This window comes from Paracoccus sp. (in: a-proteobacteria) (assembly GCF_030538695.1).
Lineage (GTDB): Bacteria > Pseudomonadota > Alphaproteobacteria > Rhodobacterales > Rhodobacteraceae > Paracoccus.
Genome location: NZ_JAUNTN010000006.1, coordinates 1 through 107,912 on the forward strand (window position 1 = coordinate 1; position 107,912 = coordinate 107,912).

Below are 107,912 nucleotides of genomic sequence, written 5' to 3' on the forward strand. Positions count from 1 at the left end.
CCTCGCGGCGGTCGATGGCGGCTTTCATGGCCTGAAAGCCGGGGCGGCGTGTGTGGCGGCCGGTCCCCACGGCTTCTTTGGCATAGTCGTTGGCGTCGCTGATGATGCCGTTGGCCTTGTCGGTTTTGACGACCTGCCGTTCCATCACCCATTCCAGCGCAGGTTTACCGTTGACCAAGTAGTCATAGACCGCCAGCGGAATGTTCTGCATGGTGATGTTGTCGTTATAGATGATTGGTGATGCGGTCCTTTCCCTTACCTTTTCCGCCGAACTTCATCTTTTTGACCCGGTAGAACTTCTTGGGGTTGAGGTTGGCCTCGGAGATCCGGCGGCGGCAGATCACAGGCGTTCTTAGTATTTCTGTCGATCGTTATAAAATATGATCTGCAAGCTCCCACGACCTGACAACTGCCGGAAAATGCGTCATGCAATATGCGATATAAGCCCTGACAGATGCCAACGGATAGCGGAGTTTTTGGTAAACCAGATGCAGCGGAGAGCGCGGGAACGGATGTGTAGGAAGTAATTCAGTCAGATGGCCTGACCGCAGATAGTCTATGGCCATAAATGACGGAAGTTCGGCAATAACACCACCTGCCAGCACCCGGTTCCTGATCTGAAGATAATCATTCACCATCAAGGTGGCATCAATTTTTTGCACCGTCCCGCCCAATCGCCAGATCGGTTTTGTTTCTATCGACGATCCCCATGCGGCGCATGGCAGGTCGTGAATATCCTCGGGCTGATAAGGACGGCCAACACGCCGAAGAAAGTCAGGCGAGGCAACCAGAATATGCCGGAAATCGCCTAGATGGCGCGCAATGACATTTTCATCCGCTATTTCTCCAACCCGCAGCGCGACATCGATCCCATCCGTAACCAGATTGAGCCTGCGTTCCGTAGTATGGACGCTGACGCGGATCGCGGGGTGCGCACGCTGAAATTGTCCCAACAGATCCCACCATGGGGCAAAGGACTGTGGCGACGAAAGTCTTAGCCGCCCGGTCAGTTCGGGGCTGTCAAGATGCGAGCTGCTTGCGAACTCGTTCAGGATGTCAATGCCGGGGCTGATCCGGGTCAAAAGGCGCGCGCCCGTTTCGGTGACGGTGCAGCCCTTTGGTGTTCGGTCGAACAACTGCGCCGCCAGACTGCGTTCAAGCTCCAGCATTTTTCGGCTGACCGTCGGCAAGGGGATGCTCAGCGATTTTGCTGCCAGTGTGAAACTTCCCTTGTTGGCACATGCCACGAAGATCCGCAGCGCGTTGAAGTCCAGATGATCTACTCTCATTTTTGAAACCGTTCTTCTCATATGAGGCAGTAGGAATTTCACCTGCGATAGGCTTAGGTGTCAATCGAACGATGGGTCATGGAATGGTGGCCGTGCTATGGAACGACTGAAGCTATAGATCGGTTGGTGCTTATAGGATTGCGCTCTCAGCCAATCGGTTGACTGGCGTTTGAGCAGGCCCATCATCGGCCTGAGGAAGGACATACAGCATGAAGAATTTGACCTTGTCTGCCGCTGCGGTCGCCATAATCAGCGCAGCCATGCCCGCTGCCGCCCGTGATATTGTGGTGTCGTCCAAGATTGATACCGAAGGCGGGCTGCTGGGCAATATCATTCTGCTGACACTGCAAGACGCCGGTTTGCCGGTTGAAAACCGGCTGCAACTGGGCGGCACGCCGATTGTGCGCGATGCGCTGATTTCGGGTCAAATCGACATTTATCCCGAATATACCGGCAATGCGGCGTTTTTTCATAACGAGGCCGACAGCGATGTCTGGAACGATGCGCAGGCTGCCTATGCCCGCGCGGCAGAGCTGGACCGGCCCGCTGACCTAATCTGGCTAGATGCCGCGCCCGCCAGCAACACCTGGGCCATTGCCGTCAGGAACGATCTGGCCGAGGTCAACAACCTGACCACCATGTCTGATTTCGGAGCATGGGTGGCCCGGGGCGGGACGGTCAAGCTGGCTGCTTCGACAGAATTCGTGACTTCGCCGGCGGCGCTGCCTGCGTTTCAGACAGCCTATGGTTTCAGCTTGTCGCCTGACCAGTTGGTGCAGCTTTCGGGTGGGGATACAGCGGCAACCATCGCAGCGGCGGCGCAGCAGACCTCGGGCGTGAATGCGGCAATGGTCTATGGCACCGATGGCGGGATCGGCCCAGCGGGGCTGGTGGTGATGGCGGATGACAAGGGCGTGCAGCCGGTCTATCAGCCCGCGCCGGTGGTGCGCGGTCCGGTTCTGGTCGAATATCCGATGATCCCCGATCTGCTGAACCCGGTTTTCGCAGGGCTGGATTTACAAACCTTGCAAGGGTTGAACGCCGGCATCCAGATCAACGGCGAGCCCGCCGATGCCGTTGCCCGCGATTATCTGCGCGGTCAGGGCATTATCGAATAGGGCAAAGCGATGGGCGCGGCGACAGCACAGACAGGAACGGGCGGTCAGGTGATCAGCCTGCCCGGTGTCGTTGCAGCGGTGATCGGTCTGGCGGGGCTGGTGCTGCCTTTTGTGCAGTTTCGGGCCAACCGGATCGTGGCGGGCGAAGGGTTGCATCTGCCTGATGTGCTGGGCGGCACGGGGGCTGCGGTATTGGCCGGATTGGCGGCTGTCTTTGTGCTGGCCGCATTGCGTGGGGTAAGGCCCGCCTTGCGGCTGGCCGTTGCCGTGGCGGCGCTGACTGCGCTGACCCTGACGCTGGGGCAGGCTGCAACGATGCTGAGCGATGGCGGGGCTATCGCCCGCGTGTCGCCGGCGGCCGGTTATTGGGTGCTGACCTTGGCGCTTGGCTTGATCGCGGCGGATGGTGCGGCGCAGATGCGGTTGCGTCCGCCCGCGCACTGGCTGCTGTTGGCGGTGACGGTCGCTGCGGCCGCAGCGCTGATCGGATCGGGCGTGCTGGACGATGTGTCGGTCATGCGCGAATATGCCGCCCGTGCCGATCAGTTCTGGCGTGAGGGAGCGCGGCATCTGATCCTTGCCTTTGCCTCGTTGGGGGCGGCGCTGGTCGTCGGGCTGCCGCTGGGGATTGTCGTTTACACGGTGCCAGGGTTGCGCGGGGCCGTGCTTGGCGCATTGGATTTCATCCAGACGATTCCGTCGCTGGCGCTGTTCGGGCTGATGATCCCGCTGTTCGGCTGGGTGGCGGCCAATGTGCCGGGCGCCGCCGGCGCGGGGATCGCGGGGATCGGTGCCTTTCCGGCGCTGGTGGCGCTGTTTCTGTATTCGCTGCTGCCGGTCGTCTCGAACATGGTCGTGGGCCTTGATTCGATCCCGGCCAGCATCCGCGAGGCCGCCACCGGCCTTGGCATGACCCGTACGCAGGCGCTGCGGCGGGTGATGATCCCGCTGACCCTTCCGGTTGTGCTGGCGGCGGTGCGGATCGTGCTGGTGCAAAATATCGGGCTGGCGGTGATTGCCGGGCTGATCGGCGGCGGCGGTTTTGGCAGTTTCGTCTTTCAGGGGCTGAACCAGACCGCGATGGACCTGATCCTGCTGGGCGCGCTGCCGACCATTGCACTGGCGCTGGTGTCAAGCATCGCGCTGGACATTGCCCTTGTCCAATTGAAACGACCGGAGGCTGCATGATCCAGATCGAGCATCTGACCAAGCGTTACGATGACCGCATCGTGGTCGATGATGTCAGCCTGACGCTGGAACGCGGCCAGATCGTGGCGCTGGTGGGCACATCGGGTTCGGGCAAGACCACGCTTTTGCGGATGATCAACCGGCTGGTCGAGCCGACCATGGGCCGGGTCAGGATCGACGGCGCAGACACCGCTTCGGTTCCGGCGCATCTGCTGCGTCGGCGGATCGGCTATGCCATTCAGGGGCACGGGCTGTTTCCGCATCAGACGGTGGCGCAGAATATCGCCACCGTGCCGCGCCTTTTGGGCTGGGACCGGCGGCAGGTCGCGGCCCGCGTGGATGAACTGCTGGAGATGTTCGGAATGTCCCCGGTCGAGTTCCGCGACCGGATGCCTCATGCCCTGTCGGGAGGGCAGCAACAGCGGGTCGGCGTCGCCCGCGCTTTGGCGGCCCGCCCCGAGGTGCTGTTGATGGATGAACCCTTTGGCGCGCTGGATCCGGTGATCCGCGCCAAGGCCCGCGCCGATCTGCGCGACATTCAGCGCGAATTGGGCACAACGCTGATGATCGTGACGCATGACATGGCCGAAGCGGTATCGCTGGGCGACCGGATTGCGGTCATGGATCAGGGCCGGATGCTGCAATATGCGACGCCGCGTGATATTCTGACCGCCCCGGCTGATGATTTCGTGCGCGACCTGATCGGCACGGATGAACGCCCGCTTCACCTGCTGTCACTGGACCGGGTGGCCGCGCTGGTCGAACCGGGCACCGTTGCGGGTGATCCGGTCGCTCGCGACCTTAGCCTGCGCGATGCCTTGTCAGCCTGTCTGTGGCGCGGGCAAGAAGCCCTGCCGGTCGAGGGTGGCGGCGTGGTCACGCTGGCGGCACTGCGCCGCGCCGCAGCCGGGGGTATATCGTAATGCGTCGGCTGATCCTTGGGGCGCTGGCCGCTGTGCTGGCAGCGTTTTTGCTGATGCCGCAGGCGTTTGCGCCGCTGCTGCAACCGCTGGCCGCCAATAATGCCCCGGCGATCTACACCCAGACCAGCCTGTTGCAACTGACCCTGTCGCATCTGGCGCTGGTGGCGGTCGCGGTGGTGGCATCGTCCCTTGTCGCCATCGGCCTTGCCATCCTTGTCACCCGCCCGGCGGGACAGGAACTGCTGCCCTTGGCGCGCACGGTGGCGGCGGTCGGCCAGACCTTTCCACCCGTCGCGGTTCTGGCGCTGGCCGTCCCCGCGATGGGTTTTGGCAGCGGCCCGACGATGCTGGCGCTGTTTCTTTACGGGCTGCTGCCGATCTTTGAAAACGCGCTGGCGGGCCTGACCGGCCTGCCCCCCGCCGTGACCGAGGCCGCACGCGGCACCGGCATGACCCCGGCGCAGCGATTTTGGCGCATTGAACTGCCGCTGGCCATGCCCGTCATTCTCAGCGGTATCCGCCTGTCGGCAATCATCGCGCTGTCCACGGCAACAATCGGATCGACCGTCGCCGCCCAAACCTTGGGCGAGGTCATCATCGCGGGCCTTTTGTCCTCAAATACCGCCTTTGTGGCGCAGGGCGGCGCGGTGGTGGGGATGCTGGCCATCCTGATCAGCGGATTATTCCGAGAAGTCGAGCGACGGGCAACCGTCTGATGATTAACAATTAACCACAGGAGATCATATGAAACTTTCATCAAAACTGAAATCAGGAGTCATCGCGGTAATGATTGCAACCTTGGGTTCGGCGTCCACCGTATTTGCCGATTCCGATTTTGCAGGTCGGGATAAGCTGATTGCACATTCGGCCGAGTTCGAGAAACGGATCGTCGAGGTTGCCTATGGTGTTTATACTGCCATCGGCTATTCAGCCAGCAATGTCACACTGATCCGGGGTAAGGACGGTTCGATCATCGTTGACACCTCGGCCAACCCGGTTGATGCACGGGCAATTATGGACGCATTTGGCGAACGGCTGCTGCATCCTGTCAAGGCGATTATTTATACCCATAGCCACCCCGATCATTCCGGTGGCGCAACCGTATTCGCGGGGCAGGACAACCCCGAAATCTATAGTCACGAACTTCTGGTGACGGCAAAACCCGATACCGGGCGCGGACGCCGTGATGGTGGTGATGCTTTTGGCACGATGCTGCCTGATGAAGATTTCATCAATGCCGGAACACAGCTTGAATTCGGGCGGACCACACCCGCAACGCGCGAAGGTTTCATGCCGCCGACGAATACTTTTTCTGGTGCCGAAGAGAATTTGACGATCGCAGGTGTGCCGCTTCAACTGATTTATACGCCGGGGGAGGCGGACGAAAATATCTCGGTCTGGCTGCCGGATCGCAAGGTGCTGATTGCGGGCGATGTATTTCTAAAAACATTCCCTAACATCGCCCCGTTGCGCGGCCTACCCACACGTCCGGCCGATAAATGGGTTGCAAGTCTGGATAAGCTGATTGCACTTGATCCCGAAATTATCGTTCCGGGGCATATGGGCACCATCCAGAACGCCACGGAAGCCAGGCAGGCGCTTATGGCATATCGTGACGGTATCAAATTCGTTTACGACAAAACGATGGAAGGCATTGCGCAGGGAAAAACCCCTGATGAGCTGGTGCAAGAAGTCAAGCTTCCTGGAAAGCTTGCAAACGATCCCTATCTGCAAGAGTTCTACGGAACCGTTCCATGGGCTGTGCGCGGCATCTATTCGCAAAATGCAGGCTGGTTCGATGGGAATCCGAGCAATATTTTCCCGCTAACGGCAAAGGACCGGGCAGAAAAACTGATCGCGCTGGCCGGTGGAGCTGACAAGATGCTGAAAAGCGCGCAGGAAGCCTTGGCGACGGCAGAGTTCCAATGGGCTGCTGAGCAGGCTGATTATGTTCTTGCCGCTGACCCCGACAATATGGATGCCCTTGACGTGAAAATCCGTGCATTTAGGGAATTGGGGGAACGCCAGATGAACGCAACGGCCAGAAATTACTATCTTACCGTAGCAAATACCTTGCGAGCCAAGGCTGCAGAGCAGAACTGAATAGGCGCAAATGACCGCACGGCCCGATAAAACCTATCCCGATGGGACCGCGAGGGGGCGCTGAAAGTAGCGGCCCCAGCGTGGACCATGTGCTCTACCCCTAGGGAGGACGTGATGGCACCGCGCGGTCGCCAAGTTTCCGAAAGACGCTTTACTGATCAAAATGTGGAGCATGAACGATTAATAATATAGTATCTGCAGAAACCCGAAGCGCCAAAATACATGAAGGTTTTCCGTCGGCCAATATGCGATGCACTGCAGCGGAACCTCGGCGATGTGGATCATTGCGATCCCGGCATATCTGCGCGAGCAAAGCTTGCGATTATTCGGGTCCATCCTTGAACCAGTAGCGGCCTAGGTCTTATTGTTGCTGCTCGCACAGCGTGCGTGGCCGTGGCGCTTCCATAACAAACGTGTTCCATAACCGGCGCATCGACCGAGGCGTCATACACCACGTCCAGAACCCCGCATCCGCCAGCGGTGATCCTGTCGATATCGGTAAAACGGATGCCGTCCTGGGTCAGCACGCCGTCCGCCCAAGCCTCCATCTGTTCGGATCAGTATTTATAAAAGATGAAGCCTCAGATCTAGTCATGGAATTTATCTGCACTCATCTTGCCGCGCAGGGTCTGGCGATGATCCAAAACTGGGTTTTCAGCAATTTGCGCTGTTCTTTGGTTATACTGTCCTGCGCCTTCCGTTCCGCGCTGTTTCAGCAACCCGAGCATTCGGCGGCACGTACACGTATCTACTTGGTGAGACAGTGTCGCCATCAGTCAGGTAATTCTGGCATCACCCCACGCGCACCTTAAGGGCGAAAGCATGAAAAGGCTCTTCTGGTTGTGGGAAAATACAGGTGATTCCAACCCTTTGACAAGGCCAACACCAAGAAAGCAGCCCGACCTTAGGACCTCCGAACGACACCACGATTGACTTAACCCGGCAGCCGCCCCAGACACTGATAACAAGCATAAGCAATACCGCACAGCCCGACAAAGCGGGCTGTGCGGTGCGAAACAATAGGCAAAACAACGGATAGGCTACGCCCCCCAATCCCTTCTTCTCAGGTAAAGATCAGGTCGCTGTTCAAAAGCTGACTGATGGTGATGTCGTTGATGGTGATGGTCAGATCACCTGCATCAACGATCACGTTCAGATTGCTTTGCGTCAGATGTGCGGCGAAATCGTCGATGTCGTCGAACTGGCCGTTAAAGATCATCCGGTCGGCTTCACCCAGGAACTGGTTGAAATCTTCGACGGTGACATGGCCCTTGCTGTTTTCGGAGAAGATGAACGTGTCATTCCCCTCGCCGCCATTCATCAGATCCCCGCCCGAGCCGGACACCAGCGTGTCATTGCCCGCGCCGCCATACAGCCCGTCATTTCCCGCAGCCCCGGCGGTCAGCAGGTCGTTGCCGTCGCCGCCATACAGCAGGCTGTCACGGCTGGCATGGGCGGTCAGCACGTCATTCCCGCCCATGCCGAACAGAACGGTGCCGGTCAGATTATCCGCGCCCGCCGTGCCTTCGGTTTTCGACAGGTAGAACATATCATTATTGGTAAACCATGCTTTGTCGGTCAGCCGGTCGCCAGAGACTTTGTAGCGATCAGTGTATTCAGCAATGCCCAGCGGGCCTTTGTGGTAAAAGTCCACATATTCCACGTCGTAAGCGATCTTCAGGCCATATTCCTTGGAATACAGAACCAGCGCGCCGTCAGACAGCTTATAGGCCTGATAATCATAGAAATGCCCCTTCAGCCGCAGGGTGTCATTGCCCGATCCGGCCTAAATCTGGTCAAAGCCATAGCTGACGGTGATCGGGTCCGAGCCGCCATAGGCATAGATCTTGTCGTTTCCATAGCTGTCCGACATCCAGTTTGTCAGATTGTTTCCCGTGATATTGCGGGGCGCTTTGTCAGCCATGGCTGTTTCCTTTGCTGTGGCATGATGCCGATTTTATCACAGACATATTAACCTGATCTTATATTAAAGTTAAGTTTTTTCATATGGATGCGGTGTTTTTATGTCTGAGTTGAACGGTTCGTTTGGCGCCCGCCTATTGCGAGAAAAGGCCCGCGTGGTGCGGGCCTTTTCGGTTACAGATACCAGAACACCGCGCCGATCAGGATGCCGGTTGCCAGCAGTTGCACGGTGCAGAAGCCCATGATGTCGCGTGCCTTCAGTCCTGCGATTCCCAGCATTGGCAATGCCCAGAAAGGTTGCAGCAGGTTCGTCCAGGCGTCGCCCCATGCCACTGCCATGATAACATGGCCAAGGTCGGCCCCAAGGGCTTCGGCGGCGGGCAGCATCACCGGGGCCTGCACCGCCCATTGGCCGCCGCCGGACGGGATAAAGATGTTCACGATCCCTGCAGCGACAAAGCTCCAGAATGCCAGTGTGCGCTCGGTCGAGATTGACACGAAGAACTGCGACAGCGCCGCCGCCAGCCCGGTATCAACCATGATGGCCATGATCCCGGCATAAAAGGGAAACTGAATGACGATCCCCGCGCCGCCGCGCACCCCGTCATCCAGTGCCGCCAGCAGCGAACGCGGGCTGCGGTGCAGGGCAATGCCCGTGAACAGGAACAGGAAATTGACGATGTTCAGGTTCAGCAAAAAACCGTTCAGCCAGAAATACTGCACCAGCCAGATGATTCCCGGCACGGCAATCGACCATAGCAGGATGGGCGAACGCTCCAGCCATTCGGCGGGGGTCTGCGGCGGGATCTCGTGGGGGTCGGTTTCGGCCAGCTTGGCGGGATCGACAATGACCATTTCATCTTTGGGCGGCAGCATCATGCGGTTGACCAGCGGCACCAGAACGAACAACAACCCCACCAATACCAGATTGAACGGTGCGAACATGGTTTGCGCAGTCGGAATCACCCCGATCTGATCCGCCGCGAAATGCCCCGGCGTTGCCACCGTCAGCGGGATCGAGCCGGACAGCCCGCCATGCCAGATCACAAAGCCGGAATAGGCCGAGGCGATCAGCAGCCGGTAATCCACCCGCGTATCCCGCGCCAGTTCACGCGCGAACAGCGCCCCAACCACAAGGCCAAAGCCCCAGTTGATCCACGCAGCCACCAGCGACACGACCGAGACCAGCAAAATCGCCGCGCCGGGGCTGCGGGCGGTCAAGGCCAGCCGCTTCAGAATACCGCGCACCAAGGGCGTGGTCGCCATGATATAGCCCGAGACCAGCACCAGCAGCATTTGCATGGAAAAGGCCAGAAGCCCCCAGAAACCGTCGCCCCAGGCGGTAATGACCTGCATGGGTGTGACCGGCTGGGTCAGCATCGCCGCCAGCCCTGCAATCAGCGTCAGAATGATGACAAAGATAAACGCATCGGGCAGCCAGCGCTCCATCAGGCGCACGGCAGGTCGTGACAAAAAGTTCAGCATCGGGTTCCCTCCCCTGTTTCTGTTGCGGCAAGACTGGCATCACGGCCGCGTGAGGGAAAGGGCAGGTCAGAAAAAAGGCGGACCCGAAGGCCCGCCTGTGGTTGCTGATCCGGGACGTGGATCAGTCCAGTTCGTATTCCACCAGCGCAAAGCTGCTGTTGTATTTGATCTCGACCTTGCGGTCTTGGGCGTCGCGGCCCTCGAACTCGTAACCGTCGCGGTCAAAGCTGATGTTTTCAAACTGGCCATCCGCCGGGAAACGCTCTGCGCTCAGCAGTTGTTGCGGCAGCAGGGCGGTGACAGCGGCAACGGGGACCAGGCGCGGGTTGCGGGCCTCGATCTCCTCCAGCGAGCCGTCGCGGCGGAACTCCAGCTCGACCACCTGACCCGAGGGCAGGCGCCCGGTCAGGTCGTCGCCGCGCTTGCTGACTTCGGTCAGTTGCAGGGCCGCGGTTGCGCTGTCGGCGTTAAAGGTGGTCTGGGCCACCGCCGGAACGGTCAGAGCCAGCGCGGTCAGGGTCGATACGATCAGGGATTTCATAAGAGCCTCGCGTTTTCCATTTGAGGGGGCATAACACGCGCGGGCAGGGATGGTTCCATATGTGCAAAAGGCGGGTCCGAAAACCCGCCTCTTTTATCCTGATGCCGGAAAGATCAGCCGATGGCTGCGGCGCGCACGTCGTCGTCGATCTTGTCTTCATACTGGGCAAAGTTGTCGCTGAACATCTTGACCAGTTTCTGCGCCTGTGCGTCATATGCGGCCGGGTCGGCCCAGGTCTGGCGCGGGTCCAGAAGCACATCGGACACGCCCGGCACCGATACCGGCACATCAAAGCCAAAGTTCGGGTCTTTGCGGAACTCTGCGTCGTTCAGCGAACCGTCCAGCGCGGCGGTCAGCAGGGCGCGGGTCGCGGCAATCGGCATCCGCGAGCCGGTGCCATAGGCACCGCCGGTCCAGCCGGTGTTGACCAGCCAGCAGCTTGCGCCGGTGGCGTTGATCTTTTCTTGCAGCAGCTTGCCGTAAACCTCGGGGCGGCGCGGCATGAAGGGCGCGCCAAAGCAGGTCGAGAAGGTCGGCAGCGGCTCGGTCACGCCCTGTTCGGTTCCCGGCGTTTTCGAGGTGAAGCCCGACAGGAAGTGATACATCGCCTGCGCCGGGGTCAGCCGCGCGATCGGCGGCAGCACGCCATAAGCGTCACAGGTCAGCATGATGACGTTTTTCGGCTGACCGGCCAGCCCGGTTTCCGAGGCGTTGGAAATCGCGTCCAACTGATAGGCGCAGCGCATGTTTTCGGTGATGCTGCTGTCCTCGAAATCCAGCTCCAGCGTGTCGGGGTCGTAGACCATGTTTTCGATCACGGTGCCGAAGCGGGTGGTCGTGCCGTAAATCTCCGGCTCGGCCTTGGGCGACAGGTTGATGGTCTTGGCATAGCAGCCGCCCTCGAAATTGAAGACGCCGTTTTCCGACCAGCCATGTTCGTCATCCCCGATCAGGATGCGCGACGGGTCCGCCGAAAGCGTGGTCTTGCCGGTGCCGGACAGGCCAAAGAACACCGCCACATCGTCCAGATCGCCCGGCGCATGGTTGGCGGAACAATGCATCGCCATCACACCCTTGCCCGGCAGGATGTAGTTCAGCAGGGTGAACACGCCTTTCTTGTTCTCGCCCGCATATTGGGTGTTCGCAACCAGGATCAGCTTCTTTTCAAAGTTCAGGGCGATCACGGTATCGGTGCGGCAGCCGTGACGGGCCGGGTCCGCCTTGAAGGACGGGCAGTTGATGACCGTGTATTCAGGCACAAACGTCGCCAGTTCCGACGCCTCGGGGCGGCGCAGCATGGTGCGGTTGAACAGCCCGTGCCAGGCCAGTTCCGCGATCATGCGCACGTCCAGCCGGTATTCCGGGTCGGCCCCGCCGTAAAGATCCTCGACGAACAGCTCGCGGCCCTTCAGATGCTCCAGCATGTCTGCATAAAGGCGGTCGAATGCCTCGGGGTCCATCGGCTGGTTGTTTTCCCACCAGATCGTATCCTCGCCCCCCGGCGTGCGCACGACGAACTTATCCTTGGGCGAGCGGCCGGTCTTGGCGCCGGTCGAGACAAGGAACGTCCCGCCAAGGCCCAGACGCCCTTCGCCGCGGCGGATGGCGGCGTCGATCAGTGCTGGCTCCAGCAGGTTATAGTGAACCTGACCGGCCCCGGTGATTCCCTGATCCTCAAGACGGTGGTTGGGGTTGACGCGCACTTGGCTCATGTCGGCAGGCTCCGTTATCTGGGCAGTAGCTTGCGCGACCTATAACATGGCAGTTTGATGAAGGAAGGCCCGTTAGGGTTGTCGTTATCGCTAACACGAAACTTTAGCGCAATCATGGGGATGGGATGGCCCAAAATGGCGGAATGGTGCTGGTCGATGGCGGGGTGATTCACGCCAGCGCGGTGGTTCTGGCGGGGCAGGGGGTGCTGATCCTTGGACCCTCGGGGGCGGGGAAGTCGACGCTGGCGCTGGCACTGATGGCGATAGGGGCGGCGCTGGTGGCGGATGACCGGGTGCGGCTGCGCACGGCCCCGGATGGCGTCTGGCTGGAGGCCCCGCCTAGCCTGCCGCCGCTGATCGAGGCGCGGGGCGTCGGCCTGCTGCGGGCGGTGCTGGCGGGGCCGGTGCGGTTGGCGCTGGTGGTCGATCTGGCCCGTGCGGAACCTGACCGCTTGCCACCTGCGCGACACATAAACGTGCTGATGCGCGACTTTCCGCTTGTTCTTGGGGCGGATCACCCCCATCTTGCCCCTGCGTTACGTCAGTTCCTGCTGCACGGGCGCATCGACCCGGACCCGCGACAATCCGAGCCTGACCCATGACTGATACCCCGCTTGCCCCCGCTGTTTCTGCCGCTGATGAACCCGCCGGTCAGCGTATTGTGCTTGTGACCGGCCCGTCCGGTGCAGGGCGGTCAACGGCAATCAACGTGCTGGAAGATCTGGGGTTCGAGGCGATCGACAACCTGCCTTTGACGCTGGTGCCGCTGTTGATGGAAGGGTCGCCGCGCCCGGCGCCGCTGGCGCTGGGGTTAGATGTGCGCAACCGGGATTTCTCGACCGCCAATGTGATCGAGCTGATCGACACGCTGACCCGCAACCCGGCCTATCAGCCCGAGGTGATCTATCTGGATTGCTCGACCGATGTTCTGGTGCGCCGCTATAACGAAACCCGCCGCCGCCACCCTTTGATGCCGCACGCAAGCCCGCGTGAAGGGATCGAGGCCGAGCGCGACCTGCTGGCGCCGATCCGGGCGCGGGCGGATGTGCTGATCGACACGTCGGAGCTGTCGCCGCATGATCTCAAGGCGGAACTGACCCCCTATTTCGACATTGCCCCTGACCGGCGGCTGACGATTTCGGTGCAGTCGTTCTCTTACAAGCGGGGCGTGCCGCGCGGGGTCGATGTGATGTTCGACTGTCGCTTTCTGGCCAACCCGCATTGGGAGGCCCGCCTGCGTCCGCTGACCGGCCTGGACCCGGCCGTGCGTGATTATGTCGCCGCCGATCCGCGCTATCCCGAGTTTTTTGCCCGTGTGCGTGATTTGATCCTGTTCATGCTGCCTGCGCAATTGGAGGAGGGGAAAACGCATCTGGCGATTGGTTTCGGCTGCACGGGCGGCAAGCACCGTTCCGTCACATTGACGGAAAATATGGCCGAGGCGCTTGCAGAAGCCGGCTGGCAGGTGTCAAAACGTCACAGGGAGTTGGAACGCCGCGAGCCGGGCCTCGCATCCATGCCAGCCCGCTCTGATGGCGTGGCAAGCGAAGAAAGTGGTAAGCTCAGTTGATCGGAATCGTCATCGTCGCGCATGGGGGGCTGGCACAGGAATACCTGTCCGCAGTCGAACACGTCGTCGGTTTGCAACCCGGCATCCTTGCCGTGACCATCGAGGAGGACCACAACCGCGCCGCCAAACAGGCCGAGATTTGCGCTGCCGCCGATGCGGTGGACCGGGGCAAGGGTGTGGTGGTGGTGACGGACATCTATGGCGGCTCACCTTCGAACCTGTCAATGATGGCCTGCGCGGCCAAGGGGCGGGTGATCGTCGCCGGTGCCAACCTGCCGCTGCTGGTCAAGCTGGCGAAATCGCGCGATCTGCCGGTGACGGATGCGGTCGAACGCGCCAAAGAGGCCGGGCGCAAATATATCGAAAGTTTCGATCTGTCCGGGCAGGACGGGGCGGCGCTATGACCCTGCTGCGTGATCTGGACATCATCAATGAAAAGGGCCTGCACGCGCGGGCCAGCGCAAAGTTTGTCGAAACGGTGGAACGCTTTGACGCCACGGCGCTGGTCGAAAAAGACGGCATGAGTGTGTCGGGCGATTCGATCATGGGCCTGCTGATGCTGGCCGCGTCGCGCGGAACCACGATCCGGGTCACGACCTCAGGGGCCGAGGCCGAGGCGCTGATGACGGCGCTGGCCGATCTGCTGGCCGATTACTTTGGCGAAGGCGGCTGATGCCGGAACGGCGCGGCTATCACCACGGTAATTTGCGACAGGCCCTGCTGGATGCCGCCGCGGATCTGATCCGCGCCAACGGTCCTGCTGGTTTCACGCTGGCCGAGGCGGCCCGTCAGGCTGGTGTCAGTCCTGCCGCCCCCTATCGTCATTTCGCGGGCCGTGAACAGTTGATCGACGAGCTGGCGCGCGAAGGCTACGCCGCCTTTGCCGACCGCCTGAGTGCCGCCTTTGACGCGGGCCGCCCGGCACCGCTGACGGCGATGTTGCGAATGGTGCAGGCCTATCTGGATTTTGCCCGCGAACAGCCGGGCCATTACATCGCCATGTTCGAATCCGGCCTGAACCTTGCCGCCAGCCCCGACTTGTCCCGCGCGGCCGATCAGGCGCTGGCGGTGATGGAAGGGGCTGCCCGTGCGCTTGGCCCCGAAACCGGCCTGCCGCCGCGTGTGATCGCCAATCATATCTGGGCGCTCAGCCATGGCGTTGTCGAGCTGTTCGACCGGGGACAGCCCGGCCAGCGCCTGCCGTTTTCCGCCGCTGAAATGCTGGAAAGCGGGGTGCTGATCTATCTGCGCGGGCTGGGGCTGATTTCCGACTGAAAAATCTTTGCATGGGCCTTGATCGCAGGATCGGCACACCTATTTATGTAAATGTAATTAACATTAACATAAAGGAGCCACCCATGACCGCCTATACGATCTCGCAACCGGTCCCACGCGGGCTTCTGTCTCGCATCGGTGACGCGCTGGCGGGCATCCGCGACTGGCTGGACACGCAGGGCCGCCCGGCGTGGTTCATCGCCACCATCGCGGGTTTTTTCATCGCCCCGCCGCTTGGTCTTGCCATCCTCGTCTATGCCATCTGGAGTAAACGCATGTTCACCTGCGCCCATCGCCGCGAAACCCGCATGATCCCGACCGGCAACAGCGCCTTTGACGCCTATCGCGCCGAAACGCTGAAGCGGCTGGAACAGGAGCAGCAGGATTTCATGGCTTTCCTTGACAAGCTGCGTGAGGCCAAGGACCGGGCCGAGTTTGAACAGTTCGTCGCCGACCGCGACACGCGCAACTGACGCAAAAGGCCGCCCTGATGGACGGCCTTTCTTCTTCATAAAAATATCCCGGGGGTCCGGGGGCAGCGCCCCCGCTCAGCGGGTCGGGACAGGTTCCGGCCCGCTGTAATCATAGAAACCCCGCCCGGTCTTGCGGCCCAGCCAACCGGCCTCGACATATTTCACCAGCAGCGGGCAGGGGCGGTATTTCGTATCCGCCAGCCCGTCATGCAGCACGTTCATAATCGCCAGACAGGTATCCAGCCCAATGAAATCCGCCAGTTCCAGCGGTCCCATCGGCCAGTTTGCGCCCAGCTTCATCGACAGGTCGATGGATTTGACCGAGCCGACCCCTTCGTAAAGCGTATAGACGCCTTCGTTAATCATCGGGATCAGGATGCGGTTGACGATAAAGGCCGGGAAATCCTCGGCGCTGGCGGGGGTTTTCCCCAGTTTCTCGACCACGGCATAAAGCGCGTCATAGGTGGGCTGATCGGTTGCGATGCCGCGGATCAGCTCGACAAGCTGCATCACCGGCACCGGGTTCATAAAATGGAACCCCATGAACTTTTCCGGCCGGTCGGTGCGGCTGGCCAGCCGGGTGATGCTGATGGATGAGGTGTTCGAGGTCAGGATCGTGTCCGGCTTCAGATGCGGCAGCAGATCCTCGAAAATCGCCTGTTTGACGGTCTCGCGCTCGGTTGCGGCCTCGATAATCAGGTCGCTGGGGCCAAGGTCGGTCAGGGTCAGGGTGGTCTTGATCCGGCCAAGCGCGGCCTCTTTATCCGCGGCGCTGATCTTGTCGCGGCTGACCTGCCGTTCAAGGTTCTTGTCAATCTGCGCCACCGCCTTGTCCAGCGCCTCGCGCGAGATATCGGTCATCAGCACATCATAGCCCGCCAGCGCAAAGACATGGGCGATCCCGTTGCCCATCTGACCCGCGCCGACCACACCCACCGATTGAATCGCCATGACCTTACCCTTTGTTGCCTGCGCGAACGATAGGGGTATCGGCCCGACTGTTCAATCTGAAAGCCGCAGGGCAGGGTCGGTTGGGGCCATCCGGTGCATGACGCAGCATATGTGAGGTCCAAGTGTCATCAGCCGCAAGCGTCAATGACAGTGCGGTTTTGCCATTATGGTCTTGGTGGTCAGGTTTGCGCCTGCCCATAAAGTTGATCGCGGTGCCATTGGCAAGCAGCAGATTCAGAATGTCCTATTTCCAAAGAGAGATCCTGCAGCTGCATCGGCAGAAAGCCAAAGACCCCGGCAGAGCTGGCAAGTGTGGGGAGGCGTGAAAGCATGTCCCGGACGGTTGCCGTATCACCCATTTTGACAGCATTGTGAAATTGCTTGGCCAGTGTATCCGGTTACGCGTCAGCGGGGTGGGACAGGCTCAGCAGCAGAACCATCAGCGCCTTCAAGATGCGCATTGCCGGTTCGGGACCGCTCCAAAGCAAAACGCCCCGGCCTGAACCGGGACGTTTCGATTTCATGTCAGCCCTTACAGCTTGTCGGTCAGTTCCGGCACCGCCTGGAAGATGTCCGCGACAAGGCCGTAATCCGCAACCTGGAAGATCGGGGCTTCTTCGTCCTTGTTGATGGCGACGATGACCTTGCTGTCTTTCATCCCGGCAAGGTGCTGGATCGCGCCGGAAATCCCAAGGGCGATATACAGTTCCGGGGCGACGACCTTGCCGGTCTGGCCCACCTGCCAGTCGTTCGGGGCATAACCCGAATCGACCGCCGCGCGGGATGCGCCGACGGCGGCGCCCAGCTTGTCGGCCAGTGCCTCGACCATGGCGAAGCTGTCTTTGGAGCCGACGCCGCGCCCGCCCGAGACGACGCGCTTGGCCGAGGTCAATTCCGGCCGGTCCGAGGCTGCGACCTTGTCTTCGACCCATGACGACAGGCCCGGATCACCGGCAGCCGCGCCCTGATCGACAGCGGCGGAACCGCCCTGACCAGCCGCATCAAAGGCGGTGGTGCGCACGGTCAGCACCTTCTTGCCGTCCTTGGATCGCACGGTCTGGATGGCGTTACCGGCATAGACCGGGCGCTCGAACGTGTCGGCGTCAACAACGGCGGACACATCGGAAATCACCATCACATCCAGCAGCGCGGCGACGCGCGGCGCGACGTTCTTGGCGCTGGCGGTCGCAGGCAGCACGATATGGCTGTAATCTCCTGCCATGGCGACGATCAGATCGGCCAGCGGTTCGGCCAGACCATGCGCATAGGCGGCGTCGGACACGCAGACCACCTTGGCCACACCGTCCAGTTTCGCGGCATCGGAGGCCGCAGCTTCGCAGCCTTGGCCAGCGACCAGAACGGTTACGTCGCCCAGTTTCTTCGCTGCCGTCAGCGCCTTGGCGGTCGCATCAGCGGCCAGCGCACCATTCGAGATTTCGGCAATCAGCAGAACCGCCATCACACCACCCCTGCTTCTTTCAGTTTCGACACCAGCTCATCAACCGAGCCGACCTTGATCCCGGCCTTGCGACCCTCGGGTTCGGCGGTCTTGATGATCTCCAGACGCGGCGAGATGTCCACGCCGTAATCGGCTGGGGTTTTCTCATCCAGTGGCTTTTTCTTGGCCTTCATAATGTCGGGCAGCTTGGCATAGCGCGGCTCGTTCAGGCGTAGGTCGGCGGTGATAACGGCGGGCAGCTTGACGGTGATCGTCTGCAAACCGCCATCCACCTCGCGCGAGACGGTGGCGCTGTCGCCCGCGACCTCGACCGTGTTGGCAAAGGTCGCCTGACCCCAGCCCAACAGCGCGGCGAGCATCTGTCCGGTGGCGTTCATGTCATTGTCGATGGCCTGTTTCCCGGCGATCACCAGACCCGGCTGTTCGGCATCCACGATGGCTTTCAGCAGCTTGGCGACGGCCAGCGGCTCGATATCGTCATGGACGTCTTCGGTTGCCGTGACCAGAATCCCGCGGTCGGCGCCCATGGCCATGGCGGTGCGCAGGGTTTCGCCAGCTTTGGCAACGCCGATGGACACGACGACAACCTCGGTCGCCACACCTTTTTCTTTCAGGCGGATGGCTTCCTCGACGGCGATTTCGTCAAACGGGTTCATCGACATCTTGACGTTTGCAAGATCGACGCCCGATCCGTCCGCCTTCACGCGGGCCTTCACGTTATAGTCGATCACGCGCTTGACGGGCACGAGGACCTTCATGGTCTCCTCCTTCTCATGGTTGCGTCATCTTCGATGCGGGACGTTAGCGGGGTGCGCCGGGCTTGGACAGAGGAAATTTCTGCAACGCGGCGTCCTGTCTGTCGCTAACGGCTGGCACCGGGCACCCAAAGCACATCGCCAGCCGCGCCATTGGCCACGCGGGCCGCAACGAACAGCCAGTCGGACAGTCGGTTCAGGTATTTCACCGCGACCGGGTTGGCCTCGGCATGGGCGGCCAGTTCGGTGGCGCGGCGCTCGGCCCGGCGGGCGACGGTGCGCGACAGATGCAGATGCGCCGCCAGCGGGGTGCCGCCGGGCAGGATAAAGCTGCGCAGCGGGTCCAGCGCGGCGTTCATCGCGTCGATTTCGGCCTCCAGCCGGTCCACCTGCGACTGAATGATCCGCAAAACCGGGTAGGGGGCCTGCGCATCCGCCGCCATATCCGGGCGCGACAGGTCTGCGCCAAGGTCGAACAGATCGTTCTGGATCACCGCCAGCCGCGCGGCGATGTCGCCGTCCGCGTGCAGGCGGCAGAGGCCCAGCGTGGCGTTCAGCTCGTCCACGGTGCCGTAAGCCTCGACGCGTGGATCATGCTTGGCCACGCGGCTGCCGTCTGACAGGGCGGTGTCGCCCTTGTCGCCGGTGCGGGTGTAAATCTTGTTCAGAACGACCATCAGTTCCCCCGAAACCAGACGTAAAGCGCAACCAGCAGGACCACGGCGGCCTGTGCAATCAGCCGCCAGCGCATCATGCGATTGCTGTTCAGCCGCGCATCCTGACCGCCGCGGGCAAAGGCTGCAATGCCCCGGATCAGGATGAGCACCACCAATAGCCCGCCCACGGCGGCGATGGTGAAGAGCGTCTTATCGGTCATCGCAGCCTCCTTTTCGAAGGTAGCCTAGCTGCGCCGGGCCAGCGCGTCCAGTGCGCGGGTTGGCAACAGCCGCCGCCCGATCCCCGCCAGCCATGTCGGCGTGGTGACGTAATATCGCGGGCGGGGGCGGGGCGCGTCCAGCGCGTGCAGGATACGGCGGGCGACGGCCTCGGGTTGCAGCTCGAAGCGATCCTTCTTTGCCTTGGGGTGATACAGGCGGTCCAGCAGCGTTGTGCGATATTGCGCGGCGCGTGGGCTGTTTTGCCAATCGATCCAGCGTTCGAAATGCGGGATGGAATTGGCGCGGATGCGGCTGGCAATCGGTCCCGGCTCGATCAGCACGATATGGATGCCGGTATCTGCCATTTCCAGCCGCAGAATGTCGGTCAGCCCCTCCAGCGCAAACTTGGTCGCGGCATAGGGACCGCGCCACGGAATACCGACCAGCCCGAGGACCGAAGAAATATTCACCACCCGTCCCGCGCCACGCTCTCGGAAATGCGGCAGCAGGCGGCGGGTCAGGTCATGGGTGCCGAACAGGTTGGTTTCAAAGATCGCGCGCAGGGCCTCGCGCGGGATGTCCTCGACCGCGCCGGGCAGGGCAAAGGCGGCATTGTTGACCAGCGCGTCCAGCGGCCCGGCGGTCAGCACCCGATCGACAGCGCGGGTGATGCTGGCGCTGTCATCCAGATCCAATGCGACGGATTCGAACCCTTCGGCCTGACGCGCGGCTACATCGGCGGCGGCGCGGCAGGCAGCCACCACCTGCCAGCCATGCGCCCGCAGGTAATGCGCCGAACCCAGGCCGATACCTGACGAACAGCCGGTCAGCAGAACCCGCTTCACGGTTGATCCGACAGGAACTGTCCCGAAATATAGCCGCGCCGCCCCTGCGGGTCGATGATCTGGACCCAGCCGTTCGGCATGGTTTCCAGCCGCTCGACGGCGGTGCCACGGGTCAGGGCGCCAATGACGCTGTTGCTGGTGGACGGGCCTTCACGGTAATTCACCCGGTTGCCAGTGATATAGGCCACAGTGCCGCCGCGCTGTTCGACCTCTGCGGCGCCATCGCCGGGGGCCGGGCTGTCGGCATATTGAGGCGAGGGCCGCAGCGCCGGGCCGGGAAAGCGGGCGCGGCGTTCCGGGGTCTGCGTGACCTGTGCCGCATCCGGGGCGGGGGCGGTGGTTTCGACCGGGGCAGCCTCGGTGGGGGCAGCAACGGCGGGCGCAGGCGATTCGACCTGCGCCACGGCTGCGGGCGTGGTCTGCGCGGGCGCATCCGGGGTCCGGGACATGACCAGCCAGATTACGCCGAGCGCCGCGACGATCAGCAGCGGCAAAAGAAACAGTCTGGCCTTGAACATCATACCCCTCTTGGCGGCTCGCCTTCAGAACGCCGCTGCCTTAACCAAAGTTTCCCGGCTTGTGAATGGCGGGCCTGCGCCCTATTGCTGGCGCATGTCTGATGATCTGATCCCCGATGACGCGCCCGAGCAGGGCAACACCGTGTCCGAGCCGCTCAGCCGTGCGATTGGTGAGCGTTACCTGACCTATGCGCTGTCCACGATCATGCACCGGGCGCTGCCCGATGCGCGGGACGGGTTGAAGCCAGTGCATCGGCGCATCCTTTATGCGATGCGCGAATTGCGGCTGGCACCGAACGGGCCGTTCCGCAAATCGGCCAAGATCAGCGGCGATGTGATGGGCAATTATCACCCGCATGGCGACGCGGCGATCTATGATGCGATGGCGCGTCTGGCGCAGGATTTCGCCATGCGTTACCCGTTGGTGGACGGGCAGGGGAACTTTGGCAATATCGACGGCGACAGCCCTGCCGCCAGCCGCTATACCGAAGCCCGCCTTGCTGCGCCGTCCGAGGCGCTTCTGGACGGGCTGGCCGAAGAAGCCGTTGATTTCCGCCCGAATTACGATGGCACCCTGACCGAACCCGTGGTGCTGCCAGCGGCATTCCCGAACCTGTTGTGCAATGGCGCGTCAGGCATCGCCGTGGGCATGGCGACGAATATTCCGCCGCATAACCTGCACGAAGTCATTGACGCCTGCCTGCACCTTATCAAGACCCCGGACGCGCGGGATGACACGCTGGTCAGCCTGGTGCCGGGACCGGATTTCCCGACCGGCGGCGTGCTGGTCGAATCGCCCGAAACCATCCGCGAGGCTTACCGCACCGGGCGCGGCAGCTTCCGCCTGCGCGGGCGCTGGCAGGTCGAGGATCTTGGCCGCGGCCAGTGGCAGATCATCGTGACCGAGATCCCCTATCAAGTTCAGAAATCCAAGCTGATCGAGCGTCTGGCCGAGCTGATCCAGACCAAGAAAATCCCGATTCTGGCTGATGTGCGCGATGAATCCGCCGAGGATATTCGCATCGTTCTGGAACCCCGCACCCGCGCCGTGGACCCGGCGCAGATGATGGCCGCGTTGTTCCGGGTTTCGGACCTTGAGGTGCGGTTCAGCCTGAACATGAATGTGCTGATCGACGGGCGGGTGCCCAAAGTGTGCAGTCTGAAAGAGGTTCTGCGCGCCTTTGTCGATCACCGCCGCGACGTGCTGGTGCGGCGCAGCAATCACCGGCTGGACAAGATCGCGCGGCGGTTGGAGGTTCTGGAAGGCTATCTGATCGCCTATCTGAACCTCGACCGGGTGATCGAGATTATCCGCTATGACGACGATCCCAAGGCCGCGCTGTTGGCAGAAGGCTGGCCGACCGGCGAAGGCGCGGTAGCGCATCTGACCGAGCCGCAGGCCGAGGCGATCCTGAATATGCGCCTGCGCAGTCTGCGCAAGCTGGAGGAAATGGAACTGCGGACCGAACGCGACGGGCTGATTGCCGAGCGTGACGGGCTGCTGGCAATGCTGGCCGACGAATCGGCGCAATGGGGCAAGATTTCCGAGGAACTGCGGGCGATCAGAGCGCAATTCGGGCGCAGCGCCCCCGGCGGTTCCCGCCGCACCGAAATCACCGACAGTCTGGATGAGCAACCCATCGACATGGATGCCATGATCGAGCGCGAGCCGATCACCGTGATTCTGTCGAAAATGGGTTGGATTCGCGCGATGAAGGGCCATCAGCCGCTGGATGCTGAGGTGAAATACCGCGATGGCGACGGCCCCGGTTTTGTCCTGCACGCCGAAACCACTGACAAGCTGATGATCTTTGGCGCGAACGGGCGGTTTTATACCCTGTCCGGCGCCGCTCTGCCCGGCGGGCGCGGCTTGGGTGAGCCGCTGCGGCTGATGGTCGATCTGCCGAATGAGGCAGGGATCATCGACATTTTCCCGTGGCGCGAGGGGACGCGCTATCTTGTGGCCTCGAAAGCGGGAGATGGGTTTGTCGTTGGCGCGTCGGATATTCTGGCGCAGACCAAGACCGGCAAGCAGGTGTTGAATGGCGAGGCGCTGCTGTGCCGCGTGGTCAGCGGCGATCACGTCGCCACCGTGGGCGAAAACCGCAAGATGCTGGTGTTCCCCTTGACCGAACTGCCCGAAATGGCGCGGGGTAAGGGCGTGCGCTTGCAAAAATTCAAGGATGGTGGACTGGCCGATGCCAAATGTATCACGTTGGCCGAAGGCTTGAGCTGGCCTGACCCCGCAGGCCGCACCCGTAGCGAAACCGACCTGAGCGAATGGCTGGGCAAACGTGCTACAGCGGGGCGGATGGCACCGCGCGGGTTCCCGAGGGATAATCGGTTCGGGTGAAAAAGGGGGCTTTGCCCCCTCGGGCTGACGCCCTCACCCCCAGGATATTTAAGTGAAGAAGAAAGGGCCGCCCGGTATGACAGGCGGCCCGCTCTGATTTCAGGCGTAGAGGTTCTGGACGCCGATCTGTTCGTGGATCTGGTTCACGACCTGCTGGTTCAGCCCCATGGCCTGCGCCAGTGCGTGCAGATATTGCGCCTCGGCCTTGCTGTCGAAATCAATCGCCATCAGCGACATCATATAGACCTGCGGGGCCAGACCTTGCGGAACCTCACGGGCCAGCGCCTGTGGATCGACCGGGGCTTTCATCTGTTCCTGAATGAAGGCGCGTTCCTCGTCGTCGATGTCGCCAAGCTGACCCAGAAGGCGCTGCTTCTCGGCGTCGTCGATCTGGCCATCGGCCTTGGCGGCCTGAATCATCGCCTTGAGCATCAGCGCAGCCACGGCGTTCTGATCGGCGGTCGGGGCAACCTCGGGTTCGTTCTGATTCGACAGCGCATCGTTGAACAACTCGCCAAAGGTGGCGTCATTGCTGGCTTGTGCGCCTTTTTGCGCAAGGCTGCCCGCGCCAGCCGCACCGCCCAGCAATCCGCCAAGCAGACCGCCCAAGCCACCCGCCGCAGCACCACCGGCGCTGGCTTTGGTCAGTTGGTCAAGGATGCCGCCGAGGCCGCCCTGCGCACCAGCCGAGTTCGGGCCGCCATAGCGGGTGCCGCGCCCTGCGCCTGCGGACTGACCGCCAAGCACCTGACCCAGCAGGTCGCCAAGCCCACCGCTGCCGGCCTGACGCGACCCCGCCGCGCCGGTGTTATTGCCCAGCAAATCGCCAAGGATACCGCCGCCGGTGGTGCGGCTGCCAGCTTGCGCCTGACCGCCTTTGTTCATCACTGCGCCAATGCCTTTTGCCAGCATCACGCCAGCCGCGACCCGTGCGAGGGTTTTCATCATGCTCATGTCAAATCCTTATCTTTGACGGTGCCGGGGCAATCTTCCGGCCGGTTTGCATCGTGAAACGCTTTGGTCGCCGTTCAGGTTCCGCGTAAAACCCGTTCGGGAAGCCTTGATTTTTCCCGAATCTGATTTTAAGTCGCGGCGGATGCAGAAGACCGGGGCCTTGCGCTTTGCCCCGACGACCTAGGAGGCCCTTATGGCGAAGGCAAAATTTGAACGTACGAAACCGCACGTTAACATTGGCACGATTGGTCACGTTGACCACGGCAAGACGACCCTGACGGCAGCGATCACCAAGTATTTTGGTGATTTCAAGGCGTATGACCAGATTGACGGTGCGCCGGAGGAGAAGGCGCGCGGGATCACGATCTCGACCGCTCACGTTGAGTATGAGTCGGACACCCGCCACTATGCGCACGTCGACTGCCCCGGCCACGCCGACTATGTGAAAAACATGATTACCGGCGCGGCGCAGATGGACGGCGCGATTCTGGTGGTGAACGCCGCTGACGGCCCGATGCCGCAGACCCGCGAACACATCCTGCTGGGCCGTCAGGTCGGCATCCCCTACATGGTCGTTTACCTGAACAAGGTCGATCAGGTGGATGACGAGGAACTGCTGGAACTGGTCGAGATGGAAGTGCGCGAGCTGCTCTCGTCCTACGACTACCCCGGCGACGATATTCCGATCGTCAAGGGCTCGGCTCTGGCCGCTCTGGAAGGCCGCGACCCGGAAATCGGCGAGAACTCGATCCGCGCGCTGATCGCCGCTGTCGACGAATACATCCCGACGCCCGAGCGCGCTGTTGACCAGCCCTTCCTGATGCCGATCGAGGACGTGTTCTCGATCTCGGGCCGCGGGACGGTTGTGACCGGCCGGGTTGAGCGTGGCGCGGTGAACGTGGGCGACGAGTTGGAAATCGTGGGCATCCGCGACACCAAGAAAACCACCTGCACCGGCGTTGAAATGTTCCGCAAGCTGCTGGATCGCGGGGAAGCTGGCGACAACATCGGCGCGCTGCTGCGCGGCATCGACCGTGACGGCGTTGAGCGTGGCCAGGTGCTGTGCAAGCCCGGCTCGGTCAAGCCGCACACCAAGTTCGAGGCCGAGGCCTATATCCTGACCAAGGAAGAAGGCGGCCGCCACACCCCGTTCTTCGCGAACTACCGCCCGCAATTCTACTTCCGCACCACGGACGTGACCGGGACGGTGAAGCTGCCGGAAGGCACCGAGATGGTGATGCCGGGCGACAACCTGAAGTTCGAGGTCGAGCTGATCGCGCCGATCGCGATGGAAGAGAAGCTGCGCTTTGCTATCCGTGAGGGTGGCCGGACTGTCGGCGCGGGCGTTGTGGCGAAGATCATCGAGTGATCTGAGCTACGCTTGAGATGAAGGGGGCCGCCTGCGAGGGCGGCCTTTTTCTTTGGGCGGTGGCTCGGTTGCGGGCGAGGGTGCCTCCGGCGGGGATATTTATGGGACAGGAGAGCGCGGAGAAGGGGGGGCGATGGAAGGCGGGCGCATCGGCAAGTTTCCGCCCATTCGTTCAAAATGCGCAAATAAGTCCGGCAGGGCCAGGAATAATTCCTGTCGCAGATCGTTAACCATTTGAGGTGCGATCAGCCGGAGGGAGAAATGGCCAAGGAAAAGAAGACACAAGGGCAGGAAGCGGCTGCGGTTCCGACGCCGCTGGGGTCAGCCAAAGCGGTCGAAACGATGTTTCGCAATTCGGTTCGGGCCGAGCTGGACATGATCCAGCTTGCGGCGACCAAGGCGAATATCATGATTTCCCTGAACGGGCTGATTATTTCGGCGCTGATGATCTCGGGTGCGTTCATTTTTGCATCTTCGACCACCTTTCTGCTGCCTGCCGGGGTGTTCATGCTGACGGCGGCAGCCTCAATCATTTTTGCCTTGCTGGCGGCCTCGCCCGAGCGGGTGGATATGCTGTCGGGCCTGCGCAACTGGTTGCGTGACTGGCGGGTGGGGCAGGCGGGGGCGCGCGATCTGCGCCGCTATCTGAGCCATTCCGATGAGGACGCGCCCAAGGATCTGAACCTGCTGATCTATCAGGACCGGGTGCGGATGTCGCGCGGTGAATACTGGCAGCGGATGCAGGCTCTGCTGCGTGACCGTGACGACATTTACCACCAGATGAGCGACCACCTGTATTGGCTGGGAGGCATGGCGGACCGCAAGTTCCGGCTGTTGAACGTATCCTATCTGGTGTTTCGCTGGGGGCTTTTGGCCTCGGTCCTGACCTTTCTGGCGATCAAGTCGCTGGCCTTTGTGCTGCCTGCGGGCGGCGACCAGCAGGCGCCCCGGCTGCGCAACCTGGGTATCGCAGAGTTTCAGGATATTTATGAGCCGTCAGCCGTTCAGCAACTTCCCGACGGGCGGATTCTGGTGGTTGAGGATGAGGCCAGCCGCGCCCTTAGTCTGATGACCATTGGTTCCGACGGGCTGCTGGTTGAAGACGCCGCTGCCGATATGCGCCTGACCCGTGGCTTTGGGCGCCGCCTGAACGATCTGGAAGGGCTGTCGGTGGACGATCAGGGCTATATTTACACCGTGACCTCTCATTCGGGGAACAAGGATGGCGAACGCAGCCCCGACCGTGAACAGCTTTTGCGGTTCCGCATCCATGGCAACCAGATCGGGGATATTGCCGCCGTGACGCAGCTGCGCGACTGGCTGGAGGGAGACGCCGCGCTGAAGGCGGCCATCGAGCAGGCCGCAGGTGATAACGTCAGTTTTGATCGGCTGAACATCGAAGGGCTGGCCTATTACAAGCAGAACCAGACCCTGATGCTGGGCATGCGTGAGCCGCTGGCGGCGGGCAAGTCGGTTATCGTCGCCATTACCAACCCGGCCGATATGTTTGAACGCCGCGTCCCGGCGCAATTCGGCCCGCCGGTCCTGCTGGACCTGCAAGGCGGGGGTATCCGGGCGCTGAGCTTTGACAATGTGCTGGGGGCCTTCCTGATCGTGAATGAGATAGAGGGCCATGATAATAATAAATATTCGCAGCTTTGGTCATGGAGCGGCAATGCCGCAGACCCGGCCGAGCCGGTGGCGCTGCCCGACATCATTAACCTCAACAACGTCGAATCCATTGATTCTATCACCATCAATGGTGAATCCCGTCTGCTGCTGATGAGCGATGAGGGAGACCCGAAAAAGAACCGTCCGGCGAAATACATGATGCTGGAATACACGCAGTTGAACCGCTGAATGACCGGCAGGGCGGGCTTGACACAGGCCCGCCAACCCGCCATAAGCGCGCATCGCCGCCGATCAGCAAAGAATCGGTTGCTTTGGGCAAGGCCGTCCGTTATGGGGGCGGCCTGCACTTTTTTATATACGGTTCGACGCTGGCAGCGCGTGGTGTGTTGTCAGCCTCTCAACTGGAACTCCCCGCAAGAGGGAAGTCGCAATGCAAAGCCAGAATATCCGCATCCGGCTCAAGGCGTTTGACTATCGCGTTCTGGACGCCAGCACGCAGGAAATCGTCAACACCGCCAAGCGCACGGGTGCCACCGTTCGCGGCCCGATTCCGCTGCCGAACAAAATCGAGAAATTCACGGTTCTCCGTGGTCCGCACATCGACAAGAAGTCGCGTGACCAGTGGGAAATCCGCACCCACAAGCGCCTGCTGGACATCGTTGATCCGACCCCGCAGACCGTTGACGCGCTGATGAAGCTTGACCTCGCCGCTGGCGTGGATGTCGAGATCAAGGTGTAAGGGGGCGATCATGCTGAGAACTGGTATTATCGCCAAGAAACTGGGCATGACCCGTCTGTTCATGGAAGACGGTCGTCAGGTTCCCGTGACCGTTCTGCAACTGGACGGTCTGCAAGTCGTCGCGCAGCGCACGCAGGACCGCGATGGCTACGTCGCCGTTCAGCTGGGTGCTGGCGAAGCCAAAGCCAAGCGCGTGGCGGCCCCGCTGCGTGGTCACTTTGCCAAGGCCAATGTTGCGCCCAAGCGCAAGATTGCCGAGTTCCGCGTGGCCGAGGAAAACCTGATCCCGGTGGGCGAGGAAATCACTGCTGACCACTATTTCGCGGGTCAGTTCGTGGACATCGCCGGCACCTCGATCGGTAAAGGTTTCGCGGGTGCGATGAAGCGCCACAACTTTGGTGGTCTGCGCGCCTCGCACGGCGTCTCGATCAGCCACCGTTCGCATGGTTCGACCGGCCAGTGCCAGGACCCCGGCAAGGTCTTCAAGGGCAAGAAAATGGCTGGCCATCTGGGTGCCGTCCGCGTGACGACCCAGAACCTGCAAGTGGTGAAAACCGATGCCGACCGTGGCCTGATTATGGTCAAGGGTTCGGTTCCGGGTTCCAAAGGTGGCTGGGTCACGATCAAGGATGCGGTGAAAAAGCCGACCCCGGAAAACGTGATCTACCCCGCCGCGCTGAAATCGGCTGCTGCCGAAGCCAAGCGTCTGGCCGAGGAAGCCGCTGCGCAAGCCGCTGCCGAGGAAGAAGCCGCCCGCAAGGCTGCTGAAGAAGCCGCCGCCGCCGAGCAGGAAGCCGCGCTGAAAGAAGCCGAAGCCTCGATCGAGGCTGATAAGGCTTCCGAAGGCGAAGCCGCGCCCGAAGGAGACAAGTGATGAAACTTGATGTAATCAAGCTGGACGCTGGCAAGGCCGGTTCCATTGAGCTTGCCGATGACATCTTCGGGCTGGAGCCGCGTGCGGACCTTCTGCATCGCGTGGTGCGCTGGCAGCGCGCCCGTGCGCAGCAGGGGACTCACTCGACGCTGGGCAAGTCGGATGTCAGCTACTCGACCAAGAAGATCTATCGCCAGAAAGGCACCGGCGGCGCTCGCCACGGTTCCCGCAAGGCGCCGACCTTCCGCAAGGGTGGTGTCTATAAAGGCCCGGTCCCGCGTTCGCACGCGTTCGACCTGCCGAAAAAGGTGCGCGCTCTGGGTCTGAAACATGCCCTGTCCGCCAAGGCGAATGCCGGTGAACTGGTCGTGATCGAGGATCTGAATCTGGCCGACGCCAAGACCGCCCTCGTTGCGAAGGCTGTCAAGGAAAACGGCTGGAAGCGCGTTCTGGTCATCGACGGTGCCGAAGTGAACGAAAACTTTGCCCGTGCCGCCCGCAACCTCGACGGCATCGACGTGCTGCCCTCGATGGGTGCCAACGTGTATGACATTCTGCGCCGTGATACTCTGGTTATCACCCGCGCCGGTGTCGAAGCTCTGGAGGCTCGCCTGAAATGAGCGCGAAGGCTGAACATTACGACGTGATCCGCAAGCCGATCATCACCGAAAAGGCCACTCTGGTCGGTGAAAACGGGGCTTATGTGTTCGAAGTCGCCACCGATGCGAACAAACCGCAGATCAAATCCGCGGTTGAGGCGCTGTTCGGTGTGACGGTCAAGGCGGTGAACACCACCGTGACCAAAGGCAAAACCAAGCGGTTCCGTGGGATCGCTGGTCGCCGCAGCGACGTGAAGAAAGCCTATGTGACCCTCGAAGCGGGTCAGACCATCGACGTTTCGACCGGTCTTTGATACATGGGCACGAATCGGCGGTCCCGGTGACGGGGCCGCTGGCTTTTTTTGACGAAACGGACCCTTGGGCATGGTGCCCTCTGGGCCAAAGCAACGGAAGACAGAAAGATGGCACTCAAGTCGTATAAACCGACGACGCCTGGCCAGCGCGGGCTGGTTCTGATCGACCGTTCGGAGCTTTGGAAAGGTCGTCCGGTCAAGTCCCTCACCGAGGGTCTGACCAAAAAGGGCGGCCGGAACAACACCGGACGGATCACCATGCGCCGCCAGGGCGGCGGGGCGAAGCGCTTGTATCGCATCGTCGATTTCAAACGCAACAAATTCGACGTGGTGGGCAATGTCCTGCGCATCGAATATGACCCGAACCGCACCGCGTTCATCGCGCTGGTTCAGTATCACGACGGCGAGCAGGCTTATATCCTGGCGCCGCAGCGTCTGGCGGTTGGCGACAAAGTTGTCGCTGGCGCGAAAGTGGACGTGAAGCCGGGCAACGCCATGCCGTTCAGCGGTATGCCGATCGGCACCATTGTTCACAACGTCGAGTTGAAGCCCGGCAAGGGCGGTCAGATCGCCCGTTCGGCTGGCACCTATGCCCAGTTCGTCGGTCGTGACGGTGGCTACGCTCAGATCCGCCTGTCCTCGGGCGAACTGCGTCTGGTCCGTCAGGAATGCATGGCGACCATTGGTGCCGTGTCGAACGCCGACCACTCGAACCAGAACCTCGGTAAAGCTGGTCGCAACCGCCACAAGGGCATTCGCCCGTCCGTGCGCGGTGTCGCCATGAACCCGATCGACCACCCGCATGGTGGTGGTGAGGGCCGGACCTCGGGTGGCCGTACGCCGGTGACGCCTTGGGGTAAGGATACCAAGGGTAAGAAGACCCGCAGCAATAAAGCGACCGACAAGTATATCCTGCGGTCGCGTCACGCGAAGAAGGGGCGTTAATCCATGGCACGTTCTGTTTGGAAAGGCCCTTTCGTTGACGCTTACGTCCTGAAAAAGGCCGAAAAAGCGCGGGAATCGGGCAAGTCGGATGTGATCAAGATCTGGTCGCGCCGCTCGACCATTCTGCCGCAATTCGTTGGCCTGACCTTTGGTGTCTATAACGGGCAAAAGCATATCCCCGTGAACGTCACCGAAGAAATGATCGGCCAGAAGTTCGGTGAATACTCGCCGACCCGGACCTATTATGGTCACGCGGCCGACAAGAAAGCAAAAAGGAAGTAATCGTCATGGGTAAGGAAAAGAATCCGCGCCGCGTGGCGGATAATGAGGCCTTTGCGAAAGCGAAAATGCTGCGCACCTCGCCTCAGAAGCTGAACCTTGTCGCCGGTCTGATCCGCGGCAAGAAGGTCGAGAAGGCTCTGGCCGACCTGACCTTCAGCAAGCGCCGCATCGCTGGCGACGTGAAAAAGGTTCTGCAATCGGCTATCGCCAACGCCGAGAACAACCACGGGCTTGATGTCGATCAGTTGATCGTTGCGGAAGCATGGGTTGGCAAGAACCTCGTTATGAAGCGCGGTCGTCCGCGTGCGCGTGGCCGGTTCGGCAAGATCATGAAGCCGTTCTCGGAAATCACCATCAAGGTCCGTCAGGTTGAAGCTGTTGAGGAGCGTGCGTAATGGGACAGAAGGTTAACCCCATTGGGATGCGTCTTCAGGTCAACCGCACCTGGGACTCGCGCTGGTATGCCGACGACAAGGATTATGGCAACCTGCTGCTGGAAGATCTGAAAATTCGCGATTTCGTCAAGAAAGAAGCGAAGCAGGCCGGCATCAGCAAGGTCATCATCGAGCGTCCGCACAAGAAATGCCGCGTGACCATCCACGCCGCGCGTCCGGGTGTCATCATCGGCAAAAAAGGCGCTGACATCGAAGTTCTGCGCAGCAAGCTGGCGAAACTGACCGACAGCGAACTGCACCTGAACATCGTCGAAGTCCGCAAGCCGGAAGTTGACGCCGCGCTGGTCGCTGAATCCATCGCGCAGCAGCTTGAGCGTCGGGTGTCGTTCCGCCGCGCCATGAAACGCTCGGTGCAAAGTGCCATGCGTATGGGTGCGCTGGGTATTCGTGTGAACGTCGCCGGCCGTCTGGGTGGTGCCGAGATCGCGCGGACCGAATGGTATCGTGAAGGCCGTGTGCCGTTGCATACCCTTCGCGCCGACATCGACTATGCGCTGGCCGAAGCCTCGACCCCCTATGGGATCATCGGCATCAAGGTGTGGATCTTCAAGGGCGAGATCATGGAGCACGATCCGCAGGCGCATGACCGCCGCGCGACCGAGGCTCAGGACGGTCCGGCCCCGCGTGGTCCGCGCCGTGATCGTGACGCCCGGTAAGGAGTAACGATAATGCTGCAACCGAAACGGACGAAGTTCCGCAAACAGTTCAAGGGCCGGATTCACGGCGAAGCCAAGGGCGGGTTCGAACTGAACTTTGGCCACTTTGGCCTGAAAGCCGCCGAGCCCGAGCGTGTGACCGCGCGCCAGATCGAAGCTGCGCGTCGTGCCATCACCCGTCACATGAAGCGTCAGGGCCGGGTCTGGATCCGGATTTTCCCGGACGTGCCGGTTTCCTCGAAGCCGACCGAAGTGCGTATGGGTAAAGGTAAAGGCTCGGTCGATTACTGGGCAGCCCGCGTCCATCCCGGCCGCGTGATGTTCGAAATCGACGGTGTGTCGGAAGAAATCGCGCGTGAGGCTCTGCGCCTCGGTGCGATGAAATTGCCGATCCTGTGCCGCATCGTCGAGCGCACCGACTGGTAAAGGTGGCGCGTGTAAACACGCAGCTATGAAAATAATAGAAGCCCCGCCGAAAGTGGCGGGGCTTTTGTTTTGTAGCTTGCGGGGCAGATCAGGCTGTATCGGCAAAGGATAGTCCGGGCCTACGATTTCTAGCGCAGCTTGAACCCGGTCTTTGTGGCAAAATCACGCAGCTTTTCGCGTCCGCCCATATAATCCATGCTGGTCATGGACTCATGGACACTACTGGTCCATGTCTTCGGCTTCATCCCCTGACCCTCGCGGAATGTCTGATAGGCGGCCTCATACCCGCCAAGCGCTTCGTGATAGCTGTTATGATTATAGCCGTTATGATGCAGCACAACCGATTGCGGCAGGCGAGGGCGTTGGATGCTTTGCCGATTGGGGTCAGGCACACCAAGTGCCATGCCAAATGCGACAAAGCTGTGTGGCGGCAGATCGATGATGTGTGCGACCTCCTCTGCCGCATTGCGCATGACACCCAGAAAGACAATGCCAAGCCCGATGGATTCCGCCGCCAGGGCGGCATTCTGTGCTGCCAGTGCCGTATCGACCGCTGCCATCAAAAAAGAGTCCAGATAGTCCAGGACAAAGGGATCACGGCCCGCGGCCTCTGTCAGACGGGCACTGCGCGACGCGTCCGCGACCCATAGAAGAAGCGCGGCAGCTTCCTCTATCACGCGAATCCGGTCGGTCGGTACGGTGGCAGCAATCGTATCTGCCAGCTTTTGCTTTAACTCGGGGGCGGTTACGCAAACGAGGCTCCATTGTTGCAGGGCAGAAGATGTCGAGGCCGACTGCGCTGCCGCGACCAGAGTTTCCAGTGCCCCAGCGGGCAGGGGATCTGGCAGAAAGGTCCGCACTGACTTGTGTTCCAGCTGTTGCTCAACCACAGGATTCCAAAGAATCCGCTCAGGCTTTGGCTGATCGCCGTAACGCTGGTTCAATAGTCTTTGCTGATGGGCTGTTTGCGGCATCTATGATGTCTCCTGTGTGAAGCGCCCGCCGGACAGGATAGCTGTTGTTCCGGGCGCGCCTGATCTTTGTGCTGTTCGAGATAGCAACGCAAAGAGGGTTTTCAATAAATCTCCTTGCTAACATTGCTGCCGCCCTGTATAGGCAAGCCTTCATCACGAAACTCCACCGGAATCAGGGTGGCCCGGATCGTCCGGGGCCTGCCGGTGATGTTGAAAGGATAGCGCAATGAAAGCGCAGGAACTGAAAGATAAATCGGTCGATCAGCTGAAAGATCAGCTGGTTGCACTGAAAAAAGAGGCGTTCAACCTGCGGTTCCAGCAGGCGACGAACCAGCTCGAATCGACCGCCCGTATGCGTGCCGTGCGCCGCGACGTGGCTCGCGTCAAAACCGTTCTGAACCAAAAGGCCGCTGAAGCGGCTGCGCAAGCGTAAGAGGGGACCGATATGCCCAAACGCATCCTGCAAGGCACCGTCACCTCGGACAAAAACGACCAGACCATCACCGTTCTGGTCGAGCGCCGGTTCAAGCATCCGCTGCTGCAAAAGACCGTGCGGAAGTCCAAGAAATACCGCGCCCATGACGCGGAAAACCAGTTCAAGGTGGGTGACAGCGTTCGCATCGTCGAATGTGCGCCGATCTCGAAGACGAAGCGCTGGACTGTTCTGACGGAACAGTCGGCTTAAGACTGAAATCGAAACCCTGGGGTGAAAATCCCCATAGGTCGGGAGAAACCAAATGATCCAGATGCAGACCAATCTGGATGTCGCTGATAACTCCGGCGCCCGCCGGGTTCAGTGCATCAAGGTCCTGGGTGGTTCGCACCGTCGCTATGCGTCGGTCGGCGATATCATCGTGGTGTCCGTCAAGGAAGCCATCCCGCGGGGCCGGGTGAAGAAGGGTGACGTGCGCAAAGCCGTCGTCGTTCGCACCGCCAAAGAAGTGAAACGCGAAGACGGTACCTCGATCCGCTTCGACCAGAACGCTGCCGTCATCCTGAACAACCAGGGCGAGCCGGTTGGCACCCGTATCTTCGGGCCGGTCGTGCGCGAGCTGCGCGCGAAGAACTTCATGAAGATCATCTCGCTCGCGCCGGAGGTGCTGTAATGGCTGCCAAGCTGAAAAAAGGCGACAAGGTCGTCGTGCTGGCCGGTAAGGACAAGGGCAAGCAGGGCGAAATCACCGCCGTTATGCCCAAGGACAACAAGGCCATCGTGGACGGCGTGAACGTCGCGATCCGTCACACCCGTCAGTCGCAGACCTCGCAGGGTGGTCGCGTGGCGAAAGCCATGCCGATCGACCTTTCGAATCTGGCGCTGCTGGACAAGAACGGCAAAGCGACCCGTGTTGGCTTCCGCGTGGAAGGCGACAAGAAAGTGCGCTTTGCCAAGACCACGGGGGACGTGATCTGATGTTGGACCAAGCAACCTACACCCCGCGCCTGAAGACGCTGTTCAAGGACAAGATCCGCGCAGCCCTGAAGGAAGAATTCGGCTATAAAAATGACATGCAGATCCCGCGTCTGGACAAGATCGTCCTAAACATGGGCGTCGGCGAGGCTGTCAAGGACACCAAAAAGGTCAAGCAGGCCTCGGAAGAACTGTCCCTGATCGCTGGTCAGAAAGCCGTCATCACCAAGGCGAAAAAGTCGATCGCAGGCTTCCGCGTCCGTGAAGAAATGCCGCTGGGAACCAAAGTGACCCTGCGCGGCGACCGGATGTATGAATTCCTGGACCGCCTGATCAACATTGCGCTGCCCCGCGTCCGCGACTTCCGCGGCGTGAAAGGCACCTCGTTTGATGGCCGCGGCAACTACGCCATGGGTCTGAAAGAGCATATCGTTTTCCCGGAAATCAACTTCGACAAGGTCGATGAGGTTCTGGGGATGGACATCATCATCACCACCACCGCGAAAACCGATGCGGAAGCCAAGGCGCTGTTGAAGCATTTCAACATGCCCTTCAACAGCTGATCGCGGGAGGAGAGAAAATGGCCAAAAAATCTATGGTTGAACGCCAGAAAAAGCGTGAGAAACTGGTTGCGAAATTCGCCCAGAAGCGCGCTGATCTGAAAGCGGTCATCGAGAATCAAGACCTGCCGATGGAAGAGCGTTTCAAGGCTTCGCTGAAGCTGGCTGAACTGCCGCGCAACTCGTCGGAAACCCGCCTGCGCAACCGCTGCCAGCTCACCGGCCGGCCGCGTGCGTATTACCGCAAACTGAAACTGTCGCGGATCATGCTGCGCGAGCTTGGCTCGAACGGTCAGGTTCCGGGTCTGGTCAAATCCAGCTGGTAAGGGGCGAATTATGTCGATGAACGATCCTCTCGGCGATATGCTGACCCGCATCCGCAATGCGCAGATGCGTGGCAAATCGACCGTCCGCACCCCGGCCTCCAAGCTGCGCGCTTGGGTTCTGGACGTGCTGCAATCCGAAGGCTACATCCGTGGCTATGAGCCGGTGACGACCGATGCTGGTCACTCGGAACTGGAAATCAGCCTGAAATATTTTGAAGGCACTCCGGTTATCCGTGAACTGGCCCGCGTGTCCAAGCCGGGCCGCCGCGTTTACGCCGGCGCTCAGGAAATCCCGGTGGTCCGCAACGGTCTCGGCGTTTCCATTGTCTCGACCCCGAAAGGTGTCATGTCTGATGCAGCGGCTCGCAGCGCCAACGTTGGCGGCGAAGTTCTCTGCACCGTGTTCTAAGGAGGGCAGGAATGTCTCGGATTGGTAAAAAGCCGGTCGAACTGCCCAAGGGCGTGACCGCCGAGATCAAAGGTCAGACGATCGAAGTGAAAGGGCCGAAAGGCACCCGCAGCTTCACCGCGACCGATGATGTCGATCTGGTGCTGGAAGACGGCAAGGTTTCGGTCAAACCGCGTGGGCTGTCCAAGCGTGCGCGTCAGCAGTGGGGCATGACCCGCTCGATGATCGAGAACCTGGCCACCGGCGTCAGCGAGGGCTTCAAGAAAGAGCTTGAGATTCAGGGTGTTGGTTATCGTGCCAACATGCAGGGCAAGACCCTGAAACTGTCTCTGGGCTACAGCCACGAAGTCAACTTCGAAACCCCGGAAGGCGTGACCATCACCGCCCCGAAACAGACGGAGATCGTCGTTGAGGGCATCGACCAGCAGCTTGTTGGTCAGGTGGCTGCGAACATCCGTGAGTGGCGTCGTCCCGAGCCCTATAAGGGCAAAGGTATCCGCTATAAGGGTGAATTCGTCTTCCGTAAGGAAGGTAAGAAGAAGTAAGGACGCGAGAAATGGCACTGAAAAAGCAAGAGCTGTTCCAGAAGCGCCGTCTGCGCGTTCGGAACAAACTGCGTGCGACCTCGGATGGTCGCCCGCGCCTGTCGGTTCACCGGTCGTCCAAGAACATCAGCGTTCAGCTGATCGACGATGTGAAAGGCGTGACCCTGGCTGCGGCCAGCTCGCTGGAAAAAGACCTTGGTGTGGTCGGCAAGAACAACGTCGAGGCGGCTGCGAAAGTCGGTTCGGCCATTGCAGAGCGTGCGAAAGCTGCTGGCGTGGAAAACGTGGTCTTCGACCGTGGCGGTTTCCTGTTCCACGGCAAGATCAAGGCTCTGGCCGATGCTGCCCGCGAAGGCGGTCTGAAGTTCTGAACCCATGCGGGCGGCATTTGTGCCGCTCCGATGATCCGGGGGCCTGCCACTGCGCAGGCCCACTTGGATTGACATTAACGGCGCGGCCTCGCGCCAATCATAAAGGAATGCCATATGGCAGAACGTGAAAACCGCCGGGACCGTCGCCGCGAAGAGCGTGAGGAAACCCCGGAGTTTGCCGACCGTTTGGTGGCGATCAACCGTGTGTCGAAAACCGTGAAAGGTGGTAAACGCTTTGGCTTTGCCGCTCTGGTGGTTGTTGGCGATCAGCGTGGCCGTGTCGGTTTCGGCAAGGGCAAGGCGAAAGAAGTGCCGGAAGCTATCCGTAAGGCAACCGAGCAGGCCAAGCGCAACATGATCCGCGTGCCGCTGCGCGATGGTCGCACGCTGCACCACGACATCGAGGGCCGCCATGGCGCTGGCAAGGTCGTGATGCGGACCGCCGTTCCGGGGACCGGGATCATCGCCGGTGGTCCAATGCGCGCTGTGTTCGAGATGCTGGGCGTTCAGGATGTTGTGGCGAAATCGCTGGGTTCGCAGAACCCCTACAACATGATCCGCGCCACCATCGACGGTCTGAAAGCCGAAGCCTCGCCCCGCTCGGTGGCGCAGCGTCGCGGCAAAAAGGTTGCCGACATTCTGGGCAATAACGACAAGCCGGCAGAAGCCGAAGCTGTTGAGGCGTAAGGGGATAAGTCATGGCTAAAACCATCGTCGTCAAGCAGATCGGCAGCCCGATCCGTCGCCCCGCCATCCAGCGCGAAACGCTGAAAGGCTTGGGCCTGAACAAGATGAACCGCACTCGTGAGTTGCAGGACACCCCTGCAATCCGTGGCATGGTCGCCAAGATCCCGCATCTGGTGCAGATCATCGAAGAAAAGGACTAAGATCAGGCCGGGGCAACCCGGCCTTTCCTTTTGCCGCGCCTAGTTTCGTAACAAGGCGCGGCATTTCATTAAAATTGAAATGAAAAAATCCTGAGGCGGCCGTTTTCCGCTCCCGCATTAACCGCTGGTTAAGGATTTTGCGCATAGGTTGGGGCAAGTCGTTTATGGATGCCCGCTCGTGCGATTCGGATGGTTGCTTTCTCTTGTGTTGCTGGTCTTTGAGGCCGGTGCTTCGTTCGCGGGGCCTTGGCCGCGTGCGGAAGGGGGGATGTTCCTATCCTTCTCTGTCGAGGGGGATCGTGACGGCAATCACTACATTGGGTCTTATGGCGAATATGGCCTGAAGGATCGAAGACACCTGATTCTGGAGTTCGGGCGCAGCAGCGGTGGCGAAAGGCGGGGACTGGCCAGCCTGCAATGGGCGCTGGACGACGGGCAGGGGGCTGATCGGCTGGCGGTATCGCTGGGGCTGGGGGCGTTGCATCGGGACGGGCAGACTCGCCCGATGGCACAGATTGCGGCAGGTTGGGGGCGTGGTTTCGATGGGCCCATGCCGGGTTGGATCAGTGCCGAATCGCGGCTGCGGGTGACGGGGGACATGGCCGCAAGTGTGGCCAATTACAGTTTGCCCTATATGACCCCCAAGGTTGCGAGTCATTTGGATGTGACGCTTGGCCTACGGCCCTGGCTGGGGTGGATGCTGGTCAATCAGCTTCGGTTTGAACGACGTGAGGATAGCGGCTTTTCCAGCAAGCTGGCGGTTTCGGGGCTGCGTGATCTGATTGGCCCGGCAAAACTGGAAATCGGGGTGATCGTGCCTTTGTCGGGCGCGGGGGAGGGGGCCATGAAAATTGGCACATGGGTCGCATTTTAGCCGAAGGCTTGGCGGTGCTGGCTGTTGCGGTCGCAAACCTTTGCCGCTAAAAGGGCGGCTGGAATCGGCTGCCGGTTCTGTAACCAACAAGAAATGCCGTGTCTGTCCCTTTGCTTCGCGGGATGGTTCCGGCTTTAGGAGAAGCACATGAAACTGCATGAAATCCGCGATAACGAAGGTGCCAACCGCAAGAAAAAGCGCGTTGCCCGTGGTCCCGGTTCGGGCAAGGGTAAGACAGCTGGCCGCGGTATCAAAGGTCAGACCTCGCGTTCGGGCGTGGCGCTGAACGGTTATGAAGGCGGTCAGATGCCGCTGTATCGCCGCCTGCCCAAGCGCGGCTTTACCAAGCCGAACGCGCTGAAGTTCGCCGTGGTCAACCTGGGCCAGCTGCAAGCCTTTGTCGATGCGGGCAAGCTGACCGCTGGTGATGTGTCCGAAGACGCACTGGTTGAAGCGGGCGTTGTGCGCCGCAAGCTGGACGGTGTGCGCGTTCTGGCCAAAGGCGAGCTGAAAGCCGCTCTGAACCTGACTGTTGCCGGCGCATCCAAAGCTGCGATTGCGGCTGTCGAAAAGGCTGGCGGCAAAGTAACCGTCACCACCCCGGCCAAAGCCGAGGCGGCGGAATAAGACCCGGTTGCCCATTGTGGCGGGGCGCAGGCCCCGCTACATAGACCGCAAGTTTTCCTAGCGCCGCGGGATCGGGAAACCGTCCGGCGGCGCTGCCATGAAAGAGGCTTCACATGGCGTCAGCCGCTGAACAGATGGCCGCAAACCTGTCCTGGGGGACGTTTGCCAAGGCCACCGAACTTCGCCAGCGCATCTGGTTTACGATTGGTTTGCTGATTATTTACCGTCTTGGCACCTATATTCCGGTGCCGGGGATCGACGGTGCAGCCCTGCGCAGCTTTATGGATCAGGCGCAGACAGGCATTGGTGGCATCATGTCGATGTTCACCGGCGGCGCGCTGTCGCGGATGGGGATTTTCGCGCTGGGGATCATGCCCTATATCAGCGCGTCGATCATCGTTCAGCTTTTGACGGCGATGGTGCCTTCGCTTGAGCAGCTCAAGAAAGAGGGCGAGCAGGGTCGCAAGAAGATTAACCAATATACACGCTATGGCACGGTCGCGCTGGCGCTGTTCCAGGCCTATGGTCTGGCGCGAAGCCTTGAGGTCGGCGGCATGGCGCATGATCCGGGGCTGTTCTTTCAGGCCACGGTGGTGATTACGCTGGTTGGCGGCACCATGTTCCTGATGTGGCTGGGTGAGCAGATCACCGCGCGCGGCATCGGTAACGGCATTTCGCTGATTATCTTTGTCGGTATCGTTGCGGAAATCCCCGGCCATCTGGCGCAACTGTTTGAACAGGGCCGGATCGGCGCGATCTCGACCCCGGTTATTCTGGGCATTGCGGCGCTGATTGTCGTGGTCATGGCCTTTGTCGTGTTCATGGAACGCGCCCTGCGCAAGATCCACATTCAATATCCGCGGCGTCAGGTCGGGATGAAGGTCTATGACGGCCAGTCCAGCCACCTGCCGATCAAGGTTAACCCGGCAGGGGTGATTCCGGCGATCTTTGCCAGTTCGTTGCTGCTGCTGCCAATCACGATTTCGACCTTTTCAGGCAATCAGACCGGGCCGGTCATGTCCACGATTCTGGCCTATTTCAGCCCCGGTCAGGTGCTGTATCTGGTATTCTTTGCCGCGATGATCGTGTTTTTCAGCTACTTCTATACGCAGAATGTGGCGTTCAAATCCGATGATGTGGCCGAGAATCTCAAGAATCAGGGTGGCTTTATCCCCGGTATTCGTCCCGGCAAGCGGACCGAGGAATATCTGGACTATGTGGTGAACCGCGTGCTGGTGATCGGCTCTGCCTATCTGGCGCTGGTCTGTCTGCTGCCTGAGTTCATCCGCGATTTCTGGCAGGTGCCGTTCTATTTCGGCGGGACGTCTGTTCTGATCGTGGTTTCGGTGACGATGGATACGATCAATCAGGTGCAAAGCCACTTGCTTGCGCATCAATATGAAGGTCTGATCGAAAAGTCGCAGCTTCGCGGTCGCCGCAAACCGGGCGAGCGTAAGCCACGCAAGGCGCCCGCGCGGCGCTGATACAAGAGGGAGAGAGGGACCATGACCGTTAACATCATTCTGCTTGGCCCGCCGGGTGCCGGCAAAGGCACGCAGGCCCGCCGTCTGGTTGAGGAGCGCGGCCTGGTCCAGCTTTCCACCGGCGATATGTTGCGCGAGGCCCGGTCCTCGGGGACTGAAATGGGCAAGGTCGTGGCCGAGGTCATGGACAAGGGGCAGTTGGTCACGGATGAAATCGTGATCGGGCTGATCCGCGAAAAGCTGGCGGATAGCGCGGCCAATGGCTTTATCTTTGACGGCTTTCCGCGCACTTTGGCGCAGGCCGATGCACTGGATGATCTGATGGCCGAGCAGGGTGCGCAGATCAATGCCGTGATTGAAATGCAGGTCGATGACACGGCGCTGGTCAAGCGCATCACCGGGCGCTTTACCTGCGGAAATTGCGGCGAGGTTTACCACGATGAAACCAAACCGACCGCCAAGCCGGGCGTTTGCGATGTCTGTGGTTCGGATGATCTGCGCCGCCGTGCCGATGACAATGAGGACAGCCTGAAAACCCGGCTGTTGGAATATTACAAGAAAACCTCGCCGCTGATCGGCTATTACTATGCCAAGGGCAAGCTGCGGCCAGTCGATGGCCTGGCGGCGATGGATGATGTGGCTGCGCAGACCGCACAGATCATGGACAGCCTGTAGGGGCGGGGTTGACAGCTCTGCGTTAAACCTATACGCGCAAGCATCCCATCAGGGAATCGCACCCATTCGGGGTGCAGCGATTCGGCCCGAAGGCAGAGCTTTCGGGCCTTCGGTTGTGAAAAAAGGTTCCGGTGCTACGGAATCGCAACATAAGGACAGCACATGGCTCGTATTGCCGGTGTCAATATTCCGACGGGGAAACGTGTCCCCATCGCTTTGACTTATATCCACGGGATTGGTCCCGCCTTTGCCGAGCAGATCTGCGAAGGTGTCGGCATCGAACGCACCCGTCGCGTGAATGAGCTTTCGGACGCCGAAGTTCTGCAAATCCGCGAATACATCGACGCGAACCTGACGGTTGAGGGCGACCTGCGCCGCGAAACCCAAATGAACATCAAGCGTATGATGGATCTGGGTTCCTATCGTGGCCTGCGTCACCGTCGCGGTCTGCCGGTGCGTGGTCAGCGGACCCACACCAATGCCCGCACCCGTAAAGGCCCGGCAAAACCCATCGCTGGCAAGAAGAAATAAGGGGACCGGACATGGCTCGTGATAAGGTTCGCACCAAGCGTAAAGAGCGCAAGAACATCGCCGCTGGCGTGGCGCATGTGAACAGCTCGTTCAACAACACCAAAATCCTGATCTCTGACGTGCAGGGCAATGCGATCTCGTGGTCGTCGGCAGGCACCATGGGCTTCAAGGGTTCGCGGAAATCGACCCCCTATGCCGCGCAGTTGGCCGCCGAAGATGCGGGCCGCAAGGCACAGGAACATGGCGTGAAAACGCTGGAGGTTGAGGTTCAGGGTCCGGGTTCGGGCCGTGAATCGGCGCTGCGCGCGCTGGCCGCTGTCGGGTTCAACATCACGGCGATCCGTGACGTGACCCCGATCGCGCATAATGGCTGCCGCCCGCCGAAGCGCCGCCGCGTCTAAGGCAAAAACTGTTACGCCGGTCCGCCTTTCGGGCGGTCCGGTGCTTTTCGCATTTCACCTCGGGCGTTTCCGGCCCCGGACATGAGCCGGAAACAGGAATGGAGGCACACGCATGTTCGAAAAGAATTGGGCCGAATTGATCAAGCCGACGCAGCTTGACGTGAAGCCGGGCGCCGATCCCACCCGCACCGCGACCGTGGTTGCGGAACCGCTGGAGCGGGGCTTTGGCCTGACCCTTGGCAACGCGCTGCGCCGGGTGCTGATGTCGTCGTTGCAAGGCGGTGCGATCACCAGCGTTCAGATCGACAACGTGCTGCATGAGTTTTCTTCGGTCGCCGGGGTGCGTGAGGATGTCACCGACATCGTTCTGAACCTCAAGGGCGTGACGCTGAAAATGGATGTGGATGGCGTCAAGCGCCTGACCCTCTCGGCCAAAGGTCCGGGCGAGGTCAAGGCTGGCGACATTCAGGAAACTGCTGGTATCACCATCCTGAACCGGGACCATGTGATCTGCCATCTGGACGATGGTGCCGAGGTCAACATGGAGCTGACCGTGACCACCGGCAAGGGCTATGTTTCGGCCGACAAGAACCGCCCGGAAGATGCGCCCATCGGGTTGATTCCGATTGATGCGATTTTCTCGCCGGTCAAGCGTGTCAGCTATGACGTTCAGCCGACCCGCGAAGGTCAGGTTCTGGACTATGACAAGCTGACGATGAAGGTTGAAACCGACGGTTCGGTGACGCCCGAGGACGCTGTGGCCTATGCGGCGCGCATCCTGCAAGATCAGCTTTCGGTGTTCGTGAACTTTGACGAACCCGAGCAGGCTGGCCGTCAGGACAACGAGGACGGGCTGGAATTCGATCCGCGCCTGCTGAAAAAGGTTGACGAGCTGGAACTGTCGGTGCGTTCGGCCAACTGCCTGAAAAACGACAATATCGTCTATATCGGTGATCTGATCCAGAAAACCGAGGCCGAGATGCTGCGGACCCCGAACTTTGGCCGCAAGTCCTTGAATGAAATCAAGGAAGTGCTGTCGGGCATGGGCCTGCATCTGGGTATGGATGTGGTCGATTGGCCGCCGGAAAACATCGAAGATCTGGCCAAGCGTTTCGACGACCAGTTTTAAGAAATAGCGGCGGGGATCAAACCCCGCCGTCCGGGCATCCCGCCCCAAGGAGAGCCTCCCGCACGCATGGGGGGCCGGACAAAGCAAAAGACGTTATAGGAGATCATCATGCGTCACGCTCGCGGCTACCGTCGCCTTAACCGCACTCACGAACACCGCAAGGCGCTGTTCGCCAACATGGCTGGCTCGCTGATCGAGCATGAGCAGATCAAGACGACTCTGCCCAAGGCCAAGGAGCTGCGCCCGATCATCGAAAAGCTGATCACGCTGGCGAAACGCGGCGATCTGCACGCCCGCCGTCAGGCGGCTTCGCAACTGAAGCAAGACGCCTATGTGGCCAAGCTGTTCGAGATTCTCGGCCCTCGCTACAAAGACCGTCAGGGCGGCTATGTCCGTATTCTGAAGGCCGGCTTCCGCTATGGCGACATGGCGCCGATGGCGATTATCGAATTTGTCGAGCGTGACGTTGACGCCAAAGGTGCCGCTGACCGCGCCCGCCTTGAGACCGAGGTTGCTGCGGAGGATTGATCCCTGCGCAAATTCTGAAGATCGAAAGCCCTGCCGTTTGGCGGGGCTTTTTTGCGGGAAAACAATCGGTTGCAAACACGCATAGGCTGATGCGCAGACAAAAGCGTGGGCCGTTGTGCCGTCGCGCCCCGCGCGTGAGCAAAAATGATGCGGCCGGGCAATGGGTTGATCGCAAAAAGGAATTGCGTTCATCCGATCTTAATATCAAGACTGTATCCGTCGGCAGGGCGATTTGCCGTTGACCGCCCCTGCTATAATTTGTCTAAAAAGCTATGACCGCACAAACTGAAATCAATTCCGCCTTGCAGCAGTTCCGTAAACTGGCCCCCTCGGGTTATTTTCTGGGGCTTCACATCCGCTTTGCTGCGCCGTTGATGCTGTTTCAGTCCTATCCGCAGAAGTGGTTGGATCACTATTCGCAGAACGCTTATGCGTTGCGTGATCCGACGATTGCCTGGGGGTTTTCGGTGACGGGTTCCTGCCGGTGGAGCGCATTGCCGATTCCTGATCCGTTCCAGATCATGCAGGCCGCATCCGAACATGGGTTGCGCTATGGTCTGACGGTTTCGGTCGGGGAAATCACCTCGCGCACGATTGCCAGCTTTGCGCATGATAAACGAGAGTTTTTGGATGACGAGATCGCGCAGATCTCGACAATGATTCGGCGGCTGCACAAAATCACGGAGCCGCCGGAGAGCCTGACCAAGGCTCAGCAAGAGGCCCTGCGCTGTATCGCGGCAGGTGATCGTCATGCAGCAGCGGCAGCCAAACTTGGCATCACCGAAAGCGCCTTCAAGGCGCGTCTTATCAGCGCGCGTGAGCGGCTGATGGCACGCACCACCGCTGAGGCGCTGCAAAGAGCCAAGGATTTCCGTCTATTGTAAGGCATCGTCTGGACCGTGGGCAGCTGGGGCGCCCTCGAACCCAGGAGAGAACGCCTATGGAAACCACCACTCTTTCTTTCGCCAATCTGCACAACCATGGCGAGTTGTTTGCGAATGTTTTTCGTGCGCGAAAACAAAGTTTTATCGTGCAGAAAAATTGGGACCTTCCCGAAGCCGAAGGGATGGAGTTCGACCAATACGATACCCCGCAAAGCCGCTGGGTGGCCATTCACGAATTGGGGCAGGTCTTGGGCGGTCTGCGCCTGACGCCGACGACGGCGCGTTGTGGGATTTATTCCTATATGATCCGTGATGCGCAGCTTGGCATCCTTGGCGGCTCGATTCCGCAGGATTTGCTTTATGGCCCGGCGCCGGTTGATCCGCATATCTGGGAATGCACCCGCGTGTTCGTGAACCATGCCGTGCCGATGGCGCAGCGGCGCAAGGTGCATTTCCGCATGGCTGAGGCGATGGTAGCCACCGCCCGCGAGCAGGGCGCAACCCGGCTGGTCGCCCTGACCGCAGGCAACTGGGAACGCTGGTATGGCCGCTGCGGGGTTGAGGCCGAGGCGATCGGGCCAATGCTGACCATCGACGACGGCCAGTTTCAATGCGTCTCGATCAGCCTTGCGGGCAAGATGCACTGACGGGGCTTTCGTGGCAGCCATGGGCGGCGTAAACTCTGCTCATGGCTGATTTGTTCGACAATACCGCTGAACCTTCCCGTCCCGCGCGGGCCGCGCCGCTGGCGGATCGCATCCGCCCGCGGGCGTTGTCGCAGGTGATCGGGCAGGCTCATGTGCTTGGCCCCGATGGTCCGCTTGGGGCGATGCTGTCGGCGGGGTCGCTGTCCTCACTGATCCTCTGGGGGCCGCCGGGGGTGGGCAAGACCACCATCGCGCGCTTGCTGGCGGCGGAAACTGATCTGAGCTTCGTGCAGATCAGCGCGATTTTCTCGGGCGTACCGGAACTGCGCAAGGTGTTCGAGGCCGCGAAGCTGCGTCGTGCGCAGGGCGGCGGCACGCTGCTGTTCGTCGATGAAATCCACCGTTTTAACAAGGCGCAGCAGGACAGTTTCCTGCCGCATATGGAGGATGGCACCATTTTGCTGGTGGGGGCGACCACCGAAAATCCATCCTTTGAACTGAACGCTGCGGTGCTGTCGCGGGCGCAGGTGATCGTGCTGGAACGCCTCAGCCTGACCGATCTGGAACTGCTGGCGCAACGGGCCGAGCAGGAGTTGGGCCGCGCCCTGCCGCTGGATGGCCCGGCGCGCGAGGCGTTGTTGGAGATGGCCGATGGTGACGGCCGTGCGGTGCTGAACCTGATCGAGCAGGTGATGGCCTGGAAGGTTTCGGGCAAGCTGACCACCGATCAACTGTCACAACGGCTGATGCGACGGGCGGCGAAATATGACAAATCCGGCGAGGAACATTACAATCTTATCAGTGCCTTGCATAAATCGGTGCGCGGCAGTGACCCGGATGCGGCGCTGTATTGGCTCGGCCGGATGCTGGAGGGGGGCGAAGATCCGCGCTATCTGGCCCGCCGCATCACCCGCATGGCGGTCGAGGATATTGGCCTTGCCGACCCGGCGGCGCAGCGGCATTGCCTTGACGCCTGGGCGCTTTACGAACGGCTTGGCAGCCCCGAGGGCGAACTCGCGCTGGCGCAGGCGGTGATCTATCTGGCGCTGGCTCCGAAATCGAATGCGGGTTACAGCGCCTATAAAGCTGCGCGAGCCGAGGCCAAGCGCAGCGGCAGTCTGATGCCGCCTGCCCATATCCTGAATGCGCCAACGAAAATGATGAAAGAACAAGGATATGGCGTAGGCTATGAATATGACCACGATGCCGAGGATGGCTTCAGCGGCCAGAACTATTTTCCCGAAGGTATGAAGCGCCCGGTGTTTTACCTGCCGGTCGAGCGTGGCTTTGAGCGCGAACTGAAAAAGCGCGTCGAATGGTTCGTCAGCCTGCGGGCAAAGCGTGGGCATTGACTTGCGTCCCGCGCCGGGGCAGGGGTCGCGGATGGAATACCAGTTTCTTCAGGTGGCGTTTGGCGGAGCAATGGGCGCGTCAATGCGCTATGGCGTCGGGCTGCTGCTGAGGGGCGGGCCGCTGGCGACGCTGACGGTGAATGTCGCGGGCTGCTTTGTCATGGGCCTGCTGGTGGTGGCGCTGGGGCCGCGCGGGCCATATACGCCCTTGCTGCTGACCGGGCTGCTGGGCGGGTTTACCACGTTTTCGGCCTTTTCGCTGGATGCGCTGACCCTGTGGGAAGCTGGCCAGACGGGGACGGCGGCGATATATGTCATGGTTTCGGTTATGGCCTCGCTGGCGGCGGTGTTCGCCGGGGCGGCCCTTGCAAGATGGATAGGTGCATGAGCGGCGTGCAGATGATCCGCATTGGCGCGGATGAGGGCGATCAGCGGTTGGACCGTTGGCTGCGCAAACGGTTCCCGCAACTGACGCAGGGCGCGGTGGAAAAGCTGTGCCGCACCGGGCAGTTGCGCGTCGATGGCGGGCGGGTCAAGGCCAGCACCCGGATCGAGGCCGGGCAAGACGTCCGCGTGCCGCCCTTGCCGCAGGCCGAGGCCCCTAAACCGGCGGCCCCCTCACGCGGGGGGATTTCCGCAGCGGATGAGGCAATGATGCAGGCGGCCGTTTTGTGGAAGGATCAGCATATCATTGCGCTGAACAAGCCGCCGGGGCTGCCCTCGCAAGGCGGCTCGGGGCAGGGCGAGCGCCATGTGGACGGCCTCAGCGCGGCGCTGATGTTCGGCTATAAGGAAAAGCCCAAGCTGGTGCATCGGCTGGACAAGGATACCTCGGGGCTGTTGTTGCTGGCGCGGACCGACCGCGTGGCACGGCGCTTGTCCGAGGCTTTTCGCAACCGCACCACGCGCAAGATCTACTGGGCCGCCGTCGCTGGTGTGCCGCAACCGCGCATGGGGACGATCCGTTATGGGCTGATCAAGGCACCGGGCGCGCATGGTGAAAAGATGCTGTGCATCCACCCCAACCGCGTGGCGGAAACTGAAGGGGCCAAGCGGACGACGACCGATTATGCCGTGCTGGAGAACCTTGCCACGCGGGCAAGCTGGTGTGCGCTGGTGCCAGTGACGGGACGCACACATCAGCTTCGGGCGCATATGGCGGAAATGGGCCATCCCATTGTCGGGGACGGGAAATATGGCGGTTCGGGGCAGGAAAATCTTGGCGATGGCTGGGGGGCGCAACTGGGCGGAGAGATCAGCCGCAAGCTGCATCTGCACGCCCGCAGCCTGTCGTTCGACCATCCGATTACGGGCGAGCGCATCAGCCTGACCGCGCCCTTGCCGGAGCATATGGCGCGGACATGGGCCACGCTGGGCTGGTCCGAGCGCGACGTGCCTGCCGATCCGTTCGAGGATGAGGCATGAAGCTGTTTATCTTTGATGTAGATGGCACGCTGGTTGACAGTCAGGCGATGATCGTCAACGCGATGACCGATGGTTATGCCGCTGCGGGCCTTGCTGCACCTGCGCGTAGCGATGTGCTGTCCATCGTCGGGCGATCCTTGCCCGAGGCGGTGGCGGATCTGCTGCCCGAGGCTGACCCTGCGACCCGCGCCAGGGTGGTCGAGGGCTATAAGGCCGGGTTCTTTGCCCGCCGCGCACAGGGCGAGGACATGCCACTTTACCCCGGTGCGCAGGATTGCCTGACCGCGCTGGATCAGGGCGACTGGCTGCTGGGTATGGCAACCGGAAAGTCGCGGCGGGGTATCAAGATGATGCTGGATACCTATGGCTGGCGCGGCCGTTTCGTGACCACGCAGGCGGGGGATGAGAACCCTTCGAAACCCGCGCCCGAGATGCTGTTTCAGGCGCTGCGGGCGACCGGCGTTGACGCGCGGGACGCGGTGATGATCGGGGATACGGTGTTCGATATTCAGATGGGAGTGGCTGCCGGTCTGGCGGTCTTCGGCGTGGCATGGGGTTATCACCCTGCTGACGCGCTGATGGATGCAGGGGCGCGGCTGGTTGCGCCGGATTTCCCGACGTTGACGCGTGAATTGCAAGGGTGGGCGCATGGCTGAGTGGAAAGCGCGGCGGTTCTGGAAAAGTGCCGGGGTGCGGCAGGTCGCGGATGGGTGGGAGGTTACGCTGGACGACCGCCCCCTGCGCACACCGGGCAAGCTGGCGCTGGTTTTGCCTACGGAACGGCTGGCGAAGGCCGTGGCGGACGAATGGGATGCGCAGGCCGATATGATCGACCCGAACACCATGCCGCTGACCCGTGCGGCCAATTCGGCGGTGGAAAAAGTCGCACCGCAATTCGATGCCGTGGCCGATATGCTGGCGGAATATGGCGGCACCGACCTGCTGTGCTATCGCACTGACGCGCCTGCCGCGCTGGCCGAGCGGCAGGAGACTGAATGGCAACCGCTGCTGGATTGGGCCGCGGACCGCTACGGTGCGCGGCTGGCGGTAACGCAAGGGCTGATGCCGGTGGCGCAGGATAGCGCGGCGCTGTCGCGGCTGCGGGCGGCGCTGGCTGGACTGGACACGTTCGGGCTGACGGCGCTGCATGATCTGGTGGCGCTGCCCGGATCATTGGTGCTGGGGCTGGCGGTGATCGAGGGCCGTCTGGATGCGGATGCCGCCTTTGCCCTGTCACGGCTGGATGAGGACCATCAGGCTGAGCAATGGGGGCGCGACGATGAGGCCGAAGCCGCCGCCAGTGCCAAGGCCGGGGCAATGCAGGTTGCGGAAAGGGTATGGCTTCTGTCCCGCCCGCACAGCTTTGTTTCTTGACCCCTGCTGTATGATCGGCAGAATGTCGCGCAAAGGGCCGTCGGGCTTTCGGAAGGGTTGACGATGACAAGAACCGCATTGTTTGCGACGCTGGCGGCCTGTGCTTTGGGCGGTGCGGCCCTGGCCGAAAGCGGCGAGACGCTGACGCAGGCGCGCGAACGTGATGTGCTGAATTGTGGTGTTAATCAAGGGCTTGTCGGGTTCGCGGCGCCGGATGCAAATGGCAACTGGTCGGGCTTTGATGTGAACTTTTGCATGGCGGTTGCGGCGGCAGTGCTGGGCGATCCGGCCAAGGTCAACTATATCCCCACCAGCGGTGAGGGCCGGTTTGAGGCGCTGACCTCGGGGCAGGTCGATCTGTTGGCGCGGAACTCGACCTGGACTTTCTCGCGCGATGCCGAGCTGGATTTCGGTGCGGTCAGCTATTACGATGGCCAAGGGTTCATGCTGCGGAAAACGCAGGGGATTTCATCTGCCAAAGAGCTGGATGGAACCTCGATCTGTGTGCAGTCAGGCACCACGACTGCGATTAATCTTGCTGACTATTTTCGCGCCAATAACATGAAATATACGGCCGTTCCGGTCAACAGCAGCGCCGAGGGCGAGCAGAAATATGTGGCGGGGGCCTGCGACGCCTATACTGCGGATATTTCTGGCCTTGCGGCGACGCGGGCGGCTTTTGCTGACCCGGAAAATCATATCATCCTGCCGGAAGTGATTTCGAAAGAGCCGCTGGCTGCGGTGGCACGGCAGGGCGATGACAATTGGTCGGATATTCTGCGCTGGACCATGTATGCGCTGATCGCTGCCGAAGAATATGGCGTGACATCGGCCAATATCGAGGAATTGTCGCGGTCGTCCCAAAGCGCCGAGGTGCAGCGTCTGCTGGGAATGGGCGAGAATGACCTTGGCGCATTGCTTGGTCTGGACCGGACATGGGCCAAGCGGGCGATCTCGGCCAGCGGCAATTATGGCGAGATTTTCGCCGCGACGATTGGCGAGCAGACGCCGATCGGTTTGCCACGCGGACTGAACGCGCAATGGACGCAGGGCGGGCTGATGTATGCACCGCCGTTTCACTGACGGCAAAAAGGGAGGGCTGTCTGCCCTCCCTCTGGCCTGACGGCCATTCACCCACCCGAGGATATTTTCTGACAAAAGATGCCGGATCAGACCTCGAAGCCAAAGTTTTCCGTCACATAGTCGATGTCTTTATCCCCGCGGCCGGACAGGTTCACCAGAATCGTCTTGCCGGGGTTCTTTGGGGCTTCGCGCAGGGCGAAGGCGACGGCATGGGCGCTTTCCAGTGCCGGGATGATGCCTTCACGCCGGGACAGGCGGAAGAAGGCGTCCAGCGCCTCGTGGTCGCTGGCCGAGGTGTAATTGGCCCGGCCCGAGCGGTGCAGATAGGCGTGTTCCGGGCCGATGCCGGGGTAGTGCAGCCCGGATGCGACGGTATGGACCGGGGCCGGATTGCCCTGATCGTCATGCAGAACCATGGTGCGGAAGCCGTGGATGTCACCATCTTCGCCATAGGTAATCGTGGCAGCGTGATCGCCAAGTGCTGAGGAGCTGCCGCCCGGCTCGACCCCGTAAAGCGCCACATCGGCGTCGTCGATGAAACCGGCGAAAATCCCCATCGCATTTGAACCGCCGCCGACGCAGGCCGCGACCATATCGGGCAGGTTCCCTGTCATTTCAAGGAATTGTTCGCGTGCTTCGATACCGACAACATGCTGAAAATCACGGACAATGCGCGGGAAAGGATGCGGTCCAACGACCGAGCCGATAGCGAACAGGGCGGTGTCGGCCTGTGACAGATAGCTTTCGAAGCAACTGTCCACGGCCTCTTTCAGCGAGCGGCCACCGAAGCCGACCGGCACCACCGTCGCGCCGAGCAGCTTCATCCGGGTGACGTTGGGGGCCTCTTTGGCGATGTCCACCTCGCCCATGTGGATTTCACATTCCAGCCCGAAATAGGCGGCAGCGGTGGCCAGCGCCACACCATGCTGGCCCGCGCCGGTTTCGGCCATCAGCTTGGTCTTGCCCATGAACCGGGCCAGCAGCCCCTCGCCCATGCAGTGATTCAGCTTATGGGCACCGGTATGGTTCAGATCCTCGCGCTTGGCATAGATCTGCGCGCCCCCAAGCGCGGCGGACAGATTTTTCAGGTAGCTGATCGGGGTCGGACGGCCTTGGAAATGCTTGCGGATATGGCGCAGTTCCGCAATGAAATCAGCGGAATGTGCGATCCGGTCATAGGCGGCGGCGATGTCCTTGAAATGCGGTTCCAGTTGCGGCGGCAATTGCGCACCACCGTATTCCCCGAAAAACCCGTCGCGGGTCGGGTGCGATTTCAGATAGCTCATCATGTCCTCTTAGCGGCGACCGTCGAAGCGGGTAAAGTCCAGCACGCTGCCGGTGCCGGGCTCAATCTGTGACCAGTTGTCGATCTGGAAATCCACGACCAGCGTTGCTGCCGTGGGATAGCGGCGGAAATCCGGGTCCAGTGGCGGGTGCGCGGGCAGGCTGGCGGCAAACTCGGCAATGCCGGGATTGTGGCCGACCATCATCACGGTTTGCGCCTCTGCGCTGCGCAGCACGTTCCGCATGGCCTCGGGGGTTGCGTGGTAGAGCGAAGGTTCAAAGCGCAGCAGGGGACGGGTTTCAAAGGCAGCCTGCGCGGCCAGTTCCCATGTCTGCCGGGTGCGTGTGGCGGTCGAGCAAAGAACCTCCTCCGGGTCATAACCCCGGCTGGCCAGCCAGTCACCCAACTCCCGCGCGGCGCGGCGGCCACGGGCGTTCAGCGGTCGGGCCTCATCCGGTTGGGCAGGGTCATCCCATGCGGATTTGGCGTGGCGGGTCAGGATCAGGCGGCGATAGCCGAGCGGAGTCATGGCGACCTCTGGTTGCAGCGGAATCACCGCAAGCGTGGCACGAAGCGGCGCAGTCGTCCAGTATGTCTTTGGGGTTAAAGCGATTCACCACCCTGACGCAGCCCGTGCGGCTTGACCTTTGGCTCGGTCGAGCGGATCAGGCTGCCCGCGCCATGCTCGGTGAACAGTTCCAGCAGGACGGCGTGTTTCACCCGACCATCCAGAATCACCACCGCCCGCACACCGTCATCCAGCGCCGCCAGCGCGGTTTCGGTTTTCGGGATCATGCCACCTGCAATGGTGCCGTCGGCAATCATCGCCCGGACCTGATCGGGGTGCATTTGCGTCACGACCTGACCCGAGCCGTCCTTGACCCCTGAGACATCGGTCAGCAGCAACAGCCGGTCGGCCCGCAGCGCCCCGGCAATCGCCCCGGCAGCGGTGTCGCCATTGACATTGAAGGTCTCGTTATCGGCCATGCCGGTTGCGACCGGGGCAATCACCGGGATCAGACCGGCGTTATACAGGTCACGGATGATCTGAATGTTCATCTCGATTGGGCGACCGACAAAGCCAAGCTCTGGGTCGTCCGCTTCGCAGACCATCATGTCGTCGTCTTTGCCGGAAATCCCAACCGCGCGGCCGCCAGCGTCGTTAATCGCCTGAACGATGCGCTTGTTGACAAGGCCGGACAGGACCATTTCGACCACTTCGACCGTTGGTTTGGTCGTAACGCGCTTGCCGCGCACGAAATGGCTTTCGATGCCCAGTTTCGACAGCATTTCGTTAATCATCGGCCCGCCGCCATGCACAACAATCGGGTGAATCCCGACCTGTTTCATCAGCACGATGTCGCGGGCGAAATCGGCCATGTCGTCGTCGTCGCCCATGGCATTGCCGCCGAACTTGACCACCACGACAGCGCCCGCATAACGCTGCATATAGGGCAGTGCTTCGGACAGGGTGCGGGCGGTTGGGGTCCAGTCGAGATCCATGTTCTGCTTTCTCATTGCGGCGTCCTTGCGAGTGGCGGTCAGTTTACCCGGCCCGTGCGATCAGTCCAGACCGGCGATAATGCTGCGGAGCGTGGCGATACCCTGCCCTTTGTCGGAGGAGGTCACGACCAGTTCCGGGAAGGCGGCAGGGTGCTTTTGCAACTCGGTTTCGACCTGTGCCAGAACCGCGGTCATCGCCTGTGGGCCGATCTTATCGGCCTTGGTCATCACCACCTGAAACGGCACCGCCGAGCGGTCCAGAAGGGCCATGATTTCATGGTCCACGGGTTTGACGCCGTGGCGGGAATCAATCAGGCAAAAGGCGCGGCGCAGGGTCGGGCGGCCTGCCAGATAGGTTTTCAGCAGCGCCTGCCATTTCGCCACGACGGCAACCGGGGCCTTGGCAAAACCATAGCCGGGCAGGTCCACCAGATAGGAGTGGTCGCCAAGGGTGAAATAGTTGATTTCCTGCGTCCGCCCCGGTGTGTTCGACGCCCGTGCCAGCCCTTTGCGACCAGTCAAGGCATTGATAAGGCTGGATTTTCCCACGTTGCTGCGGCCTGCAAAACAGACCTCGGGGCGGTCAGCCGGGGGCAGGCCATCCATGGCGACCACGCCTTTGAGGAAATCGACCGGGCCGGCAAACAGCAGCCGCGCGGCCTCGGCCCGATCGGCGGCGGGTTCGGGGGCAAGGGGAAAGGCGACTTTCACGGGCGCACCTCGTCATTCAGGGCGATTTCGGCAGAGGTGATGACCTCGGCAAAAATACCGAAATCAGTATGGCCAAACTGATCCTTCAGTGCGGCCAGCATATCAATATCCGGGTTTCCGGTCGTCGTATCCACCCCGGTGGCAGTGCAGCGGCCAATCGGTTCAACCACCCGCAGCCGGGCCTTGCCGATGTGAAGGTCGTGCCCGATCCAGTTGCGCTCTGACTGCGGGGCAAAGCCTTCGATCCACAGGTTTGCCCGCCAGCGATGCAGACCAAGCGGTTGGCCAAGTCGAGCTTCCAGATCGCGCAGGCTGTTCAGAGACAGAATTGAAATGACCGGATTTTTGTCGTCGGCAAAGCCTGTCATCGCCTGTTCCAGCCGCAGCGGTGCGGGCTTGTCTGCGGGCCAGAGCGGGCGCAGCCAGTCCACGATCCGCGCGCCCTCATCATGGGGGGATGCGATCAGATCCGGCAGGTCAGGGTGGCGCAAATGCAGCTTATCACCCTGCCAGCCGCCGATGACGGCCTGCAATTTGCCCGATGCCGCACCGCGCAGAAAACAGGCTTTGGGCAGCCAGCCACCCGGCCCGGCCTTTTCGGTATGGGTGGCCCCGGCCTCGGTCAAGACCGCCCATTTCCGGTCGCCGGGCAGGCGCTGCCCGACGGTCAGACTGACGTGATCCAGTGCTTCTCCTCCGGCGGATTTGACCGGATAGCGAAACAGATGCGCCAGCCGTCCGGTCATTTGCGCCGCACCTTCAGGCCCTCTTTGATGTTGCCGAACAGTTGCGGGCGGTGGCCGTGCATCGACATGATCGTATACTGCTGGATGATGGTGATGATGTTGTTGGCGATCCAGTAAAGCACCAGCCCTGCGGCAAAGCCGCCCATCATGAACATGAACACCCAAGGCATCCAGGCAAAGATCATCTTTTGCGTCGGATCGGTCGGTGCCGGGTTCAGCTTTTGCTGGACCCACATGCTGAGGCCAAGGATCAGTGCCATCAGTGGCAGCGACAGGATGTAAAACAGCGAGTCAGGGCCGGGCGCATGAAAGGGCAGCAGGCCGAACAGGTTCAGCACACTGGACGGGTCGCGCACGGACAGGTCTTTGATCCAGCCGAGCCAGGGCGCATGGCGCAATTCGATGGTGACGAAAATCACCTTATACAGGCTGAAAAAGATCGGGATTTGCAGCAGCATCGGCAGGCAGCCGGCAGCCGGGTTGACCTTTTCGCGCTTGTAGAGGGCCATGACCTCCTGCTGGAACTTCATCCGGTCCTCGCCGGTGCGTTCCTTGATGGCCTCCATCTCCGGCTGCAATTCGCGCATTTTGGCCATCGAGACATAGGATTTTCGGGCCAGCGGAAAGACCAGCGCTTTCAGCACGACGGTCAGCGCGATGATGGACCAGCCCATGTTGCCGATCAGCCCATGCAACCAGTGCAGCAGCGAGAAAATCGGCTTGGTGAAGAAATAGAACCAGCCCCAATCCACCGCATCGACAAAGCGCTGGATGCCGGGGGTGGTTTCATAGCTGCGCAGCGTATCGACAACCTTGGCACCAGCGAACAGGTAGCTGCTGGATGTGATGCTGGCGCCCGGTGCGATGGTCTGCACGGGCAGGCGGGTTTCGGTCTGGTAGATGTCGGCTGCGTCGGAATATTTGGTGACAGCGCGGAACGGCTGGCCTGGTGCAGGGGCCAGTGCCGCCATCCAGTATTTATCGGTAAAGCCGATCCAGCCGTTTTCCGCAACTTCGGTGGTTTTAGCGCGGCCTTCAACGGGGCTGAGGTCGAACTTGCTGACATCCTTGTAGGATTCTTCGTCAAGTTTGCCGTCCAGCATCCCGATCACACCTTCATGCGAGATGAAGAAGTTTTCCAGACCATCGGGCATCCCGTGGCGGGCGATAATGCCATAGGGGGCCGCCGAAAATGCTGTGGCACTGTTATTGGTGACGGATTGGCCAATGGTGAACAGGAACTTGTCGTCAACCTCGAAGGTGCGACGGAAGATCTGACCGGCGCCGTTGTCCCAAACCAGCGTGACCGGATTGCCGGGCGACAGCGTGGTGCCGGTTTCAAGTGTCCAGAGCGTCGTTGGGCCGGGAACCAGTGCCGGATCGGTGCCGGCAGCAGGCATCCAGCCATAAACCGCGTAATAGGGTTTGGTGGCAGGCACATCATTGGCCGGATTGCCTGCTGTCGGGGAGAGCAGGCGGACATAGGGCGAATCTGCGGCCAGCGTGGCGCGATAGTCGGTCAGCAGCAGGTCATCGAGGCGACCGCCTGCCAGCGAGATCGAACCGTTCAGCGAGGGCGTTTCGATCATCACGCGCGGCGCATCCGCCACCGGATCGCCGGTGCTGGCGATGCTTTGCGCCAGCGTATCGCCGCCCGCCGCCTGTGTCGTGGCGGTCGGTGCGATGGGGGCGCCATCCTGTGCGGTGATGGCGGCCGGTTCATCTGGCAGGACCGGGGGTTCTGGCGCGAACAGCGTATACCATACGACGATCACCAGAAACGACAGCACGGTCGCCAGAATGAGATTGCGGTTATTGTCTTCCATACCGTCACCAGATCGCGGGAAAGGGATGGGGCGGTTCAATAGAAGGGGGGGGCAAAGGTCAAGGGGCCGTGCGGTTTGCAACCGCGGTTTTGCCGGATTTTCCCCGATCCTGCGCCGCCCGTTCCGTCCGCGTGATCCGCTTGCACAATCTTAACCTGCACGGGCCTGAAGCCGGGGCAGGTTGTTTTGCCGACTGCTGTGGCTTTCCATGAAGGCGAAGGTGCGGTCCAGAGGCATCGGGGCGGCAATGCCGTAGCCCTGCACCTCGTTACAGCCGATTTGAGCCAGGAAATAATGTTCTTCGGGGCTTTCGACACCTTCGGCAACGGTTTGCAGGTCCAGATGATCGGCCAGTGCCAGAATGGCCAGAATCATGCGCTGACGTTGCGGGTCCTGGGTACAGCCCTTGACGAAGCTGCGGTCGATTTTCAGGCGGTGCACCTCGAACTGGCGGATGGCGTCCAGCGTGGTGCTGCCGGTGCCGAAATCATCAAGGTCGATGCGGCAGCCCGCCAGTGCAAGGCGGCGCAGATTGGGACCCGCCGCCGCGCCGGTGGTGTGAGGGCCAAGATCCTCGATGACCTCGATCACCAGACGCGACGGTGGGATATTCTGACGGTCCAGTTCCCACAGGACCAGATCGGCAAAGGCGGGTTCGGCCAGCTCTTGCGGGGTGACATTGACCGAGACGGTCGGCACATGCCAGCCGGCGTCATCCCATTTCTGCAATGCCTCAAGCGACTGGCGCAGCATTTCTGCGGTCAGGGTGGCGCGTGAAGTGTCATCCAGTCCGGGCAGGAAATGTGGCGGGGCCAGCAAGCCGCGGCTGGGGTGGTTCAGGCGGGCCAGCGCCTCAAACCCCATGACCGCGCCGGTGTCGCAACAAATCTGCGGCTGAAAATGTGCCTGCACTGCGCCCTGCGCAATCAGGGACGCAAAGTTATGGTCGGGGGTGGCGTCGCTTTGCGGTTGCCATGCGAAAATGGCCAGTGCCGCAGGCGTCGGGGGGGTGCGTTCCAGCATCTTGCGGCCAAAGCTGGCCAGTTGCGCCGGGTCCGCGCCGGGCTTGTCATGCGTGACCAGCACGCCAGTCAGTTCCGGGTGCAGATTATGCCCGGCCAGTGTAAAGGTGCCACCGCAGGCTTTGCGCAGCCGCATGGCGATCTGCACCGCGAGATCGGGCGAATCAGTGGCCAGCGTGATGCAGAAATCCCCGGCCGGGGCAGCAAACAGCCGATCGTCGTGGCGCAGGCAGCCGCGCAGCCGGTCGCGCATCTGCATCAACAGCCGGTCCAGCCCGGATTGCCCCAGCAATTGCCGCAGCCCATCCAGTTGTGTGAGGCGCAGCACCAGCACCTGTTGCCGGGGAGACTGCTTGCGGGGCAGCAGGTTGCGCAGGCGTGTCAGCAAGGAAGCAGCGGTCGGAATCAGCATAAAGGCCACCGGAAGAATCGTTTCATTCCCCCAAGGCTTAGCAGCAATTCCCTTATGTTCCGTTAATGCGCGCCTAAAATCGGCGGGGAAACCTCCTTAAAGTTGTTTGCATCCGGGAAAAGCGATGCGAAATCAAAAAGGTTTGGATCTGCCAGATGTGAGAGCCGGACATTGGTCAAGGCCCGGAACATGACCTGACGGCGGCCTGGCGTACGCTTTTCCCACTCATCCAGCAGCGCCTTGACCTGCATTCGTTGCAAGCCGTCCTGACTGCCGCAAAGGTCGCAGGGGATTATGGGATAGTTCATGGTACGAGCGAAACGGTCGCAATCGGCTTCGGCCACGAAGGCCAGCGGGCGCAGAACAGTCAGGTCGCCTTCTTCGTTCAGCAGCTTGGGCGGCATCGTTGCCAGCCGCCCGCCGTGAAACAGGTTCATAAAGAAAGTCTCAAGAATATCATCGCGGTGATGGCCAAGCACGACCGCACTGCATCCTTCTTCGCGGGCGATGCGATACAGGTTGCCGCGCCGCAGGCGGGAACACAGGCTGCACATCGTCCCGCCCGGCGCGATTTTATCGGTGACGATGGAATAAGTGTCCTGATATTCAATGCGATGCGCGACCTGACGATCCGCCAGAAACGCTGGCAGCACGGTCGAAGGGAAGCCCGGCTGGCCCTGATCCAGATTGCAGGCCAGCAGGTCAACGGGCAGCAGGCCACGCCATTTCAATTCATGCAGAATGGCCAACAGGGTATAGCTGTCCTTGCCGCCCGACAGGCAGATCAGCCAGCGGTCGCCGGGGCGAACCATGCCATATGTCTCGATCGCATCGCGGGTTTCGCGGACCAGACGCTTGCGCAGCTTGCGGAACTCGGTCGAGGAAGGGGCACCGCGGAACAGCGGGTGGATCTCGTCCAGATCGGCTTCGATGTTCATGCGAAAACCCTTTCGATGATAAAAGCTACCAGTAAAATCAGGATGATGGCGGCGAGAATGACGGCGGCAAGGCCGATGAGCCGCCGCTTAATCATGGTCGCACCGTTTGGGCGGCACCGGATCATAGCCGGACCCGCCCCACGGGTTACAGCGCACCAGACGCCGCAGGGTCAGCCAGCCGCCCTTGATGGCGCCGTGCTTTTCCAGCGCCTCCAGCCCATAGACGGAACAGGTCGGTTGAAAGCGGCAGCCGTGACCGATCCACGGCGACAGAAACAGCCGATAGGCGCGAATGGGCAGGGCGAAAATCCGGGCCAGCGGGGTCATGGGCGATCCCCATGGATGCGGGTCAGGGCCTGTTCCAGATCGGCCAGCAGATCGGTGAAGGGGCGGGAAATTGTCGTTTCAGGACGACCAATCAGAACGTAATCCCAGCCGGGGCGGCCAAGTTTGGGCAGGATGGCCCGTGCAACCTCGCGCAAGCGGCGCTTGGCACGATTGCGGGCCACGGCATTGCCGAGTTTTTTGGAACAGGTATAGCCAATGCGGATGTCTTGCGGGTCGGCTTCGCTTGTGTCGCGCTGGCGGGCTTGCAGCAGGAAGCCCGCCGTTCCCTGACGGCGGGCCTTGGCGGCGCGCAGGAAATCCGCACGTTTGCGCAGGATCACCGGACGCAGAAAAGCCGCCGCGCCACTCCCGGTCGGCTGGCCTTGCGGTTCAGCGACAGGGGCGGGGCGCGACGGCATATTTTTGCAGCCTTGCGGGGCGCAAACCCCGCGTCAGACCAATCAGGCCGACAGACGCTTGCGGCCCTTGGCGCGGCGTGCGTTCAGGACGCGACGGCCCCCTTTGGTTGCCATGCGGGCACGGAAACCGTGACGGCGCGCGCGAACCAGGTTCGACGGCTGGAAAGTGCGTTTCATGTGTCCACTCCGATATTCAGCGGTGTTCAGCAGAGCGCGACAGGCAACAGGACAATGCCCTGCGCGGCCACGCTGGTTATCTCGAAGCCCGCCTGATAGGTCAGACGCGCCCCCGAGTCAACGGTGATGGTAAGGGTTTGCCAGAATATTTCGCGCAAGAACCCGCTTAGGGAACCCGCAGCCCGGTTGCAATGTTTGACAGGAAACGCGCGAAAGCGTGATAACCCGCGACGGAACCCCGCGCGGGTGCTGGTTGGGGTGCGCATGAGACTGAACAGCTTGTCAGGCCGATTCGCCGCAGTAACGATCGTTTTCGTTCTGCTGGCCGAGGCGCTGATTCTTTTGCCTGCGCTGGCGGCTGTCCGGCAGACCTATCTGGAATCGCGGCTGGAGCGGGCGCAGATCGCCAGCCTTGCCCGGCTGGCCACCGATGATTCGATCAGCAGCGAGCTGGAAGCCGAGTTGTTGCAGAATGCTGGCGTGTTCAACGTGGTGCTGCGCCGCAATGATGTGCGCCAGCTTGTGCTGGCCTCGCCCATTCCGCAGCCGATTTCCGCGACTTATGATCTGCGCGACCTGGGTTTCCTTGAGGCGATCCGGGATGCGGTTCAGCAGATTGCGGACCCTGACGACCGGGTGATCCGGGTGATCGGTGCGCCGGTGAACCATGCCGGGCAGTTGATCGAGATTACGATGGAAAGCGCACCCTTGCGCAAGACGATGATCGACACCGGGCTGCGGTTGCTGGTGATTTCTGCGGCGTTCTCGATCCTGACAGCGGTGCTGCTGAACTTTGCCGCGCGGCGGCTGATCGTGGTGCCGATCCGGCGGGTGATCCAGCATATGAGCGCCTATGCCAGCGCCCCGCAGGATGGCCGCGCCATTATTACCCCGACGGCACGGATCGCCGAGGTGGCCGAGGCCGAAACTGCGCTGGCTGCGATGCAAAAGACGCTGACTTCGGCGCTGAACCAAAAGGACCGGCTGGCGCAGCTTGGACAGGCGGTGGCCAAAATCAGCCATGACTTGCGCAACATCCTGACCACCAGCCAGATTTTTGCCGACCGGCTGGAGGAAAGCGAAGACCCTGCGGTGCGGCGGGCGGCGCCCAAGCTGGTGAACTCGATCAGTCGGGCGGTGAATCTGTGCGAAACCACGCTGGCCTTTGGCAAGGCCGAGGAACCCTCGCCCACGCTGTCACGCTTTCCGCTGGCGGCGCTGGTCGAGGATGTGACCGAGGCTGAAAGCCTTGCCGGGACGGGTGGGGTCGAGTTCATCGTCGATATTCAGCCCGCTTTGACCATTCGCGCCGACCGTGAGCAGCTTTACCGGGTGCTGTCCAACCTGACCCGCAACGCCCGGCAGGCGTTGGAAGGCAGCGGCCAGCCCGGCACCATCGAGATCAGCGCGGGTGAGACCGATGCCGAATGGTGGATCAAGGTCGGGGATACTGGCCCCGGCCTGCCGGAAAAGGCGCGCGAGTTTCTGTTCCGCCCCTTCAGCGGCGGCACCCGCAAGGGCGGCACCGGGCTGGGCCTTGCCATCGCGCAAGAGTTGGTGCGCGGCCACGGCGGTCGGCTGGATCTGGTGCGCAGCGATGAACACGGGACCGAGTTCCGTATCCATCTGCCGCGCGATCTGGGTATGGGGGCGCTGCTGCGCGGCGATCAGTAAACCGGCTGCCCCGGCGCAACCGTGCTTTCCGTCGTCAGCACGACGACCTCGCCCGCCGGGTTTTCCGCGCCCATAATCAGCACTTCGGACTGGAACCCGGCGATGTTGCGCGGGGCGAAATTGACCACGCAAACGACATTGCGCCCAAGCAGCTCGTCGGGCGCATAGCGGGTGATTTGTGCGCTGGACCAGCGCAGGCCAATATCCGGGCCGAAATCAACTGCGACCTTATAGGACGGGTTGCGGGCGCGGGGAAAAGGCTGCACCTCGACCACCCGGCCGATGCGAAGGTCGAGACTGTCAAAGCTCTGGTAATCAACCTGCGGCTTGAGCGGCATTGGGGATCCTTACAGCGCGGCCAGAATGGCGGTGGTGATCTGTTCGGTCTTGTCCTTGCCCGGCACCGTGCCGATCCCGGCAGAGGTGGCCGCCGCGATGGCGGTGTGAACGCGGGCGGCGGCATCGCTCTCGCCCAAATGCTCCAGCATCATCGCGCCCGACCAGATCGCCGCAATCGGGTTGGCAATCCCCAGATGGGCAATGTCAGGGGCCGAGCCGTGGACGGGTTCGAACATCGACGGGGCCGAGCGGTCGGGGTTGATATTGGCCGAGGCCGCAAAGCCAAGCCCGCCCTGAATCGCCGCGCCAAGATCGGTCAGAATGTCGCCAAACAGGTTCGAGGCCACAACGACATCAAGGCTTTCCGGGGCCATGACGAAACGCGCGGCCATGGCGTCGATGTGATAGCGTGTCACCTGAATGTCGGGATATTCGGCGGCAAGCTGGTCTGTTACCTCATCCCAAAACACCATGGAATGTCGTTGTGCATTGGATTTCGTGACCGAAGCCAGCTTGCCGCGCCGGGTCCGGGCCTGCTCAAAGCCAAAGCGCAGGATGCGTTCGACCCCTTTGCGGGTAAAGATCGAGGTTTCGACCGCCACTTCATCGGCGCTGCCTTGATGCACGCGGCCCCCGGCACCGGAATATTCGCCCTCGGTATTCTCACGGATGCAAAGAATGTCGAAATCTTCGGCCCGCAGCGGTCCGGTGACGCCGGGCAGCAGCCGGTGCGGGCGGATATTGGCGTATTGGGTAAAGCTCTTGCGGATCGGCAGCAGCAGCCCGTGCAGCGACACGCTGTCGGCCACCTTGGCGGGCCAGCCGACCGCGCCCAGCAGGATGGCGTCATGGCGGCGCAGGGTCTCGATCCCGTCTTCGGGCATCATATGGCCGCTGCGCAGATACGTGTCGCAGGACCAGTCGAACCATGTCCCCTCCAGCTTGCCGGGGGCGGCTTTTTGCAGCACCTCCCATGCGGCCTGGGTGACATCGACGCCGATTCCGTCTCCGGGGATAATGGCGATTGCGTGGGGCATGGTGGGGCCTTTGTCTGAAATCTGCGGAACATAAGGGTTGTAGCAGGTTTGAAAGGCACGGAAAGGGGCCAGAAGCAGCTTGCCAAGCACCCGTAAAGCCCGGCAATGAAGAAGGGGCCAGACGGGATCGGCAAGGGGGCGGGATGAAGATACAGGTCATCGGCGTGTGCCGCTTTTCGGTGCTTGTCACCAACGCCTTTCGCGGCGGCCCGACGGATATGCAGCAGCGCATTGGCCATCTGTTCGCTCCGGCGCGGCTGGCCGAGCGGTTCGCGTGGTTTGAGCATGTCACCCTGCCGTCGCTGCGGGCGCAGACCGATCAGGATTTCCAGTTCGTTGTGCTGACCAGCGAATTGCTGCCCGATGAATGGCTGGAACGGCTTTATGCGCTGGTCGGGCATCTGCCCAATTTCAGCATCGCCATGGTGCCTGTCAGCAGCCATGCCGAGACGGGCAGGCCGGTTTTCACCCATCGCATAGACCATCGCGCGGATGTGGTGGCGCAGTTCCGCATTGATGACGACGACGCGCTGGGCCGGGATTATGTGGCGCGGGTTCGTGCGGATTTCATCGCCTGCCTGCAACCTGTCCTTGATCTGCGCGGGATGCTGGCCAGCAATTACGCAAATGGCTTCATTTTCGAGGCCAACCGCGATCATGCAGTGCTTTACCGGACGTCGGCGCGGGATCTGTCCTGTGCGCAGACGTTGTATCTGCGGCCCGATGATCCGAACACGTTGTTCAATTTCAGCCATCACAAGCTGCATGAGGCGATGCCGACCGTGACCTTCGACAACAGCTATATGTATGCGCGGGGCCGCAATGGCAGCAATGACAGCAGTTTCCGCACGCCGCGCGACCTGAAACGCTGGGATATGGGGGCGTTGTCGCGGCGCTTTGGTATTTCGTTGCCTGCGTTTCAGCAGGCATTGCGCGATTTGTCGGTGTAAGGGGGCAAGGTGGCTAAGCCTGTGACAGCGCCGGTGGAACCGGGGGATAATCTGCGTGGGGCCGGGCTGATGTGCCTGTGCATGACGTTTTTCACCACCAATGACACGGTGATGAAATTCGTGGCGCAGGATTTGCCTTTGTTCCAGTCCATCGCTCTGCGCGGCATGGCGGTGATGCTGTGTCTGGCGTTGGTCGGCTGGTGGCGGGGCGGGCTGTCGCTGCGGGTGCCGCGTCAGGATTTCGGGGCGCTGGCGGGCCGGACGGTGGGAGAGGTCGGCTCGACCATCGCCTATCTGGTGGCGCTGACGCATATGGCGATCGGTGATCTTTCGGCGCTGATGCAGTCGCTGCCGCTGGTCATTATGCTGTCGGCGGCGCTGTTCTTTGGTGAAAAGCTGGGCTGGCGGCGGCTGCTGGCGGTGGGGATCGGCTTTGCCGGGGTGATGATGATTCTGCGCCCGGCGGATGGGACGTTTGATATTTGGTCGCTGTTGGGGCTGGTCTCTGTCGCCATGATCGTGCTGCGTGATCTGGCGACGCGTAAGCTCAGCTCCGGGGTCGGGTCGCTGACGATTGCCTTTTACGCGGCGCTGTCGGTGACGCTGATGGGGCTGGCGGTCAGTGTGGGCGAAGGCTGGCAGGCCCCGACACTGGGGCAGGCAGGGCTGTTGATCCTGGCGGGGGTGTTTCTGACCGTCGGCTATCTGACCGCCGTTGCGGTGATGCGGGTGGGCGAGATTTCCTTTGTCGCGCCGTTCCGCTATGTTTCGCTGGTGGTGGCGATCTTCTGGGGGCTGGTGATTTTTGGCGAATGGCCTGACCTGTGGACATGGGCCGGGGCGGCGCTGGTCGTGGGCGCTGGCATCTATTCGATCTGGCGCGAGGGGCGGGTAAGGCGATGAAAGAAATGTTTATCGGGGCGGCTTTCGCGATTCTGATCGTTTCCGCAACGGTGTTTCTGGTTCTGTTCACGCCCGAAAATACCGAACGCCGAAAGGCCCGTCACGCCTGCGAAAACCTTGCGCGGCAGGTTGCGGCGGGGGATCTGCCGCTGGATCGGTTCATGGCGACGCGATGCAGCGCGAAATATCTGCCCGATGCGGTTCTGACCCCGTAAATGCCGGGCAGGGCAAGGGGATGGCCGTTGACACAAGTCCCGTTTCCACCTATACGCCGCACACCTGCGGGGAATCCCCTGCGGGCTGGCCAGAATCGCCGGGCTGACCCGGCGATGATGATCCGGGCCTCAACAGCCTCGATCCTCTGGATTTTACGTCCCGTCCGCTCCCCTTTTGGGAATGGATGGGTTTGGCGTTTCGCGGTCCGCGCGGATCGCCGTCGAGAAGTGGTGCAGCAATGCTGCGAGTATTGACAGAAGCAAAACGGGGAACCGAATGCCGACGATTCAACAGCTGATCCGCAAGCCGCGGCAGCCCAAGGTGCAGCGCAGCAAGTCGCAGCACCTTCAAGGAAACCCTCAGAAGCGCGGCGTTTGCACGCGCGTCTATACCACCACCCCGAAAAAGCCGAACTCGGCTATGCGTAAGGTTGCCAAAGTGCGCCTGACCAACGGTTTCGAGGTGATTTCTTACATTCCGGGCGAAAAGCACAACCTTCAGGAACACAGCGTCGTGCTGATCCGTGGCGGTCGTGTGAAAGACCTTCCGGGTGTCCGTTACCACATCCTGCGCGGTGTGCTGGATACCCAGGGCGTCAAAGATCGCCGTCAGCGTCGTTCGAAATACGGCGCCAAGCGTCCGAAATAAGGAGAGACCGGAATGTCCCGTCGTCACGCCGCTGAAAAGCGCGAAGTGCTGCCCGACGCCAAATATGGCGATCGCGTGCTGACCAAGTTTATGAACAACCTGATGGTTGACGGTAAGAAATCCGTGGCCGAGCGTATCGTTTATTCGGCGCTGGACCGCGTTGAAGGCCGCCTCAAGCGCGAGCCGATCGAAGTGTTCCACGAGGCGCTGGATAACGTTAAACCCTCGGTCGAGGTGCGTTCGCGCCGCGTCGGTGGTGCCACCTATCAGGTGCCGGTCGAGGTTCGCCCGACCCGCCGCGAGGCGCTGGCGATCCGCTGGCTGATCGACGCAGCGAAAAAGCGCAACGAAAACACGATGGAAGAACGCCTGGCCGGTGAGCTGGCGGACGCCGTCAACAACCGCGGCACCGCGGTGAAAAAGCGCGAAGACACCCACAAGATGGCCGACGCGAACAAAGCGTTCAGCCATTACCGCTGGTAAAACGGAAGGACATCCACCATGGCTCGCGAGTATCCGCTCACGCGTTACCGCAATTTCGGCATCATGGCCCATATTGATGCCGGCAAGACCACGATGACCGAGCGCATCCTGTTCTACACCGGCAAGAACCACAAGATGGGCGAGACGCATGACGGCGCCTCGACCATGGACTGGATGGAACAAGAGGCCGAGCGCGGCATCACCATCACTTCGGCCGCCACCACGACCTTCTGGCAGCGGCACGAAGACACCCAGTATGAAGAAGATGTGAACCAGCGCAATCGGTTCAACATCATCGACACGCCGGGTCACGTTGACTTCACCATCGAGGTGGAGCGTTCGCTGGCCGTTCTGGATGGCGCCATCTGCCTTCTGGACGGCAACGCGGGCGTCGAGCCGCAGACCGAAACCGTGTGGCGTCAGGCTGACCGCTACAAGGTGCCGCGGATCGTGTTTGTGAACAAAATGGACAAGATCGGCGCAGATTTCTATAACTGCGTCGCCATGGTCAAGGACCGCACCGGCGGCACCCCATGCCCGGTCGCTCTGCCGATCGGCGCGGAAGACACGCTGGAAGGCATCATCGACCTGGTGAAGATGGAAGAATGGGTCTGGAAGGGCGACGACGTTGGCGCAAGCTGGGTCCGTCAGCCGATCCGGGCTGAGCTTCAGGAGCTGGCCGACGAATGGCGCGGCAAGATGATCGAACTGGCTGTCGAAATGGACGACGACGCCATGGAAGCCTATCTGGAGGGCAACGAGCCTGACGAGGCGACCCTGCGTCAGTTGATTCGTAAGGGCTGCCTGTCGATGTCGTTCTTCCCGATGCTGGCCGGTTCTGCGTTCAAAAACAAGGGTGTGCAGCCCCTGCTGAACGCTGTGATCGACTATCTGCCCGCGCCGACCGACGTGCCGACCCTGATGGGCTTCGCACCGGACGACGAGACCGAAGAACGCAACATCGAGCGTCCCGCCGATGATGCGGCGCCGTTCTCGGCGCTGGCGTTCAAGATCATGAACGACCCCTTCGTTGGTTCGCTGACCTTTACCCGCATCTACTCTGGCGCGCTGAAAAAAGGCGACCAGATGCTGAACGCGACCAAAGGCAAGCGTGAGCGCGTTGGCCGGATGATGGTCATGCACGCCATCAACCGCGAGGAAATCGAGGAAGCATTTGCGGGCGACATCATCGCGCTGGCCGGTCTGAAAGAAACCACCACGGGCGACACGCTTTGCGACCCGGCCAAGCCGGTGGTTCTGGAAACCATGACCTTCCCCGAGCCGGTGATCGAGATTGCCGTGGAGCCAAAGTCGAAAGCCGACCAGGAAAAGATGGGCCTTGCCCTTCAGCGTCTGGCCGCCGAAGACCCCTCGTTCCGCGTCGAAACCGATCTGGAATCGGGTCAGACCATCATGAAGGGCATGGGCGAACTTCACCTCGACATTCTGGTTGACCGCATGAAGCGGGAATTCAAGGTCGAGGCGAATATCGGTGCTCCGCAGGTGGCGTATCGTGAGACCATCTCGAACGAGGCCGAGATCGACTACACCCACAAGAAACAGTCGGGTGGGACGGGTCAGTTCGCGCGCGTCAAACTGGTCATCACGCCCACCGAGCCGGGCGAAGGCTATTCCTTCGAATCGCGGATCGTCGGCGGCGCGGTGCCCAAGGAATACATTCCGGGCGTCGAAAAAGGCATCAAGTCGGTGATGGATTCCGGTCCTCTGGCGGGCTTCCCGGTCATCGACTTCAAGGTCGCGCTGATCGACGGTGCGTTCCACGATGTTGACTCTTCGGTGCTGGCCTTTGAAATCGCGGCGCGTGCCGGGATGCGTGAAGGTCTGCGCAAGGCTGGTGCGAAACTGCTGGAACCGATCATGAAGGTCGAGGTCGTGACCCCGGAAGAATATACCGGCTCGATCATCGGCGACCTGACCAGTCGTCGTGGCATGGTGCGCGGGCAAGACAGCCGCGGCAATGCCAATGTGATCGACGCGATGGTGCCGCTGGCCAATATGTTCGGCTATATCAACAACCTGCGCTCGATGTCCTCGGGCCGCGCAGTGTTCACGATGCAGTTCGACCATTACGATGCCGTGCCGCAGAACATCTCGGACGAAATCCAGAAGAAATACGCCTGATAAGGGCAGGGCGGGGGGAGACCTCCGCCCATCACGCAACATCAGCATTGAGGAGCTACGCCCATGGCGAAGGCAAAATTTGAACGTACGAAACCGCACGTTAACATTGGCACGATTGGTCACGTTGACCACGGCAAGACGACCCTGACGGCAGCGATCACCAAGTATTTTGGTGATTTCAAGGCGTATGACCAGATTGACGGTGCGCCGGAGGAGAAGGCGCGCGGGATCACGATCTCGACCGCTCACGTTGAGTATGAGTCGGACACCCGCCACTATGCGCACGTCGACTGCCCCGGCCACGCCGACTATGTGAAAAACATGATTACCGGCGCGGCGCAGATGGACGGCGCGATTCTGGTGGTGAACGCCGCTGACGGCCCGATGCCGCAGACCCGCGAACACATCCTGCTGGGCCGTCAGGTCGGCATCCCCTACATGGTCGTTTACCTGAACAAGGTTGACCAGGTGGACGATGAAGAACTGCTGGAACTGGTCGAGATGGAAGTGCGCGAGCTGCTGTCCTCCTACGACTATCCGGGCGACGATATTCCGATCGTCAAAGGCTCGGCTCTGGCCGCGATGGAAGGCCGCGACCCGGAAATCGGCGAGAACTCGATCCGCGCGCTGATCGCCGCTGTCGACGAATACATCCCGACGCCGGAGCGCGCTGTTGACCAGCCGTTCCTGATGCCGATCGAAGACGTGTTCTCGATCTCGGGCCGCGGCACCGTGGTGACCGGTCGTGTTGAGCGTGGCGCCGTCAACGTGGGTGACGAACTGGAAATCGTGGGCATCCGCGACACCAAGAAAACCACCTGCACCGGCGTTGAAATGTTCCGCAAGCTGCTGGATCGCGGGGAAGCTGGCGACAACATCGGCGCGCTGCTGCGCGGCATCGACCGTGACGGCGTTGAGCGTGGCCAGGTGCTGTGCAAGCCCGGCTCGGTCAAGCCGCACACCAAGTTCGAGGCCGAGGCCTATATCCTGACCAAGGAAGAAGGCGGCCGCCACACCCCGTTCTTCGCGAACTACCGCCCGCAATTCTACTTCCGCACCACGGACGTGACCGGGACGGTGAAGCTGCCGGAAGGCACCGAGATGGTGATGCCGGGCGACAACCTGAAGTTCGAGGTCGAGCTGATCGCGCCGATCGCGATGGAAGAGAAGCTGCGCTTTGCTATCCGTGAGGGTGGCCGGACTGTCGGCGCGGGCGTTGTGGCGAAGATCATCGAGTGATCTGAGCTACGCTTGAGATGAAGGGGGCCGCCTGCGAGGGCGGCCTTTTTCTTTGGGCGGTGGCTCGGTTGCGGGCGAGGGTGCCTCCGGCGGGGATATTTATGGGACAGGAGAGCGCGGAGAAGGAGAACAGGCATCCTGCCGTGACATAACAAAACAAATGGCGGTCCCGAAGGGGCTGGGCTTTTTGTGGGGGAGGACGGGGCAGGGGCTGCGCGGGCAATATGCACGCTGCCAAGGTCTGTCGGGGTGGCCGGCGCTCATCGCATAACATGGCTCGTGGATTTACACGCACCGATATTTGGGAGATCAACAGCTTATCAAGCGCATTGTTGGTCAGAGAGCTGTCACCGGTCAGCAAACGACCATTCTTTCGTGCGGGGCCAGTCATCAGCCTGTTGGTCACGGTAATGCCCTGACCCTCAAGCGCCTTGCCGAACCTCCCAACGACACCCACGATATGAGGTGCTGCAATACGCATCAAGATTGGTCCATTTTATGTGAAAAAGCGCAAACGCAGCGAGAAAGGGCTGAAGCCTCGGATTTTTTAGGAACGCCGACGGGACGTATTGCTGCAAAATTATGGTTTCCGCTTGTGATTTATGCCAGAATAGTCTGGTTAATACGGGTATGTTATGCGGGTTCCTGCCTTGCTTCCACCCGCCCTTTCCCGCACCATCGGCGCAGGAGGAACCACCATGACCACTTGCCTGTTCTGCCGCATCGCGGCGGGGGAAATCCCCGCGCATAAGATCCATGAGGACGATCTGACGCTGGCCTTCCTTGACCTTCACCCGATCCGGCCCGGTCACGCGCTGGTTATCCCCAAGGCGCATCACGTCTGGTTCGAGGACATGCCTGCGCCGTTCGCGGCCCGTGTGACCGAGGTCAGCCAAAAGATCGCGCGGCGGCAAAAGGCGCTTTACGGGGTTGAACGGGTGTCGATGTTCTTTACGGGTATCCATGTGCCACACGCCCATGCCCACATCGTTCCGATGCATGAGGTGCATGACGTGACCTCGCAGGCTTATCTTCAGGACGGCCCGGCGGGCTATTCCATTCCGCCGCAATTACCGCAGGATGAAATGGCGCAGATCGCCCGTGATCTGGCGCAGGGTTTATAGGGCATCTTTTGTCTCCAAATATCCTGGGGGTATGGGGGCAAAGCCCCCATGAAAAACCATCCGCCCGCGCAGAAAACCGCTTGACGCCCCCGGCGCTTCGCCTTAAATCCCCGCTACCTGATGGCGGAGTAGCTCAGTTGGTTAGAGCAGCGGAATCATAATCCGCGTGTCGGGGGTTCAAGTCCCTCCTCCGCTACCATCAGTTTCCCGATCGTCCCCGAACCGCTTGGCAAGACGCCGTTTCTGGCGCAGGATTTGCGGCGGAAAAGGGGTGTCGGAATGGTCAGGATCATCGGAGATATTCAGGCTGAAGGGCGGCTAAGCTGGCAGGGCGCGGTCGAGGCGCTGCGGGCCGGGCATCTGCGCGAGCGGGCGCAGATCGGGGATATGTTCCTTGGGCCGGGGACGCAGACCTTGCTGACCCGCGCGGCCTATATTCCGGGGCTTGGTTTCGGGGTTAAGGCGTTTACCGTTTTTGATGAGAATGCGGCAAAGGGGCTGCCCACGGTTCAGGGCGGGATGATGGTTTATGAACCCGACAGCGGCAGCCTCGGTGCGGTGATCGAGGTGCCTTTGGTCACGGCCTATAAGACGGCGGCAGATTCGCTCTTGGGGGCTTCGATTCTGGCGCGGCCCGACAGTCGCCGCCTGCTGATCGTGGGGGCGGGGACGCTGGCGGGGAACCTTGCGCGCGCATATGCGGCACTGTTTCCGGGGCTGGAGCGCATCGCTATCTGGGCGCGCCGCCCGGAACAGGCGCGGGCGCTGGTTGCGGAGCTGGACCTCGCGCGGGCAGAGGTCGCGGGTGATCTGGCCGATGAGGTTGCGCAGGCGGATATTATCAGCACCGCAACGATGGCCCGCAGCCCGGTGATCCGTGGTGACTGGGTGCGCCCCGGCACACATATTGACCTGATCGGTGCCTATAAGGCTGACATGCGCGAGGCCGATGACGCGCTGATTGCCAAAGGTCGCCTGTTCGTGGACAGCCGCGAAACGACCATCCACCATATTGGCGAGTTGATGATTCCGTTGGCCGCCGGGGTGATTTCTGAAAATGATGTGCTGGGGGATCTTTATGATCTGGTCGGCGGGCAGCCGGGCCGCCGCACAGCGGATGAAATCACGCTGTTCAAGAATGGCGGCGGCGCCCATCTGGATCTGATGACCGCCGCCTATATCATGCAGGCTGTCAGCGGGGCCTGACCTGCATCGCCATGCCTTCTTTTATCGCGGCGGTAAGAAAGACGAAGCCGGCGGCATCGCGGCGTGGCCTTTATCTGTCCCCGTGGTGGCGATCATGGCTGCCGTTATGCGCTTTCATGCCAGAACTGTCTGACCTTCTGCTGTTCGTTCAGCGGGTCGGACCGGGTTTCAAGATTTTCGTTGACCTGTAGTTTAACTTCCTTACTGTAGCTTTATTACAAATGCGTGAATCGCAGCGATGGGGAGGATGAAGATGAACAGGATGTTCCTGAAAGGCGGGGTGGCGGCCCTGGCGTTGGCTGTGGCCGCACCGGCTTCGGCGGGCGAAGTTGTCTATTGGTCGATGTGGAACGAGACCGAGCCGCAGGCCGAGGCGCTGAAACAGATCATGGCCGATTACACCGCCGCCAACCCGGACACGACCTTCAACGTCGTGTGGAACGGGCGGCAAAACCAGACCAAGCTGCGGCAGGCGTTGGCGGCTGGCACGCCGGTCGATCTTATGGATCAGGACAGCGATCAGCTTGCCGGTGGCTTGCAGTTGCAGGGCCAGTTGCGCGACATTGCGGGCGATTTGACGGATGAGGTCAAGGCGGCCATGCTGCCCGGTGTGCTGGATCTCTATGCCCGCGACGGTCAGGTGGCGCAGCTTCCCTATATCTATAACACCGTTAACTTCTGGTATGACAAAGAGGCGCTGGACGAACTGGGCGGGGCGCCCGCGACATGGGACGACCTGCTGGCGCTGTGCGGCAAGGCCCGTGCCGCCGACACGCATTTGCTGGTGATCGAAGGCAATGTCGCCTTCTACAATGCCGCTTATTTCTCGCACTATCTGGAACGCAAGAACGGTGCCGATGCGCTGGGCGTGGCTTTTGCCGATAAATCCGGCGACGGCTGGCGCACGCCAGAGGTTCTGGAGGCCGCAAAGGCAGGCCGTCAGCTTTGGGATGCGGAATGTATCGCCGCTGATGCGCGCGGGTTCCAGTATCCGGCGGGACAGCAGACCATCGCGCTGGGCGAAACCGTGGGCGAACTGGTTGGTTCATGGTTGCCGACCGAGCTTTCCGCCACCACCGGCCCGGATTTCGTCTGGGGCGCGTTCAATTTCCCCGCCGTTGCGGATGGCAAGGGCAAGGCCACCGACCTGGAGGTGGCAACCGTTTCCGTGGCCGTTCTGAAAGACGCGCCTGCCGGGGATGAGGCCGTGGGCTTCCTGAACTATCTGATGGGGGCCGAGGCGCAGGCCGTTTTGGTCGCAAAGGGCGGCGTTGGTGTCACCCGTGGCGGCGTTGACTGGCCGCCCGCGCTGAGCGATGCGGCGGCTGCTGCTGCCGCGGCAACGGCGCTGACCCCTTATGGCGGCGGGCTGAACGTGGATTACCCCGAGTTTACCTCGCAGGTGCTTCAGCCGGAATATAACAAGATGTTCCTTGGCCAGACCACGCCTGAACAATTCGTCGAGGCGCTTGCCACCGAGACGAAAAAGTTCTGGGACGCCCAATAAATCCCGCTGCGCTGGCCGGATTGTCCGGCCAGCTTTCGCCTAAATGAACGGAGGCCGGGATGATCCGCCGCCGCATGGTTCTGCTATTCCTTGCGCCCGCGCTGGTGCTGTATCTGGGGCTGATGATCCTGCCCGCGATACAGGCGTTCCAGCTTAGCTTTTACGCCACCTCGGGCTTTGGCGACACGCCGCGCTGGGTGGGGTGGGGCAATTACGCCCGGCTGTGGGGCGACCCGGTGTTCTGGCGCGCGGTTGCCAATATGCTGTTCATCCTGCTGGTCGGGGGGGCGGCAATTTTTGGGCTGGCGTTTTTGTTCACCATGCTGCTGAACGCGGGCATCTGGGGCAAGAAACTATTCCGGGCGCTGATCTTTCTGCCGAATATGATTGCCGTGGTGGCGATCACGACATTCTGGTCATTCGTCTTTACGCCCCGCTATGGGCTGCTGACCAATCTGTTGAAATCTCTGGGCCTTGACGGGCTGGCCGGGACTGCATGGACGGCACCGGAAAATGTGCTGGGCGCGATGCTGGTGGGCCTTGTCTGGGTGATGGCGGGCTTCTTTACCATCCTTGTGCTGGCCGGGGCCGATAAAATCCCGCAAGATATGTTCGAGGCCGCCCGGCTGGAGGGCGCATCCAATTTTCAGATTTTCCGCTATGTCACTTTGCCGATGATCTGGGACATCGTGACGATCTCTGTCGTGCTGTGGGCGATTCAGGCGATCAAGCTGACCGAGTTTCCCTATGCGTTCGGCGGGCCGAATATCGACCAGAACCTCTATACCCCGGCAATTTACCTTTACATCATGGGGTTCGGTCAGCGCGAGCCGGTCTATGCGCTGGGCTATGCCTCGGCCATCGGGGTGGCGCTTTTCGTTTTTACCATGCTGACCGTCGTGGGCCTGCGCCTGCTGATGAAACGCGAGCGGCTGGAGTATTAAGATGCGCAACCTGACCCCGCGCCTTGGTCGCGCCGTGACCTATCTGATCGTTGCCGGATGGTCCTTTACCTCGGTGTTTTTCGTGGTCTGGATCATCTCGGCCTCGCTGAAAACCAACCGGCAGTTGTTCCGCGAACCCTGGTCGCTGCCGTTGGACCCGAATTGGGGGAATTATGTCAAGACATGGGTGGCGCATCGGTTTGGGGATTATTTCCTGAACTCGGCGCTGGTGGTGTCGGTGTCGGTGCTGGGTATCCTGCTGGTCTCGGTGCCTGCGGCCTATATTCTTGCGCGGGCGCGGTTTACGGGGCGTTCGGCGCTGTCCAGCTTTTTCGCCTTTGGTATGGGGATCCCCTATCCGCTGCTGTTCGTGCCAATTTTCGTGATTATGAACCAGTTGCGCCTTGGCGACAGCCTGACCGGGCTGACGCTGGCCTATATCGCGCTGTCGATCCCGTTTTCGATCTATGTGCTGGAGGGTTTTTTCACCTCTCTGCCCTCGGAACTGGAAAGCGCGGCGGTGATTGACGGCTGTTCCGATTTTCAGGTGTTCCGTCATGTCATGCTGCCCCTGGCGATGCCGGGGATTGCGACGGTGGCAATCCTGAACTTTGTCGGGCTGTGGAATGAATACCAATGGTCGCTGGTGCTGCTGAACAGCCCGGAAAACCGCACACTATCGCTGGGGATCTATTCGATGATTACCTCGATGCAATATTCCGGCGGTGATTGGGTCGGGCTGTTTGCGGGCGTGACCATCGTCATGTTGCCAACGGTGCTGCTGTTCATCGCGCTGTCGGAAAAGATGATTTCGGGCATTACCATGGGGGGCGTGAAATGACCGCCACCCTGACCGAAACCCGCCTGACCCTGCCGATGGCGGCGCTTGGTCCGGCCTGCCCGATGCCGCGCTATCGCTGGCAACAGCCGATCCCTTCGACCGACACACTGCCCGCGCAGGGGTTGGTGGGGGATGAGGTCACGCACCCGTTCAACTGGGGCGAGGACAGCATCCTGCCCTATCAGGTGCAGGACAGTTACGACCGCGACCAGCAACCCGGCGTGCTGGATGTGCTGGTGCTGGAAAATGACCGCTTCCGCGCGCAGGTTGCGCCGGGGCTTGGCGGACGGCTGTTAAGCCTGTTGGACAAGGTGGCGGGGCGCGACCTGCTGTTCGCCAACCCGGTGTTTCAGCCCGCGAATCTTGCGGCGCTGAATGCGTGGTTCTCGGGCGGGGTGGAATGGAACGGGCTGACGCCGGGCCACAGTCCAACCACATGCAGCCCGGTGTTTGCGGCGCGGGTGGACACATCGCGCGGCCCGGTGCTGCGTTTGTATGAGTTCGACCGCACCACCGAATGTCTGTGGCAGGTCGATCTGTTCCTGCCGCCCGGCGATGCGCCGCTGGTGCTGCATGGGCGGATCGTGAACCCCAATGACGCGCCCGCGCAGGTCTATTGGTGGACAAATATCGCCGTGGCGACGCCACCCGGCGGGCGGGTGCTGTCGCCTGCGGATTACAGTATCGAACACGTCCTGCCTGACAACCATCTGGAGCGCCGCGCGTTTCCGCGCCAGCCAGATGGCTCGTATCCGGGCAACTGGGAGGGGGCGACTTCGGTGTTTTTCCGCTCGGGCCAGCCGGGCGGGCTGATCTGCCTGTTGGATCGGGACGGGCAGGGCGTGGCGCATCTGGCCAGCGCCAGCCTGCCGGGGCGCAAGTTTTTCTACTTTGGCACCGGGCCGGGCGGCCAGCATTGGATGGATTTTCTGTCGCGGCCGGGGCAGGGCGATTATGTCGAGATTCAGGCCGGGATCACCCCGCATCAGAACCAGCGGCTGCAACTGGAGGCCGGGCAGGCGCTGGACTGGACGGCGGCTCTGATGCCGCTGTCGGTGGATGCGGCGGCGCATGATCCCGACTATCATCGCGCCACGGCGGCGGCAGAGGCCGCAGCAACGGCCGCCATGCCTGCCGCTGATTTCGCCGCGCTGGACAGGTTCATGGCTGGGATCGCGTGTCAGCCTGCCAGCACGCGACTGCGGCAGGGCAACCCTTGGGGCCATCGGCATGAGGTGCTGACCGGCACCCCGTTGACGGCGCATCTGGACCTGACCACCAGCCATCCGCGTGATTTTTGGGACGATCTGGCCGACGGGTGCCGCCCGCAGGATCAGGATTTGCCCGCCGGTTTTGCCCTGTCGGCACCGTGGCTGGCGCGGCTGAGCCGCCTGCCCGACGACTGGCGAGCGGCGTTGTTCCTGTCCATCGCGGCGCTGGATCAGGGCGATGCAGAGGTCGCGCAGGCGCTGGCATTGAAGTCGTTGACCGTGCGTGAAAGCTGGCTGGCGCGGCGGCAGGTTGCGCTAACCTCGACCGGACGGGAAGCGCGGGATCATTACCTTGCTGCGTGGCAACCGGGCGCGCCGGATGCGCTGGCGGTCGAGATTGCGGATTTCCTGCGCCAGCATTTCCCCGATGATCTGGCGGGGTTCCTTGACCGCCTGCCAGAAGCCACCCGTCGGCATGAGCGCATCACCCTGTTGCTGGCCCGGCAGGCGGCAGATGCAGGGGACACGGCGCAGCTTGCGGTGCTGCTGGCCCGTGACTTTGCCACCATCCGCGAAGGCGAAACCCTGACCGATGCGCTTTGGCAGGCGCTGGTCCGGCTGAAGCTGACCGACCGGCTGGGGCGTACGCCTGATCTGGCGGAGATGGCGGTGGCGCTGGCTGATGATCCTTTACCGCCGCATCTGGATTTCAGAATGCAGGCGACTGAAAACGAGGTGCAAAATGGCGCGAGTTGAACTGAAATTGCTGGGTAAATCCTTTGGTCAGCATCCGGTGATCCGCGCGGTCGATCTGGATATTCAGCACGGCGAATTCGTGGTTCTGGTTGGCCCCTCGGGCTGTGGGAAATCGACGCTGCTGCGCTGTATCGCGGGGCTGGAGGAGATCACCTCGGGCCAGCTTCTGATCGACGGGCAGGACGTGACCAAGGCGCCGCCGGTGGCGCGGGGGATCGGCATGGTGTTCCAGTCTTATGCGCTTTACCCGCATATGACCGTGGCGCAGAATATGGGCTTTGGCATGAAGATCGCCGGGGTGCCGCGGCGCGAGATCGCCCCGCGCGTGCTGGAGGTGGCGCGTCTGTTGCAACTGGATCACCTGCTGGACCGAAAGCCCCGCGCCCTGTCGGGTGGTCAGCGTCAGCGCGTGGCGATTGGCCGGACGCTGGTGCGCAACCCGCCGATTTTCCTGTTCGATGAGCCGCTGTCCAATCTGGATGCCGCGCTGCGGGGGGAAATGCGGGTGGAGCTGTCGCGGCTGCATGGGCAGTTGGGCAATACGATGATCTATGTCACCCACGATCAGGTCGAGGCGATGACGCTGGCCGACCGCATCGTGGTCATGCGGGCGGGCAATGTGGAACAGGTCGGCACCCCGCTGGAGCTGTTCAACCATCCGGCCAACCGCTTCGTTGCGGGGTTTCTGGGGCAGCCGGGGATGAACTTTGTCCGCATCGGGACAGAAGGCGGGGGGGCAATCCTGCCCGGCGGTGCGCGGCTGGCGTTGCCGCCCCATGCCAGCCATGCGGTCGAGCTTGGCATCCGGTCCGAGGACGTGCGCATCTCGCCCGATCCGGCCGATCTGGCGCTGGCGGTCGAGGTGGTCGAACAGCTTGGTGATGAGACCATCGCCCATGGCAAGCTGGCCGATGGGCAGCCCTTTGTGGCGCGACTGGGCAAGCAGCATCCGGTGCGGCCCGGCGATCTGGTGCATCTGCATTTCGACCGCGCCCGGCTGGCGGGTTTCGATGCGGATGGGCGTAATCTGCTGGCCGAAGGGGGCTATGATGGTTGATCTGAACGCCAATCCCGGCCTGCTGGACCAGGTGCGGGCCGACCTGCCTGCCATGACGCGCGCCAATCGGCGCGTGGCCGATTCCCTGCTGGCCGCACCTGCCGCCTTTGTGCAGGAACCTATCGCGCAGATTGCGGAACGTGCGGGTGTCAGCGAACCAAGCGTGCTGCGCTTTTGCCGCAGCTATGGGTTCAAGGGGGTGGCGGATTTCCGTATCGCGCTGGCTTTGGCGGTGGCACAGGGCGGCAGCGATCCCGACCGGGTGGAACCCAATGTCATGGATAAGGCGGTGATGAACCGGGCCGCAAAAGAGGCCATCGCGGCGGCGGCGTTGCACCACCTTGGCGCGGCTGGCTCGATCCTGCTGGATGGTGGTTCGACGATCGAGGTCTTTGCCCATCATCTGCGCCGGGCCTCGGCCCTGAACATTATGACCACCGGGCTGAACGTGGCCGAGGTGCTGCATGGTGCGGCACAACACCGGCTGATGCTGCCCGGCGGGGTGCTGCGCCCGGAATCATGGTCGCTGATGGGGGAACTGGTCGAGCGCACGCTGGCCGGGCTGCGGTTCGACATCGTGTTCCTTGGCGCTGACGCCATCGACCCGGATTTCGGCCTGTCCACCTATAACGAGGCCGAGGCGCGGCAGAACGGCCAGATGGTCGGGGTCAGCGCCCGCGTGATCGTGCTGGCCGACAGCACCAAGTTCCGCGCCCCCCGGCTGCATCGCTGTTGTGGGCTGGATCAGGTCGATCTGGTGATTACCGATGACGGTATCCCACCCGAGATTTTCAACGAATTGACCGGGCGCGGCATTGCCGTTGTCCGTGTGGCTGTATCCTGAAAGGACAGGCTGATGGCAACGACCTATCACACCGAAACCGAAATCCGCCAGCAACCGCAGGTCTGGCGCAGCTTTGCCCCGGCCTTGCAGGCCCGCGCCGATGCGCTGCGCGACTGGGCTGCGGATCACGACGAAATCTGGTTCAGCGGCGCGGGGACTTCGGCCTTTATCGGTGAAACGCTGGTGGCCGTGCTGAACCGCGAGGGGCGGGCACGGTTCCGGGCGGTGGCCTCGACCGACCTTGTGGCCTGTCCGCAGAATTATCTGCGCGATGGGCTGCGGGTGCTGGTGGTGTCTTTCGGGCGGTCGGGGAACAGCTCGGAAAGCCTTGGCGTGCTGGACCTGCTGGATGCGCATGCGCCGGGCTATGACCGGCTGCATATCACCTGCAACGCGGGGTCCGCGCTGGCGACCCGCGCCATGCCTGCGGGTGCCGCCGGGCGGCTGGAAACCCTGATCCTGCCGCCGGAAACCGAAGATCGCGGCTTTGCCATGACCTCCAGCTATACCACCATGCTGCTGTCGGCGCTGGCGGTGTTCGCCCCGCCGACGGATTGTGTGGCGGCGCGGTTGAAGGCGCTGGCGGATCAGGCCGAAACGGTGATCGCAGAGGCTTTCGCCGCTGATCTGCCGCTGCCGGAACGGGCGGTGTTTCTTGGTGCGGGGCCTTTGGCCGGGGTTGCGCGGGAATCGGCGCTGAAAGTGCTGGAGCTGACCGCCGGGCTGGTGCCGACGCTTTACGATACGCCCCTGGGGTTCCGCCACGGGCCAAAGGCGGTGGTGAATGACGGCACGCGGGTTTATCTGCTGCGGTCTGACAACGCTTATACCGGGCGCTATGAAACCGACCTGCTGGCCGAGCTTGGCCGCCAGTTCCGCGCCGATACCGCCATGAGCTTTGGCCCGCATCCGGGGGATGACGGCTGGAATACGGTGCTGCATGTGATCCCGGCGCAGATCATGGCGCTGCGCTGGTCGGTTGCGCTTGGGCTGAATGCGGACGATCCTTTCGCGGGGCGGAACCTGACGCGGGTGGTCGCGGGCGTGACGCTGTATCCTTACGAGGGGCAGGAATAATGACGACAGGCGGCATCGATATCGGTGGCACCAAGATCGAGGCGCGGCTCTATGATGCGGATATGGCCGAGGTCACGCGCCACCGCATCGCCGTGCCAAAGGGTGATTATGCGGCCATCGTTCAGGCGGCGGTCGATATGGTCGGCTGGCTGCGCGAACAGGGCGGTGCGGATCTGGCCGTTGGTATCGGTCTGCCGGGGATAATCGACAAGGCGACCGGCGATGCGACCACCGCGAACCTGCCCGCCACCGGCCGCCCGATCACGGCCGAGATAGCCGCGCGGGCGGGCGGCGTGATCCGGTTCGAGAACGACTGCAAGCTGTTCGCCCTGTCCGAAGCCATCGGCGGCGCGGGTGCGGGCTTTGCCACCGTCTTTGGCCTTGGTATCGGCACCGGCGTTGGCGGTGGCGTGGTCCATCAGGGCCGGCTTGTCACCGGCAAAAGCGGTCTGCCCGGAGAGGTTGGCCATTTCGGTATTCCGGCCCGTCTTGGCCTGCCGGTGATTGCCTGCGGCTGTGGTGCGCGGGGCTGTTACGAAACCTATCTGTCGGGTGAGGGCATTGCCCGGCTGGCGGATCTGGAAACCGGCCAGCCGGTTCCGGCGGCGCTGGTCTTTGCCCGTGCGGCGGCGGGGGATGTGGCGATGATCCGCGTCACCGACCGCTGGTTCGCGTTGCTGACGGAAATGCTGCTGACCCTGAACCTGACCCTTGATCCTGATGTCGTCGTGTTGGGGGGCGGGGTCTCGACCGTGCCGGGGCTGGCGGATCGGGCGCAGGCGCTGATCGACGCCCGCGTGCTGCGCGGCACCCGCGCCCCGCGCATCGTGACCGCCCGTTTCGGTGATGCCAGCGGCGCCCGTGGGGCGGCGCTTCTGGTGCGCGACATTGGAAAGGACATGGCATGAAACTGCTGCGCGATACCATTGCCCGCAACCGCGCCGGGGATGGCGTGGCCCTGACCTCGGTTTGTTCGGCGCATCCGCTGGTGCTGGCGGCTTCGCTGCGGCTGGCCGAGGCGCTGGATCAGCCGCTGCTGGTCGAGGCGACCTCGAATCAGGTCAACCAGTTCGGCGGCTATACCGGGATGCGCCCGGCGGATTTCGTCGCTTGGGTCGGTGATCTGGCCGATCAGCATGGCGTGTCGCGCGACCGGCTGTATTTCGGCGGCGATCACCTTGGCCCGCAGGTCTGGCGCAAGCAGCCCGCCGAGCAGGCAATGGCCCATGCCCGCGATCTGATGCGCGAGTTCGTGACGGCGGGCTTTACCAAGATCCATCTGGATTGTTCCGAAGGCTGCGCGGGCGAGGCCGCTCAGGTCGGGGATACGCTGTCTGCTGCCCGTGCCGCCGATCTGGCCGCCGTGTGCGAGGCCGTCGCGCCCGATCCTGCCGCGCTGTCCTATTGTTTCGGCACCGAGGTGCCGCCACCCGGCGGGGCGCGGGCCGACGATAACCACGACAGCGTAACGCCGACCGATCCGGCAGCGGCGGCGGCGACCATTACCGCGCATCATCAGGCTTTCGTTGAACGCGGCCTGTCCGCCGCATGGCCGCGCATGGTCGCGCTGGTGGTGCAGCCGGGGTTGGAGTTCACGCCCGACCACGTGATCCGCTTTGACATGGGGCAGCCTGATCTGCTGTCCCCGGTCTTGCCCGAAGGCATGGCATTCGAGGCCCATTCCACCGATTATCAGGCCGATGCGGTTTATCCCGACCTTGCCCGGCGTCACTTTGCCGTTCTCAAGGTCGGCCCGGCGCTGACCTTTGCCATGCGGCGCGGGCTGTATGCGCTGGATGCTTTGGCGGCGTGGCAGGGCCGCAAATGCCGTCTGCCCGAGGTGATGGAGCAATTGATGTGCGCCGATCCTGCCGTGTGGGCTGCGCATTACCCCGAGGGCGAGGGCCTGCGCGATCTGCTGCATTTCGGCTATGCCGACCGTATCCGCTATTACTGGAACCTGCCGCAAGCGCAGGCGGCGGTGGCCGGGCTGCTGGCCGCGTTGGACGGCCCGCGCCCGCCCGCGCCGCTGCTGGATCAGTTCTTTGCCCCCGCGACCATTGCCCGCGCGGCCGGGATCAGTGGCGTGTCATGGGCCGAAGCACTGGTTCTGGCTGAGGTTCAGGCTGTATTACTGCCTTATTTCGCCTGTCAGAAAGGGTTGTAATGATGGAACACTGGCTGGCCCCCTCGCGCCTGTTCGATGGCGAGGCGTTTCATTCCGGCATGGCGCTGCGGATGCAGGGCGATACCGCTCTGGAATGGGCATGGGCGGATGAGCTGCCCCCGGACGCTGCGCTGCGCCGATTCGATGGGATTGCGGCGCCGGGGCTGATCGACTTGCAGGTGAATGGCGGCGGTGGGGTGCTGCTGAATAACGCGCCCACGGTTGATGGGTTACGGGCGATTGCCGCCGCGCATCGGGGGCTGGGGACGGCGCATATCCTGCCGACGCTGATTACCGACGCGCCTGAGGTGCTGGAGCGCACCACCGCCGCCATGCTGGACCTGTGGACCGGTGATCGGGGCGGGGTTGCCGGGCTGCATATTGAAGGCCCGCATATCAGCATCGCCAAGCGCGGCACCCATGATCCGCGCTTTATCCGCCCGCTGGATCAGCCCACGCTGGATTGCGTCGCGCGGCTGCGTCAGGCGGGCGTGCCGGTGCTGATCACCCTCGCGCCTGAGGCGACCGCGCCGGGTCAGATCGCGGCGCTGGTCGGGATGGGGGCCGTGGTCTCCGTCGGCCATTCCGCCGCCACCCCGGACGAGATGCGCCGCGCACTGGCCGAAGGCGCGGCCAAGGGGACGCATCTGTTCAACGGCATGACCGGCCTTGCCGGGCGTGATCCCGGCGTGGCCGGGGCGCTGCTGGACAGCGATGCAGCTTTGGGCCTGATCGCGGACGGCCATCACGTCAGCGATGTGATGATCCGCCTTGCATGGCGGGCGGCGCGAGGGCCGATGGTACTGGTTTCGGACGCGATGCCGACGGTGGGCGGGCCGGATCATTTCACGCTTTATGGTCAGGAAATCCATGTGCAGGGCGGCAAGCTGGTCAATGCCGAAGGCTCGCTGGCCGGGGTGCATATGGCACTGGCCGAGGCGCTGCCGCGCGTCACCCGCATCCTTGGCGATGACGGCACGCAGGCGTTGGCGGCGGCGACATATGCCCCGGCGACGCTGATGGGGCTGGACGGCTTTGGCCACCTGCGCCCCGGTGCGACTGGCGGTGTGGCGTTGTTTGATAGCGCCCTGCGTTGGCTGGAATGAGTCGCGCCCTTCTGATCTATGCCGCTGCCGCGCTGGCGGAAATCGGCGGCTGTTTTGCCGTTTGGGCATGGTGGCGGGCGGGGGCCTCGGCGCTGTGGCTGATCCCCGGCGCGGCGGCTCTGGCGGCGTTCGGCTTTCTGCTGGCGCTGTCTCCGGCCGAGTTCGCGGGTCGCGCTTATGCGGCCTATGGCGGGGTCTATATCGCGGCTTCGCTGCTGTGGTTGCGGCTGGCCGAGGGCCAGCGGGCTGATCTTTGGGACATCGCCGGGGCGGGCCTGTGCCTGATCGGCGCGGCGGTGATCCTGTTCGTGCCGCGCGGTTAGTAGCCCGCGGTTTCGGTGCTGCGCTGACCTGCGGGCAGGTCGATCTGCACGCCATTCTGCCGCAGCCGCAGGCAGCCTGCCTCAGTCACCGTCCCCGGCAGACCGTTCAGAGCAACGGACTGAATCCTAAGAGAAAACGCCGTGTTCAGTGCCGGTTCCACGCTTTCCGACCACAGCGAGACCGCCATCGGGCCGGGGTGGTTTTCGGCCAGCGCCACGGCCTCGGGCGGCAGGCGGAATGTCAGGATGAACCCGACCGGCTGATCTGTTTCGGGCAGGGTCGCGGGGCCAAGCCCGGTGCAGATGCGCCCGCTCAGCATTCCGCCTGCCGCAGCTATCCGTGCCGCCAGATCGGGGGCAGGTGGCAGCGGCGCAAGGTCGCTGTCCAGCGCCAGCGGATCACCCATCCGCAGCCGCGCCAGCCGGGCGTTGAGCCGGGCGATAAAGGCATCCGTCACGCCCTCTTGCACGATCAGCCGGACAGGGCGCGGGTTCAGCGGCCAATAACGGTCGCAAAGCGCATCCGCCACCGCATCCAGATCGGCGTCGGCGTGGATGATAAAAGCCAGATCAGGCCCCGGAACAGCATCCCCGGACTGCACGACCAGCGCCCCTTCGGGCAGGGCCATCACCGCAAGAAGCGCATGGGCCAGCGGTAGCGCTTTGGGCGCGACACGCAGCACCGCGGCCCGGCCTGCGGCTAAAGCCGGGACGGCTGCGCCGATCAGGGCCGAGGGCAGAACTCCCGCCGGGATAAGGACCAGCGGTGTGGCTGTCGTCTGGTCCAAAGATCCGGCCCGTGCCGGATCGCGCAGGGCGCTGATGGCCAGCGTCAGATCCTCGGTCAGCACCGCGCGGGCGGGCAGGTCAAGGCTCAGCGCCGCCAATGCCGCCAGATCGCGGGCGTGGTGGTTCAGCGCATCCGCCGCACGGGCAAGGTCGGCTGCGGGGGTGCCTGTCCAGACGGCGGCTGGCGCGGGCCAATCTTGCGCCCGCCATGCCTTTGCCTGCGCGCTGTCCAGCCGTTCGGTTCCGTAATCCATCGTCTGCCCCCTTAACCCATCGCCATGCTGCGCGGGTCTGGCGCGGCACCAAAGGTCAGTTCTTCCAGCCGCGCCTCAAGAGCGCCCAACAGCGAACTGGCACCGATGCGGAACAGGTCCGGCTGCATATGACGCGCCCCGAGTTCCTGCTCGATCAGCGACAGCCAGATCAGCGCATCGTGCCATGTCCGCAACCCGCCCGCAGGCTTGAAACCCACCTGCTGCCCGGTCTGGTCCTGATAATCGCGCAAAGCCCGCAGCATCACCAGCGACACCGGCAGCGTCGCGTTCACGGGTTCCTTCCCGGTCGAGGTCTTGATGAAATCTGCCCCGCCCTGCATCGCCACCATCGCGGCGCGATAGATGGTTGTCGCATCCCCCAGTTCCCCCGTAGCCAGAATCGCCTTCATCCGGGCCGGACCGCAGGCGTCGCGCATGGCGCGGGTCTCATCGTAAAGACGTGGCCAGTCGCCGGTCAACGCGGCCTCGCGGCTGATAACGATGTCGATTTCTGCCGCGCCCTGTTCGACGCAGTAACGGATTTCCGCAAGCCGCAGGTCCAAGGGCATCAGCCCGGCGGGAAAGCCCGTTGCAACCGAGGCTACCGGCAGCGCCCCGTCCAGCGCGGCAACCGCATGGGGAACCATGGCCGGATAGACGCAGACCGCGCCGGTGTGCAGCGCCTTCAGCCCAAGCGCTTGTAACAGTTGCGGTCGTAGCGGCTGGCGGGCCTTGGCGCAGAGGCGGCGGACCCGGCCAGCGGTATCATCACCGGCCAGCGTGGTCAGGTCGATGCAGCGGATAGCGTGGGTTAACCATTCTGCCTGATGCTCGGGTGTGACCGGACGGGCGGCGGCGATGGCGCGGGCGCGGGCCGCGATGGCGCGGTCGTTCAGCCGGTGGTGCAGCCAGCCGGGGATGAAATCGGTGCCGTGGTTCATGCGCCTTCCCTGGTCAGGGCAGCGAATTCGGCCGCGTCGGCATAGCTGGACTGCGCCCCGCGCCGCGTGACCGAGACCGCCGCATAGCGGGCGGCGCGGGTCAGCGCATCGGTGGTGTCGTGGCTTTCGACCCAAAACCGGGCGAAGCTGCCGATAAAGGCGTCGCCCGCGCCGGTGGTGTCGACGGGCTGCGCGGGATGGGCGGGGATGCGAACCGTGCCTTCCGGCCCGAACAGCCGTGCGCCCTTTGCGCCAAGCGTCACGATGACCTGCCCCACGCCTTGCGCCAGCAGCGCCCCGGCTGCCGCTGCGATCTGATCGTCACTTTCGACCGGCAGGCCGGTCAGCAGGGCCAGCTCGGTCTGGTTCGGGGCGATAAAGGTCAGCCCGGCCAGCCGCAAAGGGTCCAGATCGGGATGCGCAGGGGCAGGGTTCAGCAGGCAGGGGATGCCATGGGCAGCGGCAAAACGGATGGCGTGGTAAACGGCGGGCAAAGGGACTTCCAGTTGCAGCAGGATCAGTCCGCAACCGCGCAGATCATCGCCCGCAGCATCAATATCGGCAGGCGCCACCTGACCGTTCGCACCCGCCACAATAATGATGCGGTTCTCGCCCGAGGGTTCCACCAGCACCGTTGCCACGCCCGAAGGTGTGCCGGTCAGACGACGCAGATGGCGGGTGTCGACGCCCTGCGCGGCCAGATTGCGGGCCATGTCGGTGCCGAAAATATCATCACCCACCGCGCCGACCATCAGCACATCGCCGCCAAGCCGGGCGGCGGCCACGGCCTGATTGGCACCTTTGCCACCGAAACCCAGCGCGAAATCCGGGGCGGCGATGGTCTCGCCCGCCGCAGGAAAACGGGTCAGGAACGTGACCATATCCATATTGACCGAGCCGATAACGGCAATCCGCTGCGACATGACGCCCCCGTTACGCCCCTTGTTCGCGCCGGATTTTGCCCCGGCGCGAAGCGAAAGGCCAGCGTCTAATCGCCGTCGTTGTCGTCACCGAAACGGGCGTCATCGGCATATTCGTCCTCGCCCTCGGGGATGTATTTGGCCGAGTTGCGGATGGAATGATCATCATGTGCCGGATCCATGACCACATCCGAGGGGATTTCCCCGGCCAGCCATTCCAGCACCTCGTCGCGGGCCTCGCGCGGGTCTTGTTCGGTCAGTTCCGCGATATAGGCGATGAACAGTCTGGAATCGCCGTCGATGTCGTCCAGCCGCTCCTCGTCCACACCGTCCCAGCGGTCTGTGATGGCCTCATAAAAGGCGGGCCAATTTGCCTGAACATGATGCCATTTCATCCGGTCCCCTCCTCCGGTTAATAGCTGCTGCCAGCCCCCGCCATTTCGGCCAGTCCGGTGATGTCGCGGCCAAAGCCTGCTACGGTATTGCAGCCTGCCAGAACCGATACGCCCAAAATCAGCGCCAGAATCACGCGGGCCTTTCCGGGGGTCTTGCTGTTACGATACATCATTTTACTGTCCTTCGTCTGCTCTGCTCTGCTTTGTTGTTATTTTGCCTCCCACCACCAGCTTTCGGGCAGGAAACCCGGCCAATCGCCGTAAAGCGGAACGTATTCGGGAAACTTCAGTTCCCGCGCATGGGCCAGCCGCGAGACCTTGGGGTAGGACACCGGGATCACATAGCGCCCCGACATCAGCACCCGGTCCAACGCTTGCGCGGCGGTGACAAAGCCGGCGCGGTCGGTCGCATTCACCAGCCGGTCGATCATCGCTTCGGCGGCGGGGCTATCCATGCCCATCCAGTTGCGGCTGCCGGGCTGGGTCACGCCCTGACGGCCCCAATACAGCCGTTGTTCCACACCGGGCGAGATCGACAGCCCGCGTTCATACCAGGTCATGTCGAACTGATAGTTGTTCGTGCGCTCGATATATTGTGCGGAATCCAGCGTGGTGATGCGGGCGTTGATGCCAAGGTTCTTCAGCGATTCGACATAGATCGACACGATTTGCTGGGTTTCCGAGGCCGTGCGCATGGCCGAACCCGACTGGTTGAGCAGGATTTCAAAGCTGAACGCCTGACCGCGCTGGTTTTTCAGCACCCCGTCCCGAATGGTCCAGCCGGCCTCTGCGAACAGGCGCAGGGCTTCGCGCAGGCTGTGGCGGTCGATGGGCTGATCGCTGCCGTCGGGCAGGGTATAGCCCTCCAGCGCGCCGGGCAGCAGATCGGCGGCGAAAGGTTCCAGCAAGTCGCGCACCGCTCCGGTGGCGGGGCCGGGCTGCATCCCAAGCTCCGAGTTCGAGAAATAGCTGGTCACGCGCGGGTCGCTGTCGCCGGTCAGGGCGTGGTTGATAAAGCGGAAGTTGAACGCTTCGATCATCGCCTGACGAATCCGCCAATCGGCAAAGAGCGGGTTGCGGGTGTTCATCACCAGCCCCATGATCCCCGAAGGCCGCTGATGGCCGATTTCGGATTTCACCACCCGCCCGTCGCGCATGGCGGGGAAATCATATTCGGTTTTCCATTTCACGCCGCTGAGTTCACGCCAGACGTTGATTTCACCGGCGCGGAACGCCTCGGACATGGCGTTGGCGTCACCGAAGTAATCGTAACGGATCTGGTCAAAATTGTTCATGCCCCGGTTCACCGGCAGGTCGTTGCCCCAGTAATCCGGGTTGCGCCGCAGCGTGAGCGAGCGGCCGGGGTCCACCTTGTCAATCACATAAGGCCCCGACCCGATGGGGGGCATCAGGCTGGATTGGGTGAAATCCACGCCTTCCCATTGCGCCTTTTGCAAAATCGGGCGCAGGCCCATCAGCAGCGCCTGTTCCCGGTCGGGTTCGGTAAAGGTAAAGCGGATCTTGTCCGGCCCGGTCTGTTCCATGCTGGCGACCTTGGCCCATGTGCTGCGATAGCGCGGGTGGCCCTGTGTCCCCAGCGTTTCATAGGACCACATCACATCCTGCATCGTGACCGGGCTGCCGTCGGAAAAACGTGCGTCGGGGTTCAGCGTGAACTCGACCCATGTGCGGTCGGGGTCAGTTTCCACGGCGCTGGCCAGCAGGCCGTAAAGGGTGAACGGCTCGTCAATGCTGCGATACATCAGGGTTTCGACCACGCGCCCGCCAAGGATGCCGGAAAATACCGGGTTGCCCTTGATGATCCAGGCGTTGAGCGAATCGAATCCCCCCGGCTCGGCAAAGCGAATCGTTCCGCCTTTCGGCGCCTCTGGGTTGGCATAGGGCAGCGCCGTGAACCCGTCGGGCAGGGCGGGTTCGCCCACCATTGCAATGCCATGCGCGGGCGCGGCAAGGCTTGCCAGCGGCATTGCTGCAACAGTTGCGGCCACAGCCAGAAGTTGAACAAATCGCGGTCTGATCGCAGATTCGTTAGCAAAGTTGAAGATTCGCATTGTCCTGCCCGGTCCTTCGTTGGTCGAGGATCGCCTTTATCTGCATGACCTTAGCCTTGGCTTTGATCCCATGCAAACTTTTGGCTTTCCGGTCGGGGGGCAAACGCGTATAAAGACTGCACTGCTCGATAGGTTTCTTGCCTGTATGAAACCTGCCTCATGACTTGCGCCCGCCTTGTGCGGGCGCTTTTTTTCTTGGGCTTAGCCGGAACTGCATGATGCGTTTTACCCGTCCAGAACTGGCCTTGGTCACAATTACGGCAATTTGGGGTGTGACCTTTCTGGCGGTCGAAACCGCCATGAGTTTCAGCGGGCCGATGGGATTCGTCGGGTTGCGATTCGGGGTTGCGGCGCTGATGCTTGGGCTGTGCAGCATGGGTGTGCTGCGTGGGCTGACGCGGCGTGAACTGGTTGCGGGCGGCGTTATCGGCCTGTCAATCTGCGCGGGCTATGGCTTGCAGACCGCAGGCGTGGCCGAGGTTGGGGCCAGCCGGTCGGCCTTTATCACCGCGCTGTATGTTCCGATTGTGCCTTTGCTGCAATGGCTGGTGCTGCGCCGCCCGCCGCGCTGGGCGGCATGGGCGGGAATCGTGCTGGCCTTTGCCGGGCTGCTGCTGGTCGCGGGGCCGGGCGGGGCCGAAGGCGGCTGGGGTCGGGGCGAGTGGCTGACACTGGGTTGTGCGGTGGCGATTGCCGGGGAAATCCTGCTGATCGGGGCTTTTGCCGGGCAGGTCGATTCGCGGCGGGTGACGGTGGTGCAGCTTGGCGTGGCCTCCGCCGCGGCGTTTGCGGTGATGGGGGCTGTGGGCGAGGGCTGGCCGCCGTCAAGCTGGCAACTTTGGGCGCTGGTCTTGTCGCTGGGGCTGGCCTCAGCGCTGATCCAACTGGTGATGAACTGGGCGCAGCGGACGGTTTCACCGGCGCGCGCCACGGTGATTTATGCGGGCGAGCCGGTTTGGGCGGCGCTGTTCGGGCGGCTGGCGGGCGAACGCCTGCCTGCGCTGGCCCTGTTGGGCGGGGTGTTGATCGTCGCCGGGGTTCTGGTCAGTGAAATGAAGCCCCGCAAGCGGCGCTGATTGCGGTTGCCGCCGGGCCGGGGCGGGCTATGCTGTGGCCAGCAACGCGAAGGAGGCGCAGACAATGGCTGACAAGATTCTGGCGGGTAAGCTGGCGGTGGTGACGGGGTCGAACTCGGGCATCGGGCTTGGGGTGGCGCGGGAACTGGCGCGTGCCGGGGCGGATGTCGTGCTGAACTCCTTTACCGACCGTGACGAGGATCACGCGCTGGCCACTGAGCTGGGGGCCGAGTTTGGCGTGACCGCCCGCTATATCAAGGCCGATATGTCCAAAGGGGCCGAGTGCCGGGCGCTGATCGAACAGGCCGGGCGCTGCGATATTCTGGTGAATAACGCAGGGATTCAGCATGTCGCGCCCATCCCCGATTTCCCGGCCGAGAAATGGGATGCGATCATCGCTATCAACCTTTCTTCGGCCTTCCACACCACCGCCGCCGCGCTGCCTCTGATGCGCAAGGCGGGCTGGGGGCGCGTAGTCAATATCGCCTCGGCCCACGGGCTGACGGCCTCGCCGTTCAAATCGGCCTATGTCGCGGCCAAGCATGGCGTGGTGGGGCTGACCAAGGTCACGGCGCTGGAAACCGCAGAAGATCCGATCACCTGCAACGCCGTCTGCCCCGGCTATGTGCTGACCCCGCTGGTCGAGGCGCAGATCCCCGATACGATGAAGGAATATAACATGAGCCGCGACGACGTGGTGCGCAACGTCTTGCTGGCGCGGCAGCCATCCAAGCAATTCGCCACGGTCGAGCAGCTTGGCGGTACCACCGTGTTCCTGTGCAGCCCGGCAGCGGATCAGATCACCGGCACGACGATTTCCGTCGATGGCGGCTGGACCGCGCTTTAACGGCAGCCTTTCGGCCTGTTGCCGCCGGGGGAGCCTCCGGCGGGGATATTTTCAGACAAAAGATGAGGCTGATTCGGCCTGGATTTCCGCCGTCAGAAAGCGACGGAAGGCTTTGATTGCCGGGCGGTTGCGGCGGCTTTCGGGGCATGTCAGCCAATAGGTATCCGGGCCTTTCGTGACCAGCGGGAAGGGCTGGATCAGTGCGCCGGTTGCCAGCTCGAACCGGAAAAAGCGGGGCGTCAGCAGGGCGATGCCCTCGCCTGCCATGGCCGCGCGAGCCTCTTGCAACTGCGAGGGCATTGTGACCGCCTGACGTGGCGGACAATCCGGGGCGATCACGCCCGCCTGTTGCAGCCAGACTGGCCAATATGGGTCGCCGGGGTTGATCCAGTGCAGGGCCACGATTTGCGCCGGGTCGGTCAGGGCTGCGTGGCGAGCAAGGAAATCAGGTGAAGCTATGGGCGTGACCTCAAACGGCAGCAGCGGCCATGCGGACAGGCCGGGCCAGTCGCCCTTGCCTTTGCGAATCGCAACGTCGATGTCTTCGCGGGCAAAGTCGGTCAGCCGGTCGTTCATGTCGATGCGCAGCGTCAGGTTGGGGTAATCGGCCTGAAACCGTCCGATCCGTTGCGCCAGCCAGTTGCCCGCAAAGCTGGCGGTGGTGGAAATCGTCAGCCGCTCCGCCTGACGGGCAGCCTCGGCAAAGGCAAGCCGCAGGGTCTCGAAGGCCTGCGCGGTGGGGGTGGCGAGGCGGGCGCCGGTCTCGGTCAGGGCCACACCGCGCGGCTGGCGCAGGAACAGGGGCGTGCCAAGGCGATCCTCCAGCATTTTGATCTGATAGCTGACGGCGGCCTGCGTCATGCTTAGCGATTCGGCGGCACGGGTAAAGGACAGGTGACGGGCCACGGCTTCAAAGGCGCGGATGGCGGGCAGGGGCGGCAGGTCCATAAGCTGTGTTTATGTGTGATCTGTGGCGTTTTGTTGGTGGATTGGCGCTGATCGTAGCAATCTGAGCGGGCGGATCAATCAGCTTTATGCGGATGCCGCGCCCGATCTTGCGGCCCCGATCGCAGTGGGCCGGGGCAGGCTGGTGCAAAAGGAGAAGACACCATGGAACAGATCAGCCGCCCCTTGACGCATCCGCTGGCCTTGTGGCTGGTCCGTCTGACCGCCCGGATCGATGCGCGGCACCAGCGCCCGCCGCGCATCGCCTATGACGAAATCCCCGAGGCCCTGCGCCGCGATCTTGGGCTGGACGGCGGCGCACCCCTGCACCGGGACCGGCCCGACGCCCGCAGGTTCTAGTGCAGCACTTCGCAAAAGCCATGGATGCGGGCGATGGCCTCGGCCAGCACCTCATCGGCGGCGGCATAGCTGACGCGGAAATGCGGCGACAGGCCGAAAGCCGCGCCGAACACCACCGCCACGCCGGTTTCATCCAGCAGCGCGGTGCAGAAGGCTTCGTCGTCGGTTATCAGCGTTCCCCCGGCCGAAGTCTTGCCGATCAGCGCCTTGATCGAGGGATAGACGTAAAACGCGCCCTGCGGCGTGGGGCAGGTGATGCCGGGGCAGGCGTTCAGCCCCGCGACGACCAGATCGCGGCGGCGCTGAAAGGCGGTGCGGCTGTCGCGTATGTAATCCTGCGGCCCGGTCAGCGCGGCCAGCGCCGCATATTGGCTGATGCTGCACGGGTTCGAGGTCGATTGCGATTGCAGCTTGGCCATCGCCCCGATCAGCACCTGCGGGCCAGCGCCATAGCCGATGCGCCAGCCGGTCATGGCATAGGCTTTGCTGACCCCGTTCATGGTCAGGGTGCGGTCTTTCAGGCGCGGCTCGACCTGAACCGGGGTGACGAAATCGAACCCGTCAAAGGCGATATGCTCATACATATCATCGGTCAGCAGCCAGACATGCGGGTGATCCATCAGCACATCGGTCAGCGCCTGCATGGCAGCCCGGTCATAGCCCGCCCCCGAGGGGTTCGAGGGCGAGTTCAGGATCACCCATTTCGTGCGCGGCGTGATCGCGGCGGCAAGCTGCGCGGCGGTCAGGCGAAAGCCCTGTTCCAGATGACATTCGACGATCACCGGCGTGCCGCCCGCAAGTTGCACGATGTCGGGATAGCTGACCCAATATGGCGCCGGGATAATGACCTCATCCCCCGGATTGACGGTGGCCAGCAGGGCGTTGAACAGCACTTGCTTGCCCCCGGTGCCGACCGTGACCTGCGCGGGCGTGTAATCCAGCCCGTTCTCGCGGGCAAATTTGGCGGCGATGGCGGCTTTCAGTTCGGGGATGCCGTCTACGGCGGTATAGCGGGTGTGGCCTGCGTCGATGGCGTCCTTGGCCGCCTGCCGGATATGCGCGGGGGTGTCAAAATCAGGCTCGCCCGCCGACAGGGTGATGATGTCACGGCCTTCGGCGGCCAGTTCTCGGGCGCGGCCGGTGATGGCGACGGTGGGCGAGGGTTTGATGCGCGACATTGCGGCAGAAAGGAAAGACATGGCGGGCCTGTTCATCCGAGGGTTCGCCGCCTATGTTGCCCGCAAAACGGGGGAAAGCAATGCGTGAGACAAGGGAAACCCGGCTGAAGCGCCTGCGGATGCGCAGTTGGCGACGCGGGATGAAGGAAATGGACCTGATTTTCGGGGCCTGGGCCGACGGGCCGATGGCGGCGCTGGATGATGCCGGGCTGGACGCTTACGAGCGGGTGATGGATGAGAACGATCAGGATTTGTATTTGTGGCTGACCGCGCGGATTTCGGGGCGCGAGGACCGCGGCCCCGCCGAATTGGCGCCGATGCTGGACCAGATCGCCACCTTCGCCGCCGGGAAGTTGCACGGATAGTTACTATTTTAATGAAAAAATCCGGGGTGCGTTAACGGGATATTGGGATTTTTGCGCCTATGGTCGGTCAAAGAGAGTTAAGGACCGACAATGACCATGTATGCCCCCCTTCGCCCCTCTGATGCGCTTGCGGTTGTGGATCGCAGTCGTGACTTTTTCGATGCTCTGGCCCTGCTGGTGCGGATGCACCGCCTGATGCTGGATGTCATCAAGGATGAGTTTGAGCGTCTGGGCCAGACCGAGCTGACCCCGGTGCAGGCGATGTTGCTGTATCACCTTGGCGAAGACGAGGTGACGGCGGGGGAGTTGCGGTCCCGTGGCATGTATCAGGGCAGCAATGTCAGCTATAATCTGAAAAAGCTGGTAGCGATGGGTTATGTCAGCCATGCGCGCAGCGATACCGACCGCCGGGCGGTGCGGGTGCGGCTGACGGAAACCGGCGAATGGGTGCGTGACCGCTTGCGTGATTTGTTCATCCGCCACGCCAAGATGCTGGATATGTCCGGGGTAATGGACGACCCGCCGCTGGATCTGGTCAACGCGCAGACGCGGCGGATCGAACGGTTCTGGATGGAGCAGATCCGCTATATCTATTGATTACCAATGCCCGGTATTGCCCATGCTGGCCCAGGGCTCTTGCGGGGGCAGGGTGCCGTCTTGCAACAGCTCGATGCTGATGTTGTCGGGGCTGCGGACAAAGGCCATATGCCCGTCGCGCGGCGGGCGGTTGATGGTGATGCCCGCATCCATCAACTTTTGGCACATCTCATAGATATTCCCGACCCGATAGGCGAGGTGGCCGAAGTGGCGGCTGTCAGAGGGCAGGCCGTCGTCGCCATCCCAGTTATAGGTCAACTCGACCGGACATTCCGGCTGGTCGGGCGGTGCCATGAACACCAGCGTGAAGCGGCCCTGTTCATTGTCGATGCGGCGGGTCTCGACCAGTCCCAGCAGGCCGAAAAAGCGCATGGAGGCGTCAAGGTCTTTGACCCGGACCATGGTATGCAGATAGCGCAGGCTCATTGCGATTCCTTTCCTGATCTGGCGACAGATTGCCAGCTTCATCAGGGCAGGGCAAATCCGGTTGCCGCGCGGCGGGGGCGGGACTACAAACCCGGTAAGTAAAACCGGAGAGACCTTATGCCGCTCAGCCCCGAACAGCAGGCCGAAATCGACGCCCAACGGCAGGACAGCCACAGCACCCTGCGCCCCACAGTGCCGGGGATCGAGGCGCATCTTTACAGCGCCCATCCGGTTCTGGACCACGGCTTCGTCCGGGTCATTGACTATATGGGCGACGATTCCGCCATCGTGCAAGCGGCGCGGGTCAGCTATGGCCGCGGCACCAAGTCGGTGTCCACGGACGAAGGGCTGATCCGCTATCTGATGCGGCACTGGCATTCGACTCCGTTCGAGATGTGCGAGATCAAGCTGCATGTCAAACTGCCGGTTTTCGTCGCGCGGCAATGGATCAGGCACCGCACCGCGAACGTGAACGAATATTCCGCGCGCTATTCGATTCTGGACCGTGAGTTTTATATTCCCGCGCCGGAGCATCTGGCCGCGCAATCGACCCAGAACCATCAGGGCCGGGGCGAGATTTTGGAAGGCGAGGAAGCCGCCCGTGTGCTGGAGGTGCTGAAAACCGACGCCATGCGGTCCTATGACAATTACGAGGCAATGATGTCTCAGGACGGTCAGCAGGGCCTCGCCCGCGAATTGGCGCGGATGAACCTGCCTGCCAATATCTACACTCAGTGGTATTGGAAAACCGACCTGCATAATCTGTTGCATTTCCTGCGCTTGCGGGCTGATCCTCATGCACAATATGAAATCCGCGCCTATGCCGATGCCATGTGCGACATCGTGGCGGATTGGGTGCCTTTTGCCTTCCGTGCCTTCCGCGATTACCGGATGGATGCGCAAAGCCTGTCGGCGCAGGCGGTGGCGGTGCTGAAACGGCGGCTGGCGGGAGAGAGCGTCACGCAGGAAGAGTCCGGCATGTCCGCGCGGGAATGGCGCGAGTTTCAGGCCGAATGGGGCTGATGGAAAGGGCCGGCCGCAGGGCCGGCCCGATGCTTACACGCGGGTGACGCGGATCGCGTTGCCCCAGGGGTCGCTGCGCAACCCGGCTTGCAGGCTGCTGCCAGTCCCGGCCCGCAGCTCCACCTCGGCCAGACCCAGCGCATCCGCCGGGCGCTTGCCTGCGCCACGGCTGTTCCACACATTCCCCGCAAGGTGGTGGTGATAGCCGCCAGTCGCAAAGAAGCTGGCCGAAGGGATGTGTGAGGTCAGGTCAAAGCCAAGCTCACCCACATAGAACTTTTCCGCCTCGGCCACATTGCCGACTTGCAGGTGGACATGACCGATCACCGTGCCATCCGGCGCGCCGGACCAGGTGCCGGGTGCGGCCATCAGCTCCAGCAGGTTCAGCGGCACCGTGTCCATATTCACGCGCTTGCCGTCGGTATCCCATTGATTGCGCGGCCGGTCGGCATAGATTTCGATGCCGTTGCCTTCGGGATCGTGCAGATATATTGCCTCGCTGACAAGGTGATCTGATGCGCCGTCCAGCCGGATGTCGTTGCTGCGGGCGTGGTTCAGCCAACGGCCGAGATCCTCGCGCGAGGGCAGCAGGAAGGCATTATGAAACAGCCCTGCCTCACGCGGGTAAACCCGGCCCGCCATGTCGCGGCGCAGTTCCAGAAGGGGGCGATCCGCCGCACCAAGGGTCATGCTTTCGCCGTCGCGGGACAGCAGATTCAGGCCAAGCGCGGTTTGGTAAAAGTCACCGATCCGGTCCAGATTGCGCACCTTCAGCGCAACGCGACTGATCGAAACGGGGGCGTCACTGGTTGCCATTGGTGTCTCTCCTTACTTCGTCAGGGCCGCAGCGCCGCCGCCAAGCAACGCCTGAACCAACAGGGCTATCGCCCAAAAAGCCGGATATTCCCAGCCACCGCCCTGATTGTTGAACCAGAACCCATTGGGCGCATGGGCGAAAATCGCTGCGCCAAGCAGAACCGGGATCAGCAGCAGCGCCACAAGGCTGGTCTGAAAGCCCAAAATCAGCGCGATGCCACCCAGCAGTTCCGCTGCAATGGTCACATAGGCCAGCGCACCGGGCAAGCCGAGCGAGCCGAAATACCCCGCCACGCCCGCAGGGGTCAGCACGAAAATCTTCAGCCAGACATGGGCCAGAAACAGCGCTCCAAGCGTCACCCGCAGGATCAATGCTGCATTGGCGACGGCGTTGGGGCTGCCAAAACCAAAACTTTGCAGAAGGTTGTTCATCGTTTTTCCTTTCAAGGCCCGCAGGCCGATTGTGTTGCGGCAGAGATAGGATATTGCTTGCGGGCCTGAAATGGACATAATTATGGAATAACTTTCGCCAATTTGGAGGCAATTGTGGAATTGATCGACGGGATCAAAACCTTTGTTGCGGTGGTCGAGACGGGTTCCTTTACCGCAGCGGGGCAGCGGTTGGGGATTTCGGGCAAGCTGGCCAGCAAATATCTGGCGGCGCTGGAAGGGCGGCTGGGGCGGTCGCTGTTGTATCGCACCACGCGGGCGGTTTCGCTGACCGGGGCGGGGGCGGCGTGGCTGCCCCATGCCCGCAAGGTTCTGGCGGCACTGGATGAGGCCGATGCGGCGCTTGATGAAACGGCGGGGGGGCTGTCCGGGCGCTTGCGCATCACCTGCGGCACCACGCTGGGCGAGCTGCTTCTGGCCGATGTGGTGCGCGATTTTACCACGCAGCACCCGCAGGTGCGGGTGGATCTGCTGCTGTCGGATGGGTTCACGGACCTTGCCGCAGGCGGCTTTGATCTGGCGGTGCGCATCGGTGTTGCCAAAGATTCCAGTCTGCGGATGCAGCGGCTGGGCCTGACCCGGCTGCGTGTCGCGGCCAGCCCGGCCTATCTGGCGCAGCACGGCACGCCGCGGAGCATCGGGGCGCTGGCCGATCACCGCATCCTGATCGACCTGAATGCAGAGCAGCCCTATCGCTGGGGGTTCACTGTGGATGCGGCACCGCAGATGGTGTCGGTCAGTGGGACCATGGCCGTGAACAGCGCCTCGGTCACGATCCGGCACGCGCTGGCCGGGGCGGGGCTGGTGCGGGCGCCGGATATTTTTCTGGCCCCGCATCTGGCCAGCGGCGCGCTTGTTCCGGTGCTGGATGCGCTTGCCCCCGAGCCGCTGCCGGTCAGCCTGATGACGCTGCCGACAACATTCCGGCAAAGCAAGATCGCCGGTTTCGCCAAGGTTCTGAGGGCGCATCTGCGGCAGTTGGAGTATTTCAAGGAATGAGGCGCAACACATTGTAAAAAATCCAAAACGATCCAGCCCCTTTCGGCGATTGACAGTCCCTCGCAAAAACTGAACAGTGGTTCAAATCGCCACCAGAGGGAGGAGGGGTGCATGATTACGGTCATCGACTGGATCAACGAATCCGTCGGTCGCATCCTGTCGCTGATTGCCGGGGTTTTTGCGGCAATCATCATTTATGATGTGTTCATGCGTTACGTTCTGGTCGCGCCGACCCCTTGGGGGTTTGACGTGACCAAAATGCTGTATGGCTTTTATTTCGTCATGCTGGGCGGTTACGCGCTGCGCCATCAGGCGCATGTCAAGGTTGACCTGCTGACCGCGACCATGGCCCCCGGCCTGCGCCGTTGGGTTGAAATTGCGGGCTATATCATCTTTTTTCTGCCGTTCAGCATCATGTTCATGCTGTATAGCTGGCAATTCGGGCTGCGGTCGCTGGCGCAGGGGGAAAAGACCTATGGTGCGGTGCAACTGCCGGTCTATCCGCTGAAGCTGGCCATGGGTGTGGCCGCCACGCTGCTGTTCGTTCAGGGCATTTCCGAACTGCTGAAACTGATCCTGCACCGCACCGACCACCTGGAGCCGATGGAGCCGCTGGATGTTCACTGATTTCATCAACAGCGCCATTCCGGTTCTGAACAACGCACTGGGCTGGATGGCCATTCCCGGCATTTCGGGCGAAGGGATCGCGCTGATTATGGCCGGTTTGCTGGTCATTGGCCTGTTCATGGGGCATCCGCTGGCCTTTGTGCTGGGCGGCACCGCCGTTCTGGGGGCCTTCATCGCGGGCAAGCCGATGGTGCTGGGCATCACCATCAACCGCATTTTCGGCGATGTACTGGACAATTTCACCCTGATCGCGATTCCGCTGTTCGTGCTGATGGCGCGGTTCCTGTCGGACAGCGGCGTCACCGACAAGATGTTCGAGGCGCTGCGGCACCTGATGGCCAATGTGCGCGGGGGCTTGGGCCTTGCGGTGGTGTTCATCTCGATCCTGCTCGCGGCAACGACCGGGATCATTGGTGCCTCGATCACCGTCATGGGGGTGATGGCGCTGAAACCGATGCTGCAATACGGCTATGACAAGAAACTGACCACCGGGCTGATCGGGGCGTCGGGCTGTCTGGGCATCCTGATCCCGCCCTCGATCATGCTGATCCTGATGGCCTCCTATGCCCCCGGCCTGTCCGTGGGCGAGTTGTTTGCAGGTGCGCTGATCCCCGGTGTGGCACTGGGGCTGATGTATGGGGTCTATGTTTTCCTGCTGGCCATTTTCCGCCCCGACATGGCCCCCCGCCTGTCGGAAAGCGAACAGATCAGCCGGTCCGCCATGTGGCAGATGCTGATCGTCGAGGCCGTGCCGCCGCTGATCCTGATCCTGGGCATTCTGGGGTCGATGCTGATGGGCATCGCCACCGCGACCGAGGCATCGGCCATCGGCGCCGTGCTGGCGCTGCTGATCGTGATCGTTCGCGGGCGTTTCACCTGGGCGAATTTCTACAGCGCCTTTCTGGAAACCGGCCGCACCTCGGCGATGATCCTGTTCATCGTTGTGGGCGCGACCGCCTTTACCGGCGTGTTCAACATCACCGGCGGGCTAAGCGCGACGCAAAGCCTGATCCGCGGGCTGGCCGACGACCCGAACACGCTGCTGATCGTGATGCTGGTGTCGGTGTTCATCCTGGGCATGTTCCTTGACTGGACCGGCATCGTGCTGCTGTGCTTTCCGATCTTTCTGCCGATCGTGACGGAAATGGGCGTCAGCCCGCTGTGGTTCGTGGTGCTGATGGCTGTCGTGCTGCAAACCAGCTTTCTGTCGCCGCCCTTCGGCTATGCGCTGTTCTATATGCGGGCCATATCGCCGCCCAACATCACCATGGGCGACATCATCAAAGGGGTGATCCCCTTTATCCTGATGATCCTGTTGATGTGTGCGCTGATCGTGCTGTTCCCGGCGCTGGTCACCTGGCTGCCTGAAACGCTGTATAAATAGTTAACGGAGGAGAGATGATGAAAACCACTTTGCTGACCTGCGCTGCGGTTGCTGCTTTGGCTGCCCCGGCGATGGCGGATACCTGGACGATGACCAGCACCTGGCCGTCCTCGCTGGAGCTGGTCGAGAATGACAAGAAGTTTGTCGAAATCGCCAATGCGCTGATCGACCCGGCCGATCTGAAGATCGAGTTTTTCGAGGGTGGCGCACTGGTCCCGGCGGGCGAGGTGTTTGGTGCGGTTGAATCCGGCACCATTCAGGCGGGCGGCGATTGGCCGGGCTATTGGGCCGGGCGCGATGCGGCGTTTTCGCCTCTGGCAACCACGGCCAGCCTGTTCAACGCCGTTGATTACGTTAACTGGATCAAGGGCTGGGGCGGGGATGAGGTCTATAACGAGGTCTATGGCCGGTTCGGCATGGTCTATCTGCCCTATGCCGTGACGAATAATGAATCGGGCTTCCGCACCGTCAACAAGCCGATCCGCACCACTGAAGACCTCAAGGGGATGCGCCTGCGGGTTTCGGGGCTGGAGCAAGGCAAGCTGCTTGAGAAACTCGGCGGCAGTCAGGTGTCCATGGCCGGCGGCGAGATCTATCAGTCGCTTGAACGTGGGGTGATCGACGGGGCGGAATTTTCAACCCCGAACGTTGATCTGTCGGGGGGCTTCCAGCAGGTGACGAAATACTGGTCCACGCCGGGCTGGCACCAGTCGTCCTCGGTCTTTGGGGTGATGATTAACAAGGCCGCATGGGACGCGCTGTCGCCAGGGACGCAGGAAAAACTGAAGATCGCAGCCGATGCGACGATGCTGTGGTCGCTGGCACAGACCGAGAAGCGGGCAACCGAAGCCTATCAGGCATTTCAGGAGGCCGGGACCGAGATCACCCGTCTGGATGATGCGACGCTGGAAAACATTCAGAACATGGCGAACGAAACCATCGTCGAGGTGTCCTGCGCGAATCCGACCTCAGCCAAGGTCTATGCGTCGATGCTGACCTATCTGAACGATTATGCCAAATGGCGCGACGCTTCGGCTCCGTTCAATTTGGGCCGCACGCCGGTTGGGCCGGATCTGGCCAAGATTCAGGAATGTGCGGGCTAAGCCTGTTATCCTGCGCAGGCCGTTCGCGGCCTGCGCGCCCCTTACCCCTTAGCTGCGGCAGGGGGCAGCATAAAGCCCCACCCAATAGAGATAGCCGCCGGGACCATGTGCGACGCCAAAGCCCATGCGGGTCGCCAGCGGGCTTTCCTGATTGACCCGATGATCGGGTGATTCGCGCCACGCGGCCACCGTTGTCAGCGGCTGATCCGTTCCCCAAGCCACGTTTTCTGCCGAAAAGCAGGCGCGATAGCCGCCCGCCCGCAGCCGTTTCATCGGTGTGCGCCCACGGCTGTCGGTATGCGAAACCACATTGCGGCGTGCCAGATCGCAAGCATGGCGCTGCGCGGCGGCATTCAACCCCTGATCCAGCGTCAGTCTGGGCAACCCGGCCTGCTCCCGCATCTGATTCGTGGTCTGAACCAGTGCGTTTACCGCCGACGGCGCAGGGGTTGGGCAGGTCAGTTGCCGGCTGGCATGAGCGGGCAGCGCCGTCAGAATCAGCGTCGCCATCAGGAAAAAGGCTGCGGGAATAGCACCAGATTTCATTCGTAACCTCCGTGTCGCTGCTGTCAGTTCGACCAGCCATAGCTGATACAAGTTAATACGTCGTAAACGACATGGTATTCCAATAAAACTTTAAGATGAAAAAACGAACCGCGAAAATGGTTGAGCGTGTCCTTCGGCTGGCTTAGCAGAAAAGGATGAAGATTCTCTTTCTAGGCGATGTGATGGGCCGTGCCGGGCGGCGCGCGATAACCGAGCGGCTGGCCGGGTTGCGGGCCGAGCTGCGGGCGGATTTCGTTGTGGTGAATGGCGAAAATGCCAGCGGTGGCATGGGCCTGACCGGCGGCCATGCGCAGGCATTGCTGAACGCCGGGGCCGATGTCGTGACCCTGGGCGATCATGCCTTCGATCAGAAAGACATGCTGACCTTTATCGGCAAGGAGCCGCGCATTTTGCGGCCGATGAACTTTGCCAAAGACGCGCCGGGCCGGGGTTTCGGTGTGTTCAGCGATGCGCGCGGCCGCAAGGTTCTGGTCGCGCAGGTGTTGGGGCAGGTGTTTATGAAGCGCCCCTTCGACGACCCGTTCGGGGCGCTGGATCAGGTCTTGCGCGCGCATCCGCCCGGTGGGCTGGTGCAGGCGTCGCTGATTGATTTTCATGCCGAGGCCACCAGCGAAAAGATGGGGGCCGGGCATTTTTGCGACGGTCGTGCCAGCGTGGTGGTCGGCACCCACACCCATGTGCCGACTGCGGATGCGCAGATCCTGCCGCGCGGCACCGCTTATCTGTCCGATGCGGGGATGTGCGGCGATTATGACAGCGTGATCGGCATGGAAAAAACCGAGCCATTACGCCGCTTTGTCACTGGTATGGTGCGGGAACGCTTTACCCCCGCCGAGGGCGAGGCTACGCTGTCCGGCCTGTTGGTGACGACCGATGACAGAACCGGGCTGGCGACGGCGGTTCAGCCGATCCGGCAGGGCGGGCGGCTGGCACCAGCGATGCCTGCAAGCCTCTGACCTTGCGGAATCCCTTGCGGGATTTTAGCGAATAGGCGAAACAGGGGCGCTGGAAATCAGGAAAAGACGATGTTCGGATTTGAACTGACAGGGGCCACCGCTGCAATCTCGACGATGTTTGTCATCGCGGGGATGCTGACGCTGTTTGTGCGTGAGACCTATCCGCCCGAGGTCACGGCGATCCTTGGTGCGGTGGTGCTGCTGGCGCTGGGGATTTTGCCGGTCAGCAGTATCTCGGGGGTGCTGTCGAACAGCGCGCCATGGACGATTGCCTTTATGTTCGTGATCGTCGGCGGGCTGGTGCGCACCGGCGCGCTGGAATGGATCGGGCAGAAGGCTGCGGCCCATGCGGGGGCGCGCCCGGTGATGACGCTGGGGATGATCTCGGTCGTGGTGGTGGCCATGTCGGCTTTCGTCAACAACACGCCGCTGGTCGTAGTGATGATGCCGATTTTCATGCAGCTTGCCAAAGAGATGCAGACAGCCCCTTCCAAGCTGTTGATGCCGCTGTCTTATCTGTCGATCCTCGGCGGCACGGTGACGCTGATCGGCACCTCGACCAACCTGTTGGTGGACGGGGTGGCGGCCAAGGCAGGGATGGAGCATTTCGGCATTTTCGAAATCACCCCGGTTGGCATTATCATGGCGATTGTCGGTGTGGGCTATCTGCTGTTGGTTGCGCCGAAGCTGCTGCCGGAGCGGGCCTCGATGTCGGCGCTGTTGTCTGGCACGCGCTCGCAGATGAAGTTCTTTACCGAGGTGGCGATCCCCGAGGGTTCCAACCTGATTGGCAAGGCGCTGAAGGATGTGGATATTTTCACCCGCCAGCCCGCCCGTGTGATTGACGTGCTGCGCGGCGATGCCTCGCTGCGGCGCGATCTGGATGCGGTGCTGCTGGAGGCGGGCGACCGTGTGGTGCTGCGCACGCCGATGTCCGAAGTGCTTGGGATTCAGGCGCATAAAGACCTGCGCAGCGTGGATAAGCTGTCCTCGGTTCAGACCTCGACGGTCGAGGTGCTGATTACGCCGGGCTGCCATATGATCGGCCGCAGTCTTGGGTCCATGCGGCTGCGGCGGCGCTATGGCGTCTATGTGCTGGCCGCGCATCGCCGTAACCAGAACATTGGCCGTCAGCTTGACGATCTGGTGGTGCGCGTGGGCGATACGCTGCTGCTGGAGGGCACCGCAGAGGATATTCAACGCCTGTCCGCTGATATGGAGATGGTCGAGGTCGCCGCCCCGACAGAGCGCGCCTATCGCCGCCGCCACGCGCCCATCGTGGTGCTGACCCTGCTGACGGTGGTGGGGCTGTCGGCGCTGGATGTCGCGCCGATCCTGTTGTTGTCTTTCATTGGCATGGCGGTGGTGCTGGTGACGCGCAGTATCGACGCGGACGAGGCTCTTGGCTATGTCGATGGACGGCTGATGGCGCTGATCTTCGGGATGCTGGCCGTTGGCGCAGGGCTGGAAAACTCGGGCGCGGTCGAGATGATTGTGGGCTGGTTTGCACCCTGGCTGGAAACGCTGCCGTCATGGGCGCTGATTCTGGCGGTCTATGTGCTGGCCTCGACGCTGACGGAACTGGTGACGAACAATGCCGTGGCGGTGATTATCACCCCGGTGGCGATCACGCTGGGGCATCATCTTGGCGTTGATCCGCGCGGGCTGGTCGTCGCAGTGATGATGGGGGCCAGCGCCAGCTTTGCGACGCCGATCGGCTATCAGACCAATACGCTGGTTTATGGGCCGGGCGGCTATCGCTTTGCCGACTTTATCAAGGTGGGGATGCCGCTGAACATTATCATGGCTTTTGTGGCCGCGGCGGCGATTCCGATCTTTTTCCCGCTGTAATCCCGGCTGCGGGGCGCTTGCCCCGCGCCTTTGCTCGCGCTAGGAACGCGCCAATCCGAAGAACACAGAGGTAATACCATGGCGGGCCATTCCAAATGGGCCAATATTCAGCACCGCAAAGGTCGTCAGGACGCCGCGCGGTCCAAGCTGTTTTCCAAGCTGGCCAAGGAAATCACCGTTGCCGCAAAGATGGGCGACCCCGATCCTGAGAAGAACCCGCGTCTGCGCCTTGCGGTCAAGGAAGCGCGCTCGAACTCGGTCCCCAAGGATGTGATCGACCGTGCGATCAAGAAATCGCAGGGCGGTGACGCGGAAAACTATGATGAGATCCGTTATGAAGGTTACGGCCCGAACGGCATTGCGATCATTGTCGAGGCGATGACCGACAATCGCAACCGCACCGCGTCCAATGTGCGCAGCTATTTCACCAAATCGGGCGGTGATCTTGGGCAGACGGGTTCCGTCAGCTTCATGTTCGACCGGGTGGGCGAGATCATGTATCCCGCCAGCGTGGGCGATGCCGATACGGTGATGATGGCCGCGATTGAGGCGGGCGCGGATGACGTGGAATCCGATGAGGAAGGCCACTGGATCTATTGTGCTGACACCGCGCTGAATGAGGTCTCGACCGCGCTTGAGGCCGCGTTGGGCGAATCGGAAACCGCCAAGCTGATCTGGAAGCCGCAGGCCCCGACCGAGATCACCAGCCTTGAGGATGCGCAAAAGCTGATGCGCCTGATCGAAACGCTGGAGGATGACGACGACGTGCAGACCGTCACCGGAAATTTCGACCTGTCCGAAGACGTGGCCGCGCAGTTGTAAGTGGTCGGCGACATGCGCAGAAAGGGGCCGTAACGGCCCCTTTTCCAATGCTCGGGTTCAACGATCCGGTGCGGTCCAGTTTTCGGGGCGCGGCTGGAACCGGCGCAGGATCAAACCAAGCAGCACGCCGGTGCCAATGGCGATGGTCAGATCCGCCAGCACCGTCAGCAACAGCGTGATAACCAGCAGGGCAAGCTGCGGGCGGGGCAGGGACAGGTGGTGCCGCCATTTCTGCGGCTCGGTCATGTTCCATGCGGTCAGCAGCAACAGCCCGGCCAGCGCGGGCATGGCCAGTTGCCCGGCCAGCGGCGCGGCGACGATCATTGTCACCAGCACCGTTGCCGCATGAATGATCCCGGCGACCGGGCTGCGGGCGCCGGCCTTGATGTTCGTTGCGGTGCGGGCCAGCGCCCCGGTGGCGGGCAGCCCGCCGAACAGGGCGGACCCAAGGTTCGCCGACCCCTGTGCCATGACCTCGGCATTGGGGCGGTGGCGCTGGCCGGTCATACGATCCGCGACCAGTGCCGACAGCAGCGATTCGACCCCGGCCAGAAAGGCAATGACCAGTGCCGAGGGTAACAGCTCGACCAGCCGCGCGACTGAAAGATCGGGGATATGTGGCATGGGCAGGTGGTTGGGCAGATCGCCAAAGCGTGACTGGATCGTATCCACCGGCAAATCCAGCGCGACCGCCAGTGCGGATGCCGCCCCGACCGCGACGATCAACCCAGGAAAGCGCGGAAACGCCCTGCGCAGCACGGTAATCAGCGCCACGGTCAATGCCGCGATTGCGACCGCAGGCCATGAAACTGTCGCCCGCGCATCCCATAACGCGGCCAGCTTGGGCAGGAACTCGGCCGGGGCCGGTGCGGCAAGGCGCAGGCCGAACAGATCGGGCAACTGACTGGTGGCAATGATGATACCGATGCCGATGGTGAAACCGTCGATGACAGGTTCCGGCACATATGTCACCAGCCGCCCAAGGCGCAACAGCCCCGCCGCAATCAGGATCAGCCCGGCCATGAACGTGGCGATGACCAGCCCGCCCATGCCATGCGCGGCGGCAATCCCCGCGACCACGACGATAAACGCCCCGGTCGGTCCGCCGATCTGCACCTTTGACCCGCCAAGCGCCGAGATCAGGAACCCGGCCACCACCGCCGTGACCAGCCCCGCACCCGGCGGTGCACCAGAGGCAATGGCGATGGCAAGGCTCAGCGGGATGGCAACCATGGCGACGGTCACGCCTGCCAGCCCGTCGGCCAGCAGGTCCGCGCGTTTGTAGCCGATCAGAGAGGACAGAATTTCGGGCTTCATCTTGGCCCGAAACTTGCATAACCATTGGGGAACGCTCAAGGGTTTTATGATGCTATCCTTTCCCGACCTGTTAACCGGATTTTTCACCAGCCTGTCGCTGATTCTGGCGATCGGGGCGCAGAACGCCTTTGTGCTGAAGCAAGGGTTGTTGCGTCAGCATGTATTTGCGGTCTGCGCCTTTTGCGCGATTTCCGATGCGCTGCTGATTGCTGCCGGAGTGGCCGGGGCCGGGGCGCTGACGCAGCGGGTGCCGTGGCTGATGCAGGTGATGCGCTGGGGCGGGGCGGCGTTTCTGTTGTGGTATGGCTGGCGCAGTTTCAGGTCTGCGATGGTGGCTGACGCCGCGCTGCGGGCTGAGGGGCAGGCCCCGCGCAGCCTGTGGGCGACGCTGGGGATTATTGCCGCGCTGACGTGGGCGAACCCGCATGTCTATCTGGATACGGTGGTGCTGGTCGGCTCGATCTCGGCGCAGGCGGCGGACCGGCTGGCCTTTGCGGTGGGGGCGATGGCGGCCTCGGGCGTGTTCTTTTTCAGCCTCGGTTATGGGGCGCGGCTGCTGGCCCCGGTGTTTGCA

The 107,912-nt window shown here is 62.1% G+C and carries 127 protein-coding genes and 1 tRNA gene (1 of these 128 running past the window's edge); 86 read left to right on the top strand and 42 right to left on the bottom strand.

All coding sequences use genetic code 11. The features are described 5' to 3' along the window. Together Q4G24_RS04240 and Q4G24_RS04245 are read right to left on the bottom strand one after the other, a co-directional pair. Positions 1-211, bottom strand: a 211-nt coding sequence (locus Q4G24_RS04240) for a type ISP restriction/modification enzyme (protein ID WP_303365264.1), incomplete at its 3' end; no start/stop codon positions are given. A 160-nt stretch (positions 212-371) separates the two neighbouring features. After that, positions 372-1,289 (bottom strand): LysR family transcriptional regulator, encoded by a 918-nt coding sequence (locus tag Q4G24_RS04245; RefSeq protein ID WP_303365265.1) that lies wholly within the window; start codon positions 1,287-1,289, stop codon positions 372-374. A 209-nt stretch (positions 1,290-1,498) separates the two neighbouring features. Between Q4G24_RS04245 and Q4G24_RS04250 the strand changes: the two genes are divergently transcribed. Genes Q4G24_RS04250 through Q4G24_RS04270 form a run of 5 tightly spaced genes read left to right on the top strand, consistent with a single transcriptional unit; the run spans position 1,499 to position 6,621 of the window. After that, complete coding sequence (locus Q4G24_RS04250) at positions 1,499-2,407, top strand: glycine betaine ABC transporter substrate-binding protein (RefSeq protein ID WP_303365266.1); 909 nt, start codon at positions 1,499-1,501, stop codon at positions 2,405-2,407. 9 nt (positions 2,408-2,416) lie between these two features. After that, entirely contained in the window at positions 2,417-3,595 is a 1,179-nt protein-coding gene (locus tag Q4G24_RS04255) for an ABC transporter permease (protein WP_303365267.1), read from the top strand. Continuing rightward, positions 3,592-4,518: an ABC transporter ATP-binding protein gene (locus Q4G24_RS04260; RefSeq protein WP_303365268.1), complete on the top strand. Its 927-nt coding sequence runs from the start codon at positions 3,592-3,594 to the stop codon at positions 4,516-4,518. The genes Q4G24_RS04255 and Q4G24_RS04260 overlap by 4 nt, the downstream gene beginning before the upstream one ends. Continuing rightward, positions 4,518-5,234 carry an ABC transporter permease gene (locus Q4G24_RS04265; RefSeq protein WP_303365269.1) on the top strand — a complete coding sequence of 239 codons (717 nt, stop codon included), beginning with the start codon at positions 4,518-4,520 and terminating at the stop codon, positions 5,232-5,234. The genes Q4G24_RS04260 and Q4G24_RS04265 overlap by 1 nt, the downstream gene beginning before the upstream one ends. A 28-nt stretch (positions 5,235-5,262) precedes the next feature. After that, positions 5,263-6,621 (top strand): alkyl/aryl-sulfatase, encoded by a 1,359-nt coding sequence (locus Q4G24_RS04270; protein ID WP_303365270.1) that lies wholly within the window; start codon positions 5,263-5,265, stop codon positions 6,619-6,621. Positions 6,622-7,684: 1,063 nt separating this feature from the next. Here Q4G24_RS04270 and Q4G24_RS04275 read toward each other — a convergent pair. The 5 genes from Q4G24_RS04275 to Q4G24_RS04295 all read right to left on the bottom strand — a co-directional run bounded on the left by Q4G24_RS04275 (position 7,685) and on the right by Q4G24_RS04295 (position 12,282). Next, the gene (locus Q4G24_RS04275) at positions 7,685-8,284 is read right to left on the bottom strand and encodes a calcium-binding protein (RefSeq protein ID WP_303365271.1); all 600 of its coding nucleotides are present in this window, start codon (positions 8,282-8,284) and stop codon (positions 7,685-7,687) included. Between the two features lie 123 nt (positions 8,285-8,407). Continuing rightward, positions 8,408-8,545, bottom strand: coding sequence for a hypothetical protein (locus tag Q4G24_RS04280; RefSeq protein ID WP_303365272.1), 138 nt, complete (start codon positions 8,543-8,545; stop codon positions 8,408-8,410). A gap of 173 nt (positions 8,546-8,718) precedes the next feature. After that, positions 8,719-10,029 carry a short-chain fatty acid transporter gene (locus Q4G24_RS04285; protein ID WP_303365273.1) on the bottom strand — a complete coding sequence of 437 codons (1,311 nt, stop codon included), beginning with the start codon at positions 10,027-10,029 and terminating at the stop codon, positions 8,719-8,721. 121 nt (positions 10,030-10,150) lie between these two features. After that, positions 10,151-10,570, bottom strand: coding sequence for a hypothetical protein (locus Q4G24_RS04290; protein WP_303365274.1), 420 nt, complete (start codon positions 10,568-10,570; stop codon positions 10,151-10,153). A gap of 113 nt (positions 10,571-10,683) precedes the next feature. Continuing rightward, positions 10,684-12,282, bottom strand: coding sequence for a phosphoenolpyruvate carboxykinase (locus tag Q4G24_RS04295; protein WP_303365275.1), 1,599 nt, complete (start codon positions 12,280-12,282; stop codon positions 10,684-10,686). A gap of 125 nt (positions 12,283-12,407) precedes the next feature. Here Q4G24_RS04295 and Q4G24_RS04300 point away from each other — a divergent pair, with 125 nt between their 5' ends. The 6 genes from Q4G24_RS04300 to Q4G24_RS04325 all read left to right on the top strand — a co-directional run bounded on the left by Q4G24_RS04300 (position 12,408) and on the right by Q4G24_RS04325 (position 15,600). Beyond that, positions 12,408-12,884, top strand: a complete 477-nt coding sequence (locus tag Q4G24_RS04300) for an HPr kinase/phosphorylase (protein WP_303365276.1) — start codon at positions 12,408-12,410, stop codon at positions 12,882-12,884. Continuing rightward, on the top strand, positions 12,881-13,852 hold the full coding sequence (rapZ, locus tag Q4G24_RS04305) for an RNase adapter RapZ (RefSeq protein ID WP_303365277.1): 972 nt from the start codon (positions 12,881-12,883) through the stop codon (positions 13,850-13,852). Before Q4G24_RS04300 ends, rapZ begins: the two co-directional genes overlap by 4 nt. Further along, positions 13,849-14,256, top strand: coding sequence for a PTS sugar transporter subunit IIA (locus Q4G24_RS04310; protein ID WP_303365278.1), 408 nt, complete (start codon positions 13,849-13,851; stop codon positions 14,254-14,256). The genes rapZ and Q4G24_RS04310 overlap by 4 nt, the downstream gene beginning before the upstream one ends. After that, a complete protein-coding gene (locus Q4G24_RS04315) occupies positions 14,253-14,525 on the top strand; it encodes an HPr family phosphocarrier protein (protein ID WP_303365279.1) in 273 nt (90 codons plus the stop codon). The genes Q4G24_RS04310 and Q4G24_RS04315 overlap by 4 nt, the downstream gene beginning before the upstream one ends. Next, positions 14,525-15,127, top strand: coding sequence for a TetR/AcrR family transcriptional regulator (locus tag Q4G24_RS04320; RefSeq protein ID WP_303365280.1), 603 nt, complete (start codon positions 14,525-14,527; stop codon positions 15,125-15,127). The genes Q4G24_RS04315 and Q4G24_RS04320 overlap by 1 nt, the downstream gene beginning before the upstream one ends. 83 nt (positions 15,128-15,210) lie before the next feature. Further along, entirely contained in the window at positions 15,211-15,600 is a 390-nt protein-coding gene (locus tag Q4G24_RS04325) for a DUF2852 domain-containing protein (RefSeq protein ID WP_303365281.1), read from the top strand. 75 nt (positions 15,601-15,675) lie between these two features. Here the strand turns inward: Q4G24_RS04325 and Q4G24_RS04330 are convergent, their stop codons facing one another. From Q4G24_RS04330 to Q4G24_RS04360, 7 genes are all read right to left on the bottom strand, one after another. Next, a complete protein-coding gene (locus Q4G24_RS04330; RefSeq protein ID WP_303365282.1) occupies positions 15,676-16,551 on the bottom strand; it encodes a 3-hydroxybutyryl-CoA dehydrogenase in 876 nt (291 codons plus the stop codon). Between the two features lie 532 nt (positions 16,552-17,083). Next, the gene (locus Q4G24_RS04335) at positions 17,084-18,010 is read right to left on the bottom strand and encodes an electron transfer flavoprotein subunit alpha/FixB family protein (RefSeq protein WP_303365283.1); all 927 of its coding nucleotides are present in this window, start codon (positions 18,008-18,010) and stop codon (positions 17,084-17,086) included. Beyond that, on the bottom strand, positions 18,010-18,768 hold the full coding sequence (locus tag Q4G24_RS04340) for an electron transfer flavoprotein subunit beta/FixA family protein (protein WP_303365284.1): 759 nt from the start codon (positions 18,766-18,768) through the stop codon (positions 18,010-18,012). The genes Q4G24_RS04335 and Q4G24_RS04340 overlap by 1 nt, the downstream gene beginning before the upstream one ends. 104 nt (positions 18,769-18,872) lie before the next feature. Continuing rightward, the gene (locus Q4G24_RS04345; protein WP_303365285.1) at positions 18,873-19,442 is read right to left on the bottom strand and encodes a cob(I)yrinic acid a,c-diamide adenosyltransferase; all 570 of its coding nucleotides are present in this window, start codon (positions 19,440-19,442) and stop codon (positions 18,873-18,875) included. Continuing rightward, on the bottom strand, positions 19,442-19,642 hold the full coding sequence (locus Q4G24_RS04350) for a twin transmembrane helix small protein (RefSeq protein WP_303365286.1): 201 nt from the start codon (positions 19,640-19,642) through the stop codon (positions 19,442-19,444). Before Q4G24_RS04350 ends, Q4G24_RS04345 begins: the two co-directional genes overlap by 1 nt. A gap of 24 nt (positions 19,643-19,666) precedes the next feature. After that, the gene (locus Q4G24_RS04355) at positions 19,667-20,488 is read right to left on the bottom strand and encodes an SDR family NAD(P)-dependent oxidoreductase (protein ID WP_303365287.1); all 822 of its coding nucleotides are present in this window, start codon (positions 20,486-20,488) and stop codon (positions 19,667-19,669) included. Next, a complete protein-coding gene (locus Q4G24_RS04360; protein WP_303365288.1) occupies positions 20,485-21,006 on the bottom strand; it encodes an SH3 domain-containing protein in 522 nt (173 codons plus the stop codon). Before Q4G24_RS04360 ends, Q4G24_RS04355 begins: the two co-directional genes overlap by 4 nt. Before the next feature lie 94 nt (positions 21,007-21,100). Here Q4G24_RS04360 and parC point away from each other — a divergent pair, with 94 nt between their 5' ends. Beyond that, positions 21,101-23,359, top strand: a complete 2,259-nt coding sequence (gene parC, locus Q4G24_RS04365; protein ID WP_303365289.1) for a DNA topoisomerase IV subunit A — start codon at positions 21,101-21,103, stop codon at positions 23,357-23,359. Positions 23,360-23,458: 99 nt separating this feature from the next. On the opposite strand, the gene Q4G24_RS04370 is transcribed toward parC, so the two are convergent. Beyond that, positions 23,459-24,313: a tellurite resistance TerB family protein gene (locus Q4G24_RS04370; RefSeq protein WP_303365290.1), complete on the bottom strand. Its 855-nt coding sequence runs from the start codon at positions 24,311-24,313 to the stop codon at positions 23,459-23,461. 193 nt (positions 24,314-24,506) lie between these two features. Between Q4G24_RS04370 and tuf (Q4G24_RS04375) the strand changes: the two genes are divergently transcribed. The 11 genes from tuf (Q4G24_RS04375) (at position 24,507) to rplP (ending at position 32,604) form a co-directional block, all read left to right on the top strand. Continuing rightward, entirely contained in the window at positions 24,507-25,682 is a 1,176-nt protein-coding gene (tuf, locus tag Q4G24_RS04375) for an elongation factor Tu (protein WP_303365291.1), read from the top strand. Between the two features lie 261 nt (positions 25,683-25,943). Continuing rightward, on the top strand, positions 25,944-27,542 hold the full coding sequence (locus tag Q4G24_RS04380; RefSeq protein WP_303365292.1) for a DUF3616 domain-containing protein: 1,599 nt from the start codon (positions 25,944-25,946) through the stop codon (positions 27,540-27,542). Between the two features lie 202 nt (positions 27,543-27,744). Next, a complete protein-coding gene (rpsJ, locus tag Q4G24_RS04385; RefSeq protein ID WP_042247848.1) occupies positions 27,745-28,053 on the top strand; it encodes a 30S ribosomal protein S10 in 309 nt (102 codons plus the stop codon). A gap of 10 nt (positions 28,054-28,063) precedes the next feature. Then, on the top strand, positions 28,064-28,927 hold the full coding sequence (gene rplC, locus Q4G24_RS04390) for a 50S ribosomal protein L3 (protein WP_303365293.1): 864 nt from the start codon (positions 28,064-28,066) through the stop codon (positions 28,925-28,927). Beyond that, entirely contained in the window at positions 28,927-29,547 is a 621-nt protein-coding gene (gene rplD / locus Q4G24_RS04395; RefSeq protein ID WP_303365294.1) for a 50S ribosomal protein L4, read from the top strand. Before rplC ends, rplD begins: the two co-directional genes overlap by 1 nt. Then, the gene (locus Q4G24_RS04400) at positions 29,544-29,840 is read left to right on the top strand and encodes a 50S ribosomal protein L23 (RefSeq protein WP_303365295.1); all 297 of its coding nucleotides are present in this window, start codon (positions 29,544-29,546) and stop codon (positions 29,838-29,840) included. Before rplD ends, Q4G24_RS04400 begins: the two co-directional genes overlap by 4 nt. Positions 29,841-29,948: 108 nt before the next feature. After that, positions 29,949-30,785, top strand: a complete 837-nt coding sequence (gene rplB / locus Q4G24_RS04405; protein ID WP_303365296.1) for a 50S ribosomal protein L2 — start codon at positions 29,949-29,951, stop codon at positions 30,783-30,785. Positions 30,786-30,788: 3 nt separating this feature from the next. Next, positions 30,789-31,067: a 30S ribosomal protein S19 gene (gene rpsS / locus Q4G24_RS04410; RefSeq protein ID WP_303365297.1), complete on the top strand. Its 279-nt coding sequence runs from the start codon at positions 30,789-30,791 to the stop codon at positions 31,065-31,067. Positions 31,068-31,072: 5 nt separating this feature from the next. Further along, complete coding sequence (gene rplV / locus Q4G24_RS04415) at positions 31,073-31,462, top strand: 50S ribosomal protein L22 (RefSeq protein ID WP_303365298.1); 390 nt, start codon at positions 31,073-31,075, stop codon at positions 31,460-31,462. Then, a complete protein-coding gene (gene rpsC / locus Q4G24_RS04420; RefSeq protein WP_303365299.1) occupies positions 31,462-32,178 on the top strand; it encodes a 30S ribosomal protein S3 in 717 nt (238 codons plus the stop codon). Before rplV ends, rpsC begins: the two co-directional genes overlap by 1 nt. Before the next feature lie 12 nt (positions 32,179-32,190). Further along, positions 32,191-32,604 carry a 50S ribosomal protein L16 gene (gene rplP, locus Q4G24_RS04425; RefSeq protein WP_303365300.1) on the top strand — a complete coding sequence of 138 codons (414 nt, stop codon included), beginning with the start codon at positions 32,191-32,193 and terminating at the stop codon, positions 32,602-32,604. Between the two features lie 128 nt (positions 32,605-32,732). On the opposite strand, the gene Q4G24_RS04430 is transcribed toward rplP, so the two are convergent. Further along, positions 32,733-33,464 carry a nitroreductase family protein gene (locus Q4G24_RS04430; RefSeq protein WP_303365301.1) on the bottom strand — a complete coding sequence of 244 codons (732 nt, stop codon included), beginning with the start codon at positions 33,462-33,464 and terminating at the stop codon, positions 32,733-32,735. A 340-nt stretch (positions 33,465-33,804) separates the two neighbouring features. On the opposite strand from Q4G24_RS04430, the gene rpmC reads away from it, so the two are divergent. From rpmC to Q4G24_RS04565, 27 genes are all read left to right on the top strand, one after another. After that, positions 33,805-34,011 carry a 50S ribosomal protein L29 gene (gene rpmC / locus Q4G24_RS04435; protein WP_303365302.1) on the top strand — a complete coding sequence of 69 codons (207 nt, stop codon included), beginning with the start codon at positions 33,805-33,807 and terminating at the stop codon, positions 34,009-34,011. 12 nt (positions 34,012-34,023) lie between these two features. Next, positions 34,024-34,263, top strand: coding sequence for a 30S ribosomal protein S17 (rpsQ, locus tag Q4G24_RS04440; RefSeq protein WP_303365303.1), 240 nt, complete (start codon positions 34,024-34,026; stop codon positions 34,261-34,263). Between the two features lie 52 nt (positions 34,264-34,315). After that, positions 34,316-34,684, top strand: coding sequence for a 50S ribosomal protein L14 (gene rplN / locus Q4G24_RS04445; RefSeq protein WP_036703723.1), 369 nt, complete (start codon positions 34,316-34,318; stop codon positions 34,682-34,684). Further along, positions 34,684-34,989 carry a 50S ribosomal protein L24 gene (gene rplX, locus Q4G24_RS04450; RefSeq protein ID WP_303365304.1) on the top strand — a complete coding sequence of 102 codons (306 nt, stop codon included), beginning with the start codon at positions 34,684-34,686 and terminating at the stop codon, positions 34,987-34,989. The genes rplN and rplX overlap by 1 nt, the downstream gene beginning before the upstream one ends. Next, positions 34,989-35,549: a 50S ribosomal protein L5 gene (rplE, locus tag Q4G24_RS04455; protein ID WP_303365305.1), complete on the top strand. Its 561-nt coding sequence runs from the start codon at positions 34,989-34,991 to the stop codon at positions 35,547-35,549. Before rplX ends, rplE begins: the two co-directional genes overlap by 1 nt. Before the next feature lie 17 nt (positions 35,550-35,566). Further along, positions 35,567-35,872, top strand: a complete 306-nt coding sequence (gene rpsN / locus Q4G24_RS04460; RefSeq protein WP_303365306.1) for a 30S ribosomal protein S14 — start codon at positions 35,567-35,569, stop codon at positions 35,870-35,872. Between the two features lie 10 nt (positions 35,873-35,882). Further along, positions 35,883-36,281 carry a 30S ribosomal protein S8 gene (gene rpsH / locus Q4G24_RS04465; RefSeq protein WP_303365307.1) on the top strand — a complete coding sequence of 133 codons (399 nt, stop codon included), beginning with the start codon at positions 35,883-35,885 and terminating at the stop codon, positions 36,279-36,281. A gap of 11 nt (positions 36,282-36,292) precedes the next feature. After that, positions 36,293-36,826 carry a 50S ribosomal protein L6 gene (gene rplF, locus Q4G24_RS04470; RefSeq protein WP_303365308.1) on the top strand — a complete coding sequence of 178 codons (534 nt, stop codon included), beginning with the start codon at positions 36,293-36,295 and terminating at the stop codon, positions 36,824-36,826. Positions 36,827-36,837: 11 nt separating this feature from the next. After that, a complete protein-coding gene (gene rplR / locus Q4G24_RS04475) occupies positions 36,838-37,197 on the top strand; it encodes a 50S ribosomal protein L18 (RefSeq protein WP_303365309.1) in 360 nt (119 codons plus the stop codon). A 114-nt stretch (positions 37,198-37,311) separates the two neighbouring features. Continuing rightward, positions 37,312-37,884: a 30S ribosomal protein S5 gene (rpsE, locus tag Q4G24_RS04480; protein WP_303365310.1), complete on the top strand. Its 573-nt coding sequence runs from the start codon at positions 37,312-37,314 to the stop codon at positions 37,882-37,884. 11 nt (positions 37,885-37,895) lie between these two features. Next, positions 37,896-38,084, top strand: a complete 189-nt coding sequence (gene rpmD / locus Q4G24_RS04485; protein ID WP_303365311.1) for a 50S ribosomal protein L30 — start codon at positions 37,896-37,898, stop codon at positions 38,082-38,084. Between the two features lie 268 nt (positions 38,085-38,352). After that, entirely contained in the window at positions 38,353-38,958 is a 606-nt protein-coding gene (locus Q4G24_RS04490; RefSeq protein WP_303365312.1) for a hypothetical protein, read from the top strand. Between the two features lie 147 nt (positions 38,959-39,105). Next, on the top strand, positions 39,106-39,585 hold the full coding sequence (gene rplO, locus Q4G24_RS04495) for a 50S ribosomal protein L15 (RefSeq protein WP_303365313.1): 480 nt from the start codon (positions 39,106-39,108) through the stop codon (positions 39,583-39,585). Between the two features lie 113 nt (positions 39,586-39,698). Continuing rightward, entirely contained in the window at positions 39,699-41,069 is a 1,371-nt protein-coding gene (gene secY / locus Q4G24_RS04500) for a preprotein translocase subunit SecY (RefSeq protein WP_303365314.1), read from the top strand. Positions 41,070-41,090: 21 nt separating this feature from the next. Next, complete coding sequence (locus Q4G24_RS04505; protein WP_303365315.1) at positions 41,091-41,744, top strand: adenylate kinase; 654 nt, start codon at positions 41,091-41,093, stop codon at positions 41,742-41,744. A gap of 162 nt (positions 41,745-41,906) precedes the next feature. Then, a complete protein-coding gene (gene rpsM / locus Q4G24_RS04510; protein WP_303365316.1) occupies positions 41,907-42,275 on the top strand; it encodes a 30S ribosomal protein S13 in 369 nt (122 codons plus the stop codon). 11 nt (positions 42,276-42,286) lie between these two features. After that, positions 42,287-42,676, top strand: coding sequence for a 30S ribosomal protein S11 (gene rpsK, locus Q4G24_RS04515; protein WP_303365317.1), 390 nt, complete (start codon positions 42,287-42,289; stop codon positions 42,674-42,676). Positions 42,677-42,788: 112 nt separating this feature from the next. Beyond that, positions 42,789-43,805 carry a DNA-directed RNA polymerase subunit alpha gene (locus Q4G24_RS04520; RefSeq protein ID WP_303365318.1) on the top strand — a complete coding sequence of 339 codons (1,017 nt, stop codon included), beginning with the start codon at positions 42,789-42,791 and terminating at the stop codon, positions 43,803-43,805. Between the two features lie 108 nt (positions 43,806-43,913). Then, positions 43,914-44,333, top strand: a complete 420-nt coding sequence (gene rplQ / locus Q4G24_RS04525; protein ID WP_303365319.1) for a 50S ribosomal protein L17 — start codon at positions 43,914-43,916, stop codon at positions 44,331-44,333. A 272-nt stretch (positions 44,334-44,605) separates the two neighbouring features. Next, positions 44,606-45,217 carry an autoinducer binding domain-containing protein gene (locus Q4G24_RS04530; RefSeq protein WP_303365320.1) on the top strand — a complete coding sequence of 204 codons (612 nt, stop codon included), beginning with the start codon at positions 44,606-44,608 and terminating at the stop codon, positions 45,215-45,217. A 56-nt stretch (positions 45,218-45,273) separates the two neighbouring features. Then, a complete protein-coding gene (locus Q4G24_RS04535; protein WP_303365321.1) occupies positions 45,274-45,864 on the top strand; it encodes an acyl-homoserine-lactone synthase in 591 nt (196 codons plus the stop codon). Positions 45,865-45,905: 41 nt separating this feature from the next. Continuing rightward, the gene (locus Q4G24_RS04540; protein WP_303365322.1) at positions 45,906-47,216 is read left to right on the top strand and encodes a replication-associated recombination protein A; all 1,311 of its coding nucleotides are present in this window, start codon (positions 45,906-45,908) and stop codon (positions 47,214-47,216) included. A gap of 31 nt (positions 47,217-47,247) precedes the next feature. Beyond that, positions 47,248-47,604: a CrcB family protein gene (locus Q4G24_RS04545; protein ID WP_303365323.1), complete on the top strand. Its 357-nt coding sequence runs from the start codon at positions 47,248-47,250 to the stop codon at positions 47,602-47,604. After that, positions 47,601-48,641, top strand: a complete 1,041-nt coding sequence (locus tag Q4G24_RS04550; protein WP_303365324.1) for an RluA family pseudouridine synthase — start codon at positions 47,601-47,603, stop codon at positions 48,639-48,641. The genes Q4G24_RS04545 and Q4G24_RS04550 overlap by 4 nt, the downstream gene beginning before the upstream one ends. Then, positions 48,638-49,297 (top strand): HAD-IA family hydrolase, encoded by a 660-nt coding sequence (locus tag Q4G24_RS04555; RefSeq protein WP_303365325.1) that lies wholly within the window; start codon positions 48,638-48,640, stop codon positions 49,295-49,297. The genes Q4G24_RS04550 and Q4G24_RS04555 overlap by 4 nt, the downstream gene beginning before the upstream one ends. After that, complete coding sequence (locus tag Q4G24_RS04560) at positions 49,290-50,015, top strand: ATP12 family chaperone protein (RefSeq protein WP_303365326.1); 726 nt, start codon at positions 49,290-49,292, stop codon at positions 50,013-50,015. The genes Q4G24_RS04555 and Q4G24_RS04560 overlap by 8 nt, the downstream gene beginning before the upstream one ends. A 63-nt stretch (positions 50,016-50,078) precedes the next feature. Then, the gene (locus tag Q4G24_RS04565) at positions 50,079-51,098 is read left to right on the top strand and encodes an amino acid ABC transporter substrate-binding protein (RefSeq protein WP_303365327.1); all 1,020 of its coding nucleotides are present in this window, start codon (positions 50,079-50,081) and stop codon (positions 51,096-51,098) included. Between the two features lie 86 nt (positions 51,099-51,184). Here Q4G24_RS04565 and trpB read toward each other — a convergent pair whose 3' ends face one another. The 11 genes from trpB to rpmH form a co-directional block, all read right to left on the bottom strand. Beyond that, positions 51,185-52,387, bottom strand: a complete 1,203-nt coding sequence (gene trpB, locus Q4G24_RS04570; protein WP_368660922.1) for a tryptophan synthase subunit beta — start codon at positions 52,385-52,387, stop codon at positions 51,185-51,187. Positions 52,388-52,393: 6 nt separating this feature from the next. Next, positions 52,394-52,912, bottom strand: a complete 519-nt coding sequence (locus tag Q4G24_RS04575; RefSeq protein WP_303365329.1) for a histidine phosphatase family protein — start codon at positions 52,910-52,912, stop codon at positions 52,394-52,396. 74 nt (positions 52,913-52,986) lie between these two features. Then, positions 52,987-53,886, bottom strand: a complete 900-nt coding sequence (argB, locus tag Q4G24_RS04580; RefSeq protein WP_303365404.1) for an acetylglutamate kinase — start codon at positions 53,884-53,886, stop codon at positions 52,987-52,989. Between the two features lie 60 nt (positions 53,887-53,946). After that, complete coding sequence (gene yihA, locus Q4G24_RS04585) at positions 53,947-54,597, bottom strand: ribosome biogenesis GTP-binding protein YihA/YsxC (protein WP_303365330.1); 651 nt, start codon at positions 54,595-54,597, stop codon at positions 53,947-53,949. Then, a complete protein-coding gene (locus Q4G24_RS04590; RefSeq protein ID WP_303365331.1) occupies positions 54,594-55,343 on the bottom strand; it encodes an MOSC domain-containing protein in 750 nt (249 codons plus the stop codon). The genes yihA and Q4G24_RS04590 overlap by 4 nt, the downstream gene beginning before the upstream one ends. Then, positions 55,340-57,169, bottom strand: coding sequence for a membrane protein insertase YidC (gene yidC, locus Q4G24_RS04595; protein ID WP_303365332.1), 1,830 nt, complete (start codon positions 57,167-57,169; stop codon positions 55,340-55,342). The genes Q4G24_RS04590 and yidC overlap by 4 nt, the downstream gene beginning before the upstream one ends. A 150-nt stretch (positions 57,170-57,319) precedes the next feature. Continuing rightward, a complete protein-coding gene (locus tag Q4G24_RS04600) occupies positions 57,320-58,603 on the bottom strand; it encodes a GGDEF domain-containing phosphodiesterase (RefSeq protein WP_303365333.1) in 1,284 nt (427 codons plus the stop codon). Between the two features lie 62 nt (positions 58,604-58,665). After that, a complete protein-coding gene (gene ttcA / locus Q4G24_RS04605; RefSeq protein ID WP_303365405.1) occupies positions 58,666-59,535 on the bottom strand; it encodes a tRNA 2-thiocytidine(32) synthetase TtcA in 870 nt (289 codons plus the stop codon). Between the two features lie 93 nt (positions 59,536-59,628). Further along, on the bottom strand, positions 59,629-59,868 hold the full coding sequence (gene yidD / locus Q4G24_RS04610) for a membrane protein insertion efficiency factor YidD (RefSeq protein ID WP_303365334.1): 240 nt from the start codon (positions 59,866-59,868) through the stop codon (positions 59,629-59,631). Beyond that, entirely contained in the window at positions 59,865-60,287 is a 423-nt protein-coding gene (rnpA, locus tag Q4G24_RS04615; protein WP_303365335.1) for a ribonuclease P protein component, read from the bottom strand. Before rnpA ends, yidD begins: the two co-directional genes overlap by 4 nt. Positions 60,288-60,329: 42 nt before the next feature. Beyond that, the gene (rpmH, locus tag Q4G24_RS04620; protein WP_028725980.1) at positions 60,330-60,464 is read right to left on the bottom strand and encodes a 50S ribosomal protein L34; all 135 of its coding nucleotides are present in this window, start codon (positions 60,462-60,464) and stop codon (positions 60,330-60,332) included. Between the two features lie 264 nt (positions 60,465-60,728). On the opposite strand from rpmH, the gene Q4G24_RS04625 reads away from it, so the two are divergent. After that, positions 60,729-62,138, top strand: a complete 1,410-nt coding sequence (locus Q4G24_RS04625) for a HAMP domain-containing sensor histidine kinase (protein WP_303365336.1) — start codon at positions 60,729-60,731, stop codon at positions 62,136-62,138. Here the strand turns inward: Q4G24_RS04625 and Q4G24_RS04630 are convergent. Both Q4G24_RS04630 and Q4G24_RS04635 read right to left on the bottom strand, forming a co-directional pair. After that, the gene (locus Q4G24_RS04630; RefSeq protein ID WP_303365337.1) at positions 62,132-62,476 is read right to left on the bottom strand and encodes a tRNA-binding protein; all 345 of its coding nucleotides are present in this window, start codon (positions 62,474-62,476) and stop codon (positions 62,132-62,134) included. The genes Q4G24_RS04625 and Q4G24_RS04630 overlap by 7 nt on opposite strands. 9 nt (positions 62,477-62,485) lie before the next feature. After that, entirely contained in the window at positions 62,486-63,514 is a 1,029-nt protein-coding gene (locus Q4G24_RS04635) for a tartrate dehydrogenase (RefSeq protein WP_303365338.1), read from the bottom strand. A gap of 143 nt (positions 63,515-63,657) precedes the next feature. On the opposite strand from Q4G24_RS04635, the gene Q4G24_RS04640 reads away from it, so the two are divergent. The 21 genes from Q4G24_RS04640 to Q4G24_RS04740 all read left to right on the top strand — a co-directional run bounded on the left by Q4G24_RS04640 (position 63,658) and on the right by Q4G24_RS04740 (position 84,258). Further along, a complete protein-coding gene (locus Q4G24_RS04640) occupies positions 63,658-64,464 on the top strand; it encodes a glycosyltransferase (RefSeq protein WP_303365339.1) in 807 nt (268 codons plus the stop codon). A 9-nt stretch (positions 64,465-64,473) separates the two neighbouring features. Further along, on the top strand, positions 64,474-65,367 hold the full coding sequence (locus Q4G24_RS04645; RefSeq protein ID WP_303365340.1) for a DMT family transporter: 894 nt from the start codon (positions 64,474-64,476) through the stop codon (positions 65,365-65,367). Beyond that, positions 65,364-65,582: a hypothetical protein gene (locus tag Q4G24_RS04650; protein WP_303365341.1), complete on the top strand. Its 219-nt coding sequence runs from the start codon at positions 65,364-65,366 to the stop codon at positions 65,580-65,582. The genes Q4G24_RS04645 and Q4G24_RS04650 overlap by 4 nt, the downstream gene beginning before the upstream one ends. A 277-nt stretch (positions 65,583-65,859) precedes the next feature. Next, positions 65,860-66,231, top strand: a complete 372-nt coding sequence (gene rpsL, locus Q4G24_RS04655) for a 30S ribosomal protein S12 (RefSeq protein WP_073068257.1) — start codon at positions 65,860-65,862, stop codon at positions 66,229-66,231. 12 nt (positions 66,232-66,243) lie between these two features. Further along, positions 66,244-66,714 carry a 30S ribosomal protein S7 gene (gene rpsG, locus Q4G24_RS04660; RefSeq protein WP_303365342.1) on the top strand — a complete coding sequence of 157 codons (471 nt, stop codon included), beginning with the start codon at positions 66,244-66,246 and terminating at the stop codon, positions 66,712-66,714. 18 nt (positions 66,715-66,732) lie between these two features. Next, entirely contained in the window at positions 66,733-68,856 is a 2,124-nt protein-coding gene (gene fusA, locus Q4G24_RS04665; RefSeq protein WP_303365343.1) for an elongation factor G, read from the top strand. A 63-nt stretch (positions 68,857-68,919) separates the two neighbouring features. Beyond that, entirely contained in the window at positions 68,920-70,095 is a 1,176-nt protein-coding gene (tuf, locus tag Q4G24_RS04670; RefSeq protein ID WP_303365344.1) for an elongation factor Tu, read from the top strand. Positions 70,096-70,793: 698 nt separating this feature from the next. Next, positions 70,794-71,219 (top strand): HIT family protein, encoded by a 426-nt coding sequence (locus Q4G24_RS04675; RefSeq protein ID WP_303365345.1) that lies wholly within the window; start codon positions 70,794-70,796, stop codon positions 71,217-71,219. Positions 71,220-71,341: 122 nt separating this feature from the next. Continuing rightward, a tRNA-Met gene (locus Q4G24_RS04680) sits at positions 71,342-71,418 on the top strand. 80 nt (positions 71,419-71,498) lie between these two features. Further along, positions 71,499-72,425, top strand: a complete 927-nt coding sequence (locus Q4G24_RS04685; RefSeq protein WP_303365346.1) for an ornithine cyclodeaminase family protein — start codon at positions 71,499-71,501, stop codon at positions 72,423-72,425. Positions 72,426-72,678: 253 nt separating this feature from the next. Next, positions 72,679-73,932 (top strand): ABC transporter substrate-binding protein, encoded by a 1,254-nt coding sequence (locus tag Q4G24_RS04690; protein WP_303365347.1) that lies wholly within the window; start codon positions 72,679-72,681, stop codon positions 73,930-73,932. Between the two features lie 59 nt (positions 73,933-73,991). Then, positions 73,992-74,876 (top strand): carbohydrate ABC transporter permease, encoded by an 885-nt coding sequence (locus Q4G24_RS04695; protein ID WP_303365348.1) that lies wholly within the window; start codon positions 73,992-73,994, stop codon positions 74,874-74,876. A 1-nt stretch (position 74,877) separates the two neighbouring features. Continuing rightward, entirely contained in the window at positions 74,878-75,717 is an 840-nt protein-coding gene (locus Q4G24_RS04700; RefSeq protein ID WP_303365349.1) for a carbohydrate ABC transporter permease, read from the top strand. Further along, positions 75,714-77,684, top strand: coding sequence for a DUF5107 domain-containing protein (locus Q4G24_RS04705; RefSeq protein ID WP_303365350.1), 1,971 nt, complete (start codon positions 75,714-75,716; stop codon positions 77,682-77,684). The genes Q4G24_RS04700 and Q4G24_RS04705 overlap by 4 nt, the downstream gene beginning before the upstream one ends. Continuing rightward, on the top strand, positions 77,671-78,741 hold the full coding sequence (locus Q4G24_RS04710; protein WP_303365351.1) for an ABC transporter ATP-binding protein: 1,071 nt from the start codon (positions 77,671-77,673) through the stop codon (positions 78,739-78,741). Before Q4G24_RS04705 ends, Q4G24_RS04710 begins: the two co-directional genes overlap by 14 nt. Next, a complete protein-coding gene (locus tag Q4G24_RS04715; RefSeq protein ID WP_303365352.1) occupies positions 78,734-79,585 on the top strand; it encodes a transcriptional regulator in 852 nt (283 codons plus the stop codon). The genes Q4G24_RS04710 and Q4G24_RS04715 overlap by 8 nt, the downstream gene beginning before the upstream one ends. Before the next feature lie 12 nt (positions 79,586-79,597). Further along, positions 79,598-80,662, top strand: a complete 1,065-nt coding sequence (locus tag Q4G24_RS04720) for an SIS domain-containing protein (protein WP_303365353.1) — start codon at positions 79,598-79,600, stop codon at positions 80,660-80,662. Further along, positions 80,662-81,570 (top strand): ROK family protein, encoded by a 909-nt coding sequence (locus tag Q4G24_RS04725; protein WP_303365354.1) that lies wholly within the window; start codon positions 80,662-80,664, stop codon positions 81,568-81,570. Before Q4G24_RS04720 ends, Q4G24_RS04725 begins: the two co-directional genes overlap by 1 nt. Continuing rightward, a complete protein-coding gene (locus Q4G24_RS04730; RefSeq protein WP_303365355.1) occupies positions 81,567-82,829 on the top strand; it encodes a class II D-tagatose-bisphosphate aldolase, non-catalytic subunit in 1,263 nt (420 codons plus the stop codon). Before Q4G24_RS04725 ends, Q4G24_RS04730 begins: the two co-directional genes overlap by 4 nt. Positions 82,830-82,831: 2 nt before the next feature. Beyond that, on the top strand, positions 82,832-83,935 hold the full coding sequence (locus tag Q4G24_RS04735) for an N-acetylglucosamine-6-phosphate deacetylase (RefSeq protein ID WP_303365356.1): 1,104 nt from the start codon (positions 82,832-82,834) through the stop codon (positions 83,933-83,935). Then, positions 83,932-84,258, top strand: a complete 327-nt coding sequence (locus Q4G24_RS04740) for a YnfA family protein (protein ID WP_303365357.1) — start codon at positions 83,932-83,934, stop codon at positions 84,256-84,258. The genes Q4G24_RS04735 and Q4G24_RS04740 overlap by 4 nt, the downstream gene beginning before the upstream one ends. On the opposite strand, the gene Q4G24_RS04745 is transcribed toward Q4G24_RS04740, so the two are convergent. From Q4G24_RS04745 to Q4G24_RS04770, 6 genes are all read right to left on the bottom strand, one after another. Further along, positions 84,255-85,301: an aldehyde dehydrogenase family protein gene (locus Q4G24_RS04745; RefSeq protein ID WP_303365358.1), complete on the bottom strand. Its 1,047-nt coding sequence runs from the start codon at positions 85,299-85,301 to the stop codon at positions 84,255-84,257. The two genes, Q4G24_RS04740 and Q4G24_RS04745, sit on opposite strands and share 4 nt — an antisense overlap. Before the next feature lie 11 nt (positions 85,302-85,312). Beyond that, entirely contained in the window at positions 85,313-86,242 is a 930-nt protein-coding gene (gene deoC, locus Q4G24_RS04750; protein WP_303365359.1) for a deoxyribose-phosphate aldolase, read from the bottom strand. Then, positions 86,239-87,165 (bottom strand): ribokinase, encoded by a 927-nt coding sequence (rbsK, locus tag Q4G24_RS04755; RefSeq protein WP_303365360.1) that lies wholly within the window; start codon positions 87,163-87,165, stop codon positions 86,239-86,241. The genes deoC and rbsK overlap by 4 nt, the downstream gene beginning before the upstream one ends. A 65-nt stretch (positions 87,166-87,230) precedes the next feature. Then, complete coding sequence (locus Q4G24_RS04760; RefSeq protein ID WP_303365361.1) at positions 87,231-87,557, bottom strand: hypothetical protein; 327 nt, start codon at positions 87,555-87,557, stop codon at positions 87,231-87,233. Positions 87,558-87,574: 17 nt separating this feature from the next. Beyond that, entirely contained in the window at positions 87,575-87,730 is a 156-nt protein-coding gene (locus tag Q4G24_RS04765) for a hypothetical protein (protein ID WP_303365362.1), read from the bottom strand. Positions 87,731-87,766: 36 nt separating this feature from the next. After that, positions 87,767-89,545 (bottom strand): extracellular solute-binding protein, encoded by a 1,779-nt coding sequence (locus tag Q4G24_RS04770; protein ID WP_303365363.1) that lies wholly within the window; start codon positions 89,543-89,545, stop codon positions 87,767-87,769. Positions 89,546-89,844: 299 nt separating this feature from the next. On the opposite strand from Q4G24_RS04770, the gene Q4G24_RS04775 reads away from it, so the two are divergent. Further along, positions 89,845-90,705, top strand: a complete 861-nt coding sequence (locus Q4G24_RS04775; RefSeq protein ID WP_303365364.1) for a DMT family transporter — start codon at positions 89,845-89,847, stop codon at positions 90,703-90,705. Positions 90,706-90,769: 64 nt separating this feature from the next. Continuing rightward, positions 90,770-91,552, top strand: coding sequence for a 3-hydroxybutyrate dehydrogenase (locus tag Q4G24_RS04780; protein WP_303365365.1), 783 nt, complete (start codon positions 90,770-90,772; stop codon positions 91,550-91,552). Between the two features lie 51 nt (positions 91,553-91,603). Here the strand turns inward: Q4G24_RS04780 and Q4G24_RS04785 are convergent, their stop codons facing one another. Beyond that, positions 91,604-92,500 (bottom strand): LysR substrate-binding domain-containing protein, encoded by an 897-nt coding sequence (locus Q4G24_RS04785; protein ID WP_303365366.1) that lies wholly within the window; start codon positions 92,498-92,500, stop codon positions 91,604-91,606. Positions 92,501-92,662: 162 nt separating this feature from the next. Here Q4G24_RS04785 and Q4G24_RS04790 point away from each other — a divergent pair, with 162 nt between their 5' ends. Next, a complete protein-coding gene (locus Q4G24_RS04790) occupies positions 92,663-92,857 on the top strand; it encodes a hypothetical protein (RefSeq protein WP_303365367.1) in 195 nt (64 codons plus the stop codon). Here the strand turns inward: Q4G24_RS04790 and Q4G24_RS04795 are convergent. Then, the gene (locus tag Q4G24_RS04795; RefSeq protein WP_303365368.1) at positions 92,854-94,056 is read right to left on the bottom strand and encodes a pyridoxal phosphate-dependent aminotransferase; all 1,203 of its coding nucleotides are present in this window, start codon (positions 94,054-94,056) and stop codon (positions 92,854-92,856) included. The two genes, Q4G24_RS04790 and Q4G24_RS04795, sit on opposite strands and share 4 nt — an antisense overlap. Positions 94,057-94,115: 59 nt before the next feature. Between Q4G24_RS04795 and Q4G24_RS04800 the strand changes: the two genes are divergently transcribed. Both Q4G24_RS04800 and Q4G24_RS04805 read left to right on the top strand, forming a co-directional pair. After that, positions 94,116-94,400 (top strand): succinate dehydrogenase assembly factor 2, encoded by a 285-nt coding sequence (locus Q4G24_RS04800; protein WP_303365369.1) that lies wholly within the window; start codon positions 94,116-94,118, stop codon positions 94,398-94,400. 96 nt (positions 94,401-94,496) lie between these two features. Further along, a complete protein-coding gene (locus tag Q4G24_RS04805) occupies positions 94,497-94,997 on the top strand; it encodes a MarR family winged helix-turn-helix transcriptional regulator (protein WP_303365406.1) in 501 nt (166 codons plus the stop codon). Here the strand turns inward: Q4G24_RS04805 and Q4G24_RS04810 are convergent, their stop codons facing one another. Next, entirely contained in the window at positions 94,998-95,423 is a 426-nt protein-coding gene (locus Q4G24_RS04810; protein WP_303365370.1) for a VOC family protein, read from the bottom strand. 117 nt (positions 95,424-95,540) lie between these two features. On the opposite strand from Q4G24_RS04810, the gene thyX reads away from it, so the two are divergent. Continuing rightward, entirely contained in the window at positions 95,541-96,446 is a 906-nt protein-coding gene (gene thyX, locus Q4G24_RS04815; RefSeq protein WP_303365371.1) for an FAD-dependent thymidylate synthase, read from the top strand. 33 nt (positions 96,447-96,479) lie between these two features. On the opposite strand, the gene Q4G24_RS04820 is transcribed toward thyX, so the two are convergent. Together Q4G24_RS04820 and Q4G24_RS04825 are read right to left on the bottom strand one after the other, a co-directional pair. Next, entirely contained in the window at positions 96,480-97,262 is a 783-nt protein-coding gene (locus Q4G24_RS04820; RefSeq protein WP_303365372.1) for a VOC family protein, read from the bottom strand. Between the two features lie 12 nt (positions 97,263-97,274). Beyond that, positions 97,275-97,694, bottom strand: coding sequence for a DoxX family protein (locus tag Q4G24_RS04825; protein WP_303365373.1), 420 nt, complete (start codon positions 97,692-97,694; stop codon positions 97,275-97,277). A 114-nt stretch (positions 97,695-97,808) separates the two neighbouring features. On the opposite strand from Q4G24_RS04825, the gene Q4G24_RS04830 reads away from it, so the two are divergent. The 4 genes from Q4G24_RS04830 to dctP all read left to right on the top strand — a co-directional run bounded on the left by Q4G24_RS04830 (position 97,809) and on the right by dctP (position 101,825). Next, positions 97,809-98,711 (top strand): LysR family transcriptional regulator, encoded by a 903-nt coding sequence (locus Q4G24_RS04830; protein WP_303365374.1) that lies wholly within the window; start codon positions 97,809-97,811, stop codon positions 98,709-98,711. Positions 98,712-98,822: 111 nt separating this feature from the next. Next, positions 98,823-99,338, top strand: a complete 516-nt coding sequence (locus Q4G24_RS04835; protein ID WP_303365375.1) for a TRAP transporter small permease subunit — start codon at positions 98,823-98,825, stop codon at positions 99,336-99,338. A 61-nt stretch (positions 99,339-99,399) separates the two neighbouring features. Beyond that, positions 99,400-100,722 carry a TRAP transporter large permease subunit gene (locus tag Q4G24_RS04840; RefSeq protein ID WP_303365407.1) on the top strand — a complete coding sequence of 441 codons (1,323 nt, stop codon included), beginning with the start codon at positions 99,400-99,402 and terminating at the stop codon, positions 100,720-100,722. Positions 100,723-100,739: 17 nt separating this feature from the next. After that, positions 100,740-101,825 carry a TRAP transporter substrate-binding protein DctP gene (dctP, locus tag Q4G24_RS04845; protein ID WP_303365376.1) on the top strand — a complete coding sequence of 362 codons (1,086 nt, stop codon included), beginning with the start codon at positions 100,740-100,742 and terminating at the stop codon, positions 101,823-101,825. 48 nt (positions 101,826-101,873) lie between these two features. Here dctP and Q4G24_RS04850 read toward each other — a convergent pair whose 3' ends face one another. Further along, positions 101,874-102,371 carry a CAP domain-containing protein gene (locus Q4G24_RS04850; RefSeq protein WP_303365377.1) on the bottom strand — a complete coding sequence of 166 codons (498 nt, stop codon included), beginning with the start codon at positions 102,369-102,371 and terminating at the stop codon, positions 101,874-101,876. A gap of 155 nt (positions 102,372-102,526) precedes the next feature. On the opposite strand from Q4G24_RS04850, the gene Q4G24_RS04855 reads away from it, so the two are divergent. From Q4G24_RS04855 to Q4G24_RS04865, 3 genes are all read left to right on the top strand, one after another. Beyond that, entirely contained in the window at positions 102,527-103,348 is an 822-nt protein-coding gene (locus tag Q4G24_RS04855; protein WP_303365378.1) for a TIGR00282 family metallophosphoesterase, read from the top strand. Positions 103,349-103,417: 69 nt separating this feature from the next. Next, on the top strand, positions 103,418-105,199 hold the full coding sequence (locus Q4G24_RS04860; protein WP_303365379.1) for an SLC13 family permease: 1,782 nt from the start codon (positions 103,418-103,420) through the stop codon (positions 105,197-105,199). Between the two features lie 78 nt (positions 105,200-105,277). Then, a complete protein-coding gene (locus Q4G24_RS04865; protein WP_303365380.1) occupies positions 105,278-106,021 on the top strand; it encodes a YebC/PmpR family DNA-binding transcriptional regulator in 744 nt (247 codons plus the stop codon). A gap of 57 nt (positions 106,022-106,078) precedes the next feature. On the opposite strand, the gene Q4G24_RS04870 is transcribed toward Q4G24_RS04865, so the two are convergent. After that, entirely contained in the window at positions 106,079-107,338 is a 1,260-nt protein-coding gene (locus tag Q4G24_RS04870) for a SulP family inorganic anion transporter (RefSeq protein WP_303365381.1), read from the bottom strand. 46 nt (positions 107,339-107,384) lie between these two features. On the opposite strand from Q4G24_RS04870, the gene Q4G24_RS04875 reads away from it, so the two are divergent. Further along, on the top strand, positions 107,385-107,912 hold the 5' portion of the coding sequence (locus tag Q4G24_RS04875; RefSeq protein WP_303365382.1) for a LysE/ArgO family amino acid transporter. The gene runs 84 nt beyond the window's last position; only the first 528 of its 612 coding nucleotides appear in the window; its start codon is at positions 107,385-107,387; its stop codon lies beyond the right edge, outside the window.

Excerpts from the sequence above, each read along its gene's own strand:
- rplB (WP_303365296.1), top strand. The coding sequence starts at position 29,949 with ATGGCACTCAAGTCGTATAAACCGACGACGCCTGGCCAGCGCGGGCTG.
- Q4G24_RS04685 (WP_303365346.1), top strand. The coding sequence starts at position 71,499 with ATGGTCAGGATCATCGGAGATATTCAGGCTGAAGGGCGGCTAAGCTGG.
- rplR (WP_303365309.1), top strand. The coding sequence starts at position 36,838 with ATGGCACTGAAAAAGCAAGAGCTGTTCCAGAAGCGCCGTCTGCGCGTT.
- deoC (WP_303365359.1), bottom strand. The coding sequence starts at position 86,242 with ATGAACCACGGCACCGATTTCATCCCCGGCTGGCTGCACCACCGGCTG.
- Q4G24_RS04490 (WP_303365312.1), top strand. The coding sequence starts at position 38,353 with ATGTTCCTATCCTTCTCTGTCGAGGGGGATCGTGACGGCAATCACTAC.
- Q4G24_RS04360 (WP_303365288.1), bottom strand. The coding sequence starts at position 21,006 with ATGTTCAAGGCCAGACTGTTTCTTTTGCCGCTGCTGATCGTCGCGGCG.
- Q4G24_RS04725 (WP_303365354.1), top strand. The coding sequence starts at position 80,662 with ATGACGACAGGCGGCATCGATATCGGTGGCACCAAGATCGAGGCGCGG.
- Q4G24_RS04695 (WP_303365348.1), top strand. The coding sequence starts at position 73,992 with ATGATCCGCCGCCGCATGGTTCTGCTATTCCTTGCGCCCGCGCTGGTG.
- Q4G24_RS04280 (WP_303365272.1), bottom strand. The coding sequence starts at position 8,545 with ATGGCTGACAAAGCGCCCCGCAATATCACGGGAAACAATCTGACAAAC.
- Q4G24_RS04505 (WP_303365315.1), top strand. The coding sequence starts at position 41,091 with ATGACCGTTAACATCATTCTGCTTGGCCCGCCGGGTGCCGGCAAAGGC.
- rpsJ (WP_042247848.1), top strand. The coding sequence starts at position 27,745 with ATGCAAAGCCAGAATATCCGCATCCGGCTCAAGGCGTTTGACTATCGC.
- Q4G24_RS04730 (WP_303365355.1), top strand. The coding sequence starts at position 81,567 with ATGAAACTGCTGCGCGATACCATTGCCCGCAACCGCGCCGGGGATGGC.
- Q4G24_RS04795 (WP_303365368.1), bottom strand. The coding sequence starts at position 94,056 with ATGTCTTTCCTTTCTGCCGCAATGTCGCGCATCAAACCCTCGCCCACC.
- Q4G24_RS04745 (WP_303365358.1), bottom strand. The coding sequence starts at position 85,301 with ATGGATTACGGAACCGAACGGCTGGACAGCGCGCAGGCAAAGGCATGG.
- Q4G24_RS04545 (WP_303365323.1), top strand. The coding sequence starts at position 47,248 with ATGGAATACCAGTTTCTTCAGGTGGCGTTTGGCGGAGCAATGGGCGCG.
- rpsK (WP_303365317.1), top strand. The coding sequence starts at position 42,287 with ATGGCTCGTGATAAGGTTCGCACCAAGCGTAAAGAGCGCAAGAACATC.
- Q4G24_RS04245 (WP_303365265.1), bottom strand. The coding sequence starts at position 1,289 with ATGAGAGTAGATCATCTGGACTTCAACGCGCTGCGGATCTTCGTGGCA.
- rpsG (WP_303365342.1), top strand. The coding sequence starts at position 66,244 with ATGTCCCGTCGTCACGCCGCTGAAAAGCGCGAAGTGCTGCCCGACGCC.
- Q4G24_RS04285 (WP_303365273.1), bottom strand. The coding sequence starts at position 10,029 with ATGCTGAACTTTTTGTCACGACCTGCCGTGCGCCTGATGGAGCGCTGG.
- rpsE (WP_303365310.1), top strand. The coding sequence starts at position 37,312 with ATGGCAGAACGTGAAAACCGCCGGGACCGTCGCCGCGAAGAGCGTGAG.
- parC (WP_303365289.1), top strand. The coding sequence starts at position 21,101 with ATGTCTGATGATCTGATCCCCGATGACGCGCCCGAGCAGGGCAACACC.
- Q4G24_RS04560 (WP_303365326.1), top strand. The coding sequence starts at position 49,290 with ATGGCTGAGTGGAAAGCGCGGCGGTTCTGGAAAAGTGCCGGGGTGCGG.
- Q4G24_RS04715 (WP_303365352.1), top strand. The coding sequence starts at position 78,734 with ATGGTTGATCTGAACGCCAATCCCGGCCTGCTGGACCAGGTGCGGGCC.
- Q4G24_RS04255 (WP_303365267.1), top strand. The coding sequence starts at position 2,417 with ATGGGCGCGGCGACAGCACAGACAGGAACGGGCGGTCAGGTGATCAGC.
- secY (WP_303365314.1), top strand. The coding sequence starts at position 39,699 with ATGGCGTCAGCCGCTGAACAGATGGCCGCAAACCTGTCCTGGGGGACG.
- Q4G24_RS04380 (WP_303365292.1), top strand. The coding sequence starts at position 25,944 with ATGGCCAAGGAAAAGAAGACACAAGGGCAGGAAGCGGCTGCGGTTCCG.
- rapZ (WP_303365277.1), top strand. The coding sequence starts at position 12,881 with ATGACTGATACCCCGCTTGCCCCCGCTGTTTCTGCCGCTGATGAACCC.
- Q4G24_RS04775 (WP_303365364.1), top strand. The coding sequence starts at position 89,845 with ATGATGCGTTTTACCCGTCCAGAACTGGCCTTGGTCACAATTACGGCA.
- rpmH (WP_028725980.1), bottom strand. The coding sequence starts at position 60,464 with ATGAAACGCACTTTCCAGCCGTCGAACCTGGTTCGCGCGCGCCGTCAC.
- Q4G24_RS04740 (WP_303365357.1), top strand. The coding sequence starts at position 83,932 with ATGAGTCGCGCCCTTCTGATCTATGCCGCTGCCGCGCTGGCGGAAATC.
- Q4G24_RS04330 (WP_303365282.1), bottom strand. The coding sequence starts at position 16,551 with ATGGCGATTCAATCGGTGGGTGTGGTCGGCGCGGGTCAGATGGGCAAC.
- Q4G24_RS04540 (WP_303365322.1), top strand. The coding sequence starts at position 45,906 with ATGGCTGATTTGTTCGACAATACCGCTGAACCTTCCCGTCCCGCGCGG.
- Q4G24_RS04290 (WP_303365274.1), bottom strand. The coding sequence starts at position 10,570 with ATGAAATCCCTGATCGTATCGACCCTGACCGCGCTGGCTCTGACCGTT.
- thyX (WP_303365371.1), top strand. The coding sequence starts at position 95,541 with ATGCCGCTCAGCCCCGAACAGCAGGCCGAAATCGACGCCCAACGGCAG.
- Q4G24_RS04345 (WP_303365285.1), bottom strand. The coding sequence starts at position 19,442 with ATGGTCGTTCTGAACAAGATTTACACCCGCACCGGCGACAAGGGCGAC.
- Q4G24_RS04520 (WP_303365318.1), top strand. The coding sequence starts at position 42,789 with ATGTTCGAAAAGAATTGGGCCGAATTGATCAAGCCGACGCAGCTTGAC.
- yidC (WP_303365332.1), bottom strand. The coding sequence starts at position 57,169 with ATGGAAGACAATAACCGCAATCTCATTCTGGCGACCGTGCTGTCGTTT.
- Q4G24_RS04635 (WP_303365338.1), bottom strand. The coding sequence starts at position 63,514 with ATGCCCCACGCAATCGCCATTATCCCCGGAGACGGAATCGGCGTCGAT.
- Q4G24_RS04300 (WP_303365276.1), top strand. The coding sequence starts at position 12,408 with ATGGCCCAAAATGGCGGAATGGTGCTGGTCGATGGCGGGGTGATTCAC.
- Q4G24_RS04765 (WP_303365362.1), bottom strand. The coding sequence starts at position 87,730 with ATGATGTATCGTAACAGCAAGACCCCCGGAAAGGCCCGCGTGATTCTG.
- Q4G24_RS04640 (WP_303365339.1), top strand. The coding sequence starts at position 63,658 with ATGAAGATACAGGTCATCGGCGTGTGCCGCTTTTCGGTGCTTGTCACC.
- rplE (WP_303365305.1), top strand. The coding sequence starts at position 34,989 with ATGTTGGACCAAGCAACCTACACCCCGCGCCTGAAGACGCTGTTCAAG.
- argB (WP_303365404.1), bottom strand. The coding sequence starts at position 53,886 with ATGGATCTCGACTGGACCCCAACCGCCCGCACCCTGTCCGAAGCACTG.
- Q4G24_RS04850 (WP_303365377.1), bottom strand. The coding sequence starts at position 102,371 with ATGAAATCTGGTGCTATTCCCGCAGCCTTTTTCCTGATGGCGACGCTG.
- Q4G24_RS04675 (WP_303365345.1), top strand. The coding sequence starts at position 70,794 with ATGACCACTTGCCTGTTCTGCCGCATCGCGGCGGGGGAAATCCCCGCG.
- fusA (WP_303365343.1), top strand. The coding sequence starts at position 66,733 with ATGGCTCGCGAGTATCCGCTCACGCGTTACCGCAATTTCGGCATCATG.
- Q4G24_RS04400 (WP_303365295.1), top strand. The coding sequence starts at position 29,544 with ATGAGCGCGAAGGCTGAACATTACGACGTGATCCGCAAGCCGATCATC.
- Q4G24_RS04690 (WP_303365347.1), top strand. The coding sequence starts at position 72,679 with ATGAACAGGATGTTCCTGAAAGGCGGGGTGGCGGCCCTGGCGTTGGCT.
- Q4G24_RS04865 (WP_303365380.1), top strand. The coding sequence starts at position 105,278 with ATGGCGGGCCATTCCAAATGGGCCAATATTCAGCACCGCAAAGGTCGT.
- trpB (WP_368660922.1), bottom strand. The coding sequence starts at position 52,387 with ATGATGAGCTATCTGAAATCGCACCCGACCCGCGACGGGTTTTTCGGG.
- rplC (WP_303365293.1), top strand. The coding sequence starts at position 28,064 with ATGCTGAGAACTGGTATTATCGCCAAGAAACTGGGCATGACCCGTCTG.
- Q4G24_RS04800 (WP_303365369.1), top strand. The coding sequence starts at position 94,116 with ATGCGTGAGACAAGGGAAACCCGGCTGAAGCGCCTGCGGATGCGCAGT.
- Q4G24_RS04350 (WP_303365286.1), bottom strand. The coding sequence starts at position 19,642 with ATGACCGATAAGACGCTCTTCACCATCGCCGCCGTGGGCGGGCTATTG.
- Q4G24_RS04260 (WP_303365268.1), top strand. The coding sequence starts at position 3,592 with ATGATCCAGATCGAGCATCTGACCAAGCGTTACGATGACCGCATCGTG.
- rpsN (WP_303365306.1), top strand. The coding sequence starts at position 35,567 with ATGGCCAAAAAATCTATGGTTGAACGCCAGAAAAAGCGTGAGAAACTG.
- tuf (WP_303365291.1), top strand. The coding sequence starts at position 24,507 with ATGGCGAAGGCAAAATTTGAACGTACGAAACCGCACGTTAACATTGGC.
- Q4G24_RS04810 (WP_303365370.1), bottom strand. The coding sequence starts at position 95,423 with ATGAGCCTGCGCTATCTGCATACCATGGTCCGGGTCAAAGACCTTGAC.
- Q4G24_RS04250 (WP_303365266.1), top strand. The coding sequence starts at position 1,499 with ATGAAGAATTTGACCTTGTCTGCCGCTGCGGTCGCCATAATCAGCGCA.
- Q4G24_RS04335 (WP_303365283.1), bottom strand. The coding sequence starts at position 18,010 with ATGGCGGTTCTGCTGATTGCCGAAATCTCGAATGGTGCGCTGGCCGCT.
- Q4G24_RS04825 (WP_303365373.1), bottom strand. The coding sequence starts at position 97,694 with ATGAACAACCTTCTGCAAAGTTTTGGTTTTGGCAGCCCCAACGCCGTC.
- rpsQ (WP_303365303.1), top strand. The coding sequence starts at position 34,024 with ATGCCCAAACGCATCCTGCAAGGCACCGTCACCTCGGACAAAAACGAC.
- Q4G24_RS04340 (WP_303365284.1), bottom strand. The coding sequence starts at position 18,768 with ATGAAGGTCCTCGTGCCCGTCAAGCGCGTGATCGACTATAACGTGAAG.
- Q4G24_RS04630 (WP_303365337.1), bottom strand. The coding sequence starts at position 62,476 with ATGCCGCTCAAGCCGCAGGTTGATTACCAGAGCTTTGACAGTCTCGAC.
- yidD (WP_303365334.1), bottom strand. The coding sequence starts at position 59,868 with ATGACCCCGCTGGCCCGGATTTTCGCCCTGCCCATTCGCGCCTATCGG.
- Q4G24_RS04590 (WP_303365331.1), bottom strand. The coding sequence starts at position 55,343 with ATGACCGGACGGCTGGCGCATCTGTTTCGCTATCCGGTCAAATCCGCC.
- Q4G24_RS04855 (WP_303365378.1), top strand. The coding sequence starts at position 102,527 with ATGAAGATTCTCTTTCTAGGCGATGTGATGGGCCGTGCCGGGCGGCGC.
- Q4G24_RS04770 (WP_303365363.1), bottom strand. The coding sequence starts at position 89,545 with ATGCCGCTGGCAAGCCTTGCCGCGCCCGCGCATGGCATTGCAATGGTG.
- Q4G24_RS04370 (WP_303365290.1), bottom strand. The coding sequence starts at position 24,313 with ATGAGCATGATGAAAACCCTCGCACGGGTCGCGGCTGGCGTGATGCTG.
- Q4G24_RS04870 (WP_303365381.1), bottom strand. The coding sequence starts at position 107,338 with ATGAAGCCCGAAATTCTGTCCTCTCTGATCGGCTACAAACGCGCGGAC.
- Q4G24_RS04790 (WP_303365367.1), top strand. The coding sequence starts at position 92,663 with ATGGAACAGATCAGCCGCCCCTTGACGCATCCGCTGGCCTTGTGGCTG.
- Q4G24_RS04530 (WP_303365320.1), top strand. The coding sequence starts at position 44,606 with ATGACCGCACAAACTGAAATCAATTCCGCCTTGCAGCAGTTCCGTAAA.
- Q4G24_RS04550 (WP_303365324.1), top strand. The coding sequence starts at position 47,601 with ATGAGCGGCGTGCAGATGATCCGCATTGGCGCGGATGAGGGCGATCAG.
- Q4G24_RS04575 (WP_303365329.1), bottom strand. The coding sequence starts at position 52,912 with ATGACTCCGCTCGGCTATCGCCGCCTGATCCTGACCCGCCACGCCAAA.
- Q4G24_RS04760 (WP_303365361.1), bottom strand. The coding sequence starts at position 87,557 with ATGAAATGGCATCATGTTCAGGCAAATTGGCCCGCCTTTTATGAGGCC.
- Q4G24_RS04315 (WP_303365279.1), top strand. The coding sequence starts at position 14,253 with ATGACCCTGCTGCGTGATCTGGACATCATCAATGAAAAGGGCCTGCAC.
- Q4G24_RS04805 (WP_303365406.1), top strand. The coding sequence starts at position 94,497 with ATGTATGCCCCCCTTCGCCCCTCTGATGCGCTTGCGGTTGTGGATCGC.
- rbsK (WP_303365360.1), bottom strand. The coding sequence starts at position 87,165 with ATGTCGCAGCGGATTGCCGTTATCGGCTCGGTCAATATGGATATGGTC.
- Q4G24_RS04265 (WP_303365269.1), top strand. The coding sequence starts at position 4,518 with ATGCGTCGGCTGATCCTTGGGGCGCTGGCCGCTGTGCTGGCAGCGTTT.
- rplO (WP_303365313.1), top strand. The coding sequence starts at position 39,106 with ATGAAACTGCATGAAATCCGCGATAACGAAGGTGCCAACCGCAAGAAA.
- Q4G24_RS04780 (WP_303365365.1), top strand. The coding sequence starts at position 90,770 with ATGGCTGACAAGATTCTGGCGGGTAAGCTGGCGGTGGTGACGGGGTCG.
- Q4G24_RS04625 (WP_303365336.1), top strand. The coding sequence starts at position 60,729 with ATGAGACTGAACAGCTTGTCAGGCCGATTCGCCGCAGTAACGATCGTT.
- Q4G24_RS04735 (WP_303365356.1), top strand. The coding sequence starts at position 82,832 with ATGGAACACTGGCTGGCCCCCTCGCGCCTGTTCGATGGCGAGGCGTTT.
- Q4G24_RS04710 (WP_303365351.1), top strand. The coding sequence starts at position 77,671 with ATGGCGCGAGTTGAACTGAAATTGCTGGGTAAATCCTTTGGTCAGCAT.
- rplX (WP_303365304.1), top strand. The coding sequence starts at position 34,684 with ATGGCTGCCAAGCTGAAAAAAGGCGACAAGGTCGTCGTGCTGGCCGGT.
- Q4G24_RS04320 (WP_303365280.1), top strand. The coding sequence starts at position 14,525 with ATGCCGGAACGGCGCGGCTATCACCACGGTAATTTGCGACAGGCCCTG.
- rplD (WP_303365294.1), top strand. The coding sequence starts at position 28,927 with ATGAAACTTGATGTAATCAAGCTGGACGCTGGCAAGGCCGGTTCCATT.
- rnpA (WP_303365335.1), bottom strand. The coding sequence starts at position 60,287 with ATGCCGTCGCGCCCCGCCCCTGTCGCTGAACCGCAAGGCCAGCCGACC.
- rpsC (WP_303365299.1), top strand. The coding sequence starts at position 31,462 with ATGGGACAGAAGGTTAACCCCATTGGGATGCGTCTTCAGGTCAACCGC.
- Q4G24_RS04565 (WP_303365327.1), top strand. The coding sequence starts at position 50,079 with ATGACAAGAACCGCATTGTTTGCGACGCTGGCGGCCTGTGCTTTGGGC.
- Q4G24_RS04820 (WP_303365372.1), bottom strand. The coding sequence starts at position 97,262 with ATGGCAACCAGTGACGCCCCCGTTTCGATCAGTCGCGTTGCGCTGAAG.
- Q4G24_RS04835 (WP_303365375.1), top strand. The coding sequence starts at position 98,823 with ATGATTACGGTCATCGACTGGATCAACGAATCCGTCGGTCGCATCCTG.
- rplN (WP_036703723.1), top strand. The coding sequence starts at position 34,316 with ATGATCCAGATGCAGACCAATCTGGATGTCGCTGATAACTCCGGCGCC.
- rpmD (WP_303365311.1), top strand. The coding sequence starts at position 37,896 with ATGGCTAAAACCATCGTCGTCAAGCAGATCGGCAGCCCGATCCGTCGC.
- rplQ (WP_303365319.1), top strand. The coding sequence starts at position 43,914 with ATGCGTCACGCTCGCGGCTACCGTCGCCTTAACCGCACTCACGAACAC.
- rpsH (WP_303365307.1), top strand. The coding sequence starts at position 35,883 with ATGTCGATGAACGATCCTCTCGGCGATATGCTGACCCGCATCCGCAAT.
- Q4G24_RS04705 (WP_303365350.1), top strand. The coding sequence starts at position 75,714 with ATGACCGCCACCCTGACCGAAACCCGCCTGACCCTGCCGATGGCGGCG.
- Q4G24_RS04555 (WP_303365325.1), top strand. The coding sequence starts at position 48,638 with ATGAAGCTGTTTATCTTTGATGTAGATGGCACGCTGGTTGACAGTCAG.
- rpsS (WP_303365297.1), top strand. The coding sequence starts at position 30,789 with ATGGCACGTTCTGTTTGGAAAGGCCCTTTCGTTGACGCTTACGTCCTG.
- rpsL (WP_073068257.1), top strand. The coding sequence starts at position 65,860 with ATGCCGACGATTCAACAGCTGATCCGCAAGCCGCGGCAGCCCAAGGTG.
- Q4G24_RS04860 (WP_303365379.1), top strand. The coding sequence starts at position 103,418 with ATGTTCGGATTTGAACTGACAGGGGCCACCGCTGCAATCTCGACGATG.
- rpmC (WP_303365302.1), top strand. The coding sequence starts at position 33,805 with ATGAAAGCGCAGGAACTGAAAGATAAATCGGTCGATCAGCTGAAAGAT.
- rplP (WP_303365300.1), top strand. The coding sequence starts at position 32,191 with ATGCTGCAACCGAAACGGACGAAGTTCCGCAAACAGTTCAAGGGCCGG.
- Q4G24_RS04700 (WP_303365349.1), top strand. The coding sequence starts at position 74,878 with ATGCGCAACCTGACCCCGCGCCTTGGTCGCGCCGTGACCTATCTGATC.
- Q4G24_RS04325 (WP_303365281.1), top strand. The coding sequence starts at position 15,211 with ATGACCGCCTATACGATCTCGCAACCGGTCCCACGCGGGCTTCTGTCT.
- rplF (WP_303365308.1), top strand. The coding sequence starts at position 36,293 with ATGTCTCGGATTGGTAAAAAGCCGGTCGAACTGCCCAAGGGCGTGACC.
- Q4G24_RS04785 (WP_303365366.1), bottom strand. The coding sequence starts at position 92,500 with ATGGACCTGCCGCCCCTGCCCGCCATCCGCGCCTTTGAAGCCGTGGCC.
- rpsM (WP_303365316.1), top strand. The coding sequence starts at position 41,907 with ATGGCTCGTATTGCCGGTGTCAATATTCCGACGGGGAAACGTGTCCCC.
- Q4G24_RS04650 (WP_303365341.1), top strand. The coding sequence starts at position 65,364 with ATGAAAGAAATGTTTATCGGGGCGGCTTTCGCGATTCTGATCGTTTCC.
- dctP (WP_303365376.1), top strand. The coding sequence starts at position 100,740 with ATGAAAACCACTTTGCTGACCTGCGCTGCGGTTGCTGCTTTGGCTGCC.
- tuf (WP_303365344.1), top strand. The coding sequence starts at position 68,920 with ATGGCGAAGGCAAAATTTGAACGTACGAAACCGCACGTTAACATTGGC.
- Q4G24_RS04295 (WP_303365275.1), bottom strand. The coding sequence starts at position 12,282 with ATGAGCCAAGTGCGCGTCAACCCCAACCACCGTCTTGAGGATCAGGGA.
- Q4G24_RS04535 (WP_303365321.1), top strand. The coding sequence starts at position 45,274 with ATGGAAACCACCACTCTTTCTTTCGCCAATCTGCACAACCATGGCGAG.
- rplV (WP_303365298.1), top strand. The coding sequence starts at position 31,073 with ATGGGTAAGGAAAAGAATCCGCGCCGCGTGGCGGATAATGAGGCCTTT.
- Q4G24_RS04270 (WP_303365270.1), top strand. The coding sequence starts at position 5,263 with ATGAAACTTTCATCAAAACTGAAATCAGGAGTCATCGCGGTAATGATT.
- Q4G24_RS04600 (WP_303365333.1), bottom strand. The coding sequence starts at position 58,603 with ATGCTGATTCCGACCGCTGCTTCCTTGCTGACACGCCTGCGCAACCTG.
- Q4G24_RS04720 (WP_303365353.1), top strand. The coding sequence starts at position 79,598 with ATGGCAACGACCTATCACACCGAAACCGAAATCCGCCAGCAACCGCAG.